This window comes from Gordonia sp. LMA484, assembly GCF_058129505.1.
Genome location: NZ_CM176700.1, coordinates 5,925,878 through 6,038,391 on the forward strand (window position 1 = coordinate 5,925,878; position 112,514 = coordinate 6,038,391).

Genomic DNA, 112,514 nt, shown 5'->3' on the forward strand with positions numbered 1-112,514 from the left:
TGCCACGATGAGGTTCGCGCCGAGCGTTCCGACGAGTCGGTCGTTGGCGAACCGGACCGCCGCCCGGAGAAACTCGGCGCCGCCGCCGGGCAGTGTCGTGTGACCGAGCACGGGCGAGAAGTACTCGGTCCGGTACAGCTCGTCGGATGTCGACGACCCGACCTCGATGAGCAGTCGCCCGCTGTGCCGCTCGGCCAACGGGTGCGTGTGTTCGGCCTGCGCCATCTTCCATTCGCTGCCCGGGTACCACACCTCGCGGGGTGGCAACGATTCGAGCAACGAGCGGATCGTGTCGAGGAACCGCTCCCGCAGGGGCCAGGACGAACTGAGGATCAGCACCTGCGCGGCGATGCAGTTGTGGCCGGCGTTCTGCAACTTCTGCGTGACGACGTTCTCGGCCTGATGGACGATGTCGTCGTCGGACCAGTTGCCGGGTACGACGATGACCGGCGAGACACCGCCGAGTTCGCTGGTGATCGGCTTGCGCAGGAGCGGCGTCCCGGCGGCACGTCGCCGTTCTCCCTCCGGACCGCGGCCCCACACGATCGCATCGTGGGTGGCCTCGCTGCCGGTGATGTGCACATGACCGACATCCGGATGGTTGGTGAGGTAGCCGCCGGTCTCACTCTCTCCGTGCACGATTCGCAGCAGATCGAGATCGATCAGCGGTGCGAACGCCTTCTGGTAGATCCCCAGCATGTCGTCGAAGGTCGGATTCAGCTTGAGGACGCTGACACGGTTGTGGGCGACGAGCTCATAGACCACGTCGAGCGGACCGATGACGGTGACGTTGCCCGCCCCCAGCACCAGACCCACACCGCCGTTCTCGCCGCGCCGCCGGGCACCCAGGCCGGCCTGCGCGCAGACCTCGTCGAACCCCACTCCCGGCGGCATCCAGATCGATCCGGTGAACCCGTTGAGCAACAGCGCTTCCCGAGCGCCGCGCGGAAGCACCTTCAGCGTGATCCTGCCGCCGGGCGCCTGGCCGACCGGTATCCCGTCGAGGGGGTTGCCGCCGCGCGCCAGTGTCGTCAAGGTGGCGGCGGTGGCGGTCAGAGTGGCCATCGCGAGGTACGGACCACCGAGCCACTCCTCGCCCCTCACGTACGGCGGCGTGCCCTTGATACGAATCGCGGTGTCGGCCCACTCCTCGGCGTGTGCGGCGATGGTGCCGCGCGTCTTCAGCAGCAGCGCAGCACGATCGGACAGGCTCATGGAGGCCCAGACCCCGGCCCCGTGCCCGAGATCGCCGATCATCCGGTCGAGCTCCGCATGTTCCACGGGGTGGGAAAGGGTGGTCATTACTCAAGTGTGACACCGGTCACATGCCAATGCGAGTGGGCGTGACACGGCGTTTGGGATACGCGACGAGCGGGTCGCGAGACCGGCACTACCTCGGTGCCGGCGGGTCGGTGATGACGTAATCGGGTAGCCCGCTACCCGTGATCGTCGCGGCGCCACGTCGCACTCTGTGACGAAGGCCGACTGGCGCCGGAACCGAGAAGGGCAACGAGATGTCAATGAAGAAACCACGATCCGAACTGACCGCCATCGAACTGGCGGCCATCGATCTGTCCATCACCGCGCTGCAGAAGGCCGGGCACACGCTGGACGGCGTGAGCCAGTCGTCGAGCAATCCGCACGAGATGATGGCCGAAGCGGTCGCCGACGCACACCATCCGTTTGTCGAGATCACCGAACGTGACCGTGAGATCATCGCGCAGATCAAGGAGCTCGCCGGCCAGCTCAGTGCCCGTACCACTCTGGCCGATCTGGTGAACGCCCGCGGGCAAGTGGTCAACGGCGGCCGCTAGGCCATGTCCGGGCTTGTCATCGCCACCTGTGCTGCAGTCCTGGCCGGGTGGTGGATCGTCAGTGCGTTACATCAGGTCGACTCCGGTCGGTACACGCGAAGGATTCGGCGCCACATCCCGCTCGGTTTGCTGCCGGGCTGGACCTTCTTCGCCCCCAACCCGGCTCGGGCCGACCACCGTCTCATCTGGCGTGAGTATCAGGAGCCCGACGGGCGGTGGCAGGCCTGGCGGGAACTGCATTTCGGCTTCGCGCGGCCCATTCGCCGCTGGCTGTGGAATCCCGAGTTGGTCCTCAACAAGTCGGTCAGCGACCTGGTGAACAACCTTCGCGTCGACGGCGACGTCGAGGACTCACGAGCGATCCTGGTCAGTGCGTCCTACGTGGTGCTGTTGAGCGTGATCGTGCAGCAGGTACGCGACCCGAGGACCACGCGTGTCCAGTTCGCGGTCACGTCGACCGCGTGGGACGGGCTGAACCGACGGGTCGACGTCTTGTTCGTGTCGGAGGAGCACGACCTCGCCGCAGCGGGAGTTCCGAGTCCCGGCCATGTTCACGCATCCTGAGCTGCTCGTATCGCGCGTCATCTTCGTCGGCCTGCTGATCGAATCGTTCCAGATCATCGCGCTGCGTGATGCGTTCGGACCGCGTGGCATGTTCGCCCGGGCGAACCTACGCCAGCTGACGTTGAGCGTCGGGTGGCATCAGCGAGTCGGTGCCACCGTCGGCGGCCCCCGGTCGGTGACCGCCGCCGCGCTCGTTCAGGTCGGCGCGGCCGGCGCGGTGATCGCCATCGGCACTGGATCCGGTGCGGGAATCGTGGCCACGCTCCTCTGTCTGCTGACGGCGGGGTACATCCGCATGCGCCGGCAGATTGGCGGCAGCGGCGCCGAGCAACTGACGTTCATCGTCCTCGTCACCTTCGCGATCGTGATGATCGCCGGTGGTGGACACGACGCCAGGGTCATGGGTGACATCTTCATCGCCGCCCAGATCCTGCTGGCCTACCTCGCCGCAGGGCTTGCCAAGGGGTTCTCCCCGGCGTGGCGTACCGGCGGCGCGATGTCCGGAGTCCTCTCCACGGAAGGTTACGGGGTGCAGTCGGCGGGCAATCTGCTGATTGCTCATCCCGGACTCGACCGCGTCGTCGGCTGGTCGGTGATCGTCTGGGAGGTCGGTTTCGTCGCGATCGTGCTGGCGCCGCCGCCGCTGGCCCTCGCGATCCTGACCACCGGTGTCATATTCCATGCCGGCTGCGCATTCCTCATGGGTCTGAATCGCTTCGTCTGGGCCTTCTGCGGCTGTTATCCCGCGGTCTTCGTCCTCGTCACCGTGCTGCACGGCGCGTGACACGCCGAGGTGCGCTGATCACTCGACGCGGACAGCGAGCGGACCGAGGCCATCGCCGGTGACCGTGCCACCGGCGATGGCGCCGCGGTGCACGCGATCAATCCGGCGACGACGAACGGCCCGTGATCGAGGGTCGGTCAGGCGGTGATCACCTCGTGCATGTTGATACTCGCGCCGGCCCCCGCGAAGTTGGCGAGATCGGCGCTGCCCTTCTGTCCCTCCGGTGAGGTGAGTCCCGCGATGGCCGTCTCCTTGGACGGAAAGGTCAGCACGGCGATGACGAAGTGTTCCGGGGTGGAGCCGTCAAGTGTCTCCGACACGCCCCACTCGAACGAGGTGAGGCCGGGCATCGTCGTGGTCAGCGGTGCGTGCACGGTCCGATAGTGATCGAGGAAGTGCTCCGGGTCCTCGGGGTGGTTGTAGTTGATGGTGATCCGATACATCGGTGTTCCTCTCCTCGGTGGCAGCATGATGTGACAACTGCTCTGGTCACATATATTTCACATCTCGGTGGTGGCGCGGGCGAGTATTCACGAACTGACATCGAGGTTGGTGATCACTTGTCGATGAGCTCGCCGTCGCGAGGCTTGGTCGCCGCAGGTTGTGGGACAGCATTCGAACGCCGCGAGGTCTCTCGTTCTGACCTGCCTCACGGGTCAATCCAGCGCGGAATGGGCGCAGAACACCATCAGTGCATTTTCGCTTTTTTCGAATTACACTCGATGTTATGACTACCCTGCTGGAGCAGACTGTTCTCCCCGACACCGATGGTGGCGACGCGCAGCAACTCGACGCACTGATCGCTGTGCTCACCGCCGATGACTCGGTGATTGTGCGCGCCGGTGAGAGTTCGGCCGAGCTGCCTGACGAGTTGCGGCAGATTCTGCGAACAGTGCTGACCAACCTGGCTCGGGGAATCGCGGTGACTGTTGAACCGCACCGCACGCTGCTGACGACGCAAGAGGCCGCCGACATCCTCGGTATCACCCGGCCCACCCTCGTGCGCCTGCTGATCGACAACGAGATTCCCTACACCACTCCCGGCCGCCATCGCCGGGTGCAGCTCACTGACGTCCTGGCCTACCAACAACGCGTGCGCACTCAGCGCGCTGATGCCCTGACCGAACTCGCCGCCCCTGACCCCGGCCTGACTGAGACCGGCGTCTTCATCACCACGCGCTGACTCCGCGGCCGCAACCCTCCGCGTCGTGCTCGATGCCTGTGTGATGCTGCCGCAGAACCTCGACAACCTGCTTCTCACCCTTGCCGAGCATGACCTGTTCACACCGGTGTGGACGCCAGAACTCCTCGACGAAGTCCACCGCAACCTCACCGGCAAACTCGACGTGTCCGCCGAGCAGGCCGATCACCGCGTCACCCAGATGCGCCGCGCGTTCCCGCACGCCACCGACCACAGCGCCGGCTACCTCCAGCTCGTCGACGCAATGACCAATCACCCAAAGGATCGACATGTCCTGGCCGCCGCCGTCGCCTCCGGTGCTGCACTGATCGTCACTGCCAACCTCAAAGACTTCCCCGCTGAAGCCTGCGACCCACTCGGCGTCACGGCAGTACACCCTGACGATTTCCTCCTCGACCAACTCGACCTCGACACCCAAAAGGTGATGAGCGCGATCACCGCCCTCACTGGCCGCAATCAGTACCCGCCGCGAACCCCGGGGCAGCTCGCCGAAGCGCTACGCCCTCTCACCCCGAAGTTCGCCGCCGCCGCCGTTCAGGAGATCATTTCGCCCGTGGCGGCGTTGGAGATCGTCGACGACGCCGACATCGACGAACAGTTCCCAGACAACATCGAGGAGATCCTGCGAGACCCGGCCGCGACGGCGCGCGCATGGTGGTTCGCACTACTAAGACGTGACGAATATCCCTACGCTGTAGGCAATCTCAGCGCCTCACCCGAGGCCTGGGATTTCGACGATGTCGCCCAGATACTCGAGGGCTACTCGCTGGCCACCGGAGTCCATGATCACACCGACCGCGCCGACGTCGTCTACCTCAAGTTCCTTCCCGTCACGGGCCACAGCGTGCGAGCATTCGGCGAGACCGCCTTCACCGACTACCGAGTCCTGGCTTTGCAGCAAGACGCGACCGGATGCTGGCGCGTCTACGGTCTGGCCATGTCTTGGCCTGCCACCGCACACCACGACCGTCGACCCGATTCAGATCGACGCGCGTGATGGTTGTCTGTACGAACAAGTGGTGCGTCTCGGAAATGGGCAACTCGTCTCCGGCGTTCGTTCGACGCCTGGCTGCGTTGTCGTCGGTGACGATAGCGCCGCTATCGCTCCTACTCCGCCTTGCCAGATCGCCGATCGCTCCTCCGGATAAGGGTCACCTATGTCCGTGACACGCCACTGGGTTTCGTGGCGAGTCAGGCCCGCTGTGGCTGTGGGGTGGCAGTTCTGGCGAGGTAGGTTGCGCGTTCCCAGGTGATGGTTTCGGGGCGGCGACGCATCAGGCGACGCACGTCGCTGGGCAAATGCGCGCGAGCTGGACCGCCGCATCCGGCCCCACCAGCCCTGATACCGCAACCGCATCGATGCCACCGACATTTGACTTGGACATGTATGGATGCGCGGTCCTACCGTCGAATCATGGCTCGGGTCACATCGAGAGACCCCCGATGTGACCGGAGCCGTTCCACCAACGATCGCCGATTTCAAGGGATGGACGCCGATGACCACCGCGCAGCGGACCGGGCTTCACACGACGCAGACACTGACCGGACAGATGATCATCGCCGGTGACCACGTCACCGGCACCGGCACCGCGGTGCACGCGATCAATCCGGCCACCGACGAACGGCTCCAGCCGGCGTTCGCACATGGCACCGCCGACGACGTCGCCCGGGCGACCGCAGCCGCCGCAGAGGCGTTTGCGAGCTTCCGGGCCACCTCGTCGGCGCAGCGCGCCGACTTCCTCACCGCCATCGCCGACAACCTGGACGCGGCCTCCGACGCCCTCGTCGACCGCGCCACCGCCGAGACCGGGCTGCCGGTCGCCCGCATCACCGGCGAGGTCGGTCGGACATCGGGACAGCTTCGGCTGTTCGCATCGGTGCTTCGCGAGGGCAGCTGGCACGGTGCCCGAATCGATCCCGCCCGGCCGGACCGCACTCCGCTGCCGCGCGCCGACATCCGCCAGCGCAAGATCCCGCTCGGGCCAGTCGCCGTCTTCGGCGCCAGCAACTTCCCGCTCGCTTTCTCCGTCGCCGGTGGTGACACCGCGTCGGCGCTCGCCGCCGGCTGCCCGGTGGTCGTCAAGGCACACGACGCCCACCCCGGCACCTCTGAACTCGTCGGCCGCGCCGTCACCGAGGCCGTCACCGCCACCGGGATGCCCGCCGGTACGTTCTCACTGCTGTTCGGCAGCGGAAAGGAACTCGGCATCGCGCTCGTGACCGACCCGAACATCAAGGCCGTGGGCTTCACCGGTTCGCGTTCGGGCGGAACGGCACTCGTGCGGGCCGCCGCGTCGCGACCGGAGCCGATCCCGGTGTACGCCGAGATGAGCTCGATCAACCCCGTCTATCCGCTCGCCGGCGCACTGCGCGAGCGCGCCGCCGACCTCGGTCGCGCGTTCATCGGATCGTTGACGATGGGGTCGGGTCAGTTCTGTACGAACCCCGGACTCGTCATCGCCGTCGACGGCCCCGACCTGGACACCTTCGTCGATGCCGCGGCCGAGGCGATGAGCCAGGCAACCCCGACGCCGATGCTCACCCCGAACATCGCCCGCAGCTACGTCGACGGCGTCGACGAGTTCACCGGCGCCGCACAGACGGTCGCTCGCGGTGCCGAGTCGTCGGACCCCAACGTCTGCCGGGCCGCCCTGTTCGTCACCGACGCCGACGAGTTCCTCGCATCGGAGACATTGCAGCAGGAGATCTTCGGGTCGTCGAGCCTCATCGTGAAGTGCCGTGATCAGCGCCAGGTCCGCGACGTCACCGCCGAACTCGAGGGTCAGCTCACCGCGACCATCCACGCCGACGACACCGACCACGACCAGGCCGGGGCCCTGCTGGAACTGCTGGAACTCAAGGCCGGCCGCATCCTGTTCAACGGGTGGCCCACCGGCGTCGAGGTCGGCCACGCGATGGTGCACGGCGGCCCGTACCCGGCCACCTCCGACAGCCGCTCCACCTCCGTCGGATCGCTGGCCATCGAACGCTTCCTGCGGCCGGTCGCCTACCAGGACGTGCCGTCGGGTCTGCTGCCGGCCGCGATCGCCGACGGCAACCCGGAACGGATCTGGCGCCGCATCGACGGCGAACTCACCCGCGACTGACCATCACCCCCATACCTTTTCACCTCTAGGAGTCCCCATGCTCGACGGCGTCCTGTTCTTCCCCGTCACCCCGTTCGACAGTTCCGGTGAGGTCGACTACGACCGTCTCGCCGAGCACATCGCCCGCGGTGTCGCGGCCGGACCCGGCGGCGTATTCATCGCTTGCGGCACCGGAGAATTCCATGCTCTCGGGCTCGCCGAGTTCGGGAAGATCGTGCAGTGTGCCGTGGACACGGTCGCCGGGCGTGTGCCCGTCTTCGCCGGCGCGGGTGGCTCTGTGGTGCAGGCGAAGGAGTTCGCGGCCAGCGCGAAAGCCCATGGTGCCGATGGCATCCTGCTGCTCCCGCCCTACCTGGTGACCATGCCGGCGGCCGGTCTGGTCGAGTACACCCGTGCGGTGGCCGATGTGACCGACCTGCCGGTCATCGTCTACAACCGCAGCAACGCCGTGTTCGACGAGGCGTCGGCGGTGCAGGTCGCGAAGCTGCCCACCGTCATCGGGTTCAAGGACGGCACCGGCGATCTGGACAATGTCGCTCGCATCGTCATCGCGGTGAAGGCCGCGCTGGCCGACTCCGGCAAGGAGTTCCTGTTCTTCAACGGCCTGCCGACCGCGGAGATCACCCAGCAGGCCTACCGGGCCATCGGCGTGACCCTCTATTCGTCGGCGACCTTTGCGTTTGCGCCGGAACTGGCTCTGGCCTTCTACAATTCGCTGGAGACCGGCGATACCGACCTCGCCGAGGCGTTGCTCCGCGACTTCTTCCACCCGCTCGTGCGGCTCCGCAACAAGGTGCCCGGCTACGCGGTGTCCCTCGTCAAGCACGGCGTGACGATGGAGGGCATCGACGCCGGTCCGGTGCGTGCACCGCTGGTGCAGCCGACGCCGGAGCATCAGGCCGAACTCGGCCGGATCACCGTGGCCGGACGATCCGTGCTGGCGGGATCCCTCGCCGCGAATGCCGCCGTCTGATGAGCAACACCACCATCACCGCGGTGACCGTCACGCCGGTGGCGTTCGTCGACCCCCCGCTGCTCAACACGGTCGGAGTACATCAACCGTACGCATTGCGGGCGATCATCCGGATCGAGACCGCCGGTGGCCTACGAGGCGTCGGGGAGACCTACGCCGACACTGCCCATCTGGTCCGGATGGAGGCGGCCGGAGAGGCCATAATCGGGCTCGATGTGTTTGCTCTCAACGGTATTCGCGATGCGATCGACCGCAAGGTCGCCACGCTCTCGGTGACCGGCGGTGACGGGGTGGCCGGCATGATCACGACGGCCAGCACCACCGACCGGGTGTTCTCGCCGTTCGAGGTCGCCTGCCTCGACGTCCAGGGCAAAGAGCTCGGCCGGCCGGTCAGCGACCTGCTCGGCGGCGCCGTGCGTGATCGGGTGCCGTTCAGCGCGTATCTGTTCTACAAATGGGCCGGTCATCCGGGTGCCGCGGACGATGAGTGGGGCGAGGCCATCGATCCCGCGGGACTCGTTCGGCAGGCCCGCAGGATGATCGACGAGTACGGCTTCACCGCCATCAAACTCAAGGGTGGTGTCTTCCCGCCGGACGAGGAGGTCGCGGCGATCAAGGCGTTGCGTGCCGAGTTCCCCGGAGTCCCTCTGCGTCTGGACCCCAACGCGGCATGGACCGTCGACACCTCCGTGCGCGTCGCCGCCGAACTCGACGGCATCGTCGAATATCTGGAAGACCCCACGCCCGGACTCGACGGGATGGCCGAGGTGGCGGCCGAGGCGAAGATGCCGCTGGCCACCAACATGTGCGTGGTCGCCTTCGACCATCTCAAGCCCGCGGTCGCGAAGAACTCGGTGTCCGTGGTGCTCTCGGATCACCACTACTGGGGTGGCCTGCAGCGGTCCCGACTGCTGGCCGGCATCTGTGACACGTTCGGCATGGGCTTGTCGATGCACTCCAACTCCCATCTCGGCATCAGCCTGGCCGCGATGGTTCACCTGGCGGCCGCCACACCGAACCTCACCTACGCGTGCGACACCCACTGGCCGTGGAAGTCCGAGGACGTGGTCAAGCCGGGCGCGCTGCGCTTCGTCGACGGTGCGGTCCCGGTACCGACCGGTCCGGGTCTGGGTGTGGAGATCGACGAGGACGCGCTGGCCGCGCTGCATCAGCAGTATCTCGACTGCGGCATCCGCGACCGCGACGACACCGGCTACATGCAGTCGATCGACCCGGACTTCGAGAACAACTGTCCGCGATGGTGAATGGCTGAAATCGGACCCGTCAGCAGTGTCCGAGGGAAATATCCCTCGGATCGTGCTCACGGGGATGATTGTGCCCATTCCGCCGGCCGATCAGGCGGCTACGACCGCCCTGGTGACATTGTCGGCAGGTCCAGTGCGCGACAGCCATCGAGCAGCTGTTGGTCGCATGCGACGAATGTGGAGAGCTCTCGCCGGATGTGAACGGCTGCTGCGAGGTGGATGGCGTCCAGAGAATGCAGAGTCGGCGGGGCGATGGTCTCCGCGGCGCCGATGACGTCGTCGCCGAGCGGGATGATGTCCAGTGCTGACGGTAGTGTTCGCGCTCGTTCCGGGAGTCCCTGAGACTCGCCACGCAGAGCCGTGCGCACCAACTCGATCCGGCCCAACGCACTGATCGCGACCGGCTCGTCAGAGTGCTCCCCCGAACCAGGCGATCAGGGCATCGGTTTCATTCTCACGAATCAACAATTTCGCCGACGCCGAGGTATCGACGTAGATCATCGTTCTTCGCGGATCTGATCGAGCACCTCAGACAGATCCCCGCCGGGCAAGCGATCCCGATCGATCGCATCGAGAATTCCCGGGCGACTGGCCGGTATCAGCACGCCGGCCTCGACCCGGGCCAAGTAGCGAGACGCGTGTTGTCTGAGTTCACGCACGCCGATGGTCTTCATACAAGCCAGAGTGGACTCCAGGTGCTACGTCTCGGGCCGAGTTTTTCCGCGCCGTGCGAAGAACACCGCGACGCCCGCGCTCACGACGACCACACCGGTGACAACCGACCCGATCGGGAGGGTCGCAGCAAGGACGACGCAGCCGAGCAGGCCGAGTGTCGTCACCGCCCGCGGCGGTCGCCGCTCCTCGCCGCTCAGGGTCGCCGCCGAGGCATTTGCGATGGCGTAGTAGAGCAGCACCCCGAACGACGAGAACCCGATCGCGCCACGCACATCGGCGGTGGCCGCGAGCACGGCGACCACCACGGCGATCGCGAGCTCGGCATGGTGCGGAACCCGGTGCTGCGGATGCACCGCGGCCAGCCAGCGCGGCAGATGCCCGTCGCGAGCCATTGCCAGGGTGGTGCGGGAGACGCCCAGCACCATCGCCAGCAGCGACCCCACGGCCGCGATCACCGCACCGACCGTCACGACCGGCACCAACGCGGGAACGCCGGCGGCCCGAACCGTTTCCACCAGCGGCGCGGTCGCATCGGCCAAGCCCGTCGGGCCGAGCACCGCCAGCGCGGACACCGCGATCGCCACGTAGACCACCAGCACGATTCCGAGCGCGGTCGGGATCGCGCGGCCGATGGTGCGGGCCGGATCGCGCACCTCCTCACCGAGCGTGGCGATCCGGGCGTACCCCGCGAACGCGAAGAACAGCAGTCCCGCCGCCTGCAGTACCCCATACACCGTCGCGTCGTCTCCGAGCCCCAGGTGCTGCGATGCGTCGTCGGGCGTCGAGGACACCGCTGCGATCACCACCGCCGCCAGCACCGCGAGCACCAGCGCGACGATGCCCCGGGTCACCAACGCCGACTTCTGGATACCGCGGTAGTTCACCGCCGTCACGAACACCACCGCCGCAACGGCCACCGCGTGCGCGTACCGCGGCCACACGTAGGCCCCGACGGTCAGGGCCATCGCCGCGCACGACGCGGTCTTACCGACGACGAAACACCAGCCGGCCAGATACCCCCACAACTCGCCGAGGCGTTCACGCCCGTACACATAGGTCCCGCCGGACACTGGGTACACCGCCGCCAGCCGGGCCGACGACGTCGCGTTGCAATAGGCGATCACCGCGGCGATGGCCAGTCCGACGAGCAGGCCCGATCCGGCCGCCTGCGCGGCCGGCCCGAGCACCGCGAAGACCCCGGCGCCGATCATCGATCCGAGTCCGATCATCACCGCGTCGCCGACACCCAGGGACCGGCGGAGTTCGGGATCACCTCCAGGATCGGACATGACCGCAGACGCTAGCCGAGTCAGGTGAACGTGAGGTTCCGGAGGCCCGCGACGGCGCATGCACTAGCGTGATCCGCACGACGTCGTAGATCGCGGCGTTGCGATGCCGAAAGTGGATACATGTTTTCCCTGTCGCGCCTCTCGTGTTTCATCGCGGTCGCCGAAGAGCTCCATTTCGGGCGGGCCGCCGAGCGCTTGCACATGACCCAGCCGCCGCTGAGCCGCCAGATCCAGCAGCTCGAGCACGAATTGGGTGTGCAACTCATCGAACGCAGTAGCCGTGCTGTCTCGTTGACATCCGCGGGTTCGGCGTTCCTGCCCGACGCCCGACGGATCGTCGCGCTGGCCGAGAGCGCCGAACTCACCGTGCGTCGCGTGCCCGCCGGAGACCTGGGCACCGTGAACATCGGCTTCACCGGCGCGTCGGCGCGTGCGGTACTGCCACGCCTCATGCAGACCGCTCGCGAGCGGCTGCCCGACGTGCGACTGGTGCTCCGCGAGATGGTCACCTCGGCGCAGATCGAGGCGCTCGCCGGCGGCGATCTGGACCTCGGGATCGTCCGCCCGCCGGTGTCCCGGCCGGGTATCCACACCCGGCCGCTGCATCACGAGCGCCTGGTGGCGGCCTTGCCGGCCGACCATCATCTGGCGGCGGTGGAGCAGTTGGCCATCGAGGACTTCGACGGACAGCCGGTGATCATGTACTCGCCGGTCGACGCCCGCTACTTCAACGAACTGCTCATCAGCACCTTCACCGCCGTCGGCGCATCACCGCGCTACGTCCAGTACGTGACGCAGGTGCACACCATGCTGGTGCTGGTGCATTCCGGCCTCGGGATGGCGCTGGTGCCCGAGTCGGCGATGACGATGCATCCCGACGGGGTGGTGTTCAAGGACGTGAGCGCCATCCGCGACCGGCCGGTGCAGATGAACGTTGCCTGGCGCGGCGACAATCCCAACCCGGCACTGGTCCGTCTGATGAAAGACGTTCTGCCCGAACGGGAGTGGTCGGCGCCGTAGATCAGTCCCCGGTCAGGTGGCCGGCAGGACCGGCGGCTTCACCGCGACGACCGGGCACTGGGCGTCGAGCAGTACCCGTTGCACGACACTGCCGGTCAACAGTTTGCCGACGGGGGAGCGGCGCTTCTGACCGATCACGAGCAGCTCGACGTCATCGTCGTAGGACGCGTCGACGAGCTGATCGGCGTGGGACAGGCTCTTGTCGTTCTCGATGACCTTGTAGGCGACGTCGACGGCCGAGGCCGTCTCGCGGGCCTTTTCGAGATCGACCAGCATGTCCGGGGAGGTGGCGCTGTCGCCGTCGGCGACGACCAGCACATCGGTGGCACGCATCCGCGCCTCGGCGAAGCCGAACGGCAACGCGCCGCGTCCCTCGGCGGTGGGTTGGTAACTCAGGATGACGGTCATCGGATGTCCTTTGCGCGCGGGGTTTTCGCGGGTGCGACGACGGGGGTGACGAGGTCGCCGGTCCGCAGGAAGGTGTCGAGATTCTGCACCGTGAGCTCCTGCATCGCCGCGCGCGTCTCGACCGTGCCGCTCGCGAGGTGGGGCAGCAGTACCACGTTGTCCATGGCGATCAGTTCGTCGGGCACCTGTGGTTCGTTCGCGAAGACGTCCAGGCCGGCGCCGGCGATGCCGCCCGACGCCAACAGCTCGACGAGCGCGTCCTCGTCGACCACGCTGCCACGAGCCACGTTGATCAGAAAACCGTTGACCCCCAGCGATTCCAGGACCTCCCGGTCCACGAGGTGGCGGGTTCCGGAACCGCCCGCGGCGGCGACGATGAGCACATCGACCGTCGCGGCGAGCTCGGCCGGTGAGGCGGCATAGCGGTACGGCGAGCCCTCGATCTCCCGACGGTTGTGGTAGGCGATCCGGCAGCCGAACGCCGACAGGCGCTGCGCGATGGCCGACCCGATCCGGCCGAGGCCGAGGATGCCGACCGCGGCGCCGGAGACCTTGCGGGTGAGTGGGACATTCCCCTCTGCCGGCCAGCGTCCGGCGCGGACGAAGCGGTCGGCGGCGGTGAACCCGCGCATGGTGTCGAGCACCAGCGCGACGGCGGTGTCGGCCACGCAGTCGGTGAGCACGTCGGGGGTGTTGCTGACGCCGATGCCGAGCTCGGTGGCGCGCTCGACATCGGTGGTGTCGTAGCCGACGCCGAAGTGGACGATCGCGCCGAGGTCGGGCAGCTCGGCCATCAGCGCCGCATCGACGCCGGTGCGCCCCGAGGTCACGACGGCGGTGACCTCAGCTCCGTGCTCGGCCAGGAACGGCGCCCGAGCGGCCCCGTCGGGCAGGCGCTCGGCGCCATAGGTGCCGGCCAGCTGCTCCTCGAGCGAGGGCTTGAGCGGGCCGACCTGCAAGACCCTCCCGGTTGACGGCCGAAGATGTTGTCCAGCAACGGTATCGGTAGATACCGCGGTGTTCACGAGACTGCTGCTCATCCGTCCTCCTCGACGGCCGGGACCATGACGCGGTCCTTGGTGGATGAATCAACCGTAAGAGGCCGTCCGTATACCCGTCCAACACGTAAATAACATGGATCGATACCCAACCTGTATCGATGTCCGGTGGGTCGATTCGACCGGCGCAACCGGGCCCGGGGAACCGACAGGTCAGCGCCGGTTTTGGGTCGAATTCCCGACGACCGACGCAGGCCGCGCGAGCGGTCGAAACGCCCCGAAATCGCCACTTCCTGCGGTTTTGTGCTGTTGACGCCGTCGTTCGAGCGCTCTTAGCGTGTGTCTACCGTCACAAGCGGCGGTACCGCCCCCCTCGGTTCACACGCAGTGAATCACTCGCAGTCTTCTCATCGGAGGTCCCCATGCAGATCGCATCTCTGCGATCCCCGCGCCGCCGGATTGCCGGCGCGCTGGCAGTCTCCGCGGCGGCGATGCTGGCCGTCAGCGGCTGCAGCGTCGCCAACACCACCTCGAGCGAGAGCGCAAGCCCCGACACCCTCCGCATCGTTCTCCCGCAGGAGCCGCCCACCCTGGAGCCGTGCGACGCGTCCCTGACCGCCACCGGCGTCGTCGTCCGCTCGAACATCACCGAGCCGCTCATCGAACGCGACCCCACCACCGGCGACCTGAAGCCGCTGCTGGCGAGCTCGTGGCGCCAGGTGGAGCCGAACGTCTGGCAGTTCACCACCGTATCGGGCGTCACCTTCTCCAACGGCGCGCCCTTCACCGCCGCCGACGCCGCGTTCTCCATCAAGCGCACCTTCAACGGGGCGATCGGCTGCGACGTCAACGGCTACGTCTTCGACGACAGCACGATCGACGTCACCGCGCTGGACGACCACACCGTCCAGATGCGCACCGAGGCGCCGGACCCGATCCTGCCGCTGCGCGTCTCCTTCATCGAGATGGTCCCGCACACCACCGACGCGAACGCCAAGGTGCGTGAGCCCATCGGTACCGGGCCGTACATGGTCGACTTCTGGGACTCCGGCCAGCGGATCGCGCTCAAGGCCAATCCCGACTATCACGGCCCGAAGCCGGCCTACACCCGCGCCGTCTATCAGTGGCGCGCCGAAGGCAGTGTGCGCGCCGCGATGGTCGCCAACGACGAAGCCGATCTGGCGACGTCGCTCGGACCCGAAGACGGTGCCGGCGACCTCGGCATCGCGTACGTCAACAACGAGACGACGGCGCTGCGCATGCAGGCCACCGACGCCCCGCTCGACGACTACCGGGTCCGTGAGGCCATCGACTACTCCATCAACCGGGCCGGCATCGTCAAGGCGCTCTTCCAGGGCCTCGGCAAACCCGCCGCGGAACTCGTCGGCAAGGGCATCGTCGGCTACAACGATCAGCTCACCCCGACACCGTACGACCTGACCAAGGCCAAGAAGCTGATCGACGAGGCCCGCGCCGACGGTGTGCCCGTCAACCGCACCATCCGACTCATCGGCCGCACCGGCCAGTTCCCCAAGATCAACGAGACGATCGAGGCGATCCAGTACTCGCTCAGCAAGATCGGGCTCGACGTCAAGATCGAGATGATGGACACCTCGGGTCAGATGCAGTATCAGACAAGGCCGTTCGTGCCCGGTTCCGGTCCGGTGCTGCTGATGGTGCAGCACGGCAACCAGGCCGGTGACACCCAGTTCACCCTCGATCAGTACATGCTGTCCGACGGTTACCAGAGCACCTACGGCACAGCGGCATACGACAAGGAGATCACCGCGGCCGAAGCCCTGACCGGCGACGCGCGACAGAATGCGCTGGCGCAGGTGCTCGCCGATGAGCCGACCAAGATCCGCCAGTACGCCTACATCGCACACATGGAAGCCGTGCTCGCCAAGTCGAACAAGGTTTCCTACCAACCCAATTCGGCCACCGGTGACGAGATGCACCTCGCCGACATGACCCACGCCCAACCCCGTAACGACTGAAACCGAGGCGACGACCGATGCTCACCTTCCTCCGGCGCCGGATGATCACCAGCCTGATCCCGTTGATCATCGTCCTGTTCGGCGTGTTCTTCATGGCCCGACTCACCGGCGATCCCACCAACCTCTACCTACCGGTCTCGGCGACCCCTGACCAGCGGGCTGAGTTCGCCGCGGCCCACGGACTCGACAAGCCGATCTGGCAGCAGATGTTCGACTACCTGTCGGGCGTCATCCACCTCGACTTCGGCGAGTCGCTCAAGACCGGGCAGGAAGCGGCGGGCATGGCGCTCAAGGCCTTCCCGGCCACCCTGCAGCTGGCCTTCTTCACCTTGCTGCTGTCGATCCTCGGTGCGGTCATCATCGGCTGTTGGGCCGCCTACCGGCCCAACTCGCTCGCCGACCGATTCTCCAGCCTGCTCTCTATGACCGCGGCCAGCGTCCCCGACTTCTGGTTCGCCATCACCGGCATCTGGATCTTCGCCGTCGTGCTCGGCTGGCTGCCCACCTCGGGCACCGGTGGTGTGCTGGCCTGGGTGTTGCCGATCGCGACGCTGATGATCCGGCCACTCGGCGTCCTCACCCAGGTGGTGCGCGGGGCGATGGTGTCGGCGTTGTCGGCGCCCTACGTGAAGGTGGCGCGCAGCAAGGGAGCCGGCGATCTGCGGGTGGTCACCCACCATGCGCTGCGTAACGCCGCCGCTCCGGCGCTGACCGTCGCCGGCGACCTCGCCGTCGGACTCATCAACGGCGCGGTGGTGGTGGAAGCGATCTTCGGCTGGCCCGGTATCGGCAAGCTGATGATCGACTCGATCCTGCAACGCGACTTCGCCGTCCTGCAGGCGGCCGTCCTGCTGACCGCCGTCAGCATCTTCATCCTCAACATCGCGATCGACGCGGTACTGGCCCTGCTCGATCCGCGAGTTCGCGACAAGGCAACGGTCTAGGGGACCGGGAACCGAAGGAGCACACCATGTCCATAGTCACCGAACCCCTCGACACCACCAGTCCCGTCGCATCGACCGACCCGATGGGCGACTCGGTCGCCACCCGGAAGGTGCCCTCCGGGCAGATGCCGCTGTGGCGACTGCTGTTGCGCGACAAGTTCGCCACCGTCGCCGCAGCCATCCTGTTCGTCATCCTGCTGGTCGCCGCCTTCGGCCCGTGGCTGGTCGGCAACGCCGCCACCGACCAGAACCTCGACGAATCCAACCTGCCGCCGTTCAGTATCGACACCGGCTGGATGAACATCCTCGGCACCGACCCGCTCGGCCGCAGCATGCTCGCCCGACTGATCGTGGCCTGCCAGACCACTCTGCTGGTCTCGGTACCCGCGGTGATCATCTCCTGCGTCATCGGCTCGGCCATCGGCATGTGGGCCGGCTATCACCGCGGGTGGCGGGAGACCACCGCGATGCGCATCGCCGACATCATCATGAGTTTCCCGTCACTGCTGCTCGCAGTCGTCGTGCTGTTCGTGTTCTCCCCGAGTGCCGCGAACATCGTGGCCGTCTTGGCGATCACCCGCATCCCTATCTATCTCCGTACCGCCCGAGCGGAATCGGCAGAGTTGCAGAGTCGGGTGTTCGTGGATGCGGCAAGGACTTTCGGCGCGAGTAGCGGGCAGATCGTGCGCGGACACGTCCTACCCATCCTGTTGCCGACGCTGCTGACCGTCGCCACGCTCGACTTCTGCTACGTCATGCTGGCCGAATCGTCACTGTCGTTCCTGGGCATCGGTATCCAGCCGCCGGAGATCAGCTGGGGCCTGATGGTCTCGCAAGGCCGTTCCTACCTGCAGACCGCCTGGTGGCTGTCGTTCTTCCCCGGTGTCGCGATCGTCATCACGACAGTGTCGGCGACGATCCTGGCCGCATGGGCCCGCATCGCGACCGACCCCGGCCAGCGGTGGCGCCTGACCACACCCAAGGCCCGCCGGAACCTCTTCTCGTCACGAAAGGCTGTGCGATGAGCGCTCCCATTCTCGACCGGCCCGATGCCCGAGCCGATGACCGTGTCGCACTCGACGTCTCCGATCTGACCGTCGACCTGCGGACCCCCACCGGCACCGTCCGCGCCGTCGACCACGTGTCGTTCGTCGCCCGCCGCGGCGAAACCCTCGCCCTGCTCGGCGAATCCGGATGCGGCAAGTCGATGACGGCGCAGGCGCTGGTCGGTCTGCTCGACCCGATCGCCGACATCTCCGAGGGTTCGATCACCCTCGACGACGTCGACCTGGTGACCGCCAAGGATTCGGTACGCCGGCAGTTGGCCGGCACCGAACTGGCCATCGTGTTCCAGGACGCGCTCACCGCGCTCAACCCGGTGTACCCGGTCGGCACACAGCTGGCCGAGCCGTTCCGTATTCATCGCAAGATGTCGCGGAAGCAGGCGCGGGCCGAGGCCATCGAATTGATGCGCCACGTCGGCATCCCCGAGCCGGAGGCGCGCATCGACTCCTATCCGCACCAGTTCTCCGGCGGCATGCGCCAGCGCCTGCTGATCGCGATGGCCGTGGCGTTGAGCCCGAAGGTGCTGCTCGCCGACGAGCCGACCACCGCGCTCGACGTGACGGTGCAGGCGCAGATCATGGCGCTGCTGCAGCGCCTTCGCGCCGAGCACGACATGGCCGTCGTACTCATCACCCACGACCTCGCTCTCGTCGCCGAGCAGGCCGATCGTGTCGCGATCATGTACGCCGGCAACGTCGTCGAGACCGGACCGGTCGCCGAGGTGTTCGGGAATCCGAAGCATCCCTACACCAAGGGCCTGCTGGACTCGGTGCCGGTCAGCGCCGTGCGCGGGTCCGACCTCAAGTCGATCGGCGGCACCCCACCCGACCTGCATTCCATTCCGTCCGGCTGTGTCTATCAGGCGCGGTGCCCGCTCGCACGAGCGCTCTGCGTCGAGCAGCGTCCGGAACTGACCTCCGTCGGCGACGGCCGCAAGGCCGCCTGCCACTTCTCCGAGGAGACCAGCAATGTCTGAGGCAACACTGACCGATGCACCGGGGTCCGCGAGCACCGAACCCCAGGTCCTCGAGGTCCGCGGCGTCGGCAAGACGTTCACCGTGCCCGGCAAGTCGGGCCGCACACAACTGCGCGCCCTCGACGGCATCGACCTCGACCTGCGTCGCGGCGAAACCCTCGGGCTCGTCGGCGAATCCGGTTGCGGCAAGTCCACTCTCGCCCGCACCCTGATGATGCTCGAACGCCCGGACAACGGCACCGTGCGCTGGGACGGCACCGACCCCTTCCGTCTCAAGGGCAAGGATCTGATGGCGTTGCGCCGCAAGGTGCAGATGGTGTTCCAGGATCCGTATGCGTCACTGAACAATCGGATGAACGCCGCGGAGATCATCGCCGAGCCCTGGCGCACCCACCGGGACCTGTACCCGCGCAAACGGGACCGCGCCGCCCGCGTCCGGGAACTGTTGCATCTCGTCGGTCTGCGGCCCAGCGACGAGCACCGCAGCCCGCAGGAGTTCTCCGGCGGCCAGCGCCAGCGACTCGGCATCGCCCGCGCGTTGGCGCTCAACCCCGAGGTCATCATCTGCGACGAGCCGGTCTCCGCGCTCGACCTGTCGGTGCAGGCACAGGTACTCAACCTGCTCAACGAGCTGCAGCAGGAACTCGGCATCTCCTACATCTTCATCTCGCACGACCTGTCAGTGGTGCGCCACGTCGCCGACCGGGTCGCTGTCATGTACCTCGGCCGGATCGTCGAAACCGGTTGCACCGAATCCGTGTTCGACAATCCCGCACATCCCTACACCGAGGCACTGATGTCGGCGGCGCCCACGCTGGACCCGGCCACACGCCGCGAGCGCATCCTGCTCAGCGGGGAGGTGCCGTCGCCGCTCAACCCGCCGTCGGGCTGCCGATTCCGCACCCGCTGCGCGCACGCCACCGACCTCTGCGCGACCGCGGTCCCGCCGACGGTGACCGATCACGCCGAGGCCGGACACATCGCCGAGTGCTATCACCCGCGAGGTCGCGTCGGGCTCGGCATGCCCGCGGTCGCGTGAGCATTCGAGCGTGAGCGTCGTGGCATTCGCCGTCATCGCCGTCGCCGTCTGCATCGCCTCGTGCATGCAGGCGTCGATCGGTTTCGGCATGGGGATGCTCGCCGCTCCCGTCGTGGCGCTCATCGAGCCCTCGCTGCTGCCGGGCACCCTGATCATGGCCGCAACCGTCGTCACGCTGATGGTGGTGATCCGCGAACGGGAGAGTCTCGACCTGCGTGGTACCGGCTGGGCGTTGATCGGCCGGATTCCCGGGACCATCGCCGGTGCACTGCTGCTGGTGTGGCTACCGACGCGAGGACTGTCGCTGCTGTTGGCGGCGGTCGTGCTCGGTGGCGTCGTGCTCGCCGGCCTCGGCTGGCAGCCGGCACCGGAGAAACGCAACCTCGCGACCGCCGGCGCGGCGTCGGGGCTGCTCGGCACCGCGACGTCGATCGGCGGACCGCCGATGGCACTGGTCCTGTCGGGCGCCGAGAGCGCAGCCGTGCGCAGCAACATGAGCGCGTTCTTCCTGGTGGGCAGCCTCATGTCGGTGGGCGCGCTCGCGGCGACCGGTAACCTGCACCCCGACATCGCCCGCGTGTTCCTGGCCCTGATCCCGGCCGTCGTGCTCGGCTACGTGGCCTCCCGCTTCGTCAACCGGCATCTCGACAAGGACCGGCTGCGGTTCGTGTCGATCGGGATGTCGTGTGTCGGCGCGGTCCTGCTCATCGGTCAACAGCTTCTCTGACAACGGCTCTCGCAGAACTCGCCGGCAGAGCCCAGACAGAACCTCGGAAAGGAAATCCAATGACGACAACGACCCCGGTGGTCACCGAGATGCGCGTGGTGCCGGTTGCCGGCCGAGACAGCATGCTGCTCAACCTCTCCGGCGCCCACGCCCCGTTCTTCACCCGCAACCTGGTGATCCTCACCGACTCCGAGGGCAATCAGGGTGTCGGTGAGGTGCCCGGCGGCGAACCGATCCGCACCACGCTCGAGGACGCCCGTCCGATCGTGGAAGGCCGCGGCATCGGCGACCACAACGCCGTACTCGCCGACATCCGCCGCACGTTCGCCGACCGAGACAAGGGTGGCCGTGGCGACCAGACCTTCGATCAGCGGGTCACCATCCACGCGGTGACCGCCGTCGAGTCGGCGCTGCTCGACCTACTGGGTCAGCATTTGCAGGTGTCGGTCGCCGCGCTGCTCGGCGAGGGCCGGCAACGCGACCGGGTCGCCGCCCTCGGTTACCTCTTCTTCGTCGGCGACCGGACGAAGACCACCCTCGACTACGCCGACGGTGCCGACGAGACCGACGACTGGCTGCGCCTTCGTCATCAGGAGGCGCTCGATGCCGACGGTGTCGTCGCGTTGGCCGAAGCCGCGCAGAAGCGTTATGGTTTTGCCGATTTCAAGCTCAAGGGCGGTGTGCTCTCGCCCGACGAGGAGGCCGACGTGGTCACCGCCCTCGCCGAGCGCTTTCCGACGGCCCGGGTCACGCTCGACCCGAACGGCGGTTGGCTGCTCGAGGAAGCGATCCGGATCGGGCGGCGCCTGCGCGATGTGGTCGCCTATGCCGAGGACCCCGTCGGGCCGGAGGGCCGTTACTCGGGCCGGGAGATGATGGCCGAGTTCAAGCGCGCCACCGGCCTGCCCACGGCCACCAACATGATCGCCACCGACTGGCGGGAACTCGGTCACACCATCCGCACCAACGCCGTCGACATCCCGCTCGCCGACCCGCACTTCTGGACGATGGCGGGTTCGGTCCGGGTGGCGCAGATCTGCGACGCATGGGGCCTGACGTGGGGATCGCACTCCAACAACCACTTCGACGTGTCGTTGGCGATGTTCACCCACGTCGCCGCCGCTGCGCCGGGTGACATCACCGCCATCGACACCCACTGGATCTGGCAGGACGGCCAGCGACTCACCGTCGATCCCTACGAGATCGTCGACGGATATCTCACGGTGCCGGACCGCCCCGGGCTCGGTGTCGAACTCGACATGGACCAGGTCGACGCCGCCCACCGGCTCTACCGTTCCGAGGGACTCGGCGCCCGCGACGACGCGATCGGGATGCAGTTCCTCATCCCGAACTGGTCGTTCGACAGCAAGCGCCCCGCGCTGGTCCGCCGCTGAACGGCCGCGCATGCGGGAATGTGAATGGCGAGGAGGAATACGTGAAGGTTGTTGTCGGAGAGACCAATCTGCTGCCGCACCGGGAACTGTTGATCTCGTTGTTGTTGGCGTCGGACATCGAGCTGTCCTGGCATCAGCGATTCGACGAGGACGCACTGGTGGTGGACCTGGCCGACGCCGACGTCTATGTGGGCGGCCGGGTCACCCCGGCGATGGCGCGGGCGGCCCGTGGACTGCGGCTCGTGCACACCGGCGGCGCCGGAACCGACAAGGTGAGCTTCGATGAACTCGCGCCGGACACGCAGGTGGCCAACACGTTTCACCACGAGGACTCGATCGCTGAATACATCCTTGCTGCAGCCGTCATGCTGCGTCGCGGGCTGCTGACCCAGGATTGCGCCCTGCGTGAGGGGGTCTGGGCGTCGTCGGTCTACCAGCAACAGCTGGCCCAACCTTCGACGATGCGGGGCGCGATGGTCGGCTACGTGGGGTTCGGTCACATCGGCCGGCGGACCGCCGAGTTGCTGGGTGCGCTCGGTGCCCGTGGCTGCGCGGTCACCGGGTCGGGCCGGGTCGGTGATGGCGGCGGACTGGAGTGGCATGCCGACACCGGAGAACTGGGCCGGTTGTGCAAGGAGTCCGATGTCGTCGTCGTGTCCGCGCCGCTGACCGACCGCACGATGGGCATGATCGGTGCGGCCGAACTGGCGCAGCTCGGGCCCGACGGCATACTCATCAATGTCGGACGGGGCCCGCTGGTCGTGGAGCAGGACCTCTACGAGGCCCTCCGTGACGGCGCGATCGGCGGGGCGGCGGTCGACGTCTGGTACCGATATCCGGCCGGCGGCGACACTGCCGCACCGTCCGACCTACCGTTCGGCGAACTCCCCAACCTCCTGATGACGCCACACACGTCCGGTGTCACCCGGGACACCTTCGTCAGCCGGGTGCACGACATCGCCGACAACATCCGGCGTCTCGCCGAGGGTCGGCCGCTCGAACGCGTGGTGTGGCCTGCCTGAGCTCAGGGCGTGGTGGGTGCGAGACTCCGGTGCGGGCGCTGCGTGGGCGGACGCGCCTCCGTTCGTGGGACGGATCGACGGCCGAACCCGATCGGGAGCAGCGCGACCGCCATGACGGTCGCGATGGCTCCGGCGGCCGCGACCTGCGTGATCGTCGGATAGCTGATCGCGACGATGACCGGGGTGGCGACCGAGATCAGCACCGGTGACGCCAGGGTCCAGCGGGGTGGCGTGCGATGTGCTGCCGAGTGCCACGGGTCCGGCAGCAGCACCCCGATCCCGGCGACGAGCAGCGTCGACAGGATCACGTCGCTCGGCCGGTGCCAGCCGGAGGCGACCAGGCCGAACTCGAGGACCGCGGCCCAGGTGCCGCCGACGACGATCACCCCTGGCCGCAGGATCGGCGGCGTTGCGAGCGCCAGCACCACGACGATCGCGGTGACTGCCGCGGCATGACCGCTGGGTGCGGAGTTGGCGGTCTCGGCCACCCATGGGTACAGCATCGGGCGCGTCAGCACGTGATCGCGGAGGAATTGGACGAGCAGGATCATCAGCGGCGCGAATGCCAGGAGCATCCCGGTCGTCGCAACACCATGGCGGGCATCGGTGCGGGACCGGAACCGTCGACACTGGACCAACGTCACCACTGCGACCGCGACCACCAGCCACAGAAGCGGGCTGGTCACGACGTCGATCTGCAGGATGCGCGGCAGATCGTCGACCGGGGCGAGCGTGCGGCACACCTCGAGGAGCCATTGGTCGACTCGTTGGCCCGGAGCGGTTCGCACCGCGGCCCAGAACAAAAGGGCCGCGAGACCGAGAAATGTGACCGCAACCAGCGCAGCGCGTGAGAGGGAGGAGGGGCGCCGCGCCGCGCCGGTTGCGGTCATGGCTCTCACGCTACGGCGCGAATCTGGGAACGTCCTGCGCGAAACCTGAGGACATCTGAGCAACTGGGATCGACGACAACAGAGATTGTCAGATACCTGTCTCGCGACCTAGCTTCTGTGTACAGTCGTGCACAAGGTCTGGGAGGTGTTCCGAATGGATCTACTGAAGTGGAGCAAACGCCCGGCGGCAGGTGTCGAGGCGAAGAAACCCGAGGTCAACATCGTGCGCGGGCTGATTGCCCGGGCCACCACGCCGTTGCTGCCGGACGACTATCTGCACCTGATCAACCCGTTGTGGTCGGCTCGGGAGCTGCGCGGTCGGGTCGTCGAGGTGGTGCGGGAAACCGAGGATTCGGCGACGGTCGTCATCCGGACGGGATGGGGTTTTCCGGATTCGTACAAGGCGGGCCAATACGTCGGCATCGGATTGCAGGTGGGTGGCCGGTGGCACTGGCGCTCGTACTCACTGACGTCGATCGGCGACACGACCGACAAGACCATCGCGATCACGGTGAAGGCCAATCCCGACGGTTTTCTGTCCACTCACCTGGTAGACGGCGTCACCCCGGGAACGGTGATCCGGCTGGCCGCGCCGAAGGGTGATTTTCATCTGCCCGAACCGATGCCCGACAGCGTGCTGTTCCTGACCGCGGGTAGCGGCATCACACCCGTGATGGCGATGCTGCGGTCGTTGAGTTCCCGCAAGTCACTGCCCGACATCGTGCACGTCCATTCGGCGCCGACCCGCGACAACGTCATCTTCCTCGACGAGCTCGAGCAGATGGACACGGAGCTGACGTCGTACAGTCTGCAGTTGCAACTGACGCGCGAGCAGGGCAAGTTCGACATCGATCAACTCGATGCGGAGGTCCCGGACTGGCGTGACCGGTCGTGCTGGGCGTGCGGACCGGTTGCGATGCTCGACAGTGTCGAGGCGCGCTATGCCGAGGAAGGCCTCCGCGACCAACTCCACATCGAGCGGTTCGCCATCGCCCGCACCGACGTCGGGGGCGAAGGCGGCACCGTGACGTTCGCGAAGTCTGACAAGACCGCCGAGATAGATGGCGCCACCACTCTTCTTGAAGCAGGCGAGAAGCTGGGTATCCAGATGCCGTTCGGTTGCCGGATGGGCATCTGCCAGACCTGTGTGGTTCCCCTCGCCGAGGGATACGTGCGCGATCTGCGCAATGGCGAGGAGCACCGCGAAGGTGAACGAATCCAGACGTGCATCAGCAGCGTGTCCGGAGAATGCACACTCGACCTGTAGAGGGGGAGATATGGCGATCACCGATATCGACCGATACGCACATCTGACCGACGCCGACGTCGAGGCGCTCGGGGCGGAACTCGACGCGATACGCCGCGACATCGAAGAAGTCCGGGGGCCTGCGGATGCGCGCTACATTCGGCGCGCGATCACGATTCAGCGAAGTCTGGCTGCCGGCGGCCGTGTCGCGTTGATGTTCAGCAACCGGAAGTCGGCGTGGCTGGCCGGCACCGCGATGCTCTCGCTGGCAAAGATCATCGAGAACATGGAACTCGGACACAACGTGATGCACGGCCAGTGGGACTGGATGAACGATCCGGAGATCCATTCGTCGTCGTGGGAATGGGACACCACATGCCCCAGCGTGCAGTGGAAACACTCCCACAATTTCGTCCACCACAAGTACACGAACATCGTCGGCATGGACGACGACGTGGGCTACGGCATCCTGCGCGTCACGCGTGACCAGCCGTGGGAGTGGTGGAACATCGGCAATCCGATCTACAACCTCACGCTCGGCACATTCTTCGAATATGGTGTGGCGCTACACCATCTGGAGACGGAGAAGCTGCGCAAGAAGGAGAAGTCGTACCGGCAGGCACTCAAGGATCTGCGGATCATCGGACGCAAGGTCGGCAAGCAGGCGGCGAAGGACTACGTGATCTTTCCGGCGCTCGCGGGCCCGAATTGGAAGAGCACCATCGTCGCCAATTTCACGTCCAACATCATCCGTAACTATTGGGCGTACGGCGTGATCTTCTGCGGCCATTTCCCGGACGGTGCCGAGAAGTTCACCGTCGAGGAGTACGAGAACGAGGATCAACCCCGCTGGTATCTACGACAGATGTTGGGATCAGCCAACTTCCGCGCCGGGCCCTTGATGCGCTTCATGAGCGGAAACCTGAGTCACCAGATCGAACATCATCTGTTCCCCGATCTGCCGAGCTACCGGTACGAGGAGATCGGTGTCCGGGTCCGTGAACTGTGCGACAAGTACGACTTGCCCTACACCACGGGATCTCTGGCGAACCAGTATTACCAGTCGTTCCGGACGATCGCGAAGCTCGCGCTGCCGAACGCACTGCTGAAGGCGACGTCCGACGATGCGCCGGAAACGGCGTCGGAGCTGCGCTTTGCGGTGCGTGAGGGTATGCAGAACCACTTCGGGGTCGACCCGGCGACGGGTCGGCGGCGAGGACTGCGAACTGCGTTGCGGGAGCTCAAGAACGCGCCGGTGCAGTCGGCGGCCTAGTCGGCACTCGGGGCTGGACAATCAGGCCCCGGCCCCGGTGTCGCGTACCGCGCACCACTGTGGTCCGGTCTGGGTGACCGGGCTTGGGTGGCCGTCGGGTACGCGACACCGTGTGGTGCCGTGTGTGTTTCACTCTATGGAGTTCTCAAGGATCAGATGCGGTCCCGGCCGGGGGTCGGGTGCGTGGGAAGTCGTTGGGTACGTGGGTTTACGCGCGTCGGGTGGGTCGCTCTTTTGCTGGTCGAGTAGCGGCGAACGAAGTGAGTTGCGTATCGAGACCGGGGTTGGGTGATCTCGATACGGTCCCTCGCCTAGCGGCTCGGAACCTACTCGATCGGCAGGGGGTTCCTCACCTTAGCGGCTCGGAACCTACTCGATCGGCGGAAGAGCGACGGCGGGTCAGTCAGGCTGGTTGGTCGGGTGGGGTCGGCGGTGGTGGTCTGGCGGTTGTGGTCACCGGGTTTCGGTTCAGGCGGCGGTGGGCAGGTTGTCGAGGTTGAGGGTGCGCCGGTTGTGGGCGGGGATTGGACGGCGTTGCGGGTCGACGGATGCCGGCGGGATGAGCCAGGGGTGTTTGTCGAGTCCCATGACGACGTCCCAGCCGTTGTGGTGGACGTCGTGGTGACATGAGGGGCAGAACAGGCAGCCGTTTTCCAGGTAGGTTTTGCCTCCGTCGGCCCAATGTTTGATGTGGTGTGCGTGGCAGCGGGTGGCGGGTGCCCCGCATTTGATGCAGCCCCGATCGCGTTGGTGCAGTGCTCTTCGCAGAGGTGCGGGGAACAGGCGTTTGTCGTGGCTGATGTCGAGGGGGACGGCTTCGTCGTCGACGATCATGGTGGTGATGGTGCCGTCACAGGTCAGGGTGCGCAGGGTGGCTTCGGTGATCGACCCCATGAACTCGAGTTCGGCGTCTGCGGGTCGTTCGGCGGGCACGGTGATCAGGGTTTGGGTGCGCGGTGCGGAGGCGGCATCGCCGCCGCGGGCGGCGATGTCCAGCAACGTTTCTAGCGCGTCGGCTTGGCGACGTTCGGTGGACCGGGCGTCGGGGGAGCCGTCGGGTTCGGGGCGGGGTTTGGCTAGTTCTTCGATGGCGGCGTGGAACTTTTCGCCGACGTCGGTGTTGAGGTCGGCGTGCACTTCGAGCCGTCCGTCGCTGGTCAACGCTTTGGACAGGGTGTTGAGGTTGCGGTCTTCCGAGGCGGGCAGGCCGCCGGTGTCGTCGGCGGCCCGGTTGCCTAACGCGCGGGCGTGTTTGGTGATGTCGGCGGGGGTGGCGCCGGAGAAGAACTGTCCGAGAAGATCTGTCACAAACCTTAGACGCGCTGCGTCGTCGATCGGTTCCGCTGATCTCTTGGCAATATGATCCATCCCTTTGACCACCGCGTCGGCGTGTTCGCTGGAGATCGCGCCGTCGGCGGCGTGGGCGTGCAGGGTGGGCAGGGTGTCGCGGGTGGCGGCGATGCGCTGTAGGCGAGCCGCGACCGCGGGTGCCAGGCCCATCACGATCAAGAGTTCGGTCATTGTGCGGCCGTGGTCTTTCGCTACACCGAGGCGGTCGAGGTGGCCGACCATGATCGCCAGGTGGTGGGCGATCAGGTTGCCCATCACGATCAGTGCCTGGGTCGTGTCGAAGGCCGACCGTTTGGTCAGCTCATCGTGGGCGATGGGTAGGTCACGGAGTGTATCGACAAGCGGTGAGAGTTCCCCCGACGTTCTCATGCCATCCAAGGTATTCGAACTGGCGTTCGATGTCAAGGGGTTTGTGGAGGAAGGTGCAGAGAATTTTTCGGGCGGTCGGGGTTTGTTGGTGTCGTGGCTGAATGGTTGTGTGGCAGGGGATCTCGATACGTCTCCTCGCTGCCGCTCGTCAACTACTCGATCAGCGGGAGGGGTCTCGTCGCGTGCTCGTCGTCTACTCGATCAGCGGGAGGGGTCTCCTCGCGTGCTCGTCGTCTACTCGATCAGCGGGAGGGGTCTCGTCGCGTGCTCGTCGACTACTCGATCAGCGGGAGGGGCCTCCTCGCTGCCGCTCGTCGACTACTCGATCAGCAGAAGGGGCCTCCTCGCTGCCGCTCGTCGACTACTCGATCAGCAGAAGGGGCCTCCTCGCGCGCTCGTCGTCTACTCGATCAGCGGGAGGGGCCGCCTCGCGCGCTCGTCGTCTACTCGATCAGCGGAAGGGCTGCTCGTCGTCAACCGGATCACCCGGAAAGTGTTGGGCGCGCTGGCCGTTGGCCGGCGACCAACACGGAAGATCGCGAGACCACCTGCATGAGAACGCTTCTCAGCTCAGGGGGAGCTCCGCCACGAACGGGCCGGTCGGCTGGGTGGAGCCGCCGGGAGGTTCGACGGTGAAGGCGAGCGAGGTGGCGTCGCCGATGTCCTTGATCACTGCGGTCGTCGACGGTGCGACGTCCTTGTCGGTCATGGTGCCGGCCGAGGTGTCGCCGCTCGGCCCGACGAGCCACATCTGATAGACGGTGCCGGGCTGGGGTGGGGGCACGTCGTTCATCACGAGCACGCCGGCATCAGTCGAGGCCGAGTACGTGACGGTGGCATGACCGGTGGCGACGTCGCCCGACGATGTCCGGACGTCCTTCGCCGAGAAGACCTGTTCGGCAGTCGGCGGTTGGGTGGGCTGCGAACTCGTGGACGAGCCGATGATCCAGCCGACGGCGCCGATCGCGATCGCGACGACAGCTGCGGCGGCCAGGTACACGATCTGGCGACGTCGGTGCAGCGGGGTGACGGTCGCGTCCATCGTCGGCACGGCCGGCGGTGCGGCGTTCTCGGTGATCGCGGAATCGTCGGCCTCGGCCCGTGCGGCGGACAGGACCCGGGAGCGCAATGTCTCCGGCGGTGCCATCGCGGTCGCATGGCTCACGTTCGCCATCGCCTCGCGGGTCGCCGCGACCTGTCGGTTGAATTCCGCGCGGACGGCGGGCGAGGCGGCGTCGACCGCACGGTTCACGTCGGCCAGTTCGTCACCCTCGATCGCGTCGAGGCCGACGGCGGGTGCCAGGTCGAGGAGCTCGTCGTCAGACATCACGATCTCCCAGGCATCGGCGCAGTCGTTTCAATCCGTCGCGGATGCGGGATTTCACCGTCGGCAACGCGACGGACAGGCGATCGGCGACCTCGCGGTAGGTCAGGCCGTGATAGTAGGCGAGGTCGACCGACTGGCGTTGCACATCGGTCAGCGTCTCGAGGCAGCCGACCACGTCGCGGGTGATCTCCCGGGTCTCCACGGCCTCGATGACCTCGTCGAACGTCGAGCGCATGCTCTCCAGGCCGAAGGTGGTGTCCCGACGGGTGGCCGCGGTCTCCGACCGGACACGATCGACGGCACGGCGATGTGCCAGCGTGATCAGCCACGAGAGTGCCGAGCCGGCCTGCGGGTCGAACGAGCCTGCCGACCGCCACACCTGCAGGAATACTTCCTGCGTGGTCTCCTCGCTGTAGCCGGGGTCGCGCAGGACCCGCACCACCATGCCATACACGCGGTCGCTGGTCAGGTCGTAGAAACGTGCGAACGCCTCGGAGTCGCCGGACGCGATCCGGTCGAGCAGGGCCGGTAGCGCGGCCACGTCGGATGCGGAGTCTGCTGTCACCGCGGGCACTCGGTCGTCATCGACGATCAGCCTAACCGGACAAGTCTGACGCCTCAACGGTATGGCCCCGCGCCGCGGCGCGACGAGCGTCATGGCACTGCCTGCCGGGGCGGTCGGGGCAGGAAGTACGACGTCCGCTGCTGATACTCGGGATAGCCGGGTCGGCGACTCATGGATTCCTCGAGCAACCTCGCTCCGGTCGCGTAGACCAGGAAGTAGGTCATGGCGATGGGGGAGAGAATGGTGAGCACTCCCGGCCACGCGCTCGCGGCGATCAGCCACAGTCCCCACCACACGCTGGCGTCGCCGAAATAGTTCGGATGACGGGTCCACGACCACAACCCGCGATCCATGATCTGACCCTTGCTGCCCGGGTCGGCCTTGAACCGGCGCAGCTGCGCATCGCCGACCGCCTCGAACGTCAGTCCCAGAATCCACAGCGCGATGCCGGCGACGAGCACGATGTTCCACCAGCCGTGGGTGGCGCCGACGACCGCCGACACCTGGATCGGCAACGACACGAACCACTGCGAAATGCCCTGGGTGGCAAAGATCTTGCGTGCGACGACGACCAGACCGGAACCGCCCGAGCGGTCCAGCAGTTCGGTGTAGCGCGGGTCCTCGCCCTTGCCGAGGGACTTGACGTACATGTGCCAGGTCAACCGGAGCCCCCACGCCGTGACCAACACGGCCAGCAGCCAGCGGCGCACCGGGTCGCCGGGGCCGAGGATCAGCGACAGCACGGCGATACCGACGAACCCGAGTCCCCAGGCCACGTCGACGACGTTGTACCGGCCGATCCGATGACCGACCGCCATCGTCACGGCGTGGAGAACGAGAAGGAACAGCAGCGACGCTCCGGTGATGACACCGAAGGCGGCCCACCCATGTACGTCGATCATCGGGCTGCGCGGTGGTGCTGCGCCGGTTCGCGGGTGAAGACAAGCTGGTGGACGTCGAGGTAGCCGGACCGGAATCCGGCCTCGGAGTACGCGAGGTAGAACTCCCACATCCGCATGAAGGTGCTGTCGAAACCGAGCTCGGCCACGCGGTCGTGACTGCCGACGAACCGCTCGCGCCACAGCCGAAGGGTCTCGGCATAATGACGCCCCATCGCGTGGACGTCGGCCAGCCGGAGGTCGGTATGGCGGCGGGTCACCGCGTCGAGCGCACGCAACGAGGTCAGCTGGCCGCCCGGAAAGATGTATTTGTGCACCCAGGTGTAGGTGTTGCGGGAGGCGGCCATCCGGTCGTGCGGCATCGTGATCGCCTGGATCGCCACCCGGCCGCCGGGCGCCAGCACCCGATCGATGGTCTCGAAGTAGATCGGCCAGTACTTCTCGCCGACGGCCTCGATCATCTCGACCGACACGACGGCGTCGTACTCGCCGTCGACCTGACGGTAGTCGAGCAGATCGATGGTGACGCGATCGGCGAACCCGGCCTCGGCGACCCGCTGCCGCGCGAGCTGTTGCTGCTCCACCGACAGGGTCACCGAGCGGACCGTGGCACCCCGTGCGGCCGCCCGCAGGCAGAGCTCACCCCACCCGGTGCCGATCTCCAGCACCCGGCTGCCCGGCCCGACCCGAGCGAGGTCGAGGAGGCGGTCGATCTTGCGGTGCTGCGCGTCGGCGAGATCCGACCACGGCGGCCGCGTCCCGGGCGCGAGGTTGTCGAACAGCGCGCTCGAGTAGGTCATCGTCTCGTCGAGGAAGGTGGCGAAGAGGTCGTTCGAGAGGTCGTAGTGCCGCGCGATGTTGGAGCGAGTGTTGGCGGTGGTGTTCTCCTCGGAGCGGGGCTGGCTCGGCAACACCGCAGCCCGCAGCACCTGCAGCGGGCGGGGGATCAGGTGTGCCATCCGCGCCGCGAACGGGGTGAGGGCGCCGACGAGATCGTCGGTGGTCCAGTCGCCGGCCATGAAGGCCTCGCCGAATCCGATCAGTCCGTCGGCGCCGACGCGGCGCGCGAACGAGTCGGGCCGGCGGATGATCATGCGGGGCTGGACGTCGGAGCTGCGCTTGCCGGACAGTGCGCCGTCGGGGAATTCGACCCGAACGTCGACCCGCCGTGAAGCATGCCGGAACAGCCACGCGGCCACCGAGCCACGCAGACCGACGGTCGGTCCCGCGGGCACGCGCGCAACGTCGGGCCAACGCGCGGCCTCGTCGGAGGGATAGTCGTTGGGGAAGTTGCGAATCGGGGCGTTCATCGTCGTTCCTTCCGGTCGGCTGAACCGCGGGAGATGGTGATGGTCTGGTCGTGGCCGGGTCGGCCCGCAACGGGGAGTCGCTTGAGCCACAGTCGGATTCCGTGCCAGCGGATGCGTGCTGCCACGACGAGTGGGGCCAGCGGGGTCCGGAGTTGCGTGGTGAGGATGGCGGTCGGTCGCGCGGGGCGGGCCTGCCCCGACAGTGCCGCGATGAACGGCCCCTGTCCGGGCCGCTCGAGCGTCACCGACACCGCGACCCGCCCGTCGGCCGTGGGTGGCGGGACCCGCAAGCGGTACGAGCCGCTGACATCGTTGAACGGCGAGACGTAGAACTCCTTGTCCACCTGGGCCTGTCCGCGCTGGTCGGGGTGGACGACATAGGTGTGGCGCTGGCCATAGGTGTTGTGCACCTCGGCGATGACGCAGGCGAGCGTCCCGTCGCGGTGGTGGCACCAGAACACGCTCAACGGGTTGAACACGTAGCCGGCGACCCGCGGGGAGAGCAGCGCGATGATGCGGCCGTCCGGCACCGTCCCGCCGGCGGACGTCAGGTGAGTGGTCAGGCGATCACGCAGGCTCTGCGCGGTCTCGGCGGGGCCTGGGAAATGGTCGGCCGCATCGAAGCGGGCGAAGGGACGCAACGGCATCGGGGGTGTGGGCAGGTCGTCGATGTCGACAAGCCACGATGCGCTGCGATACACGAACGAGTGACGGACCGGTGTGGTACGAACGTGCGAGATCCGGGTCGCGACCACTGCGGGTGTGGGGTAGTGCGTGGCCGTGGCCTGCGCCGGGTCGTCGATCGGCGCCCGCGTGCTGGCCCGTTGCGTCGTGTAGGTCATGCCGTCACCTGGGTTGCGGGTGTCTGCCAGGGTGCTCCGAGACGTGCGGCGGCGCGGGCACCGGACAACGCACCGTCCTCGTGGAACCCCCACCCATGGTAGGCGCCCGCGAAGCGGATGGCATCGGTCTCCGCGTCGGGTAGGAGAGCTTGGGCGGCAACCGATTCGGTGGTGTAGACGGGGTGCTCATAGGTCATCTCGGCGATGACCGACGATGCGTCGACGAGGTCGGTGCGTCCGAGGGTCACCAGCATCCGCGGTTCAGTGGTGGGTAGCCGCATCAGCCGGGTCATGTCGTAGGTGACCGCGACGCCGGACCCGTCCAGCACACCGGACCCGTTCGCGGGGTGGTGATCGCGGGGCCCGTCGTCGCGGATCTGGTAGTTCCACGATGCCCAGGCACGGCGAGCACGCGGCAGCAACGAGGTATCTGTGTGCAGCACAGCCTGTTTGGTGCAGTACGGAATGGCGGAGAGCGCGCGGTGCTGCGCCGGCGTGGAAGCGTCGAGCATGGCCAACGCCTGATGGGGATGTGTGGCCACCACGACGGCGTCGAAGTGTGCGGTGCCGACGCCGTCGGCGACGATCTCGACACCGTGACCGTCGCGGCGCTCGGAGATCGACCGAACCGGCGCACTGCGATGCACCGCGCCGCCGGACCGGACCACGCCGTCGGCGATCTTCTCCACGTAGCGTGCCGAGCCACCGACCACCGTCCGCCAGGTGGGTGAGCCGAACACGGACAACATGCCGTGGTGGTCGAGGAAGGTGAACAGGTAGCGGGCCGGATACTCGGCGGCGACCTCGTCATCGCACGACCACACGGCCGCGACGAGCGGTAGCAGGAAGTTGTCGACGAAGTAGGTGGAGAAGCCCTCGCGGGCGACGAATTCGGCCAGTGGCTCGTCGGAATCCGGGTCGTCGAGCAGGCGCCGCGCCGCCCGATGGAACCGGGCGACCTCGGCGAGCATCCGCAGGTAACGGCCACGGGTGAGGGTGCGGGCGGTCGGGAACAGTCCGCTCAGTCCGCGCGCGCCCGCGTACTCGAGTCCGGTGATCTCCGATCGGATCGACATCGACATGTCGGTGTCCTGGGTGTCCACGCCGAGTTCGTCGAAGATCCGCAGGAGTGTCGGGTACGTGCGGTCGTTGTGGACGATGAAACCGGTGTCGACCGACAGGACCTGACCGTCGGGCATGGTGACGTCATGGGTGTGGGCGTGACCGCCGAGGCGGTCGTCCGCCTCGAACAGGGTCACCTGGAACTGATCGGCGAGTAGGTGTGCGGCGGTCAGGCCGGAGACACCGCTGCCGATGACCGCCACCGACCGGGACGAGGAATCGCTCATGTCCGGTGTTCGGAACCGGAACCCGATCGGATGGGTCTGGTCAGGCGGTTTGCGTCACACCGGGTCGATCACATGCGCGGCGCGGGGGCCGGTCCGCCGGGCATGTATTCGTCGGTGGAGACGATCTGCGCGCCGAGCGGCAGCAGGGACACCGGCACCATCTTGAAGCTGGCGATACCCAGCGGGATACCGATGATGGTGATGCACATGGCGATGCCGGTCACGATGTGCCCGATTGCCAGCCAGATCCCGGCGAGAACCAGCCAGATGATGTTGCCGATGAGCGACATCGCCCCGGCGGTCGGTTTGCGGACAACGGTCCGGCCGAACGGCCACAGCGCATAGTTGGCCATGCGGAAGGACGCGATGCCGAACGGAATGGTGATGATCAGGATGCAGCAGATGATGCCCGCGACCGCATAGCCGATGGCCAGCCACACTCCGCACAGCAGTAGCCAGATCACGTTGAGGACCGTTTTCATGTCGTCCATTGTCCGCCACCCGCAGGGCGCGCGTCGAGGATCCGTGTCGGCACTGCGACGTGTCACTGCGACGCGCGGGCGATCGTGGTTACCCTGACGCCATGTCGGATCGGGGACGCGAAGCCGTGTGGGCGGTGCTGACCACCCTGGTGCTGGTGGTGCGGTTGCTCGCGACCATCGCCCTGGTGCTGCTCGCGATCGGTTGGGTGATCGTCGCCGTGCGCGACTCGTTGAACAACGACTTCCTCTGGCCGGCGGTGATCGCCGGTGTGGTGCTGCTGGTCAGTACCTATCTGTACAGCTTCCTGCGCGCCCGGTACCCGCGGCGCAACGGGTGGATTCCGTAGCGGCACGCTGAAAACAACCCATAGGGCACGCTGAAAACAACCCTGCTGGGACGCGCTGTCGGCGATGCGCCGACGATGCCCGGCTGTCGGGCGGTTTTCAGGGACGGTCTGCGGTGAGGGGGCGACGTCCCAGCCGCGCGAGCAACCGGGTCTGGCGGTCGGCGTCGGCGGGTGCCGTGACACCGTCCTTGCAGACGCCGTCGGCGTAGAGAGTCGGCCCGAAACCGTCTGCGGCCGTTTCCATCACGTCGAGCTCGTCGTCGGTGAACCGCACCTCGTCGCCCGCCGCGGTCGCCACGTCCCAGCGGTGCGCGATCATGTCGAAACCGTAGAAGCGCATGAGGGTTTCGCCGATCGTGGTCGGTCCGAAGTGACCGTCGAACGATTTGTCGCCGACGGCGGGGTCGGCCAGGAGCTGCGCCACGCGAGTGCTGTGGCTGCGCCACGCGGCGGCCGGGTCGTCGAGGTCGGGTTCGTCGCCGAGATCGATGTCGTGGCGGGCGAAGAATTCCCGTTGGGTGCCGAGGACGTGGCCGACGACGTCTCGGGCGGTCCACCCGTCGCACGGGGACGGGGCCGCCCACGCGTCGGCCGGAACGACGTCGAGAACCGCCGCGAAGCCGTCGGCGAGAGCGCGGTAGCGGGTCGCGAGATCGGTGTCAGAAGAAGCAGTCATGATGGAAACCTATCGAGACCGACCGAGACGGGGATTGATGAAATCCGACAGATCCGGGGATCAGGCGGGTACGCGCGCCGACGACGTGGAACGCGCCCATCTCGTCGACCCGGCCGACACGTCGTTCACCATCGGCCGCTGGGCGCCGTCGCCCGACCTCACCGATCTGATCAGGCGTTTCTGGGTGCCCACCTGGTCGGTGCCGCCCGGTCGGGTGGCACCTCAGCGGGTCCTGCAGTATCCGGTCTGCCTCGTGGTGATCACCGCCGAGTATTCGCGGTTCTACGGCGTGAACACCGGGCTGTCGGAGACCGAGCTGACCGGGTCGGGCTGGGCGATCGGCACCATGTTGGCGCCCGCCGCGGGTGGCCTCCTCACCGGAACGGCGGTGGCCGACTGGACCGACCGATTCGCCGACCTGGCACAGGTCACCGGACCGGCCGGCGCGACGCTCACCTCCCGCGTGCGGGCCACGATGATGCCCGACCCGCAGGACACGACACGTCAGCACGAGGCGACCGACCTGGTCGAGGCATGGCTACGCGATCACCTGCCGGTCGACGACGACGGTCTGCTGATCAACGCGATCGTCGAGTACGTCGAGTCGGACTCGTCGGTCACCTCGGTGCCGCAGATCTGCGACCGTTTCCACGTCACCGAACGCAGCCTGCAGCGGCTCACCCGACGGCGTCTGGGCCTGACGCCCAAGTGGCTCATCCAGCGGCGCCGTCTGCACGAGGCGGCCGAGCGTCTGCGCGAGTCCGGCAGCACCCTCGCGACGATCGCCGCCGAACTCGGCTACGCCGACGAGGCGCACCTCGTGCGGGACTTCCGCACCGTGACGGGGATGACCCCGGGAAGTTTCGCCGCGCGCTTCGACTGAGACTCGAACCGGACCGTCCCAGGTCAGAACTGCACCTGCGGCGGCTGCTGGTGTCCCTCGGGTGCGCGGTAGAACTCGCGAGCCTTCACACCGGCCCACGCGCTGAAGAACATCCACGGAATCGTGTGCACCAGATTGTTGAGCCGGGCGACCGCATCGTTGTAGTACTGCCGGGCGAACGAAAGCTTGTTCTCGGTGGCGGACAGTTCGTTCTGGAGTTGGGTGAAGTTCGTCGACGCCTTGAGATCCGGGTAGTTCTCGGCAACGGCGAACAGCCGGCCCAATGCGCCGTCGAGCCGGGCGTCGGCAGCCGATCGATCCTGTACCGAGCCGCCCTGCGCGGCCTGTCGTAGCCCCGCGCGGGCCGCGGTCACCTCCTCGAACACCTCTCGTTCGTGGGTGGCGTAACCCTTGACGGTGTTCACCAGGTTCGGGATGAGATCGGCCCGACGGGTCAGCTGGACGTCGATACCGCCGAGCGCTTCCTGGGCGGTGATGTCGGCGCGACGGAGCTTGTTGAATCCGATCACACCGAACCCGATCACCGCGATGATGAGCACCACGACGATGATGAGGATGATCAGGGCCATGGGATTGGTGCCTTTCTGCAGGTTTCGGTCATCGGAGAAACAGTTGGCAGGTGCATCGCAGCTCGGTCGGTCACCACGAGCCGCCTCCGCCCCCGCCGCCGCCGCTGAATCCGCCGCCACCGCCGCCGCCGGAGGACGATGATCGCTGGCTCGCGGAGTACGCGGACAACGACGAGGAGAGGCTGGACTCGAAGCTGTCGATGCCACCGGCGCCGAACAGGCCCGGCGACCCGGAGCCGTAGCCGCCGGTACCGACGAACCAGATCGGCGTGGGCGGTTCGGTACCCATTGCGGTGCGGTACTTCTCGGCCCACTTGTCGGCACACCCGAAAGCAACGGCGTACGGGATGTAGCTGGTGTAGAGGTCCTGCCGCGCGCTGAAGTCGAGACGCTGCTCGTTCGATGTCGTCGACAGCAAGCGTTCGAATCCTCCGGCACGTGACCAGATGTCACGACCCAGCAGCGTTCGGCGAGTACCCACGCCGGTGGTGAACAGGCCTGCGCCGCCGATCGCGAACGCCGCGATCGGCAGGACGCACAGGGAGAACGGCAGCCACCGCGTGATGAACAGGACCGCCGCGACGACGAACGCCAGCAGCACCGCGAGCCGTCCGACCTGTTCGAAACCGCTACGGGTCACGGCACCCGACGATTGTGCCCACGCCTTGGCCGCCGCAGTGATCTCGTCCTGCGCGGACTTGAGCTTCTTGCCGGCGCTGACCGAGCCGTCGGCCTCGAACGACCGATTGGTGCCTCGTATGCCGAGCGCGGTCGCCAGGGCGTCGGTCACCGGATCGGTGCGGGCCCAGTCGTCGCCGGACACCTGTGAGGAGATCGTCCAGTCCTCACCGTGCCGCGCGAGGGTGACCAGGCCGGAGTCCGCCATGTGCAGCAGCGTCGCGGCGAGGGCCTTCGACGGCATCGCCTCCCGGGTCACGTAGTAGGTCTGCACCGGACCGAGGCGCGCCGTGATGTCTGCCGGGTCGGCCGGCGGCTCGTACATGACGGGGAGCAGTGGGATCTCCTCGCGGGAGCGCAGCGCCCAGAGCAATCCGAGGGTGAAGGTGACGGCGGAGAGGATGATCAACACGATCGCCGCCGGGACCGAGCGGCCGAGAAGGGGATCCAACGCCGGAGCCCACGGCAGTGTGGTGCGGTCGGGTGCCGCGATGGGTAGATCGGCGCGGATCGCGACGCCGGTGGACGGTTCGAGTAGGCCCGTCGTGATGGTGCGGGAGTTCTGTCCATTGGAGGTGATCTGGCAGGGAGTTCCGTCGCCGGTGGAGCACGATGTCGAGACCGGGTCGGCGGGCAGGTTGACCGTCGTCGAACTCTTCAGGATCGTCATCTGCCACCCGTCGGCGACGACGCGCCAACTGAATCTCGACGATGCCGCACCGCTCCAGCTCGACGAGGAGTTCTGCCCGTCGGGTGTGCCGGACGCCGGCGCGAGCACGCCGTCGATGACGTAGCTGATGCGGTAGACGTGTTGGCCCGCCGACAGAAAGGTGTCGGGGTCGCCGATCTTCGCGACTCGGAATCGTTTGCCCTTCTGCCAGCTCATGTCGACCGGCACGCCGCCGTCGTCGAGGCTGACCTGGACGTCTTCGGGGAGGTAGCGGACCGAGGAGTCGGTGGCGTCGGTGACGTCCCAGAAGCGGAAGATGCCGTGCCGCCCGGCCGGGAAATCGGCGGTGATCACCTCGGTGGCCGTCATGTGGCCTTGAGCGGACACATCGTAGGTCGCCCGATAGTCGGTGATGGTCACCGGATCGGCGCCCACGGTCTCGGTCGATCCCGGGAACAGCGACACGGGCAGGAGCAGACCGATGATGGTCAGCACGAGAACCGCGATCGACCACAGCGCGCGCTTCACGAGCGAAGCGTAGACGATCTGTGGTGGTCAGGCCGGGTTCTGGGGCCATTCGCGGCCGGTCACGCACGATCAGTCGAGACGGGGCGCGCTAACCTGGCATGAACAAGTGCTGTTATTCGCATCACGGTGAGGTGCGCGCACTTGGCGAACGCTGCCCGAACGACGGAGGACGTATGACCGATTCTGCCTCGGCGTCCCGTGTCCGTCGGGCCTACGAGGACTTTCTCTCGGGCATCACACCGTCCGACGACTCGGTTCGATCGGTCGTGCGGGAATCCTGGGCCCGCTCGGTCAGCAAGGGCGTCGATCCAGGAGACGCCGTGCCCGAGAACAGCGCGGCGACGATGACCGCGGTCGAGTTCGCCGCGTACCGCGATGCGCATCCGATCACCGCCGTACGGCCGCTGGTGCAGTCCCTCATGCTCGACGATATCGCCGACACCGGCGTCGTCGTCGCGCTGACCGACCAGGTGGGCCGCCTGCTGTGGGTCGAGGGTGCCACCGATGCGCGGGACAAGGCGGCGCACATCAATTTCGTCGAGGGCTCGATGTGGAGCGAGGAATTGGTCGGCACGAACGCGCCCGGCCTCGCGCTCGCCGTCGACCGCGGCGTGCAGGTCGTCGGACCCGAACATTTCGCCGGCCCGGTGCAGCAGTGGAGCTGCGCGGCCGCACCCGTGCACGACCCGATGACCGGTCACGTCATCGGCGTCATCGATGTCACCGGCGGCCGCGAGGTGGCGGCACCGTTCGCGCTGGCGGCGGTTCGGTCGGTGGTGGCCGCGGTGGAGCGTGAACTGCAATCCAAGGCCGTCGATCTCGCCGATCCCGCCACCTTCACCGCGCCGGGTGGTGCTCGCCTGACGGTACTGGGTGGCAGCACGTATCGGTGGCGGCGCGACGGTGACGCCCTGGGCGAACGGACGATGTCACGACGGCATGCGGAGATCCTCCTGCTGTTGCAGGCTTATCCGGAGGGTCTCAACACCGAACAGCTTGCCCTGATGCTCGCCGAGAACGGCATCGACCCGGTCACTGTTCGTGCCGAGATATCCAGGCTCCGTAGGGATCTGGGCAATGATGTGGTGGCCTCCCGGCCCTACCGGTTGACCGTCGATCTGGTGTCCGACGTGTCCGAGATCCGCGATCGGGTGGCGCGTGGCGAGGACCTGGCAGCGGTGATCGAGCTCCTGGGTCGTGGCGGGTTGCTGGCCGAGTCGTCGGCGCCCGGCGTCACCGAGATGTTCGAGGAGATCCGCGAAGACGTTCGCTCCCGGGTGATCTCGGCGGGTGAGATCGGGGCGTTGCGGAAATGGACGTCGTCCGTGCATGGTCGCGACGACCTGGTCGCGTGGCGGCGCCTCGAACACCGGCTTGCGCCCGGAGATCCTGACCGTGCCGTCGTCGGCGGTCGAATCAGGTTGCTGGACAAGCGGTACGGGGTCTAGGTCGCTCAGTCGGGGAGTGGCTGGGAGTCATACTGGCGGGCGGCTTCCAACAATTCGCGTGTTGCCTTCCACAAACGCGCCTCGCGTACCGGGTCGACTGCAACGGGTTTGACGCCGCGTTCGGTGTGTTTGACGACGAATGCCCCGTCGGCGAGGTGCGCCCACCGATCGTCGAGAACCACCGAGGCCAGGGCCGGTCCGGAACGCGCAGGCGTGGAGATGCCGGGGATGCGTTCCACGAGTTGTCCTATCCGCTGCAGACTTTCGCCGTGCTGGCGGGACAGGCCGGTGCCCGGCATGAATCCGGGCTCGAACACCGAGACATTGATGCCGGGAGATACCTGCCGCTGTAGTTCGTGCGCGTAGTAGAGGATGGCGAGTTTGGAGTCCGAGTAGGCGATGCCGCCCGACGACGGGGTCGCTGTCGTAGCCGGTCGAGCCAGTTCGAGTGGCTCACGCCACCGGGCCGGTGGGACATGCAGGATTCGGCGGACCCAGTTCTGGTGATAGGTGTTGGAGCCGAGCAGCACGATCCGGGCCGGCGTCGAGAAGGTGTCGACGAGGTCGTCGATCAGCTGCGCGTGCGCGAGGTGATTGACCGCGAAGGTGAGCTCGAAACCGTCCTCGGAAGCCGACGTCGCATCGACGGGGGAGACCCCGGCGTTGGCGACGAGGCCGCGCAGCGGCCGGACCGCGCCGGACGCGACGAGATCCTTCACCTGTTGCGCCGCGTCGCGCACGTCGGACAGCCGGGCGAGATCGCAGCCGATGGCGTGGACCGTCGCGCCCGATGCGCGCGCGACGTCGGCGACCTCGACCAGTCGTGGTCCGGCCCGGCCGATCAGGATCAGATCGGGGCGGGCGCCCGCCGGCCGATTGGCGATCGACAGAGTCGTCGCCCGGCCCAGGCCGCTCGTGGGCCCGGTGATGACGACGGTTCCTGAGCTGATGGAGTTGCTGTTGTCTGTTCTCGGTTGTGTTGCCATGAGTCCAGAGTCGGCCGCGGACCACCCGTGGGGTAGTCGTCTGGTTGTCCTGGGACTGTCAGGGCCAGGACAACACCGGCCGCCCGGCGCACACTCGAGGGGTGGAATCGTCGGAATTCGGACGCCTCGTCCGTCGGCTGCGCGACAGAGTGACACCGTCGTCGGTCGGCGTGCCGGTGGGCGCTCGTCGACGGGCGACGGGACTGCGGCGTGAAGAACTGGCCGGACTCGCCGGGATCTCGGTCGACTACCTGACCCGCCTGGAGCAGGGCCGGGCCATCTCGCCGTCGGCGCAGGTCGTGGAGGCACTCGCCCGGGCGCTCCGGGTCGACGATGCGGAGCGCGACCTCCTCTTCCGGCTGGCCGGCCACGTGACGCCGGGCCGAGATGTGGTGTCGATGCGGATCACGCCCAGTGTCGCGCGTCTGCTGGACCGGCTGGACCACACGCCGGTCGCCGTCTACGACGCCACCTGGACGCTGATCAGCGCCAACGCGCCGTATGACGCCCTGATGGGCCCGACCACGACCTGGCGGGGAATCGAACGCAACAGCGTGTGGCGCAATCTCGTCGGACCCGGCACCCGGACCGTGCACACGCCGGAAGAGAAGGCCGACTTCCAGCGTGGGCTGGTCGCGGACCTACGGCTGACCGCCACCCGGTATCCCGCCGACCAGCGGCTACGGCAACTCATCGACACGCTGGCCGCGCACAGCCCACGGTTCGTCGAACTCTGGGACTCCGGCGACGTCAATCTCCCCCGCGGGGACACCGGACGACACAAGACCATCGACCATCCGGCGGTCGGGCACATCACGCTCGATTGCGACACGATGATCGTCGCCGCCGACGATCTGCGCATCATGATCTACACCGCCGAACCGGGCACCGAGGACGCCGACCGGTTGTCGCTGGCCGTGGTGCTCGGAACGCAGGAACTTGTCGACTGACCTGCGGGATCAGGCGCGCTGCAGGTGCAGCACGACGTCGTGGGTGTGCACACCGCCACCGGCTGCCACACCGCGCTCGCGGGTTTCGTTCGTGATCACCGTCCAACCATCGCCGACCATGTCCGCGACGTCGGCGGGCTGGAAGTAGTCGTCCGGGTTGCGGCCGTGCGCGCGGACCCCTTCCGCCTCGTGCGACACCATCAGCAGGCGTCCGCCCGGCCCGACGGCGTCGATGATGCGTGCCATCGTGGCCTCGTCCGACCGTGCGATGGGGAAGTAGTGCAGCGCCACCAGCCCGAAGTCCCGGCCGGGGACATCATCGACGGTGAGGTCGGCGCGGAGCCACACGATGGAGTCCCGGGTGTCGACCTCCCGGGCCCGGTCGATGGCCACCTGGGAGATGTCGACAGCAGTGACCTGCCAGCCCTGATCGGCGAGCCAGCGGGCATCGGCGCCCTCCCCGGACCCGACGTCGAGTGCCGTTCCGGGCGGGACGTCGGCGATCTCGGCGACAAGTGCCGGGTTGACGTCGGCCGTCCAGAGTCGATCCGCGCTGCTGTACCGCTCGTCCCATTCGGCCGCGCCGTCCATGTCGCCGCTCCCGGCGCCGTGACTGTGCGGCCCGCTCGCTTCGCTCCCGGCGCCGTGGTCGTGCGGCCCGCTCGCTCCGCTCCCGGCGCCGTGGTCGTGCGGCCCGCTCGCTCCGCTCCCGGCGCCGTGGTCGTGCGGCCCGCTCGCTCCGCTCCCGGCGCCGTGGTCGTGCGGCCCGCTCGCTTCGTTCCCGGCGCCGTGACTGTGCTCGCTCATGGCTTCGACCGTAACCTGTCAGACCACTGTGCGAACATATGTTCTATGCGCATCGAGCGTAAGGAGAGGTCGGAGGCCACGATCCTGCATGCCGACCTGGACTCCTTCTATGCGTCGGTGGAGCAGCGGGACAACCCGGAGCTGCGCGGGCGGCCGGTCATCGTGGGTGGTGGCATCGTGCTCGCGGCCAGCTACGAGGCGAAGGCCTTCGGCGTACGCACGCCCATGCCCGGCCGCGAGGCGCGGGCGCTGTGTCCACGAGCGGTCGAGGTCCGCCCGAGGTTCGACGCCTACATGGATGCGAGCCGCGCGGTCTTCGAGATCTTCCACGACATCACGCCCGTCGTCGAGGGCATCTCGGTCGACGAGGCGTTTCTCGACGTCGGCGGTCTGAGACGGATCAGCGGGTCGCCCGTCGAGATCGCGGCCACGCTGCGCCGGCGGGTGGCCACCGAGGTCGGACTGCCGATCACGGTCGGCATCGCGCGCACCAAATTCCTCGCGAAGGTGGCCAGCGCGGTCGGCAAGCCCGACGGTCTGCTCGAGGTCGCCCCGGGCACCGAGTTGGACTTCCTGCATCCACTGCCGGTGCGCAGGCTGTGGGGTGTCGGGGCGGTCACCGAGGCGAAACTCGCCGATGCGGGAATCAGCACCGTCGGCGACCTCGCCTCGTTCGGCGAACGTGGTCTGAGCTCGCTGCTCGGGTCGGGTTCCGGGCGTCATCTGTATGCGTTGTCGATGGCCCGCGACCCGCGCCGCGTCGAGACGGGACGTCGGCGACGGTCGATCGGATCACAGCGGGCGCTCGGTCGGCGGCCGAAGAACGAGGCCGACCTCGAGGCCACGCTCGTCGCCATCGTCGAACGTCTCGGCAAGCGGCTGCGGGGTGCCGAACGTGTCTGTCGCACAGTCGTTCTGCGACTCCGGTTCGACGACTTCGGGCGGGCCACGCGGTCGCGGTCGTTCCTCGAGTCGACCGATCGCACCGACATCGTCATGGCCGTCGCGCGCGGACTGCTCGACGAGGCGATGCCGCTGATCCGGGATCGCGGCTGCACGCTGATCGGCTTGTCGCTGACCAACCTCGACGACCACGACAGCGTCCAGCTCACCCTGCCGTTCGCCGAGGACCACGGCGCTGAACTCGACATCGCGATGGACCAGTTGCGCAATCGTTTCGGTCGCGACGCGGTCACGCGGGCGGTGCTCGTCGGACGTCATCACGGGGACGACGCGCCGATGCTTCCGGACTGAGTGTGTGCGATCTCTTGGTGGTTGCGGGATCTCGATACGCGTGCTCGCTGCCGCTCGCCCGCTACTCGATCAGCGGGGGGAGTGGCTCGATCAGCGGGGGCCCACCCGCCGGTCGAGTAGGGGCGAGCCGCTAGGCGAGCACCGTATCGAGACCGCTTGCGATGCAGCGGGTCTCGATACGCCACTCACTACGTTCGCGGCTACTCGACCAGCGGGCATGGTTCGCGGCTACTCGACCAGCGGACAGCGTGCGCAAAACGCGCAAAAGAAAACTAATGAGCGCAAGCGTGACTGTGACGTGGGTTACCCGCAGAGTGCTCTTGTAACGGCCGCGACTCCCAGCCCGGCGACATCGCGACCGTTCCCAGAGCAGAAAGAGAACAACGATGTTGGTAGCACTCGGCCTCGGTATGGTGGCCACCTTCATGTTCCTGATCATCACCAAACGCGCGACGCCGGTCGTCGCGCTGATCCTGGTGCCGGTCGCGTTCGGCCTGTTCGCCGGGGCCGGCCTCGACATCAGCGACATGATCAAGGACGGCATCAAAGAACTCGCCCCGACGGCGGCGATGCTGTTCTTCGCGATCATCTTCTTCGGCATCATGATCGACGTCGGACTGTTCGACCCGATCGTCCGGTTCGTGGTGCGGATGGTCCGCAACGATCCGGCGCGACTGGTCGTCGGCACCGCTGTGCTGACGATGATCGTGTCCCTCGACGGTGACGGGTCGACGACCTTCATCATCACCACCGCAGCATTGCTGCCGCTCTATCTCAAGCTCGGGGTGAGCCCGGTCGTGTTGACGGTGGTCGCCGGTCTGGCGAACGGCACGATGAACATCCTGCCGTGGGGCGGCCCGACCGCCCGCGCGGCGAGCGCCCTCAAGATCGACACCAATGACGTGTTCCTGCCGATGGTTCCGGCGCTGGCTGTCGCGTTGATCGTCGTCTTCCTGTTCGCGCTGCACCTCGGCGTGATGGAACGTCGCCGCATCGGTCGTATCGAGATCAAGGACTCGCTGCTCATGCCGCGTGAAGAGGTGCTGGTCGCCGCGGGTGGCGGCTCGGGCACCGACGTCGCGCCGAAGTCGCGACGCTTCGGACGCTCGGGCCGCGGCAGCGGTTCGGCAGCATCCGGTTCCGCCGGCACCGGCTCGACCGGCGACGACGTGCCCACCCGCGACATCCCCGTCGGGCAGTACGACCCCGACGCCACCGACGACGACGGCGAGACGAGCTTCACCGGAGTCCTGGACCCCAATCGCGCATCCCTGCGTCCCAAGCTGTTCTGGGTCAACGCCGGACTGACCATCGGACTGCTCGCCGTTCTCGGCCTCGACATCGTCGCCATCCCGGTCCTGTTCATGATCGCCGCCGCCATCGCGCTGGCCGTCAACTTCCCACATGTGAAGGACCAGCAGGAAGCGATCACCCGGCATTCGTCGAGCATCGTGTCGGTGGTGGCGATGGTGCTCGCGGCGGCCGTGCTCACCGGCGTGTTCACCGGCACGGGGATGGTCGACGCCATCGCCCACTGGCTCGCCGACGGCATCCCGGACTGGATGGGCCCGCACATGGCCATCGTGATCGGCATCCTCTCGCTGCCGCTGACCTTCCTGATGAGCAACGACGCCTTCTACTACGGGGTGCTGCCGGTGCTGTCGGAGACGGCCACCCGCTACGGCATCGATCCCAGCGAAATGGCCCGTGCGTCCATCACGGGGCAGACGGTGCACATGCAGAGCCCGCTGGTCCCCGCCATCCTGCTGCTGGTCGCACTCGCGGGTGTCTCGCTCGGTGATCACCACAAGAAGGTGTTGTGGCGGGCCGCGGTGGTGTCGCTGACGATGCTCCTCGTCGGCGGCCTGGTGGGTGCGATCCCGTTCTGACCCGCGATACCCCGGCCTAGGCTGACCGAATGCGATTGCGAACGCAGGTACTGCTCCTGCAACTCGCCGTCATCGCGGTCAGCCTTGCCGTCGGTTTCGGGCTGGTGATCTCGGGCTCCGACGACCGGGTCCGCGACGAATACGCGCAGCGGGCACTCGCCATCGCGCAATCCGTCGCCGCCGACTCCGAGGTCCAAGCCGAGGTCGCCACACATCAGGGAGCCGTCCTCGACCCGGCAGCACTGGCGGCCGGGCCGCTGCAGGCCGAGGCGCTCGCGGTCCAGCGGCGCACGGGTGCGCTGTTCGTCGTCATCGGCAACGACCGGGGGTTGCGTCTGGCACACCCGGAACCCGCCGAACTGGGCAAACTGGTCTCCACCGATCCGTCGAACGCGCTGGCGGGGAGCGAGGACGTGAGCACCGACCGGGGGACGCTCGGCGAGTCGGTCCGTGCGAAGGTTCCCGTGTTCGACGGCGGACGGGTCGTCGGGTTCGTCAGCGTCGGGGTGTCGACGACACGTCTGGCCACCGACACGCGACGCGACATCATCACCACGATTCTCATCGCGCTGGGGGCGCTGGCGGTGGGGGCGGTCGGCTCGGTTCTGCTCGCGCGGCGCTGGCGTCGGCTGACTCTCGGCCTCGAGCCCGACGAACTGCTCGAACTGGTCCGCGAACAGGGTGCCGTGCTGCACTCGATGGCCGACGGAGTGCTCGCCGTCGATGCCACCGGGATCGTCCGCGTCGCCAACGACACCGCGCTGCGCCTGCTCGACCTCACCGACCCGGTGGGCGCCTCGATCGACGAGCTGGGACTGACACCGCGGGTACGCGGTGTCCTCGACACCCCGACCACCGAACCGATCGCGGCGACCGTCGGTGACCGCGTGGTGCTCGTCAGCTCGCACGCCGCCGAGGCCGATGGACGCGACCTCGGGATGGTGCTGTCGGTGGTGGACCGCACCGACGTCGAACATCTCACCCGGGAGGTCGATTCCATCCGATCGATGAGTACCGCGTTGCGTGCCCATCGGCATGAGACGGCCAATCGCATGCATGTGCTGGCCGGGCTGCTGCGCCGGGGCAACACCACCGAAGCGATCTCCTACCTGGACGAACTGACCGGGGCCGGTTCGCGGGGTGCCCAGCTCGCCGGGCTCGACAACGTCGGCGAACCGCACCTGCAGGCGTTTCTCGACGCCAAGGCCGCCCACGCGCGAGAACGCGCGGTCACCCTGCGGCTGGGCGACCAGACCTGGGTGCAGGGCGCGCTGCGCGATCCCGTCGTGGTGACCACGGTGTTGGGCAATCTGGTCGACAACGCGATCGACGCCTGCGCCGACGGCACGCGCGCCGGGATCGTCGAGGTCGAACTGATCACCGACGGCGACGACCTGCTGATCACGGTGGCCGACTCCGGTCCGGGCATCTCGTTCGACGACCCGTCGCTGATCTTCGACGAGGGCGTCACCACCAAGGCCGACCCGGGTGTCCCCGGTGGGCGCGGAATGGGTCTGGCATTGTCGAGACAGATCGCGCGTCGGGTCGGGGGCGACATCTGGGTGGCCGACGCAGGCGGTCGGGATGCCGCGGACCCGGGCGGCGCCGTGCTGGTGGCCCGACTCCCCGACGTGATGGACGACGGAACGGAGAACGACAGCGATGACCGATGACCTGGGCGTACTCATCGTCGACGACGACTTCCGCGTGGCCGCGTTGCACGCCGGCATCGTCGACGCCGTTCGCGGCTTCCGTGTCGTCGACCGGGCCGGCAGCGTAGCCGCCGCGCGTGCCGCGATGGTCAACCACGGCAGCGCGATCGACCTGGCCCTTCTCGACGTCTACCTCCCGGACGGCTCCGGAATCGATCTGGTCTCCGAGTTACCTTGCGACGCAATCATCGTCGGCGCCGAGACCGATTCCCAAGCGGTCCGCACCGCGATGCGGGCGGGTGCGCTCGCCTACTTGATCAAACCCTTCGACGACACCGAGCTCGCGCGACGTCTCGCCGGCTATGCGCAGTACCGACGTGTCCTGACCGCTGACACCGTCGATCAGCACGCGGTCGACGCCGCGCTCTCGGCATTGCGGTTCGGGACACGCGGATCGGATCGGCCCGACGTCGGGTCGCAGACCGAACGTCTCATCCTCGAACTGTTCTCGACCGAGGACGGTCCCTTGTTCGCCGACCAGGTCTCTGCTGCTGTCGGTGTGTCCGCTGCGACGGCCCGTCGACACCTGGCTCATCTCGTGTCGTCGGGACGGCTGACAATGACGCTGCAGTACGGGAGTACCGGACGGCCGCGGCAGGAGTATCGGTTGTCGGGCTGATCCCTCGTGGAATGCGGACTGCCGCCTCGTTGTCATTGATGAGCGAGCGGAGCCGACTCGGGTCGGGCAATGTGGTCCGTGCGGAAGGAGATCGCCGATGGTCGCGTACGCACGGAGGGCCGGTGACTGGGTTCGCACCGAGACCGGGAGCGCCGCGCTTCTCGTCCTGATCACCCTCGTCGCCTTGATCTGGGCCAACTCCACGATGGGCGACACCTACAGCGAGTTCTGGCACACGGAGTTGGGCGTCAGCTTTGGCGAGCACGGCTACGAGATGTCGCTGCAGCACTGGATCAACGACGGCCTGATGGTGTTGTTCTTCTTCGTGATCGGCCTCGAGGTGCGACAGGAATTCGCGGTCGGGACGTTGCACGATCGCAGCCGCGCGTGGGTGCCGTTGGTGGCCGGGCTCACCGGCGTGGTGGTCCCCGCCATGATCTACCTGCTGATCGCCGGCCGCGACGCCGCAAGTGGGTGGGGTGTGGTGGTCGGGACGGACACCGCGTTCCTACTGGGCGCGCTCGCGATCATCGGTCCGCGGATGTCCAACCAGCTCCGCGTGTTCTTGCTGACGCTGTCGGTCGTCGACGACTTCCTCGCCGTCGCCATCATCGGCATCGTCTACTCCGATGAACTCGACATCGTGCCGCTGGTGATCGCTCTCGCCAGTCTCATCGGGCTGTGGATGCTGTCGCGGACGACGGTGTGGCGCAGCTCGCCGTACGTGGCGCTCGTCGTGGTGGGGTGGGCGGCGACGCTCGCATCCGGGGTTCATCCGTCGCTGTTCGGGATGGTCGCGGGCCTGCTGGTGCCCGCGCAGGCGACCCAGCGCGGCCACGTCGAGAGCGCCAAGATCCTGTTCCGGGACTACTGGCAGTCGCCGCAGGCGACCGTCGCGCGGACCGCACGACGCGGCCTGGCGCGCTCGATCTCGGTCAACCAGCGGCTCCACGACGTGCTGCGCGGTCCGGTCTCGCTGTTCGTCGTACCGACGTTCGCCCTGGCCAATGCAGGTATCGCACTCGGCGGCGGGGTGTTGGCCGACGCGTTCACCTCCACCATCACCTGGGGTGTTGCCGTAGGTCTCGTGGTCGGCAAGTTCGTCGGTATCACGGTGGGGGCGTGGCTGGCGATCCGCGCCGGGCTTGGGCGGTTGCCGCAGGGGGTGGGCCCGGGCAGTCTGCTCGGCGGTGCGGCGCTGTCGGGCATCGGGTTCACGGTGTCGCTGCTCATCGTCGGGCTCGCCTTCACGGAGGGGGATGAGGCCGCGGAGGCGACCGTCGGCGTGCTGGTCGCGATGGTGCTGGCGGCGAGCCTCGGATGGCTCATCTTCACCCGCGCGCGCGTGAAGTGGGGCGAGACGTCGGCGGACCTGCCGGTGACGCTGGACCCGCCGGTGGACCCGGCGACGGACCACATCCGGGGGCGCGTCGACGCCCCGCTGACCGTCGTCGAGTTCATGGACTTCGAGTGCCCGTTCTGTGCGCGCACGACCGGAATGTTCAACGACGTGCACGCGCATTTCGGCGACGACATCAAGTACGTGGTGCGACATCTGCCGATCTACGAGTACCACCCGCACGCCTATCTCGCGGCGACCGCGGCCGAAGCGGCAGGCGAACAGGGGAAGTTCTGGGAGATGCACGATCTGTTGTTCGCGAACCAGGCCGAACTCGAGTCCGACCATCTACTCGGCTACGCCGAGCGACTCGGTCTGGACATGAACCGCTTCATCGTGGACCTGGAGAGCGAGGAGATCGCGGTACGGATCACCGCGAACGAACAGAGTGCCGTGATGAGCGGAGCCCGCGGCACGCCGACGTTCTTCTTGAACGGGCAACGTCATCTCGGTTCGCACGATGCCCGGACCGTCATCGCGGCGCTCGAGGCGAAACAGAACGAGCAGTCGGCGGCCCGGCGGAGGTCGTAGGGGGTGGTGGACGCCGCCGGTTGATCGTCGATAAGCGGCTCGGCTCGCGCCGCCACCTTCTGTTGATCGAGTAGGCACCGAGCCCCCCAAGGGCGAGGCGCCGTATCGAGATCACGGCGCTCGGACGCTCCTATGGTTTGTCAAGGGCTTGTTGTTAGGCGGCCTGAGCTGGGGTTTCGGGGTGTGTTTGGGTGTTGTGTTTGGGGTTTTCGAGCAGGGTGAATAGTTGGCGGGCGATGTAGGTTTTCAGGCAGCGGCGGATCTCGGGGCGGGTTTTGTTGCCTCCTTGTTTGCTGGCGCGGCGTTCGACGTATCGACGGGTGTTGTCGTCGTAGCGCATCCGGCACACCGCGATGGTGTGTAGCGCCCGGTTGAGTTGGCGGTCGCCGGAGCGGTTCAACCGGTAGCGGGTGGTGGTCTGGCCGCTGTTGGCCGGGATGGGTGCGGCGCCGGCGAGCATGGCGAACGCCGCGCGGGAGTCGATGCGTCCGGGGTGACTCCACGCGCACAGCACGACCGCAGCGGTGATGGGCCCGACCCCGAACACGTCGAGGAGATCGGGCCGCCACGCGGCGACGATCTGCTTGATCTGCTTTTCCAGATCGTCGGCCTCGGCACGCAACGTCTGGATGCGTTTGGCCAACTGCCGCAAGGCTCGGGCGATGGTGGCGGTCTGTGGGTCCCACTCGTTGCGGACCCGCAGTTTCGCTGCGCGAGAAACGATGTGGGCGGTATCTGTCTCGACGCCCAGGCGCTCGCGCAGCACGTCGGGAGCGGCGATGGCCAGGTTGAACAACTGCCGGGCACCGTCAGCGGCACCGTCGACAGCCGATCGCCGCACACTGAGCAGCGTCGAGAGCGCATCACGATCACCACCGCACCGCGGTGTGCCCAGGCGGGGCCGGGCCAGGGCCTCACGCGCGGCCCGGACCGCATCGATCTCATCGGTTTTCGCGCCGTGACGACGCTTGGCCCGCTCCGGACGGTCGAGTTCGACGACGATTTCACCACGCTGCTCATCCATCAGGAACCGGGTCAGACCGGCACCATGAATGCCCGTGCCCTCGATCGCGAAGAACCGCGCCGGCGAATGCCGGTCGGCGAACGCGAGCACCTTGGCGTACCCGTCGGCATCGGCGCTGACGGTCACCGTGTCGAGATGAGCGCCAGTGCGGGCATCCACCGCGGCGGCGACATGCTTGTACACGTGGGTGTCTACACCGATGACGACCTCGACCATCTCCCGCAGATCAGTCACACTGGTCATGCGTTCCTCCTAGGATGTGGAACCGACATTGATTGGTTCCGGTCCAGGCAGGCGAGTCGGCAGGACTGAGGATGGGACACGTGACGAACGCGGCTACGTTCACACGGTCAAGCTCCTGATCAGGCCAGAAAGCTCGCCCACCTGGGCCGGGGCCGATGATCATCGTTGGACAAGTCCAGGCAAAGGCACACAGCCAGTCTCGATAAGAGTCACAACGATGACCATCAACCAACAGCCCATCACCTCCGAGCTGCACACTCAATACTCACAGTCTCGATACGCTCGCTCGTTCCTCGCGGGCTACTCGACCAGCAGAATGGCTCGGCTTCTCGATTGGCCGATGTGGCCACCAACTATTCTGTCTGCCATGACGCTGAACGTGGACGCCACCAATCCGGATCTGGTCACCGTCGGGGTGCCCACGCACTGGTACAACCTCGCGGCCGAGCTCGATGAGCCGATCCCGCCGCACCTGCACCCCGGCACCAAGGAACCCGTGGGACCCGACGACCTCGTCGCGCTGTTCCCGGCCGGCCTGATCGCCCAAGAGGTCTCCACCGAGCCCTACATCGAGATCCCGGAACCGGTGCGTGAGATCTACCGCATGTGGCGGCCGTCGCCGCTGATCCGGGCGCGCCGATTCGAGGAGGCCCTGAACACCAAGGCCCGCATCTACGTCAAGTACGAGGGCGTGAGCCCGGTCGGCAGTCACAAGACCAACTCCGCGGTCGCGCAGGCCTACTACAACAGCGTCGACGGCGTGCGGAAACTGACCACGGAGACCGGGGCCGGGCAATGGGGCAGTGCGCTCGCCTTTGCCGGGGCGCAGTTCGGCATCGACGTCGAGGTGTGGCAGGTCCGCGCCTCCTACGATTCGAAGCCGTATCGCGGCCACCTGATCCGAACCTACGGCGGCACGCTGCACCCGTCGCCGTCGGATCTGACGGAGTCGGGACGGGCGATGCTGGCCAAGGACCCGAATACCACGGGAAGCCTGGGCATGGCCGTCAGCGAGGCGGTCGAGGTTGCCGCCGGCGATCCCGACACCCGCTACGCGTTGGGCAGCGTGCTCAATCACGTTGTGCTGCATCAGAGCGTGATCGGGCAGGAAGCGGTCGACCAGCTCAACGCCGTCGAATCCGGCGGCGCCGATGTGGTGTTCGGTTGTGCCGGCGGCGGTTCCAATCTGGCCGGGCTGTCGTTCCCTTTCCTGCGGGAGAAGATTCACGGCCGGGCGAACCCGCGGATCGTCGCGGCCGAGCCGGCGGCATGCCCGTCCATCACCCAGGGGGAGTACCGCTACGACCACGGCGACGTCGCGGGCCTGACCCCACTGCTCAAGATGCACACGCTCGGTATGGATTTCGTGCCCGACCCGATTCACGCCGGTGGTCTGCGCTATCACGGCATGGCCCCGGCGCTGAGCCACACCGTCGAACTCGGACTCGTCCAGGGTGTCGCGATCACCCAGCACGACGCGTTCTCGGCCGGTGTGCAGTTCGCCCGGACCCAGGGCATCGTGCCCGCGCCGGAGTCGACCCACGCCATCGCGGCGTGCGCCGCGCATGTCGCCGATTCTGACAAGGAGGAGGTGGTGGTGATCGGGTTGTCGGGACACGGCCAGCTCGATCTGCCCGCCTACGCCGAGTTCCTCGACGGGAGGTTCTGAGGGGTAACGCATTCCGGTTCTTGTGGGGTGGCCATCCGGGCCCTGAGTAGCGAGCGTTCCCCACCCGCTCCCTGAGGAGCGAGCTTGCGAGCGTCACGAAGGGCCCGACCCTTCGTGACGGTCCTCCGCTAGCGCTCCGGACCTCCTCAGGGATCGGTGAGGACCCCCCGGGGTACCTCAATCCCATGGATCGGTGAGGACCCCCCGGGGTACCTCAATCCCAGGGATCGGTGAGGAATCCCCGGGGTACCTCAATCCCAGGGATCGGGGTATCCATCACGGCAACGAAGGGTCGGCCACATGCGTACTGTCGGTATCGATCTCGCGGCATCACCGAAGCTGACCGCGGTCGCGGTGATCGACTGGTCGTCGGACGCGGCGACGGTCACCGAGTTGTCCGTGCCGGCCGACGACGCCCGGATTCGGGAACTCGTCTCCGGTGCCGACCGGATCGGCATCGACGCACCGTTCGGTTGGCCGGATGCTTTCGTGGATTTCGTTGTCGCACAACACCGCGGTGAGCTGGCCGCCGGTCGCGCTCTGGACGACATCGACCATCGGCGACCGCTGGCATACCGACGCACAGACCACATCGTCGTCGAGTCGAAGTGGGGTCGTCCGCTCAGCGTCTCCGCGGATCAGATTGCGCACGTGGCGTTCCGCTGCGCTGGCCTGCTGGCCGACCTCGGGATCGCCGACCGTGTCGATGGCCGGGCCGTGGAAGCGTACCCCGCTGCCGCGTTGAAGAAGTGGGGGCTGACCGCGCGCGGCTACAAAGGCGTCCGACACCGGGAGGTGTTGGTGGCCCTCGGGGACAGCCTGAGTGAGGCTGCACCCTGGCTTGACCTCGGCCGCCATCGCGATCTTCTCACCCGCGACGACAACGCGTTCGACGCCGTCATCACCGCGCTCATCGCGCGGGCCGCTGCGTTGGGCCGCACACATCTGCCGGAGTCGTCAGACCACGAGGTGGCCGCGCGCGAAGGGTGGATTCACGTGCCGGACTGCGGACTCGGTGACCTGGTGGACTAGCGCAGGTCGAGTCGCATCAGCACGCGCGGAAACCGGTTGAGTACCGACGTGGTGTCGGCCGCCCACTCGAAACCGGCGTCCTCGAACAGTTTTCGCGTGCCAACGTATGCCATCGTGAGATCCACCTTCTCACCGCGGTTGTCCACCGGGTAGCCTTCGATCGCCGGTGCCCCGTTGTCCCGGGCGAACTCGACGGCCCCGGCCAGCAATGCGTGCGAGATGCCCTGCTTGCGGTGTCCGGGCCGGACACGGATGCACCACACCGACCACACGTCGAGGTCGTCGACGTGGGGGATCTTACGATTGGTGGCGAACGTCGTGTCCGACCGGGGCGCGACCGCCGCCCAACCGACCACCTCATCTGCGTCGTCGTAGGCGAGCACGCCGAGTGGAATCCCGCTCTGGCAGAGCTTCTTCACGTAGGCGCCGCGCTCCTGTCGCGCGAGTTCGCGGTTGAGCTTGTTGGGGATCCGATAGCTCAGACACCAGCACACGTTGGAATCCGGCTTCGTGGGCCCGACCATGGTGGCGATGTCGTCGAACACGGTCGCGGGCCGAACGGCGATGGGCATGCGTCCACCATGATCGGAACCGGACACGCGCGCAAGGCCGGTGAGCGGGATGGTCAGATCGAGACCGACAGCTTGCCGCGGACATGCCCATCGGTGAGGTAGTCCATCGCCTTGGCCGCCTCCGGAAGTGCGAATGTCCGATCCAGGGTGGGATGGAGAGTGCCGGCGTCGACCATGGACGCCAGTTCGGCCATGTCGTCGGCGCTCTCCTTGGCGATGACGCCGACAAGTCGGTGCTTGACGAACAGTGACAGCAGCATGGCGCCGAGCTGACGCTGAATCCCACCCGTCAGGTTTCCGCCGCCCTCGCCACCGACGATGACGAGGGTGCCGCGCGGCGTCAGCAGTTGTCGCAGTGCCGAGACGCGCCGGTTGCCGGCGATGTCGAGGATGACGTCGAACGGACCGGCGGAGGCGTCGATGTCGTCGTGGGTGTAGTCGATCACCTGCTGTGCACCCAGCGACCTCACCCAGTCGGCTTTCGGCCCACTCGCCACGGCGACCACGGCGGCGCCGAACGTCGTGGCGATCTGCACGGCGTACGAGCCGACACCGCCGGACGCCCCGATCACCAGCACACGGTCGCCGGCCTTCACCCGGCCTGCATCACGCACCGCCTGCAGGGCGGTGAGTCCCGACACCGGCAGCACGGCAGCCTCCTCGAAGGTGACACCAGCGGGCTTGCGGGCCAGGCGCTTGACCGGTGCCACCGCAAATTCGGCCATCGACCCGTTGGCCGTGCCGATCACCTCATCTCCCACCGACCAGCCGTCGACGCCGGGGCCGATCTCCGCGACGACGCCGGCCAGGTCACGTCCGAGGACCACCGAGCGCGGCCGTCGGATGCCGAGGACGAGCCGAGCAAGGTAGGGCGTGCCGGTCATCAGGTGCCATGTGCCACGGTCGATGCCGGCAGCGTGCACCCGGACCAGAACCTCGCCCTGCCGGAGTGCGGGCCGATCGACCTCGCCCAGATGCAGGCATTCGCTGCTGCCGTACTCGACCCGAGTCATTGCTTTCATCGTCTCTCCAAACCTTACGTTGTAAGTGAGTTCTCCTACACGGTAGGCTTACGGCGTAAGAGAGTCAAGGGTTCGAGTCAGATCAGGCAGGAGTGCAGCGCGTGCCGGGAAAACCCCGATCACCCAGAGCGACCATGCTCAGTCGTGCGGCCATCGTGGCAGCGGGAATCGAGATCGCCGACGCCGACGGCTTGGGTGCGGTGACGATGCGTTCGGTCGCACGCAAGCTCGACGTCGAGGCCATGTCGCTCTATCACCACGTGGCGAACAAGGAGGCGATGCTCGACGCGATGGTCGACGCGGTGTTCGACGAGTTTCACCAGCCTGTCGTCGGCAACGATTGGGCCGACGAGATGCGTCGGCGGTCACGGTCGGCACGAGAGGTGCTCAAACGCCACGCGTGGGCGGTGGGGTTGATGGATTCGCGCCGCAATGCGGGTTTCGTGACGCTGCAGCACCACGATGCCGTCCTTGGCTGCCTGCGCGAAGCCGGGTTCTCGATCATGTTGGCCGGGCACGCCTTCGCACTGCTCGATGCGCACCTGTACGGGTTCCTGATCCAGGAGATCGCATTGCCGTTCACCGGGGAGGAGGACCTCGCCGAACTCGGGCATCAGATGATGGAGGCACTCCCGGAGGGGACCTTGCCCTACTTCCGGGAGTTCACCCTCGAACGGGCGCTGCAACCGGGGTATTCGTTCGGAGATGAGTTCGACGTCGGACTCGATCTCATCATCGAGGGACTCGCCGCGCGATCGGCAGCCGAAAAGGGCTGAGGCGTAACGCGATATCGGCTCCGCCCACGGGAACCGTGAGCGGAGCCGACGTACATCAGCTCTGGAAGAACTCCAGCATGTCGGCGTTGATCGTCGCCGCCTCGGTGGTCGGCATCCCGTGCGGGAATCCGGGGTAGGTCTTGAGCGTGCTGTTCGGCAGCAGTTCGGCCGAGCGCACGCCGGTGTTCTCATACGGCACCACTTGGTCGTCCTCGCCGTGCAGCACCAGTGCCGGGATGGTGATCTTCGTGAGGTCGTCGGTGAAATCGGTTTGCGAGAAGGCGACCACGCCGTCGTGGTGGGCCTTGACGCCGCCCATCATGCCCTGGCGCCACCAGTTGGCGATGACCCCTTCGGACGGCTCGGCGCCGTCGCGGTTGTAACCGTAGAACGGGCCCTCGGCGAAGGTCCGGAAGAAGTCGGCACGCCGGGTGGCCACCTGCACCTGGATGTCGTCGAACGCCTCCTTGGGGATCCCGCCCGGGTTGGCGTCGGTTTTGACCATGATGGGCGGCACCGAACTGATCAGCACCGCCTTGGCCGCACGATCCTGGCCGTGGCGGGCCAGATAGTGGGCCACCTCGCCGCCACCGGTCGAGTGCCCGACGTGAATCGCGTCAGACAGATCCAGGTGCGTGACAACGGCCGCCAGATCGTCGGCGTAGTGGTCCATGTCGTGGCCGTCGGCGACCTGGGTGGAACGGCCGTGACCGCGGCGGTCATGCGCCACGACGCGGTAGCCGTGCTGGAGGAAGAACATCATCTGGGTGTCCCAGTCATCGGACGACAGTGGCCAGCCGTGACTGAACACGATCGGCTGGCCGCTGCCCCAGTCCTTGTAGAAGATTTCGACACCGTCCGATGTGGTGATGGTGGGCATGGGCGCTCCTTCGCGGGGGATGAGGGGATGACCGGCACGTTCAGTGTGCGCCCGGATCGTCGGGAACGGTCCCACCGGCTGCGACACAAATACCCCGATTTGCGACATGCCGTGGGGAGACGGTCAGACGGCGACCATTCGGGTGGAGGAGAACCGCTGCTGATATTTGCGCGGCGAGATGCCGATGCGCGCGACGAATGCCCGTCGCATCACCTCGGAGCTGCCGTAGCGGGCGGCGTGCGCCGCGGCCGTCACCGTGAATCCGGCGTGCAACCTGTCCCGCGCCATCGCGAACCGGGCGTCGGCGACGTATCCCGCCGGCGTGGTGCCGAGTTCCTCGCGGAACAGCCGGGTCAGTTGACGGGCACTGACGTTCGCGTGTGCTGCGAGACCCGCAACCGTGTGCCCGATGTGCAGGTTGCCGTGGATGTGGTCGGTCACCTTGCGCACCAGACTCGTCCGCGGTGTCGGCCCGGACAGTGACGATGAGAACTGCGACTGCCCACCGCCGCGTTGCATGTACACGAGCAATCCCTGCGCGGTCTGCCGCGCCACCTCGGCGTCGTGATCCTCTTCCACCAGCGCCAGACTCAGATCGATGCCGGCGACCACACCCGCCGAGGTGTAGAGGCATCCGTCGCGCACATAGATGGCATCCGGGTCCACCCGGATGCCGGGATAGCGATGGGCGAGGTCGGCGGTGAATTTCCAGTGGGTGGTCGCCGACCGACCATCGAGCAGCCCCGCCTCGGCGAGCACGAACGAACCGGTGCACACCGATGCGACCCGCCGGCTACGCGACGCCAGATCCGACACCGCCGCCACCAGTTCGGCCGTGACGAACAGTGGTGGCGCCATCTCGCTGCCGGCGACCACGACGGTGTCGAAATACCCTGAGTCCGTGACCCGTTCGGTGCTCACACGCACACCTATCGAGGTGGTCACGTCGCCGCCGCTCGGCGACATGACCACGACCTCGTAATCACCGCCGAACTGGTTGGCCTCCACGAAGACGTCCGCCGGTCCGGAGAAGTCGAGCATCTTCACGCCATCGAACACGACGAAGCCGATACGTCGCTTTTCCTGCCGCGGCACCGGCGAATCGACTGCCTTCATAGGAGTCAATCTATGCGTTCGCGGGATGTGAATGCAGATGGCCGCCGTGGATCAGATCAGCTTGCGGTCCGCGTACCGTACACGGTGCGATACCAGATTGCGGTGAGTACGTCGATCGCCGTGTCGTCATCGGGGCGTGCCACGTCGCGATCCCCGCCGGCCGCCAGCCACGTCCAACAATTCGATTCCAGCGTGGACACGAGGGCCGATGCCAGAGCATCCAGCGGGAGGCCGATGCGATATCCCGCGTGGTCGGCGCTGTGCAGGCCGACCACAATCTGTCGTATGCCCGAGGCCCGATTCTCTTGCCATCGTCGACGGTAGCTGTCGTCGAGCATCGACATCTGGAACAGGCCGATCATCTCTGGCAGGTACTTCTTGTAAGTGGTCCAGTATGCGGACACAGCAGCGCGCACACCGGACTCGGGATCGGGGGATTTGCTGCTCAGCGAACCCTCGACGACTTCGGCTGTGAACTGGTCGAGAAGCGCTTCGAGCAGTTGCTCCTTGTTGTCGTAGTAGTTGTAGAACGAACCGGCCGACCGTCCGGCGGCCTGCGCGATGTCCGAGATCTTGGTGTTGAGGTAGCCCTTCTCGGCGAAGGTCCGACGCGCCGCGTCGAGAAATGCCGCTTCGGTCCGGCGGCCTTTTGTGGTCGGTGGCACGCGTCTGGCCTCATCTCGCGTGGTTGGTGGATGGGCGGATGTCGCTCCTCCTGGGTGAATTATGCATCCTCGAAGCTCAACGGATGTTGATGAGATTTCGAATCTGAATCCGCCCGCTGGGATGGGTGAGCTGGCGGCGAGCGCGGGCCCGTGCCTTCGGTAAGGTGACCTCATGAGCGTGGCAGACCCGATCATTCATGAGGTCACCATCGTCGAGGTCGCGCCTCGGGACGGACTGCAGAACGAAAAGGTGGAGCTGTCCACCGGTCAAAAGCTCGAATTGGTGCAGCGCGCAGTGCGATTCGGTGCTCGTAACGTCGAGGTGACGAGCTTCGTCCATCCGAGAAAAGTGCCTGCGATGGCCGACGCCGAAGACCTGGTGGGCCTGCTGCCCACGAACGACGGCATCACCTACAGCGCTCTGGTGCTCAACGAGCGCGGGCTGGACCGGGCGATCGCGGCCGGGGTCACCGAGATCAATGCCGTCGTTCACTGCACGGACACGTTCAGCGGGCGCAATCAGGGCACCGATGTCGACGGCGGCGTGGAGATCTGGCGGCGAATCGCACGGACCGCGCGAACCGCCGGGATCACGGCCAACCTGACCATCGCCGTCGCGTTCGGCTGCCCGTTCGAGGGTGAGGTACCCGTGACGCGGCTCCGATCCATCCTCGAGCGCGTGCTGGATGAACCCCCCACGGAACTGTCCTTGGCCGACACCATCGGAGTGGCGGTGCCGAAAGATGTCCGCGAACGCTTCGCCGTCGCAGCCGATCTGGTGCCGCAGGGCCTGCCGCTGCGGGCCCACTTCCACGACACCCGCAGCTGCGGCATCGCGAATGCACTGGCCGCGGTCGAGTCCGGGGTGAGCATCCTCGACGCCAGTCTCGGGGGCATCGGCGGATGCCCGTTCGCACCCAACGCGACCGGCAACATCGCCACCGAAGACCTCGTCTACGCCCTGGATCGCTCCGGGATCTCCCACGGTCTCGACGCATCATCGCTCAAGGAGGCCGGGGAGTGGCTCGAGCACGTCTTCGACCGCCGGCTCCCGGCGATGGTGTTGCACGCGGGTGGCTTCCCCACGCCTGCTGGTGCACCGGGCTGATCCGGCGGGGCTACTCCGGCCGTCTGAAGTCACCCCGCAGCTGGGTTGGGGCGCCGCCGGATGCCTTCCGGGGTGGGCTCACTGACAAGGTGAGGTGCGGACAGAGTAGGTGACGCCTCCGACGTCGGTGGCGTAACGGGACCGATTTCGCCGCCGCCGGCCCCGCTGCCTGGAGTTTCGAGGTGCAGCCAGGTGGCGTAACACTGTGTAAAACGCCGAAGGGCATTTCCCTTGGCAGCATGGGCGCATGTTGTTGACGCAGCCGCAGGCACCCGCCGCGCGCAAGGGGATGACCTGGGTTCCGGGCGGCACCTACTGGATGGGCTCCGAGGATTTCTATCCGGAGGAGCGCCCGGTCCATCAGGTGTCGGTCGACGGTTTCTGGATGGACACCCACCCGGTCACCGTCGCCCAGTTCCGCCGGTTCGTGAAGGCGACCGGCCATCTCACCACTGCCGAATGCGAGCCCGACCCTGCCGATTTCCCGGATGCCGATCCGGGACTGCTCGTGCCAGGATCGATGGTCTTCACGCCGCCGTCCGGACCGGTGCCGCTCGACGATTACCGCCGCTGGTGGTCGTATGTGCCCCACGCGAGCTGGCGCCATCCCGAAGGCCCGGGGAGCAACCTGGGCGAGCGGAATCACCATCCGGTCACCCATGTCTCCTACCTCGATGCGTGCGCCTATGCCGAGTGGGCGGGCAAGGCGATTCCGACGGAGGCGGAATGGGAGTTCGCGGCACGCGGAGGTCTCGACCGCGCCCGGTATGTCTGGGGCGACCACGACGAACCGCATGGGCGCCCCGGCGGCAACGTGTGGCAGGGCCAATTCCCTTGGCAGAATCTGGAAACCGATGGTTACGCGGGAACCTCGCCGGTCGGGCGATACCGTCCAAATGGCTACGGCCTGTTCGACATGGCAGGCAACGTGTGGGAGTGGGCCTGCGATCATCACACCCCTGGCCACGCCGCCGGGGACAAGAACGTCGCACCGGCGAGCAGCTGCTGTATCCCACGTAACCCGGTCCAGCAGAACAGGGTCGACGACGGCGGGAGGTATCCGCGGCGCGTGGTGAAGGGTGGATCGCACCTCTGTGCGCCGAACTACTGCAACCGGTACCGGCCGGCCGCACGGCAGGGACACACCGATGACGCGTCGACCGGACACATCGGATTCCGGTGCATCATCCGTGAAGGCGACGCCCGATGACCACCACCGCCGCCGGATACGGCGCCGACTCCATCACCATCCTCGAAGGGCTCGACGTCGTCCGGAAACGTCCCGGCATGTACATCGGTTCCACCGGCAGCCGCGGACTGCACCACATGCTGTGGGAGGTGATCGACAACGGCGTGGATGAGGCGATGGCCGGTCACGCCACCCGGGTCAGCGTGCGGCTCCTCGCGGATGGCGGCGCCGAGGTCACCGACAACGGCCGCGGCATTCCGGTCGACATGCACGCCAGCGGGATACCGACCGTCGACGTCGTGATGACCCAGCTGCACGCGGGTGGCAAGTTCGAGGCCGACGGCGGTGCCTACGCGGTCTCCGGCGGCCTGCACGGCGTGGGGGTATCGGTGGTCAACGCGTTGTCCACGAGACTCGAGGTCGAGGTCGCCCGCGACGGCCACCGCTGGTACCAGACCTACGATCACTCTGTCCCCGGCACGCTGCGTCGTGGCGAGCCCACCGCGGAGACCGGCACGACAGTCAGGTTCTGGCCGGACCCCGATATCTTCGAGACGGTTCATCTCGATGTGGAAACCGTTGCCCGGAGGCTGCAGGAAATGGCCTTTCTCAACAGCGGCCTCGAGATCCTCCTGTCCGACAACCGAACCGACGAGCAGCCCCGTCGTTACCACTATCCCGGCGGCCTGCGTGAGTTCGTCGGCCACATCAACCGGACGAAGCAGCCCCTTCATCCGACCGTCATCGGCTACACCGGAACCGGAACCGGCTACGAGGTCGAAGTGGCGCTGCAGTGGAACGATGGCTATGCCGAATCCGTCCACACCTTCGCCAACACCATCAACACCCCCGAGGGCGGCGTGCACGAGGAAGGCTTCCGGGCGGCGCTCACCGCAGTCGTCAACCGGCATGCCCGGGCTTCCAAGGTGCTGAAGGACAAGGACCCCAACCTGTCCGGCGATGACATCCGCGAAGGGCTCGCGGCAGTGGTCTCGGTGAAGGTCGCCGATCCGCAGTTCGAGGGCCAGACGAAGACCCGTCTCGGCAACAGCGAGATCCGGTCGTTCGTGCAGAAGGTATGCCACGAACGGCTCACCGACTGGTTCGACGCACATCCGGCCGAGGGCAAGACGATCGTCAGCAAGTCCGCGTCGTCGGCGCAGGCGCGAATGGCCGCACGCCGGGCGCGGGAGCTGGTGCGCCGCAAGACCGCCGGTAGCCTCGGCGGTCTTCCCGGAAAGCTGGCGGACTGCCGCAGCAATGACGCCGAGCGTTCCGAGATCTTCATCGTGGAAGGCGATTCCGCCGGAGGCTCGGCGAAGTCCGGTCGTGACTCGATGTATCAGGCGATCCTGCCGATCCGCGGCAAGATCATCAACGTCGAGAAGGCACGCATCGACCGGGTGCTGAAGAACACCGAGGTGCAGTCGATCATCACCGCCTTCGGCACCGGTATCCACAACGAGTTCGACATCACCAGGCTGCGCTACCACAAGATCGTGCTGATGGCCGACGCCGACGTCGACGGTCAGCACATCTCGACGCTGCTGCTGACGCTCCTGTTCCGTTTCATGCGTCCGCTGATCGAACACGGGCACGTCTACCTGGCACAACCTCCGCTGTACAAGCTGAAATGGCAAAAGACACAACCGGAATACGCCTACTCCGACCGGGAGCGTGATCTGCTGCTCGAACGAGGACGATCTGCGGGTCGAAGAATCGATCGGGACAGCGGTATTCAACGCTACAAAGGTCTCGGCGAGATGAACGCCAAGGAACTCTGGGAGACGACGATGGACCCTGCGGCCCGCGTGCTACGGCAACTCACCCTCACCGATGCCGCCATCGCCGACGAACTCTTCTCGATCCTGATGGGCGAGGACGTCGAGGCGCGTCGCAGCTTCATCACCCGCAACGCCGGCGACGAGAGGTTCCTCGACATCTGAGTGGTTGCGTCCACCGAAATCAGCGCACCCTTCGCCACACTCGCCGGCGAAGGGGGCGTCGTGGTGTGTGTGCCACCTGTTGGTGGAGTGGCGGCGAACGGAGTGAGTCGCGTATCGAAACCCGGTGCGGTGATCTCGATACGCTCCTCGCCTAGCGGCTCGGAGCTACTCGATCAGCGGGTGGGGGGTGGCGGGTTCGGGACTACTCGATCAGCGGGTGGGGGGTGGCGGGTTCGGGACTACTCGATCAGCGGGTGGCGTTTCTCGACCACCTGCGCCACCGGAAACGGCCTGGCCAGCGCATTCCTGCTGTTTCGGGTGGCGTAACTGGGGGATAATTCCCAGGCAAATCAGCGGGAATGTTCGCGAGGGAAGGTAGGACCATGACATCACGGCCACGGATTCCCCCGAAGGACTTCCCGCGCCCACCGATGCCCAAGTACGCGGGAACCCGCGAGGACGCGGCGCGTTGGGTGCGCGACGTCCTGCGGACCCAAATCCTCGACGGAGCGTTCGGCGGACTCGCTGCGCCTCGACCCATGCTGCCGCCGGAGAACGAGCTGGCCAAGGAGTGGGGTGTCAGCCGCAACGCGATCCGCGAGGCACTGGACCTGATGCGGGCCGAAGGGCTCATCACGCGGGTCCAGGGGGCCGGCACGTTCGTGACCGGCGCCAAGCTCAGGCAGCGCATCGATCGGCTCGAAGGTCTCGCGGAATCGCTTGCCGGACATCAGCTGACGGTCCAGAACAAGGTGCTCTCGGCCCGTGAGTCGACGGCCACGCCGTCGGTCGCCGACAAGCTGCAGATCCCCGAGGGCAGCCCGATCTTGTTCATCGAGCGTCTGCGGTCGGTGGCCAACGTTCCGCTCTCACTGGACACCACCTCGTTGCGGCCCGAGGCCATCGACGCCCTCGACGGTGCCAACCTGGCCGACGAGGACGTCTTCCGGCTCCTCGAGGACAAGCTCGGCGTCCGACTCGGCCAGGCCGAGAACACCGTCGAGGCCGTCGCCGCCGACAAGGGCACCGCCCGGCTGCTCGACATCCGGATCGGCGAGCCCGTGCTCCTACTGCATCGACTGTCGTATCTGGAGGACGGCACCCCGTTCGACCTGGAATCCGTTCGCTACCGCGGAGATCGGCTGTCGCTGGTCTCCGTCAACCCGAGAGTCAGGGTGTCGGAGGGCGACCCGGCCGACATCTGACATACCACTCCCACCAAGGTGCCGATAACTGTCGGCGCCTGTCCAAGCCATACCCCAAAGTGTCACCAACAGAAAGGAAGTGAGGCATAGCCATGCCCGCATCAAGCGCACAACCCAACATCGTGTACTTTCACGTCGACAATCTCGGGCTGGGGGAGCTCGGCTGCTACGGCGGCGGCATCCTGCGCGGCGCCGACACCAAGAACATCGACTCCTTCGCACAGGAGAGTCTCAAGCTGTCGCATTTTGTGGTCGAACCGCAGTGCACCCCAACGCGTTCCGCACTGATGACCGGTCGGTATCCGATCCGATCCGGCAACCACACGATCGCATTGGGTGGCAACGCGGGCGGCATCGTCGCGTGGGAACGCACCATGGGAGACATCCTGTCCGACGCCGGCTACGCGACCGCCTGCTACGGCAAGTGGCACATCGGGGCTGAAGACGGCCGCTGGCCGACCGATCACGGGTTCGACGAATGGTACGGACCGGCACGCACCTACGACGAATGCCTGTGGCCCGATGATCCCTGGTACTCCGGTGAACGTGACGGCTGGTCGTACATGTATGACGGGACCAAGTCCGGCGGTGTCCGTACCACCGACGAACAGCTCACCGTCGAACTGAAGGGTCGGATGGACGCCGAATACGATCGGCGCGCCAAGGAATTCATGGAACGCAGTGTGGCCGAGGACAAGCCGTTCTTCCTCTATCACAACCACTCGCTGCTGCACTTCCCGATCGAGGTCCGTGAGGAGTTCCGCGGCAAGAGCAGCAACGGCGCATGGGGCGACGCATTACTCATGCTCGACGCCGACTTCCAGAGCCTCCTCGACAAACTCGACGAACTCGGCATCGCCGACAACACCATCGTCGTGTTCGCCGGTGACAACGGACCCGAAGACCATCTCGCCGGACGGGGTACCGCCGGCTTCTTCGACGGCTCGTACTTCAGCTCCGCCGAGGGCGGGATCCGGACTCCGGCGATCATCCGGTGGCCCGGGCAGGTGGCCGCGCGGGAGAGCAACGAGATGGTCCATGTCACCGACATGTTCACCACGTTGCTGCGTTTCGCGGGTTGCGACACCCCGGACGACCGTCAGATCGACGGCATCGATCAGCGCGATTTCTTTCTCGGCGCAGAGGAATCCGCTCGTGAAGGCTGCATGGTGTGGCTCAACGACGAACTCCACGCGGTCAAATGGTCCCAGTTCAAGATCAGCTTCGTCCGTCAGCAGCACTTCCACGATCCGGAGATCCCCCTCGGCTTCGCCCGGATCATCAACCTGCTGGAGGACCCGAAGGAACGTGAACCGGTCAACCAGACCTTCGTCCGGTGGTGGGTCATGCAGCATGCGCACCGGATCATCCGCGAGCACGACGAGTCCGTCGAGCGGGAGGAACTGATCCCGCCCGGCGCGCCGCTCGACTTCGTCCCAGAACGCGCCGAGGTCGTGACGGTCTAGCACACGAGCGAGCACGCAGGCGCCGGTCGCCACGACCGGAGCCTGTGTGCTCGCGCCGTGTCGGCCGGCGTCGACCACCCGAGAGGAGACCTGATGAGTGTTGACACCCGCCCACGCCCTGACGTGCGGACCCAGATGTCGTCGGCGGTGGTGCGATCCGTCGCGGGGGTCCGCCGGTCGTCGACGATGACGGCCCTGCGCAGTCCGCGGCTGCTGCGGACCGAGGTCTTCGCGGGACTGGTGACCGCGCTCGCCCTGATCCCCGAGACGATCTCCTTCTCGTTGATCGCCGGCGTCGGACCTGCTGTCGGCCTGTTCACCTCCTTCATCTTCGCGATGACCATCGCCGTGGTCGGCGGCCGGCCGGCCATGATCTCGGCGGCAGCAGGTTCGGTTGCCCTGGTGGTGGCCCCCGTGGTTCACGACCACGGCGTCGACTACCTCATCGCGACCGTCATCCTGGCCGGGGTCCTGCAGGTGGCGATGTCGATGCTGGGAGTGGCGAAGCTGATGCGGTACATCCCCCACAGCGTGATGACGGGCTTCGTCAACGCGCTGGCAATCCTCATCTTCACCGCACAACTCCCGCATCTGATCGGGGTGCCGTGGCTGGTGTATCCGATGACGGCAGCGGGTCTGATCATGATGGTCTTGCTACCCAAGATCACGAACGTCATACCCGCGCCGCTGGTCGCCACGGCCATCCTCACCGTGATCGCGGTGGTGTTCGCCATCGGCGTCCCGCGGGTCGGTGATGAGGGGCAGGTGTCCTCGGACATGCCCACGCTGGGGATACCCGGCGTCCCGATGACCCTCGAGACGCTGCGGATCATCTTCCCGTACGCACTCGCAGTGGCGCTGGTCGGACTGCTCGAGTCGTTGATCACCGCCAAGCTCGTCGACGAGCTCACCGATACCCCGTCGGACCTGAAACGCGAGAGCTGGGGCCAGGGCGTCGGCAACCTCGTCACGGGGTTCTTCGGTGGCATGGGTGGCTGCGCGATGATCGGGCAGACGATGATGAACGTGAAGAGCGGTGGGCGGACCCGTGTCTCGACATTCGTCGCGGGTGGTGCTCTGCTGTGCCTCGTGCTGTTCTTCAGCCCGGCCCTTGCCGCGATCCCGATGGCCGCGCTCGTCGCTGTCATGGTGATGGTCTCCGCCGCCACGATGGACTGGCAGTCGATATCCCCGACGACGTTGCGTCGCATGCCGATCGGCGAATCGGTCACCATGCTGGCCACGGTCGCGGTGACCGTCGCGACACACAACCTGGCTTACGGGGTGATCGTCGGTGTGCTCTGCGCGATGGTGCTGTTCGTCGCGCGGGCAGCGGGCCGTGCCTCGATTGATGGCGACGTCGAGGTGCCGGATGGCGACGAGTCCGGGCCGGTCCGAACGTACCGGGTCACCGGCGACCTGTTCTTCGCGTCGAGCCACGGGCTCGTCGACCGCTTCGCCTACGCCGACGACCCGCCCCTGGTGATCATCGACTTCTCGGCGTCGCACGTGTGGGATGCCACGACCGTCGCGACCCTCGACGTCATCCGGGAGAAATACCGCGAGCACGGTACGGCCGTCCGTTTCGTCGGGCTCAACGCGGCGTCACAGGCGCTGCACACCCGCCTTTCGGGAGCAATCGGGGACACCTGAGCGTCTCACCGTCCCTACGAGCAAGGCCCGGGCATCGATCCCTGTGATCGGTGCCCGGGCCTTTGTCTGTCGGAGGATCGCTGCAGGTCAGAGGGTGGCGGTGATGATGAGCAGCGCGGCGAGGGCGATCACGCCACCACCCGTCGCCATGATCAACCGCGGGTCCGAGATCGGGTACTGCAACGGACGTCGTGACAGCACCCGCGTCCGTCGCCGCCCGATCAGGTACACGGCGATGGCCAGGAGCGCCGCCATCGCCGCGGCAACCCAGCGCACCGCACTCCATGCGTCCGGATGACTGAGCACATCCCTTCCGGCGACCAGCACCCCGTTGGCGAGAACGGCCAGCGACGTGCGGGTCCAGGCGAGATGCGTACGCTCCGGCTGCAGGCCCGGATCGGCGGGCGGATGATGCGCGGTCATCCGTGGGTCACAGCGGACACGATCGCCATGACCACCGCGATCGAAGCGATCGCGATCAGCACCACGGTCACGTAGGTGACGACATGTGGTCGGGGGAGTGGGAGGTCGCGACGCATCGCGTAGTCGTTGCTACGCCAACGGTGCAGTCCACCTGCCGCGGTGATGATCGCGAGGACACCCAGCAGACCACCGAGACCGTAACGGATGACCGGATTGGCCGGGTCCGGAAGGAACTGGAGCACCGCCACCGACGCCGCGAGCAGACCCAGAGACGTTCGCTGCCACGCGAGGAAGGTGCGTTCGTTGGCCAGCGTGAACCGGTAGTCGGGCTCGGTGACCGGGGCGTCGTCGCCGTCGGTCGTCGTCGTGCGGTCGTTCATGGGTTCCAGTGTCCCACGGGCGCTCGCGACGACCCTGCGACCATGGTGGCGTTATGGGCAATTCGGGCCTTCGTCGACCTTGTGGCGGATCAACACAGCAGCCGTGTCGGTCCGAAACATCTGTGCTGCAACGACTCCTGGAACAGCTGTGCTGGCCTCGGTAGAGGCGGGTGGACCGGCAAGCCTCTGACCAGGTGGCTTAACGGTGATGCAACGGTGAGTCGCGAAGATGTAACAGTTTGCTTCGACTCTTGAGTCATGCCCAAGAACACCACCTCGCGCAGCACCCGCCGGACGTCGACACGTCAGCGCAGCCGCGTCCGCGTCGCGATGGCCGCGACCACGGCGGCCGTCGCGTTGAGTTCTGCACTCACCGGTTGTGGGATGTTCGACTCCGATGCCGTCGTCGTCAACGTCGGCTACCAGTCGAAGACGATCAACACGGTCAACGCCGGCACCCTCATGCGTGACCGGGAGGCCTTCGAGGACGCGCTCGACGAGGCGGGTCAGAAGTCCGGCAAGCACTATCGCGTGGTGTGGCAGGACTTCTCGTCGGGCGCACCTCTCACGGCGGCGATGATCGCCTCGCATGTCGACATCGGCTCGATGGGCGACTACCCGCTGCTGACCAATGGGTCGAAGACCAAGAAATACGACGACGCCAAGACCGACTTCATCGCCACCACCGGCTACAACCTGCGCGGTTCGCTGAACCAGGTCGTGGTGCCGAACGGCTCGGCGGCCACCGACCTGGAGGATCTGCGCGGCAAGTCCGTGTCCACGAGCCTTGGTTCCGCGGGAGACGGGATGCTCTCCACCGCCCTGCAACAGGCCGGCATCAGCAAGGAGGACGTCCACGTCGCCAACCAGGACCCGTCGATCGGCGCCGCCGCGATCGAGGGCAAGCAGGTGGACGCCTTCGCCCAGTTCGTGCCGTGGCCGCAGCTGGTGATCTTCCGCAATCAGGGCCACCTGCTCTACGACGGAGGCGACAACGGGGTCCCGACATTCCATGGCGTCGTCGCGCGGGACCAGTTCGCCGACGAGCACCCGGAGGTGATGACGGCGTTCATGCAGGCCTTGCGGCAGACGACGGACTACATCACCGCGAACCCGATGCAGGCCGCGCTGCGGGTCAGCGCGATCACCGGGATCGAGCCGGAGGTGGTGTACCTCTACAACGGACCGAATGGTCTGGTCTCGTTCGATCCGACCATCAAAGAGCAGTTCGGCCCGGCGCTCGAGCAGGTGAAGAAGTACCTCGTCGGCCGAGGCGCGGTCGCCGCGGACTTCGACATCACGAAGTTCACCGACACCGACTACCTCCGCAAGCTGTACGGACCCGACTACGCGGCCAAGGCCGCCGACGTCGACAACCCGAGCCGGCTGAGCGGCACCGACGACCTGTGCGGGCTGCCGGTCTCCGATCCGGCGACGGCATCCGAGGTCTGGTTCGCCGGACAGCAGACGACCACGGTCGCGGCCACCCCGAGCTGCGCATTGCGGCGGATGGCCGACACCACGACCGACGTCCGCGCTGCCTACGTGCCCGACGCCGTCACCGCGACCAAGCTCTTCGCCTCCCACGCCACCTGGCTCGCCGACCTCGGCGCGCCGCCGTCGCAGCGCTATCTGCCCTTCGCGACGAAGGACGGCGCCGCGAAGTACCAGCAGACCCATCCCGGCCTGACCGAGGTCTCCTACGAGAGCGCCGTGTCGCAGTCGCGGTCCACCACCTGAGTCCGAACCCAACCCACCTGCCCCACCCACTCGGATCCGGCCCGACCCGGATTCCGTGAAAGGAGAACCACCATGGCGCACATGGCACCCACCCAGGATCGGCCGATCGCCGATCATGACCCCGCCGTCGCCACACAGGGAAGCGCCGCATCGCCCATCGCCGAGGACGCGAACGGGCAGCCCGGCGGCACGAGCCGGTCGTCGGCGAGACTGCGTCGCACCGCGATGGCGATCGGCCTGCCGCTGATCCCGATCGTCGCGTTCGTGGTGGTCTGGTATCTGCTCACCGCCAACGAGGTGGTCGCCTGGCTGCGGTTCAACCGGATGCCCACCCCGGGAGCGGTCCTCGACAGATTCGTCGAGCGACTGGGCAGCAGCGGCTACTACGCCGACCTGTTCGCCAGCCTGCAGCGAATCCTCGTCGGATTCGCGCTCGCCGCCATCGTCGGCATCGCCCTCGGCATGCTGATCGGGCGATCCGAGTTCGCGCGGAAGACGTTGCGGCCCTTCATCGAGATGGTGCGCCCGATTCCCGCGATCGCGCTGGTCCCGCTGACCATCCTGCTGTTCCCGTCCAGCGAGCAGGGCATCGTCTTCATCACCTTCTTCGCCGCGTTCTTCCCGGTGCTGGTCAGCACCATCCACGCGATGGACTCGCTGCCGAAGGTGTGGGAAGAGGCGGCCAAGACGATGGGTGCCGACCGGTGGACCATCCTGCGCAGCGTCGTGCTGCCGGGTGCCATGCCCGGCATCTTCGCCGGACTCTCCGTCGCGATGGGCGTCGCCTGGATCTGTGTGGTCAGCGCCGAGATGATCTCCGGCCAGTACGGCATCGGCTACTACACCTGGCAGTCCTACGGACTGCTCGACTACGCCGGGGTGGTCGTCGGCATGCTCTCGATCGGCGCGCTCGGACTGATCACCGCCTGGATCGTCGAGCTGATCGGTCGCCGCATCAACCACTGGCTGCCCCGGGCATCGCGATGAGGACCGACATCACGACCGACACCGTCCCGACCGACACTCGAAGGACCGACACCATGACATCGACCGACACCAGGACTTCCGGCACCACAACCGGGACCGACACGATCACCCGGACCGCGGCCAAGGCGACCACCGACATCCCGGTCTACGGCGCCGGGGCCGGTGCCGCGGTCAACCTCAACCATCTGCAGCTGGGCTTCGACGGCAAGATCGCCGCCAACGTCACCCTCGACATCGAACCGGGCGAGGTCGTCGTCTTCCTCGGGCCGTCGGGCTGCGGCAAGTCGACCATCCTGCGGGCACTGGCCGGGCTGCTCGCACCGATGGGCGGTGAGGCCACCGTGAACGGTCGCGCCATCACCGGTAACGACGCCCACTGCGCGATGGTGTTCCAGGAGGACGCGCTGTTCCCGTGGCGGACGGCGCTGAAGAACGTGCAGTTCCCGCTGGGGCTGCGCGGCGTCCGGGGGCGCGAGGCGAAGAAGGCGGCGACCCAGTATCTGGAGCAGGTCGGGCTGGGCTCCTACCTCGACCATCTGCCCAGCCACCTGTCCGGCGGCATGCGTCAGCGTGTCCAGCTGGCCCGCACCCTGGCATGTGAACCGCAGGTGATGCTCATGGACGAGCCGTTCGGCGCGCTCGACGCGCAGACCCGCCTGGACATGCAGCAGCTGCTGATCTCGGTCTGGGCGCAGACCCAGATGACGATCCTGTTCGTCACGCACGACGTCGACGAGGCGCTGCTGCTCGCCGACCGCGTGGTGCTGCTGACGCATCGCCCCGCCACCGTCGCGGACATCATCACCATCGAGAACCCCCGCGACCCGCAAGCCCAGTTCGAGGAGACCTACCAGCGTCGGCGCCAGTCGATCCTGGAGTTCCTGGGCCATTCCCCGGTCGGAGCGCACTGAGCCGCAGCGGGCGAACCCGCTCTGCCCATCCCCGAAAACCGCCCACCCCGAAAAGCGCCCCAGACAAGCACCCGCTCCAGGCGACTCATCGACATGATGTCGACGGCCGCCCTGGGGAGGGAGCTTCTCTGGGGCGCTTTTCGTTGCCGGGTGGCGGCCGGGTGGGTGGCGGGCCGGCGGGCCGGCGCGGTTCCGGCAGGTAATCTCGACCCATCATGGACGGAGTCGATGTCATCGTGTCGCACTGGGCGGTCGCCCGACCCGAACTGGACGTGTCGGCACTGAAGGTCTTCGGACGACTTCATCGCAGCTTCCTCGTGTACCGCGCGCGCATCGCGACGACGTTCGAGGAGCACAACATCAGCGAGGCCGGGTTCGACGTGCTCGCCTGCCTGCGCCGGGCCGTCCCGGACCACCGACTGACCGCCGGACAGCTCGCGGAGCAGACGCTGGTCACCACCGGCGGGCTGTCGCTACGGGTGAAGCGCCTCGAGGACGCGGGCCTGGTCACCCGATCCAAGGACCCGCACGACGCCCGGGTGGTCTACGTCGAACTCACCCCCGAGGGTGCCGCGCTGGTCGATCGCGTCGCCGACGAACACTTCGCGAAGCTGCGCACGATGCTCGACGGACTGTCCGACGAGGACGCCGAAGCACTCGCCGGTCTACTCGGCGGGCTCGAGTCGTCGGCGCGGTCCGCGGTCCTCGGCGACGGTCTCGATCCGGGCGAATCTGACCCGATCACCGCCGGCTGACCAACTTTTCTCAAAAAAATCTCGCCCGTCCGTGACCGGCGCCACACCCTGTGTGACCTGCATCTCTACCATTTCGGCCGTGTAAAACGAGCGTTACAAACGTCTGTCCTGGGACTTCTGGCCTTGACCTCTTAGCGCTAAGGCTTTAGAAATGTCTTAGCGCAAAGATAAATGCCGACGCGCTGACAATCCTGAAACTCACCCGCTGGAACGGACCGCAAGCATGTCGCTCGTTACGAGTAGCCCCCACACCGCCGACCTCGTGTCCCGCGGGATCGATGCCACCCGTGATCTGGCCGACCGGATCTACGTGGCCGGGCGGTGGGAGGTCGGCACCGGCGACCTCATCGAATCGGTCGATCCCTCCACCGGCCGCGTCTTCGCGACGCTGCATGGGGCAACGGCGGATACCGTCGACACCGCTGTGCGCGAGGGTCTTTCCGCGGCCCGCGCCAGCGGGTGGTCGACGATGCTGCCGCATGAGCGGGCCGCCGTGCTGCATCGGATCGGCAACGCGATCGACGCCGCCGCCGACCGGATCGCCGCACTGCAGACCCTCGACACCGGTAAGACGCTGACCGAGACCCGTGCGCTGGCCGGCAGCGCCGCCAACACCTTCCGCTACATGGCCGCCGCGCTGGAAACAATGGACGGTGCGATGACGACGTCGCGTGGACCGTGGATGACACTGTCGACGCACCGCCCGATGGGAGTCGTCGGCGCCATCACGCCCTGGAACTCGCCCATCGCGTCGGACGCCCAAAAGCTCGCACCGGCGCTCGCCGCCGGAAACGCCGTGGTCAGCAAGCCGCCGGTGTGGGCGCCGTGGGTCACCCTGCTGCTGGCGCGGCTCTGCGAGGAGGCCGGCCTGCCGCGCGGCGTGCTGTCGGTCCTGCCCGGACCCGGCCGCACCGTGGGGGAGGCACTGGTGCGCCACCCGTCGGTCGCCAAGGTCAGCTTCACCGGCGGCACCACCACCGGCCGTCACCTGGCCCACGTCGCCGCCGACAAGCTGATGCCGATCACTCTCGAACTCGGTGGCAAGTCGCCGACGATCGTCTTCGACGACGCCGACATCGAACGCGCGTTGCAGGGTGTCCTGTTCGGCATCTTCTCCTCCAGCGGACAGAGCTGCATCGCCGGATCACGGATCTTTGTGCACCGCAGCATCTTCGGCTCCTTCACCGACCAACTCGTGGCACGCGCCGCGCGGTTGCGACTGGGCGTGGGCACCGACCCGGCCACCGACGTCGCACCGATGATCTCCCGCTCACACCGCGACTCGGTCGCCGCGATGGTCGACGAGGCCATCGCTGCCGGGGCCCGGGTACGTTGCGGCGGAGCGATTCCCGACGACCCGCGCCTCGCCGAGGGCAACTACTACCCACCCACCGTGCTCGCCGGAGTGACCAACGCCGACACCATCTGCCGCGAGGAGATCTTCGGTCCAGTCGCCGTCGTTCTACCGTTCGACGACGAGGCCGACGTGATCGCCCAGGCCAACGACACCGTCTACGGATTGGCCTGCGGCATCTGGACCGAGGACTACCGGCGCGCACTGCGGGTCGGCGAGGCCGTGGACGCCGGCACCGTGTGGGTCAACACCTACAAGCAGTTCTCCATCTCCACCCCGTTCACCGGGCTGCGCGACAGCGGCCTGGGCACCGAGAAGGGCCGCGACGCCGTCCGCCAGTACTGCGACCAGAAGAGCATCTACCTCGACCGCAGCGAATCCCCGATCGCCTGGGGAACTCCCCGATAACCGACCGCATCTCCCGATTGCAGTACCACTGAAAGGAATACATCCATGTCAGCTCCCGTCGACACCGCCACCGAATCCGCACACCCCTACAGCCCCGCCTATGCGGTGGCCGGCTTCGGATTCGTCTCTGGCGCACTCTCGGTGGATGAGAACGGTCAGGCCGTCGACGGCGTGGAGACCGCGCTGGACGCCGCGATCGCCCGCCTCACCGAACGACTCGCGACCATCGACATGACGCTGTCCGACGTCGTCAAGACCACCTACTTCGTCACCGACGTCACCCTGCGCGACGCCGCGAATCGGCACTACGAGAAGGTCTTCGCCGCACCCCGGCCGGCCCGCTCGTTCGTCGAGGTCGCCGCGCTGCCGTACGGCGCGACCGTCGAGATCGAAGCCGTCGCGCACGTCGCCTGACCCCAGCGCAGTCTCACCACCGCCAGCCGAGAACACCACCCCGAAAGGACACACCATGACCGCACCCGAGAAGACCACCGTCGACCTCGAGGCGCAGATCGACGCCGCCATCGCCAGCCGCGAGACCCGCCACGAGGACTGGGACACCCTGGGCTTCCAGGCAGCCGCCGGCGGCGACCGGTTCAAGCGTGCCCAGATCCGCTACATCGGTTCCGGCGCCACCGGAAACCACGAGGGCGACAACCGCACCCTCCCGTCGGAGCACTTCACCTTCTCCAACATGCGGCTGCCGGTCGGCGCCGTCGGCCCCGAGCACACCCATCACGACGTCGAAGAGGTGTTCTTCGTCCTCGAAGGGGAACTCGAGGTGGCCGTGCACGACGTCGAGGACGGCACCAAGAAGGCCGTGCGCCGCCTGGGCTACCGCGACCTCATCCGCGTACCCGCGGGCGTGCCGCGCAGCCTCGCCAACGTCGGTGACACCGATGCGCTGTTCTGCGTGATCATCGGCGCCAAGAAGCCCGAACTGCCCACCTATCCGCCGAGCTCCGAGATGTACGGCGTCACCCGCTGACCCCGTCCGCACCGACCGAACACCTACCGAAAAGGATCAACGATGAGCGCAGGAACCTCGAGAGTCCTTCGCGTCCAGCAGAAGACGTGGGAGGCCGACGGCATCACCAGCGTCAGCCTCGTCGACCCGACGGGCGCAGCGTTGCCGACCTGGGAACCGGGTGCACACATCGCAATGCACCTCCCGGGCGGGCTCATCCGCGAGTACTCGCTCTGCTCGGACCCGCAGGACACCACGCGCTGGACCGTCGCGGTGCTGCGGGCCGAACAGTCCCGGGGCGGTAGCACACTGGTCCACGACCGGTTGTCGGTCGGTGCGGAGATCGAGGTCGAGGGGCCGCGCAACGCGTTCGCCCTCGACCCCGACGCCGACGAACACATCCTCGTCGCCGGGGGCGTCGGCATCACCCCGATCGTGGCGATGATGCGCAGGCTGCACCGGGACGGGCAGTCGTGGCGGATGCTGTACGCGGGGCGATCACGCCGCACCATGGCGTTCGTCGACGAGGTTGCCGCACATGACGCCTCGACCATCCACGCCGACGACGAGACCGGCGGTCTGCCCGACCTGGCCGCCAGCGTCGGCGCCGCGACCCCCGGCACCGTCGTCTACTGCTGCGGCCCGGCGCCGCTGTTGGATGCGGTGGCATCCCATGTGCCCGAGGGCGTCACGCTGCGCACCGAACGATTCGCCGCACCGGTGGCACCCGCTCCCGCCGGCGACGAGAACGCCTTCGACGTGGTCCTCGACCGTAGCGGACAACGCATCCCGGTCGGCCCGGACATCTCGGTGCTCGACGCACTGCTCGACGCCGGTGTCGACGTCGCGAGCTCCTGCACCGAAGGCATCTGCGGCACTTGCGAGGTCGGCATCATCAAGGGCGACGTCGACCATCGCGACTTCCTGCTCAGCGACGCCGAACACGAGGCCAACACCACCATGTTCCCGTGCGTATCCCGCTGCCGCTCCGCCGAACTCGTCCTCGACCTCTAGAGAAGGAACCATCGTGCTCTACTCCCAGATGCCCACCCTGGCCGACGCGCCGGTGTGCCGACTGCGCAGCCTGCGATCGGTGGCGCTGACCGTCGCCGACCCGGCCGCGTCGGCGGACTTCTACCACGAGGTGTGGGGACTCACCACCGTCGACGAGGACACCGATCGCTTCTGGCTGCGGGCCACCGGCACCGAACACCACGTACTGGATCTGCGCCGCGGCGACGTGAACGGCCTCGGCGGCATCAGCTTTGCGCTCGCCACCCCGCGTGAGGTGGACGACGCCGCCCGCGCGCTGGACCGCATCGGTGTTCCGCTGCTGCGGGAACCGGCGCCCCTCGACGACGCCGGCGGCGGCTACGGCTTGGCGCTCGTCGACCCGGAAGGCCGCGTGATCGAGCTGTCCGCAGACACCTTCGCGGTCTCCGACCAGGAACCCGCCGGACGACGCGCGGTGCCCCGCAAGATCGCCCACGTGGTGCTCAACACCACCGACATCGAACGCACGGCGCGCTTCTACACCCAAGTCCTCGGCATGCGGATCTCGGACTGGTCCGAGCGTCAGATGGCGTTCCTGCGCTGCAACTCCGACCACCACGTCATCGCCCTGAACCAGGCGGCGTGGCCGTCCATCAACCACGTCGCCTACGAGATGGGCTCGCTGGACCACTTCATGCGCGGCATCGGCAGCCTCAAGGCGCACGGCATCGCACCCCAGTGGGGACCCGGCCGCCACGGCCCCGGCGACAACACCTTCTCCTACTTCACCGACCCGGCCGGTCTGGTGTGCGAATACACCTCCGAGGTCGCCCAGATCGACGAGGACGCCTGGCTGTGCCGCACCTGGCGGCGCACCCCCGAACTGTCGGATACCTGGGGCACCGCGGGTCCGCCCACCACCACCATCCGATCCGCGATGGCCGGTATCCCCGACCTCGGCGCGCAGGCGCTGGTCACCCCCGCCGACGCCGACTACTTCTACGGTGCACCCGCGATGGCCGGTGCCTCATGACCGCGCCGGCTCCCACCACGTCGCCGACGGCCGGTGACCGCTTGAACGTGGTCGCGCACCCGACGCACCGCGAGATCCGCTGTGCGCAAGTGGTGGTGATGCTGCACGGCATCGGTGGGTCGGCGGCGTCGTGTGCGCCACTGGCCGACCGGCTGGCCGCCGCCGGGATCGCGTCCTGGTGTGTCGACGCCCCCGGGTACGGAGATTCGCCGGACCCCGACGCCTCATCCGACGTGGTCGATGAGATCGTCGCCGTGATCGACCGCGTCTCACCCGAACGTCCCGTGGTCCTGCTCGGCACGTCCTGGGGCGGGGTGATCGCCATGTCGGTGGCGCTGCGCCGACCCGACCGGGTCGCCGGGCTGATCCTCGCCGACAGCACTCGCGGGTCGGGCACGACGCCGGCGAAGGCGGCCGCGATGCGCGCCCGGATCACCGAACTGACCGACCGGGGCGCGGCGGCCATCGCCGTCGAGCGCGCCCCACGGCTCACCGCGCCGGGCGCCGATCCGGCTGTCTCCGAATCGGTTCGCCGCTCGATGGCAGCTCTTCGGCAGCCCGGCTTCGCGGCCGCCGCGGAGTTCATGGCCGCCACCGACCTCGGCTCCGAGCTGACTCGTATCACCTGCCCGACGCTCGTCCTGGTCGGCGAACACGACGTGATCACCGGCGTCGACGAATCCCGACTGATCGCGGACCGGATTCCCGCCGCCGAACTGCACGTCATCGCTGATGCAGGTCACGTCGCCATCCAGGAACAGCCCGGCGCCGCAGCAGAGCTCATCACCGAGTTTGTCGGAGGACTCCGATGAGCCCCGCAACGAACGGCACCGTGGTGGTCACCGGCGGCGGACGTGGCCTCGGTCGCAGCATCGCCGAACGTTTCGGCCGCGACGGCCATCGAGTCGTCATCGCCGAACGCGACGCGCACACAGCGCGCATCGCCGAAGACCAGCTCAGCGCAGCCGGATTCGACGTCACCGCACTGGTCACCGACATCGCCGACACCGCCTCGGTGCGGGATCTGGCCGATCGTCTCGACCGCGACGGCGACCGCGTCATCGGCCTGGTGAACAACGCTGCCATCGCCGACGGAGTCGGCGGCGCAACCTTCTTCGAGCTCGCCGACGACGAGTTCGACCGCCTCACCGACGTCAACGTCCGTGGCACCTGGTCGGTCACCAAGTACCTGTGGCCGCTGCTGTCGGCGGCACAGGGCGCGGTGGTCAACATCGCCTCCGATGTGGCCATGTACGGCTCACCGCGGCTGGTGCACTACGTCTCGTCGAAAGCGGCGGTCATCGGCATGACCCGCTCGATGGCCCGCGACGCCGGCCCGCACGGCGTCCGCGTCAACGCGGTGGCACCGGGGCTCATCCGCGTCGAGGCCACCGAAGGGGTGCCCGACGAGCGCTACCGCACCTACGCCGACGGGCGCTGCCTCAAACGGGAACAGACGCCCGACGACGTCGCCGGCGTCGTGCGGTTCCTGCTCTCCGACGACGCGGCATTCGTCACCGGACAGACCATCGTCGTCGACGGCGGATTCATCTTCCGCTGACCACCATTCACCACCACACCATCCACCACAGACGAGGGAGAAGCCATGGATCTGCAGCTCGAGCGCCGCAGTATTCTGATCACCGGCGCCAGCTCGGGGATCGGCCTGGCCACCGCACGCATGCTCGCCGACGAAGGTGCCCGCCTGGCACTCTGCGCCCGTGACGAGCAGCGGCTGCGGAAGGCGACGGCAGACCTGGCCGACCGCACCGACGTCGTCTACACGACCTGCGACGTCACCGACCGCGCCTCGGTCGATGGTTTCGTCGAGGCGACCGTCGCGGAGTTCGGCGGCATCGACGGTGTGGTGTGCAACGCCGGCCGATCTCTCATGCGCACCCTCGACGAGACCACCGACGACGAGATCCGCGGCGAGTTCGACCTCAAGATCTTCGGTGCTCTCAACGTGATCCGCTCGGCCCGCAAGGCGCTCGCGGCCTCCGACGCCGGATCGGTGGTGGTGGTCAACGCAATCCTGTCGCGGCAACCCGAACTGCGCCTGGCCGCAACGGCGGCGGCACGAGCGGCACTGCTCAACCTGTCACGGTCGCTCGCCGGTGACCTCGCCGACGACGGCATCCGCGTCAACTCGGTACTCCTCGGCCTCATCGACACCGGTCAGTGGCAACGCCGCTTCGCCGAGAGCGGCACGGACGCGGACTTCGACGCGTGGAGCGCGGAGATCGCCCGCGACCGCGGAATCGCGCTCGGCCGCTTCGGCTCCGCCGACGAACTCGCGTTTCCCATCACCACACTGCTGTCGCCGCGCAACAGCTACATGACCGGTGCCGCACTCGACGTCGGCGGCGGCGTCCACCGCTACGTCTGACCGCACCACCAGCAGCCCAGCCCAGCCCAGGAGAACAGCATGACCGATCAGCCCACCGAGCACCGCCGAACCGGCGGCGACGTCCTCGTCGAGGTGATGCGCCGACACGGCGTGACCACCGCCTTCGGCGTCGTCAGCATCCACAACCTGCCGCTCGTCGAAGCAGTCGACCGCGAGCTCACCTTCGTCGAGATGCGTCACGAAGCGGCCGCGGTCAACGCCGCCGACGCCTTCGCTCGCGCTTCGGGCGGCATCGGTATCGCGTTGACCAGCACCGGAACCGGCGCCGGCAACGCGGCCGGCTCGATGGTGGAGGCCCTCACCGCCGGTAGTCGCGTGCTGCACATCACCGGCCAGATCGAGAGCGAACACCTCGCACCCGGACGCCCCGAGACCAGCCGCGGTGTGATCCATGAGTTCCCCCGCCAGCCCGAGCTGCTGCACTCGATCTCCCAGCACTCCGCGACCATCACCGATGCCAAAGACGTGGCCGCCGAGCTCGAGGCCGCGATCGCGCACATCGAGTCCGCGCCGCAGGGCCCGGCCAGCGTGGAATGGCCGACCGACCTGCAGTACCTCGCCACTCCGGATGCACAGCGGCCCATCGACATCGATGCCGTGCCGACCGTGCGCCCCGACACCGATGCCGTCACCCGCGCAGCCGAACTGCTGAGCACCGCACGCTCGCCGCTGATCTGGCTGGGTGGCGGAGCGGCCGGGGCCGGCGAGGCGATCGCCGACCTCGCGCACAGCCTCGGCGCCGGCATCCTGACCAGCAACTCCGGCCGCGGCATCGTGCCCGAGGACGACCCGCTCGTGATCGGCAACTTCGCCACCACTCCGGCCGCCCGGGCCCTGCTCGCCGACGCCGACGTCCTGCTCGCCGTCGGCACGCACTTCCGATCGAACGAGACCGCCTCGTACAGTCTTGTGCTGCCGCAGAAGCTGATCCAGATCGACGTCGAACCCGACACGGTCGGCCGCGTCTACCCGGCGCAGGTCGGCATCGTCGCCGACGCCGACGTCGCCATCCGGGCCATGTCCGATCAGCTCGGCGACACCGCAGCCGAGGCCACCTGGCAGGGCCGTGTCACTGAGGTCCGCGACACCGTTCGCGCCGAATTGACCGACTACATCGGTGGATACGCCGAGATCTGTCAGGCCATCCGGGACGCGCTGCCTGCCGAGTCGGTCATCGCTCGCGACGTCACCATCCCGTCCAGCCAATGGGGTAACCGGCTGCTGCCGATCTACGACCGCGCCACCAACGTGTTCCCCCTCGGCGGCGGCATCGGCCAAGGTCTCGCCATGGGCATCGGTGCCGCCCACGCCCGACCCGACGTGCCGACGCTGGTGATCGCCGGCGACGGTGGGCTCGCCGTTCATCTCGGCGAACTCGCCTCGCTGGCCGGCTCGGGAGCCCACGTCATCGTGCTGGTGTTCAACGACGGCGGCTATGGCGTGCTGCGAAACATGCAGGAGAAGAACGGGTTCCGACGTTCCGGCGTCGACCTGCACACCCCGCGGTTCGACCTGCTCGCCGCGTCGATGGACCTCCCGTACCGACTGGTCCAGGGAGTCGGCGTCATCAGCGACGCCCTCGCCGACGCCGTCGCGCACCCCGGCCCCTCGATCATCGAGATCGACGTCGAAGCCGTCGATCCCGCGCCCGGGCCGTTCGTACCGCCCGTTCACGTTCCCGGAGAGGCACACTCATGATCGCCGCGCAACGCTGGTGGGACGACGGCGCACGCATCGCCGTCGAAGCCGGCGAACCGACCCACATCTTCGCCACCGGTGACGATGTCGGCGCGGCAATCCGGCTCGCCGTCGCCCACCCGGACACTGTCCTGAGTCTCATCCTCGCCGAACCCGCAGCCGTGGCCGACGACGTCGCGACGCTGCTGCCCGCGGTCGAGGTACCCACCCTGGTCCTCGCGTCGGCCCCGACCGCCGACGCGGATCTCACTGCGGCACAACAGCTCGCCGGTGAGATCGACAATGGCGTCTTCGTCGTCATCGACGGCGCACCGAAGCCGGTGCACACCGAGCGTCGGGAGTCGTTCGCGGAGTGGAGCGCGTCGTTCGTCGCGATCGCTGAAGGACTGGCCGTACGTGACGGCCGACTGCTCACCCCACCCACCCCACTCGTCGAAGGAGCCCTGACATGAACACTCGCCCAGCCCACGAGCCCTATCTGGAAGTCCACCAGACCCACCCGGAGCCCATCACACCGTACGAGCGCAAGCTCGCCGGCTCGATCACCGAGATCTTCACCGGCGGTGCGACAACTCTCGACGAGGTCGTCGACGGCCTGAACGCGCTGGGACTGCACGGACCCGACGGCGGCCCGTGGACCGACGACACCTACCGCGCCGAGATGCGCCGATTGGGGAAATGACATGACCACCACCGAAACACCCACCACCGCTGCTACACCCACCACCGCACGCGCCGCCCGCGGCCGTCCGACCTTCGCGGTGGGGGCCCGCCGTCACCTCGACGCCGACGAGATCGCCGCCACCGGTCTGCGTGACCGGTGGTATCCGATCCTGCCGTCACACATGGTCGAACCGGGCGCCATGGTGCCGGTCCGCCGCCTCGAGGTCGACTGGGTGCTGTTCCGCGACGCCCAGGGCGTGGTGCACATGCTCGAAGACCGCTGCCCGCACCGCAGCGCACCGCTGTCGGTGGGCCAGCACCTCGGTGATCGCGTGGCCTGCGCTTATCACGGCGTGCAGGTCGACGGTGCGGGCACGGTGGTCTCCGTTCCCGGCATGCCGGGCTGCGCGCTGGAAGGACGGCGGGCGACCGTGTCACTCGAGGTGGTGGAGGCCGCCGACACGATCTTCGCCTTCATCCCGTTGACCGCGGAGTCGGTGCCGACACCGTTCGTGTTGCCTGATCGGCTCAGCGATGCCGAGGTGTCGTGGTTCGGCAACTACGCCGAGTGGGCCGGTCCGTGGCGCTTCTACATGGACAACGTGCTCGACCCGATGCACGGCGCGTTCCTGCACCGCAATTCGCACTCGATGTTCGGCGGCGACACGTCGGCGCGGTTCCGCATCCGCGAAACCGACCGCGGCTTCTTCTTCGAGAAGACCGACCAGTGTGGTGTGAACTTCGACTGGGTGGAGTTCGTCCGCGGCTCGATGGACTATGTCGACCTGGAGATCCCGTACGGTCCGGGCGCGGGGCCCGGCGGGGTGTTCGGCATCGTCGGGATGAGCACCCCGATCGACCGTTCGACGTCGGCGATCTTCCACTGGCGCACGCGTCGCGTCAGCGGCTGGGAACGCGAGACCTGGCGGTTTCTGTTCCGCACCACACTGGAGGCCAAGCACTGGGAGGTGCTCGAACAGGACCGCGAGGTCCTCGAGGTGCTCGCCGACGACGCCGACCGCGAAGAACACCTCTACCAGCACGACCTCGGCGTCTCGCGGATTCGACGGATCTACCGCGCCGACGCCGTCGCGCAGGCCGAGGTGCTGGCGAAAGCCAACGCATGAGCACCGACACCACGATGCTGCTGACGGTCATCCTGCGCCACGACCAGTCGCAGAACCTCGAACAGCTGCAGGGCCGTCTCGACGACAACGACTGGTGGCACGGCTTCCCGCCCGCCGGCTGCGAGATCGTGTCCTGGGTGGTCGCGATGGGGATCGGGCAGATCGTCACGCTACGGTTGCCCGCCGATCGTCTCGCGGCGGTCAACGTCGAACTGGAACGCCGGGCGTGGGGCACCTTCGCCACCGACTTCTATCCGACCTATGACTTCGTGCCGGTCCGCGAACGCCTGACCGCGGAGTCCGACGCCCGACGAGGCGCGGCATGACCCGCATCGGCCATCCGGAGGTGGCCGAACCGCCGCGGCCGGACATGTTCAGCAACGCCCGCGTCGTCGGCGATCAGTTCTTCCTGTCCGGCATGCACGCCGGTGGCCCCGACGGCCCGGTCGGCGGCGACGACACCCATGCGCAGGCCGTGGAGGCCTTCCGCCGGCTGGCCGCACTCACCCAGGCGTGCGGTGCGACCGTCGACGACATCGTGGTCCTGCGGATCTATCTCACCGACATCGCCGACAAGGCGGCCGTCGGTCGTGCCCGGAGCACGATCTTCTCCGGCGACTTCCCGTGCTCGACCCTCGTCGAGGTGTCGGCACTGGTGGAACCCGACCTCACCGTCGAGGTCGAAGCCCAGGGATTCCTCCCGACGGCCGCTTCCGCGGCCGATTAGAATCAATCAAACCGGCGTCAGCCACGCCGACTACCCCGAGGACGCCACCATGAGCGGACCGACACAGAATTCCAGCCCCACACACAGCCCCATCACCCGACCGAACTGGTCGGTACTGATCCTTGCCTTCGTCGCGGTGGTCCTCGACGGCTACGACACCATCGCCCTGGGCCTGTCCGTCCCGGCACTGGCCAAGGACTGGGACGTCCCGGCATCCCACTTCACGCCGGCACTGTCGCTGACCAGCCTCGGCGTCGCCCTCGGCTACATCGCGGTCGGACGGTTGACCGCCCGGTTCGGCTGCCGCCGCGTGGTGCTGGTCGCGGTCGCCGTGTTCACCATCGGATCGCTGCTGACCGCATGGTCGGGCGGCATCCTCGAACTCAGTGCGCTGCGCCTGCTGACCGGTTTCGGTCTCGGCGCCGTGATGCCCGCGGCCGTCGCCCAGGCGACGGCGCTCAATCCGACCCGCTACCGCCAGTCGATCGCGGTGTTCGTGACGATGGGCATCTCGCTGGGCGCCCTGATCGCCGGGCTGCTCGGCACCAAGCTGATCGGTTCGTTCGGTTGGCCGTCGGTCTTCGTCTTCGGTGCGATCGCCTCGGCCGCACTGCTGCCGTTCCTCTGGATCTGGCTGCCCGACGAACGCGCCGTGATCGGCACCCCGCCGGCCTCCGCCCGCCATCAGGCGTCGGTGGCGCGGCTGTTCGACCCCGAGGTCCGCACTCGCACCATCCTGCTCTGGGCGTTCTCGTTCCTGGTGTTCTCGGTGTTCTACATCTTCTCGTCGTGGCTGCCGACCCTGCTGACCAGCTACGGGTTCACCACCAAACTGGCACCGCTGGGCTCGGCCGCACTCGGCGTCGGCAGCATCGTCGGCGCGGGTGTGCTGATGGTGGGCGCACTGCGGTTCCGGATGACGTCGGTGCTGGCGGGCACCACCGCCGTCGCGATCGTGTTCCTCGTGATCTCGGCCTTCCTCGGCCCGGACAAGGCCCTGTTGCTGCTGGTCTTCGGCGGCGTGGGGCTCGGGTTGCAAGCCGGCATGATCGGGCAGGCTGCGGTGTCGGTGTCGCTGTACCCGCAGGCCACCGCGGCGACCGGTGTGGGCTGGGCGTCGTCGATGGGCCGCATCGGATCGGTCGTCGGACCCATCGTCGGCGGTGCGCTGATCGGTCTCGGCTACTCGGCGAGCACCATCGTGCTGATCGCCTGCCTGCCGGTGGCGGTGGCGCTCGGCGTGATCGTGGTGCTGGGGCGGGTTCGGACACGTGCCGAGTCAGCCGTCGTCGGCGACCCGGTCCCGGCCGCCGGCTGACCCCGCCCGCTGAAAGGCACCCGAACTACCGAAAACCACCCTCGAGCGGGAGCCTGCCGGCGATATGCCGACAGGTCACCGCTCGAGGGTGGTTTTCGGTGGGGAGCGGGGGTGGGGAGCGGGGGTGGGGAGGGAGTGTGAGGGTGGGGAGGGAGTGTGGGGGACGGAGGAAGTGTGGGGGACTCAGTCCAGCAGCTTCTTCTGCACCTTGCCCATAGCGTTGCGGGGCAATGCGTCGACGAACCGGATCTCCCGGGGACGCTTGTGATGCGACAGTTCGGTGGTCACGAGATCGATCAGCTCACGCTCGACCACGCGTTCACCCACCACATACGCGACGATGCGCTGCCCCAGATCGTCATCGGGGACACCGATCACCGCGACTTCGTCGACGGCCGGGTGACCGAGCAGCACGGTCTCGATCTCACCGGCGCCGATGCGGAAGCCGCCCGACTTGATCAGGTCCGTCGCCCGGCGGCCGACGATCCGGTGCATGCCGTCCGGATCGATGACCGCGACGTCGCCGGTCGCGAAAAAGCCGTCGGCGAGCCAGGATTCGGCCGACTTCTCCGGCTGGTTCAGATAGCCCCGGGCCATCATCGGACCCCGCACGTGCAGGTCGCCGACTGTCTCGCCGTCGTGGGGAAGGTCCTTGGCGCCGTCGCGGATTCGGGTCTCGACACCACGCAGCGGCAGGCCGACCCAGCCGGGGCGGCGGTCACCGTCGGCGCGGGTGCTCACGGTGATCATCGTCTCGGTCATGCCATAGCGTTCGACGATCTCGTGGCCGGTGAGTTCACGGATCCGCTCGAACACCGGAACCGGGAGTGGTGCACTTCCCGACACCAGCAGCCGGGCCGACGACAGTGATTGCGCGGCAGCCGTATCCGCGGCCACCCGGGCCCACACCGTCGGCACACCGAAGAACATGGTGGCGCCCGGCGACATCGCGTTCGCGTAGTTCTCCGGAGTCGGCTTGATGGTGTGGATCAGTCGGCCACCCCGCCGGAGTGGCCCGAGCATCCCCAGGATCAAGCCGTGCACATGAAACAACGGAAGTCCGTGCGCCAGCGTGTCATCGGCGGTCCACTGCCAGGCGTCAGCGAGCGCATCGAGGCCGGCGGCGATGGCGCCGCGGGCGATCGGCACACCCTTGGGCAGGCCGGTGGTGCCGGATGTGTAGAGGATCAGGGCGGTTGACGATTCGGGTGGCTCGGGGTGTCGGTGCCACGAGCGGGCGTAACGGCGCACCGGGATCACCGGCAGTGTGGGATCGGCGGGCGCTGCACCCAGCCAGGCCTGTGCGCCGGAATCGGAGAGGATGTGCTCGAGTTCGCGGGCGCCGGAGTCGGGTGGGACCGGCACCGCCGCGACCCCTGCGATCAGGCAGCCGACGACGGCGAGCGCCGTGTCGATGCTCGGGCGCGCGAGAACCGCTACGGCGCGCGCTCCCGCGACTCGTTCGGCGACGGCGGTGGCCGCTCCGACCAGGTCTTCTCGCGACAAACGGTCGTCACCGATGGTGATCACGTCGGAAACGTCGGGTGCGTTGGGGGTCAGCGTCGGGAACAGCACGTCTTCAGCTTCTCAGATGGACGATTCGTCGATAGTGGGCATGGCCTGTTACGGTGGGGACCACGTTCACGCGATGCTGTAACTCGCTTGTTGAACCAGAGGCCGGGGCGGTTTACAGAACCCCCGGTCTTGTCCAAAACTCTCTCTGCATACGCGGCCGACGTCTGCGTCGGTGACAATCCGTGTCGTCAGGCCCCGAACTGTACGGTCGCCCACTCCTCGAAGGTCTGCCAACCGACATCGGGAAACCGGGTGTGCAGCGCGGGGATGTCGACCTGGTAACCACCAGATCCCAGAAACTCGAACATCGCTCGCATATCAGGAGACGAAATGCGTTCCGGATCATAAGATTCGGCGTGCACTTCCGTTGCCAGCACAGACGACAGAGTTGCCGCCATCTGGTCGGGCGTGAGGGCGTCTGAGGCGACGTCGATGCGTTCACCGGTATATGACGGCGGGTCCCGGAAGAGTTCGACGACGACCCGGCCCAGATCTCGGCGCGACAACTGTTGCAGTGGTTGGTCGCTGGGCATGGCGATCGGCATCACGCCGGCCGCCAGGGCATCGGCACCACCGAGCAGATTGTCGTAGAAGTAGGTCGGGCCGACGATGGTGTGCGGGAGACCGGTCCCTGCGAGCCGTTGTTCGACCTCGTATTTGCTCTCGAAATGGGGAACCCCGGTGTTGCGGTCGGCACTGGCCACCGACGAGAACACCAGATACGGGACGCCTGCGTCGATCGCGGCTCCGATGATCGCCACCCCTTGCGTGAACTCGGCATCGACGCCGGTCTCGAACGGAGTGGTGAAGGCGAACACGCCGGTGGCGTCGGCGAAGGCTTCCGCGAGTCCGCTGCCGCTCACCATGTCGCCGACCGCAAGCTCCACGCCACGGGTCGCGAGTTCGTGCGATCTCGTGGAATCGGGATTGCGGACGACCGCACGGACCGGGAGACCGGCAGCGAGCAGTTCGGTGACCACCGCGCCGCCCTGGCCGCCGGTCGCTCCGAGAACCACATAGGTCATGGTTCCAACCTACTTGGGTCCTTCGACCCTAGGGTGTGTCAGATCACATCGGTAGCGTCGTGTGTGCCGACGGATCGTCACCCTCCCCCCGGCCGACGATCCCGACGACGCACCGCCCTCGTCGACACCCCTTGACCCCCCGACGAGGAATCCGGGGGCTGTGCAGATTCGAATCGCCCCGATCGCATGCATGCGATCGGGGCGATTCGGTGCGTTCGTCGTCCACGAAAGACGACACCGCCAGATCAGGAACGCTGTCCCGATCTGGCGGTGAGGAGCCCCGAAGCTCTCACTTCGGATCAGCAGGTCTCGGACCTGCCGTCATCGGCGGAGGATAGGGGATTCGAACCCCTGAGGGCTGTTAACCCAACCCGCGTTCCAGGCGAGCGCCATAGGCCACTAGGCGAATCCTCCAACCACGGCATGATAGCGGGCCGAGGCCGTCGGACCCAAAACGCGGTCGGGTGGGGGTTGGCTCGACCACAGCTACAACTCCTGTCGTCATCTACATGCCGCGTGCCAAGGGTGGATGACGACAGGAGTTGTGGATGGCATTGCGCGCCTCGTGAGAGCCCCGGGCAACCACCGGTTTGTAGAACGCCCCGACCCTCCCGCTACACTTGACGGCGGATCCCGCGCGGCGTGCATCCTGTGAACTCCCCCAGGGCCGGAAGGCAGCAAGGGTCAACGGGCTCTCTCGGGTGCGCGGGGTCCCCTATCCCGAGACGAACATCAGTTTCCACAGCGGCGCCGCCGGCCGATGCCGGTGCCACTGGAGAGGTCCCGCGTTGAACTACCACTCGATGAGTGCCGACCAACTTCGCGAAACCCAATCCGACCTGCGACAGATGTACGACGCACTGTGCGCTGCGGGTCTCAAGCTGGACCTCACCCGCGGTAAACCCTCACCCGAGCAGCTCGACCTCTCCAATGAGCTGCTGTCGCTGCCGGGCGATGAGTACCGCGACGCCGCAGGCACCGACACCCGCAACTACGGCGGCGTGACGGGACTGCCCGAGCTGCGCGAGATCTTCGGGGAACTGCTGGGTGTCGACGCCGCGCATCTGCTCGCCCTGGGCAACGCCAGCCTCGAGGTGATGCACGACCTCACGGTGTTCGCGCTGCTCTCCGGCACCGTCGACTCCGCGCAGCCGTGGGGTGCCGCCCCGATCAAGTTCTTGTGCCCGGTGCCCGGCTACGACCGACACTTCGCCATCACCGAGAACTACGGGATCGAGATGATCCCGGTGCCGATGCTGCCCAACGGTCCCGACGTGGACGCGTGCGCCGCACTCACCGCCGACGATCCCTCCATCAAGGGGATGTGGGCGGTGCCGACCTACTCGAATCCGACCGGCGTCACCTTCACCGAAGAGGTCACCCGCGGTCTGCTGGCGATGCCGGCTGCCGACGATTTCCGCATCTACTGGGACAACGCGTATGCCGTGCACACGCTGGTCGACGCGCCGCCGCCCCCGCTGCCCGTACTGGACATGGCGGCCGAGGCGGGCAATCCGAACCGCGTGTACGTGCTCGGCTCGACGTCGAAGATCACCTTCGCCGGTGCCGGCGTCGCCTTCTTCGGGTCGTCGAAGGAGAACCTCGACTGGTTCTCGAGCCATCTGTCGATCAAGACCATCGGCCCCGACAAGGTCAATCAGCTCCGCCACGTCAAGTTCCTGGGGGACGCCGACGGCGTGCGCGCACACATGGCGCGCCACCGCGAGATCCTGGCGCCGAAGTTCCAGTTGGTGCTCGACATCCTCGCCGACCGCCTGGCCGATTCGAAGGTCGCCGCATGGTCGGAGCCGGAGGGCGGCTACTTCATCAACCTCGACGTCATCGACGGCACCGCCCGCCGCGTCATCGAGCTCGCCAAACAGGCGGGTATCGCGCTGACCGCGGCCGGATCGACCTACCCGTACAAAGAAGATCCGTTCGACCGCAACATCCGCCTGGCGCCGACCTTCCCGTCGACCGACGATCTCCGGACCGCCATGGACGGCGTCGCCACCTGTGTGCTGCTGGCGGCCTCGGAGACCCTGCTGGCACCCCGCGAAGCCTGACCTCGGGCGCGGTGCTGTGAAAACCTGCAAAGAGTGAAGCGTCGTCGGTCGGTCGTCGGGACTGCGCCTTTCGCACCCGACACCCGACCAGCCGGGTGGATCAGGCTCACCCTGATCGCCGTCGGCTCCCTGCTCGTCGCCGCCTTCGCCCTGTGGCTGCAGGACGTGATCGTGCCGTACAGCACGCCGTTCTGGGGGTTGTTCGACAATCAGCTCGACCTCGACGTGTACCTGTCCGGGGCGCAGACCGTCATCGACGGCGGCAGTCTCTATGACGCCAAACTGCTCGGTCAGATGGACTACACCTACGCGCCGATCTCCATCCTGCTGTTCACCCCGTTCACCTGGGTGTCGTTCGAGACCGCGCGGATCATCTGGTCCGCAGGCATCTTCGTCGCCCTCTATCTCGTGATCATGCTCAGCTTCAAGAGTCTCGGTCGTCGGCCGACGTGGCCGCTGCGGTTCGTCGCGCTCGCACTCGTCGCGGTCGTGCTGTTGCTCGAACCGGTGCGCACCACGGTCTGGTACGGCCAGATCAACGTCTTCCTGATGCTGATGATCGTCGCCGACCTCACCCGTGCCGACGGCCGCCGCCTACGCGGCGTGGGCACCGGCATCGCCGCCGGGATCAAGCTGACACCGCTGATCTTCGTGCTCTACCTGGCATTGCTGCGTCAATGGAAGTCGATGATCGGGGTCCTGGCCGGGTTTGCCGGGACGATGATCATCGGATTCGCGGTGCTGCCGCGCGAGTCGTGGGCCTACTGGACGGGCACCATGTTCGACTCCGATCGTGTGGGCGCTCCGCAGACGGTCGGTAATCAGTCGATCCGCGGTCTGCTCGCCAACCTGATCCACACCGACGAACCCAACGTCGTGTTGTGGGGGACCCTCGCGGTGGCCGCACTGACTTTGGGGATGTATGCGGCGACCCTCGCACATCGGCACGGTCAGGAGCTCCTGGCGGTCACGATCGTCGGGATGACGGCCTGCGCCGTCTCGCCGATGTCGTGGGGGCACCACTGGGTCTGGTTCGTGCCGCTCGTGGTGATCTGTGTGCACCTGCTGCTCACACCCGGTCGTGGTCTGCTGGTCTCCGGGGTGGTCGGGGCGGGACTGATCGCGCTGATGCTGATCGCGTTCTCCTGGCGGACCTACCTGGCCTACCCGATCTGGTTCGTGAACAAGACCGTGCCGGACGCGTATCTGATCGGCCTGTTCTTCAAGCACGGCATCGTCGGGCTGCAGTGGTTCACCTATTACCCGTACAACGCCATCTTCCTCGGCACCGCGATCGCCACGATCGTGGTGCTGCGGCGCCAGTCCGAGTCGTCGTCGACCGGCGTCGGCGACGAAGTGGTGGCCGGCGGCCGCTGATCCCGTCGTTGCCTGCACCGATGTGTGCCGGAACGGCCACCGTGTGCGGAGGCATCCACGGTCGCGTCGCGGGCTGTGGGGGAGCAGGTTCGGCTGTCGGCGATCGCCGGTAGTCTCGACGCGTGGCTCTGTATCGCACCTATCGCCCGGCCAGCTTTGCCGACGTCGTGGGTCAGGAGCACGTCACCGATCCATTGAGTCACGCCCTCGACTCCGGGCGGATCAATCACGCCTATCTGTTCTCCGGGCCACGAGGATGCGGTAAGACGTCGTCGGCACGCATCCTCGCCCGCTCCCTCAACTGTGTCGAGGGTCCGACGTCGACTCCATGCGGCGTGTGCGGCTCGTGTGTGGCGCTGGCGCCTGGTGGTCCGGGCAACCTCGACGTGATCGAATTGGACGCCGCCAGCCACGGTGGTGTCGACGACACCCGTGAACTCCGCGACCGCGCGTTCTACGCACCGTCGGAATCGCGCTACCGCGTTTTCATCGTGGACGAGGCGCACATGGTGACCAACGCGGGCTTCAACGCGTTGCTCAAGATCGTCGAGGAGCCGCCGGAGCATCTGATCTTCGTGTTCGCGACCACCGAGCCGGAGAAGGTGCTGCCGACGATCCGTTCGCGCACGCACCATTATCCGTTCCGGCTGCTCGCGCCGCCCGTGATGCGCGCCCTGCTCGAGAAGATCTGTGCCAGTGAGCAGGTCGTGGTTGCGCCCGATGTGTACCCGCTCGTCATTCGTGCCGGCGGCGGGTCGCCACGCGACTCGCTGAGCATCCTCGATCAACTGCTCGCAGGTGCGGGTCCCGAGGGCGTCACCTACGATCGTGCGCTCGCCCTGCTCGGTGTCACCGACACCGCGCTCATCGACGAGGCGATCGACGCGCTGGCCGACGCCGACGGCTCACGCCTGTTCGGCACCGTCGAGAAGGTGGTGGATGCCGGTCACGATCCGCGTCGGTTCGCCGTAGACCTGCTCGAACGCTTGCGGGATCTGATTCTGCTGCAGGCGGTTCCGGATGCAGCAGACCGTGGCCTCGTGGAGGCGCCTGGCGACGCGCTGGCACGCATGCAGCACCAGATCGACGTGCTGGGTCCGGCATCGCTGACGCGTTTCGCGGAAACCGTCCATGCAGCGCTCGGTGAGATGCGCGGTACCACCTCGCCACGTCTGCTGCTCGAGGTGATGTGCGCCCGGATGCTGCTGCCCGCCGCCTCGACCGAGGATGCGGCGCTGCTGCAGCGGCTGGAGCGGCTCGAATCCGGTGTCGTCGTCCCGAACGGAACGTCGGCGCGCGCAACGGGTTCCGTGGCTGCTGGTGCCGCGTCCGCTCCGGAAGACGAGCCTGCGCCGAAGTATGTTCGACCGTCGCAGCGGAAGGGTGCGGAGCAGGCGGAGACGGCGGCGGCGGGGTCCGAGGTCGGGTCACCGGGTCTCGATACGCCACTCACTCCGTTCGCGGCTACTCGACCAGCGGAGGGGGCTGCGGCTACTCGACCGGCGGAGGGGGCTGCGGCTGCGCGACCGGCGGAGGAGGGTGCGGCTGCGCGACCGGCGGAAGGGGGTGCTGCTGCGCGACCGGCGGAGGGGGCTGCGGCTACTCGACCGGCGGAAGCGAACGCGGCTGCGAGACCGGCGGAAGGGAACGTGGCTGCGCGACCGGCGGGGGAAGGTGGTACTGCGCGGCCGGCAGAGCCCGAGCCTGTGCCGCCGTCGAGCGCCGAGCGTGACCGTCGGGTACCCACACCGCCCAATCCGACATCGCCGCAGCCGCCGGCGCGGGCGGTGGCCGAGCCGGAGCCGTTGATCGAGGCCGACGCCGACATCCCACTGCCGGATGAGCCGATGGACGACGAGCCGCCACCGCCGTTCGATGTCGACGAACCGACGCAGCCGGTGGCTGACGTCGAACCGCCGCAACCGGATTCCGGCTTGTCGGTCGCCGACGTGGAGGCCAGGTGGACCGAGATCAGATCCGCGGCGCGCGGCATCACGCCGGTGTTGGAGGTCATGCTCTCGGGCGCGTCGATCCAGGGCGTGGACGGCAACACGATCGTCTTCGGGCATTCGACCGAGATGCTCGTCGGCCGGTTGAGCAAGGAGCATGCGGGCAACCTGCGGGCGGCGGTGCAGCAGGTGTTCGGTCCCGACATCGACGCCAGGTGTGTCCACGCCACCGGCCCGGCCGCGAATCAGGCTGCGCCGCAAGGTGGTCGATCGGATCGGGAACCGTCACGGCCGGCACCGAAGCGGCCGACGTTCTCGCGGCCGAGTCGGGGACGGGATCAGGCCGCGGCGCCGGCGCCCACGACTCCGGAAGCCGCCCCGGAACCCGAGGAGCCTGAGCCGCCACGGTCCGACGAGGAGCTCACCGACGCCGAGCGCGATGAAATGGTCGCCGATGCTCACTCCGGTCCACCGGAACGACGGTTGGACCCGGATCAGGTTGCGCTCGAACTGCTCAAATCAGAACTGGGTGCACGCCCGCTGGAGTGAATCGGCCGTTCGGCCCCGGGTATCACTTCGTCGTCCTGCGGCAGTTGGCGGACGAAACGATACCCGGGGGAAGAACCCGTGACGACGACGGCTTAGGGCTGCCACCACGGGCGCAGCGGAAGATCGTTGCCACCCTTGTCGTCGAGCTTCGTCGCCAGCACATGGTGCAGCTGGATGATGTCGCGCTCGAAGCCGATCCGGCAGCCGGCCATGTACAGGCCCCACAGCCGTGCGGTGCCCTCGCCGACCTCGTCGACGGCCTCGTCCCAGTGCTCCACCAGGTTTCGGTTCCAGTCGCGCAGGGTCATCGCGTAGTGGTCGCGGAAGTTCTCCTCGTGGACCACTTCCATGCCGCCGATGTCCTGCAACTTGGAGATGATCTTGCCGGAGCCGGTCAGCTCGCCATCGGGGAACACGTAGCGGTCGATGAAGGAACCTGCTCGCGCGTTGCGACCGTTGTCGGGACGGGTGATGCAGTGATTCAACAGCATTCCGCCCACGCGAAGCCGATCCCGGATGAACTTGAAGTATGCCGGGTAGTTGGCGACGCCGATGTGCTCGGTGAGTCCGATGGACGAGACCGCGTCGAAGCCGGTCTCGGTGATATCGCGGTAGTCGCTGTGACGGACCTCGGCAAGGTCGGTCAGTCCTTCATCGACTATCGCCTTCTGCGCCCATTCGGCCTGTTCGGCGGACAAGGTCGCGCCGATCACGTGTACCCCGCGACGTGCCGCGTAGCGGACCATTCCACCCCAGCCGCAACCGATGTCGAGGAGACGGTCACCGGGCTTGAGGCGCAGTTTGTCGAAGATCAGGCGGTACTTGTTGTCCTGCGCGGCTTCCAGCGAGGCCTCGAGTTCCGGGTAGACCGCGCACGTATAGGTCATCGACGGTCCGAGCACCCACTCGTAGAAGGTGTTGGAGACGTCGTAGTGATGGTGGATGACCTCCGCGTCACGAGCGCGGCTGTGCCGCAGACCCTCCGCGAATCGGCGCCACCGCGGCAGCGCCTCCTGCGGCGGTGGTGCGATCGGCTTGAAATGCTCGATGCCCAGCGACCGTGCGACGTGCGCCAGGGTCAGCGGTGACGGTCGGACGAAGTTCAGGTCGGACGCGAGAGCGCGCAGTGCGCCGTACGGGTCGCCGGGATGGGCGCCGACGAGCTCGAGGTCACCGGCGATGTAAGCGCGAGCCAGACCCAGATCGCCGGGTGCGGTGACGAGATATGTTGTGCCGCGTGAGGTCTTGAGGTTGAGTCCGAACTCGGCGTCCGCCGGTCCGGCGGCACTGCCGTCGTAGGCGGTGATGCGGATGGTGAGGTTGCCGCCCATCAGCGATTCGAAGATCTGCGCCAAAGTCATCTTGCTCGACGAGGTCTCACCGCCGGCATGCAGAGGGCTTTCCTTGAATGTCGTCATTGTCGTTTCACCGCTTTCGCATACAGATCGAGCAGTCGGCCACGCGGGTCGTACTGTTTCTTGAGCAGTCGGTAGCTTTCGCCCCCATAGAGTTCGTCGAACTCGTCCGGGGAGTAGAAGGATTCCGAATACAGCGACTTGTGACCCTCGAGCTCGGCCACCTTACGTTCGATCAACTTGTTGGTGTACCCGGGGTCTTCCGGGTTGACCGGGACCGCGGACCAGAATCCGACATTGACGTAGGTCCGGCGGGGTTCGAGGGGATAGAGCGGCCATGGCCGCACCGGATCCGAACCGGACAGGTTCGGCTCGCGAAGTTGCAACGGGCACAACCAGATCGGCTCGATAGGGACGTTGTCGAGGAACCACTGCACGTAGGCGGTGGTGTTCTCGATCGGGACCTCGATGTCCTGGACGACGCGTTCGCTTGGTGGTTCACCTTTGCGGGCGTTGAGCTTGTCGCCGATGTTGAAGCGGTGGTCGAGGGCGATGAGCTTCCAATAGAAACTGCTGCGCAGCAGCTTCTTCGGCCAGAGCCGGCGGATGCGGGGATTCTGCGCTCCGAACGCGCGTGAACACCAGAACCAGTCGGTGTCCCAGCGCCACAGGTAGTCGTGGATCGTCAAATAGTCGCGGGTCACCCCGCCCGGGTGCTGAATCGACCGGTAGAAAATGTCCATCCCGGTGTAATCGCTGACGGGACCGGGGTCATCGGTCTGTCGTCCGAGGGTCAGGTAGCTCTCCTCGGCCGTGAACACCACACCGTCGAGGTAGTCCACCTGCTCGCCGTCATACGTGCCGTCGGCGATGACGGCCGACATCGTGTCCTGCAGGTCGGTCAGCCGGTCGAAACGCACATGGCGCAGCGCCACATACGGTTGCACGGCTTCGAGTTCGATCTTGAGCCGAACCGAGTAACCGAGCGTGCCATAGGAGTTGGGGAAACCGAAGAACAGGTCGGCGTTCTCGTTGGTCGGTGTGGCGGTGATGATCTCACCATCGCCGGTGAGGATGTCGATCTCGAGCACCGATTCGTGCGGAAGTCCGTTGCGGAACGATGTGCTCTCGATGCCCAGTCCCGTGACGGCGCCCCCGAGGGTGATGGTCTTCAGCTGCGGGACGACCTTGGGGGCCAGGCCGTAGGGCAACGTCGCGGCCACCAGATTCTCGTATGTGCACATGCCGGCGACGTCGGCGGTCTTGGCATCGGCGTCGACCGAGATCACTCGGTCCAGGCCGGAGACGTCCAGGCCGGGATACGGGTTCTTGGCACGCTTACGGAACAGATTCGACGTCTTCTTTGCCAGACGTACCGTCGCACCCGGCGGGATGGCCCGGTAGCTGGCCAAAAGGGTCGCGACACCCTCGTCGAACGCCTGCGCACCCATCTCCAACCGGTCCGAGCTCACTTGGATAGCCTAGGACGTGAGTTTGCCCCCCGCCAATCAGTTCAGAGGAGAGCCCACCGTGGGTCAGGTTTCCGCAACCCAATCGATCGACATCGCCGCCGCGCCGGACGCCGTGGTCGCCGCGCTGTCCGATTACAAAGAGGTGCGTCCGGCGATCCTGCCCTCGCAATATCGCGACTACCAGGTACTCAGCGGCGGCAACGGCGACGGGACCGTCGTGCACTGGATTCTGCAGGCGACCGAGAAACGTCAGCGGGACGTCAAGGCGACGGTGAATGTGGTTCCGGACACGGTCACCGAGAATGACGAGAATTCCTCGATGGTGACCACCTATGTGGTGGCGAAGGCCGGGGCGGGCAGCCGGGTCACCACCACGACGACCTGGAGCGGTGCGGGCGGCATCGGCGGGTTCTTCGAGAAGACATTCGCCCCCAAAGGCCTGAACAGGATCCAGGCCGAACTGCTGGGCAACCTCAAGAAGCGTCTGGAGAGCTGAGCCGCCGCCGTCGCCGTGGAGGCCCCGTCACGCCGCTGCCGGCGCGCGATGGGGTCGACGCCACGCGTGTGGTTCTGCGGTCCGGTCCGGAGCGGACCGTCGCGGAGTGCCTGCTCGCGACGCCGTCTTTGGCGGGACTGACGATCGCTGATCTGGTGTCGCGCGCCGAGCGGGGCGAGATCGTGCACGCGGACGGCCATCCCGTCGAGCTCGAGGGTGCCGCGCAGCTCAACACGTCGGTCTATCTGTACCGCGACCTGCCCGACGAGCCGCCCATCCCCTTTGACCTGCCGATTCTCTACGCCGATGACAATATCGTCGTCGTCGACAAGCCTCATTTCCTGGCGACCATGCCGCGTGGACGGCACGTCACCCAGACCGCGCTCGTGCGTCTGCGCCGGGAGTTGGGCACCGACCTGGTGTCGCCGGCGCATCGCCTGGACCGGTTGACGGCGGGGGTGCTCCTGTTCACCCTTCGCCCCGAGGTCCGTGCCATGTATCAGGCGCTGTTCGCGCAACGTCGCGCGAAGAAGGAGTATCGCGCGTTGGCGCCGGTCCGCGCCGACCTGGCGACCACGGTCACCGTCGCCGACCGCATCGAGAAGACCGCCGGTGACCTGCGCGCACGCGTCGTCGCGGGTGAGGTCAACGCGATCAGCGACATCACTCTCATCGAGCAGGTCGACGACGGCGGCATCTACGAACTGCGGCCGCACACCGGCCGGACTCATCAGCTGCGCATGCACATGGCGCAGCTCGGTGTCGGGATCGTCGGGGACCCGCTGTATCCCGAGATCCGCCCCGACCTGGCCGAACGTCCCGATCACGGCGATTTCAGCGAGCCGCTGCGGTTGGTCGCGCACTCGTTGGAGTTCGAGGACCCGTTGTCAGGGGAGTGGCGGAGGTTCGTTTCTCGGCGGAGCGTTTCCGCTGGTTGAGTAGCCCGGAGCGTTAGCGGAGCGTTAGCGGAGGTCGTATCGAAACCCGGTGGGTGGCGGCGGGATCTCGATACGAGCTCGGCTAGCGCCTCGCTCTACTCGATCAGCGAGAGGTGATGGCTTTGGCTAGCGACCTGCTGTACTCGATCAGCGAGAGGTGATGGCTTCGGCTAGCGCCTCGCTCTACTCGATCAGCGAGAGGTGATGGCTTTGGCTGGCGTCTGGCTGTGCTCGGTCGGCGGGCGATGGTGGCTTGGGCTGGTGTCTTGCTGTGCTCGGTCGGCGGGGGATGGTGGCTTGGGCTGGTGTCTTGCTGTGCTCGGTCGGCGGTTGGGTGCGTCTACCCTGACGACATGGCCATTCAGGCGACGTACGAACGGCACGCCGACCTCGGGTGCGAGGCCGTCGTCTTCATCGACGACGAGTCGATGGCGTGTTTCCAGATCCAGCGGGATCTGATGGGGGGTCCTCGCGCCGACGAGTATTGCGTGACCACCGGCGCGAGCGCGCCGGTCTACGGGGGGATCACTCAGTGGCGACGCGTGGACGACCGGTTCGAATTCGCGCTGACCAGGCGTGCGGGCCGCTTGTTCGGTGACGAGGTGCTCTCGTTCGTCGTCACCCCGGGAGCGGGGGAGAGCGTCGAGGAGCTCGCTGCGCATGTCGAGCGGTTGCTGCGCTGATCCGGCCACTACTCTGGACATCGTGACTCAACCTTTCGACCCCAGCGCACTGTTCGGCGGCGGCGAAGGCGGTGACAACCCGATGGCCGGGTTGTTGGCGCAGGCGCAGCAGATGCAGGAGCAACTGCTGAGCGCCCAGAACGAGATCGCGGCGGCCGAGGTGACCGGATCGGCAGGCAATGGCCTGGTGACGGTGACCGGCAACGGCACCGGCGAGGTCACCGCGGTGACCATCGATCCGAAGGTCGTCGACGCCGACGACGTCGAGACGCTGCAGGACCTGGTCCTCGGCGCGCTCGCCGACCTCTCCACCCAGCGGGAGGCGCTGGCGCAGGAGAAGATGGGGCCGCTCGCCGGGGGACTCGGCGGCGGCATCCCGGGTCTCGGCCAGTAGGCCACCATGTACGAGGGGCCCATCCAGGATCTGATCGACGAGTTGGCCAAGCAGCCCGGACTCGGGCCCAAGGGTGCGCAGCGGATCGCCTTCCACCTCCTGTCGGTGGAGAACAACGAGATCGACCGGCTGATCGCGGCGCTCGGGCGGGTACGTGACGACGTCACCTTCTGCGCCGAATGCGGCAACGTCTCGGCCAACCGGCTGTGCCGGATCTGCTCGGATGCGCGCCGCGATGCGACCAAGATCTGTGTCGTCGAGGAACCCAAGGACGTGCACGCCATCGAGCGGACCAAGGAGTTCAACGGCCGTTACCACGTGCTCGGTGGCGCGCTCGACCCGTTGTCGGGGATCGGGCCCGACCAGCTACGCATTCGGGAACTGCTCAAGCGGCTGGCCAATCAGGCCGACGGCGTCGACGTCACCGAGGTGATCGTCGCGACCGATCCGAACACCGAGGGTGAGGCCACCGCCACCTATCTGCTGCGCATGCTCAAGGATTTCCCCGGCCTGTCGGTCACACGCCTGGCCTCGGGATTGCCGATGGGTGGCGACCTGGAGTTCGCGGACGAACTGACGCTGGGCCGCGCGCTGTCGGGCCGGCGGGTGCTGGCTCAGTAGGTCGCCATGACCGGATACGCGGGCGACGCTGCGTTGACTGTGCCCTCGGCCACCAGCGGGAAGTCCGATCACTCGCGTGAGCGCACGCTCGATCCCGATGTCGCGGCCCGCCTCGACTCGCTCGCTGACGAGATGGAATCGGGGATCGTCGCGATCGACGGCCCATCGGGCGCCGGGAAGTCGACCGTCGCCGATGCGCTGGTGAAGCGGTTACGTGGCCGCGGCACTGGTGTGCAGTTGATCCGTACCGACGATTTTGCGACCTGGGATGATCCGGTGGCGTGGTGGCCGGAGCTGGAAACCGATGTGCTGCAGGCCTTTATCCGCAGGCACGATTATCACTACCGGCCGCGGGTCTGGCGCGACGGTGAACCCGAACCCGGTCGACTGGTGTGGTTGCGGTGGGAGCCGCTGTTGATCATCGAGGGTGTGTCGTCGGCGCGGCGGCGGATCGCCCGGCGGCTCACGCACTCGCTGTGGCTCGACGGCGGTACCGCGCAGGAACGTCTTGAGCGGTCCGTGGCCCGCGACGGCGAACAGTCACGACCGCAGCTCGAACGGTGGCAGCAGTTCGAGCGAGGCTGGTTCGCCGTCGATCGGACCCGGGACAGGTGCCGCGTGCTGGATTGACGTCGGCGGTGTGGCATCGGCGCTACCGTGGGTTGTGGCCTACCGCAGCATTGCCGCGCTCGACGCCGACCTCGTCGACTGCCGCGCCTGCCCGCGGTTGGTGGCATGGCGCGAGCAGATCGCCCGCGACAAGAGGGCCGCGTTCGCCGACCAGACCTATTGGGGTCGACCGGTTCCCGGGTTCGGGCCGCCGGATGCGCGAGTAGTGATCCTGGGTCTGGCTCCCGCCGCCCACGGTGCCAATCGCACCGGACGGATGTTCACCGGTGATCAGAGTGGCGACGTGCTGTTCCGTGCGCTGTATGACGTGGGCCTGGCGAGCCGGCCGACCGCGGTGTCCGCCGACGACGGGATGCAACTGTTCGGCGTCCGGATGACCGCTCCGGTCCGGTGCGCTCCGCCACAGAACAAGCCGACCGTCGCGGAGCGTGACCGTTGCGCGCAGTGGTTGGACGCCGAGCTCGCGCTGTTGCTCCCCACCCTGCGATCGGTCGTCGTCCTCGGTGCGTTCGGCTGGCGGTCGGGTCTGCGCGCGTTCGCTGACCTCGGCTGGACCGTCGACCGGCCCAGGCCCAAGTTCGGCCACGGCGCGCGAACCGTGATCCGCCGTGACGGCCGCGAGCTCGTCGTCTTCGGCAGTTACCATGTGAGCCAACACAACACGTTCACCGGACGGCTGACGCCAGAGATGCTCATCGACGTGCTCGTGGCGGCGGCCGAGAATGCGGGATTGGCTGCGCTCGATCGGTAGGCGAAGTGCCCCAACCGATCTGAGCTGAGGTCCGGGTGTCACCAGATCCCCGAGGAACCCCGGAGCGTCGGCGGGTTGTCCAACCGATCCCTGAGGGGCCCCGGAGCGTCGGCGGGGTGTCCAACCGATCCCTGAGGGGCCCCGGAGCGTCGGCGGGTGTCCAACCGATCCCTGAGGGGCCCCGGAGCGTCGGCGGGGTGTCCAACCGATCCCTGAGGGGCCCCGGAGCGTCGGCGGGTGTCCAACCGATCCCTGAGGAACCCCGGAGCGCTAGCGGAGGGGTGTCACGAAGGGCGGCCCTTCGTGACGCATCCTCGCAGGCTCGGACCTCGGGGACCGGGTGGGGACGCTCGCAGGCTCGGACCTCGGGGACCGGGTGGGGACGCTCGCAAGCTCGCTCCTCGGGGACCGGGTGGGGGCGCTCGCAAGCTCGCTCCTCGGGGACCGGGTGGGGGCGCTCGCAAGCTCGCTCCTCGGGGACCGGGTGGGGGCGCTCGCAAGCTCGCTCCTCGGGGACCGGGTGGGGGCGCTCGCACTCTCGCTCCTCGGGGACCGGGTGGGGACGCTCGCAAGCTCGCTCCTCGGGGACCGGGTGGGGGTGCTCGCTCTCGGGCGAGGGGACGCGCGCTCCTCAGGACGCCGGGCTCAGCCCCGACGCCCCGCCGCGAGACGTTCCTTCCGAAGGCGATCCACCTGTGGAAGGTCGAGCGGCGCAAGCGGATCGGTGCCCATGGCGCGCGCGAGCAGGTAGTCGGCGAGTTCGGGGTTGCGGGCCAGAGCGGGACCGTGCATGTAGGTACCCAACACCGAGCCCTGGATGACGCCCTCCGTGCCGTCGCCCACGCCGTTGCCGACGCCGTGTCGAACCCGGGCGAGTGGACGAGCATCGGAGCCGAGAGTCGTTCCGCCGCGATGGTTCTCGAATCCGGACAGTGGAGCGCTGAGCCCGTCGACAGCGGGCTCGGTGATCAACTCACCGATGCTGCGCTTCGCCTGGGGGGACGTGGTCAGGTCGAACAGCGAAATCCCTTCCACCCGTTCACCGGCCGACGTCTCGTACCAATGACCCAGGACCTGGATGGCCGCGCAGATGGCCAGCACGGGCCGCCCCGCCGCGGCCGCCCGCTGCAGACCTGGATAGCGGGTGAGGTGGCGCGTGGCGAGCCGCTGGGCGTAGTCCTCGGCGCCACCGAGTGTGTACACGTCCAGCGAGTCGGGTACCTCGTCGTCGAGGGTGATCTGGATGATCTCGGCGTCGATCCCGCGCATCAGCGCCCGCTGGCGCAGAACCAACGCGTTGCCGCCGTCGCCGTAGGTGCCCATGACGTCGGGCAGGACCAGGCCGATCCGCACGGTCGACTCGCTCATTCGTCGGCCCCCCGTCGCGCGCGCTCGGCGCGTTCCAGTGCGACGCCGAGATCGCGGAACGCGGTGTAGTTCGCGAGCACCTCGACCCGACCGGGCGGGCACGACGCGATCGCCTTCATCGGGTCCGGGATGGTGGTGTGCTCGGCGCCGGCGTACAGCAACCGCACCGAGAGGTCGGCGGCACGCTCACCTGCGGCGACGACCTGCATCGTCTCGAACGCCTCGAATCGCACATCCCACAGCCAGGAGAGGTCCTCGCCGTCGGGCACCTGGCCGTTGACCGCGATGACCAGACCGTCAGCGTCCTGATCGATCATCGACAACGCCTCTTGCCAGCCGGCCGGGTTCTTGGCCAGCAGGGTGCGCACGGAGTGGTTGCCGACCTGATGGATGCCGTAGCGGCCTGCGACCTCGCCGACGGTGCCGACCGCCGCGACCGCCTTGGCGGGGTCGGCGCCCATGGCCACGGCCGCCGCCACGGCCTGCGTCGCGTTGCCCCGGTTTGCGCGGCCGGGCACCGACAACGACATCGGCGAACTGAATCCATCAGGGCCGTAGATGTTCTCGTCGTCGAACCACCAGTCGGGGGTGGGGCGTCGGAACTTCTCGTCGCCGCTGGAGCGCCAGTCGTCGCCGGATCGGATGATCGGCTCGCCGGTCCGCGGACAGCTCACCGAGTCACCGACCCACCCCGCGCCGGCCGCAACCCATACGACGTCGGCGGCGTCGAATGCGGCGGAGGTGACCAGCACGTCATCGCAGTTGGCGACGATCGTCATCGACGGGTGGCGCGCGATTCCCTCACGCAGGCGCCGTTCGATCATGTTGATCTCGCCGACGCGGTCGAGCTGATCCCGCGACAGGTTCAGCATGACGAGAACCTGGGGGTCGACGGCATCGCTCACGCCCGGCACGTGCAGTTCGTCGACCTCGAGTGCGCAGATGGGGGCGGGTCGATGCAGCGTGAGGGTGGCGATGATGCCGGCGTCCATGTTGGCGCCGTCGGCCTGGGTGGCCACCTCGCCCAGTTCAGAGAGGGCGGCCGCGGTCATCCGCGTGGTCGTCGACTTCCCGTTTGTGCCGGTGACCAGGGCAGTGCGCTTGCCTGCTGCCAGCCGACCCATGATGTTCGGATCGATCTTGGCGGCGACCAGGCCGCCGATCATCGAACCCTTCCCGCGACCTGCGGTTCGCGACGCCCATCGGGCCGTGGCCGCGGCGGCCAGCGCGACGTGGGTGCGCATGGGTGTTCTCACGCGGTCGGGCATGCAGAAGAGTCTGACACAGCCGACCACGTGCAGCGCGACCGCGCGACGCCGGTATTGTCGCGCACGTGAGTCAGGCCACACAGACCCAAGCGTCGTTTGCCACCCGTGTTCAACACGCCGTCATGCGGGGCGTCGGGCACCTTCCGCCCGCAGTGCTGCACTTCGCCGGCCGCTGGAGCCGCACCAACTCCGCCGGGGACCGGTTGTCGCCGGAAATGGCGTTGACCGGGTACCTGGCGGAGAAGGTTCCCGCTCTGTCCCTCACGGGGAAGACGCCCGAGGGCGCCCGGGCCGATCTGGCCCAGACCGCTCTCACCCTCTCCGAGAAACTGCCGGCGTTGGCGGTGGAAGAGGATCTCAAGATCGACGGCCCCGGTGGGACCATTGCGGCGACCCGCTACCGCGCCCACGTCGACTCGGTTGGCATCGTCGTGTTCTTCCACGGCGGCGGCTTCGTCCTCGGGGATCGGGCCAGTCACGACAACCTGGTGCGACGCCTGGCGCTCTCGACGGGCGCGGACATCCTCTCGGTCGACTACCGGCTGGCCCCCGAGAACCCCTTCCCCGCGGCCGTCGACGACGCGGTCGCCGCGTGGCGGTTCGCCATTGCCAACGCCCCGAAGTGGGGTGTATCCGCAGATCGCATCGCCGTGGCCGGTGACAGCGCCGGCGGCAACCTGAGTGCGGTCGTCGCACAGCAGGTCCGTGACGATGACGTCACGCCGTGCCTGCAGATGCTCATCTACCCGGTCACCGACGTGACGACGAAGACCGGGTCGAGGCTGGAGTTCGCCGCCGGTTTCTACCTCACCGAGGAGGGCATGGACTGGTTCACCGACCACTACGTCCCGGCTGTCGAACAGCGCTCCGACCCGCGGGTGTCACCGCTGCTGGCCGACGACCTGTCCGGCCTCGCACCGGCCCATGTGGTCGTCGCCGGCTTCGACCCGCTGCGCGATGAGGGCATCGCCTACGCCGATCGGTTGCAGCAAGCCGGCGTCCCGGTCACGCTCGACCGTGCCGGTGGCCTCATCCACGGTTTCGCGAACATGACCCTGATCAGCCCCGATGCCCGCGCGGCTGTCGATCGGATCGGAGCGGTGCTCGCCGCGTCGATGCGCTGAGGGTGCGTCGAGAACCACCGGATCTGAGGCCGGAACGGGGAGTTTCGCGACGGATCGCGGCGCGGCCAGCACCCCGGCCGCGCACCCCGCGATCACCGTCGCTGCGCCCACCAGCTCGACCAGCGTCGGATCCTCGCCCAGGAACAGCCAGGCGGCGGTGATGCCGACGACCGGCACCAGCAGCGACATCGGCGCGACCCGGCTCGCCGGGTACTTCGACATCAGATGGGTCCACAGTCCGGAGCCGGCCACCGTGCCGAGGAGCACGGTGTAGGCGAGTCCGGCCAGCGCCAGCGCGCCGCTACGCGAATCCAGTGTCGCCAGGGACGCGACCCCGGCGGTCGGTCCGTCGAACACCAGGCTCATCAACAGGAACGGGATCGGTGGGACGACCGACATCCACAGGGTCATGCGCAGGGCGTCGTCGGGTCGACTGAGGCGACTGCCGATGTTGCCGAACGCCCACCCGAGCCCGCCGAGAACGGTGAGGATCATCGGCACGACCGCCGCGATGCCGATCGCGCTCTGGGTGGCACGGTCGATGCCGATGATCACCATACCGATCACCGCGACGGTTATACCGATGACCTGCAGCGGGGTCATCCGTTCGCGCAGGAACAGCACGCCCAGGATCACCGTGAACGGCGCCGAGGTCTGCAGAACCAGCGAGGCGAGGCCGGTCGGCATGCCGAGATGCATGGCGAGGAACAGGAACGCGAACTGCAGGATGCCGAACCCGACCGCGTACAGCAGAAACCACCGGAATTCGACGCGCGGGAACTTCACGAACAGCACAACCGGAATCGCCATCACCGCGAAGCGCAGGAAGGCGCAGAAGAACGGCGGGAAATGGTCGAGGCTGAGGTGAATGGCGATGAAGTTCAGCCCCCACAGCACCACCACGGAGAGTCCGAGGAGTCGATCGCGATTGGTCACGACGTCCATCGTGCTGGCAGATTAAGTCCAGAACAATCGAATTAAATCGGACCAATAATGTAGAAAATCTTAACTATTTCTGATGACGATCAGACCGCGGTGCGGCCGCCGTCGACGGGAACGATCGCGCCATGCATGAACCCGGAGCCTTCACCGGCCAGAAAGCAGATCGTCTGCGCGATCTCTCTCGGGTCGGCCACGCGACGGGCGGGCGACATCTTCGCCAGTCGGGCCAACCCGTCGTCGCCGAATGCGTCGGCTGTTCCCTCGGTCAATGTCGGTCCCGGTGCGACGGCGTTGACCCGCACGCCGCGTGGGCCGAACTCGGCGGCCCAGGACTTGGTCAACAGGTTCAGGGCCGCCTTGCTCGAGGCATAGACCGCCGATCCGGGAGCCCCGAACGACGCGACCATGGTGCTCACGTTCACGATCACGCCGTGCCCACGCTCGACCATCGTCGGCGCCAATGCGGCCACCAGGTAGAACGGCGCCTTCACGTTCACGGCGAAGCAGGAATCGAAATCTGCCTCAGCGATCGCGGGCGTCGGCCCCATCGGGCCGATCGCCGCGTTGTTGATCAGGATGTCGACATGACCGGCGGTGTCGATCGCCCGCGTGGCCAGGCCTGCACAGTCGCGAGCGTCGGCGAGGTCGGCGGCCAGGAACTCGGCGGTGCCGCCGGCCGCCCCGATCGCCTCGACGGTGGCCCGGCCGCGATCCGGATCGCGGCCGCTGGCCAGCACATGAGCCCCACCCTCCGCCAACAACAGTGCCGTCGCCCGACCGATGCCGCTCGTCGCACCGGTCACCAGCGCGACTTTGCCCCCGAATGACATGACGACCACATAACCACGGAACGCGACCAGCGGGATGTCGTAAGCGGAAATCTGCACGCCGTCAGTGGCAAACGGAATTCCATCGGGGGTGGCGCTGTCATCCGTCTTGGGGCGACAGCTTGTCGATGAGTTCCAAGCCTTTTTCCGCCCAGGCGATCTCGGACATCCCGCGATCGATCAGCCCTTCATAGGCGAAGGCCTTGTAGGCGATGATCCGCTCGTGGTCCTCGGCAGGATACTTCTGCAGGCGTTTCGCGATGCTCGGATGTGTCGCGTCGATGATCGACTCGCGCATCACTGTCCACCGCTCGACCTGTTCCCGATAGTGCTCGATGTGACGGCGGAGATGGTCGCGGGCCCGGTCGGGGTCGGCCCATTCGTAATACGCGGCCTGCATGTGCACGGGATCGCGGACCGGCTGGTAGTCGAGCGAGGTGTTCATCCACTCACGTAGCGCCTGCAGTCCCTCGTCGGTGATCGAATACTGCGTCTTGGTGCTCCGGGGTCCCCATCGGACCTGCTCGCCGACGACGAGTCCGTCCTTCTCCATTCGGCGCAGTTCGGGATAGATCTGCGAATCGGGGGCGTGCCAGACATGGCCGACGGAGGCCTCGAACCGCTTCGCGGCGTCGTAGCCGGTGATCGGTTCGGCCGTCAGCATCGCGAGCAGGGCGTGACGCAGGCTCATGGGTCCATTCAACGTCAGCGCACTCACTCTTGCCAAAGACTATGTAGATAGTTATTGTGTGTGCCACGTCACCGACTATCTATCGACGTAGTGAGTGACACTCGCGATGCACCGAAGGAGGACCTCCCATGACCGATCTGAGCCCGTCCGGGGCAACGGCGAAGAACATGACCTATCCGCTCGACGCCTGGTACGTGGCGGCCTGGGATCACGAGGTGGGCCGCTCGGAGATCGTGGCGCGAACCGTTGCCGGGAAGCCGATGGCGCTCTATCGGACCACCGAGGGGCGGCCGGTCGCATTGGCCGACGCTTGCTGGCATCGCCTGGCGCCGCTGTCGATGGGAACCCTCGTCGGAGCCGACGGAGTTCAGTGCCCCTATCACGGACTGCAGTTCAACTCGGCAGGCCGCTGCACCAAGATGCCGGCGCAGGAGACGATCAATCCGTCGGCGATGGTCGCGTCCTATCCGGTCGTGCAGCGCCACCGGTTCGTCTGGGTGTGGCCGGGAGATCCGACCCAGGCGGATCCGTCGACGATCCCCGACATGTTCCAGATGGACTCACCGGACTGGGCCGGCGATGGTCGCACCATCGACGTACAGGCGAATTATCAACTCGTGCTCGACAATCTGATGGACCTGACCCACGAAGAGTTTGTGCACTCATCGTCGATCGGGCAGGACGAACTGAGCGAATCCGGCTTCGTCGTGACGCATGACGAACGCACTGTCACGGTGTCCCGCTGGATGCACGACATCGAGGCACCGCCGTTCTGGCGCAAGAACATGCGCGACAAGTTCCCCGGGTTCGAGGGCAACGTCGACCGGTGGCAGATCATCGAGTTCCAGGCGCCGTCGACCATTCGTATCGACGTGGGTGTCGCCCGCGCCGGCACCGGTGCGCCCGAGGGCGACCGCAGCCAGGGGGTGAACGGGTTCGTGATGAACACCATCACGCCTGTCGATGAGCGCACGGCACTGTACTTCTGGGCGTTCATGCGCGACTACTGCCTCGACAGTCAGCTCATCACCACCCAGCTCCGCGAGGGCGTGCACGGTGTCTTCGGTGAGGACGAGGCCATGCTGACGGCGCAGCAGAAAGCGATCGAGGCCAACCCCGATCACGAGTTCTACAACCTCAACATCGACGCCGGCGGCATGTGGGTGCGACGGATCATCCAACGGATGGTCGAGGCGGAACGCGCGATCGCCACCGGGGTGCAGGTCCTCGGGGCGGGTCGTTGACATGGCCGCGATGAATCAGCCCGAATGGCTGCGTGGACAGGTCGTCTCGGTCGAGATGGCGGCCGACGCCATCGCCCGCATCACCATCGCGACCAACGTGCCGACGCGTGCGCAGCCGGGATGTCACGTGGATGTGCGTCTGCCCGGTGGCGACCTCCGTTCCTACTCGGTTGTCGCCGGAGCGCCGGACGGTCACGGCGTGACACTCGGTGTGCGCCGGTCGCCGACGTCGCGCGGTGGGTCGGAGTACATGCACTCGCTGCGCCCCGGTGACAGTGTCGACGTGACGGTCCCCATGCAGAACTTCCCGTTGCGAGTCGGTGCCGCGCGCTACGTGTTGGTGGCAGGCGGTGTCGGGATCACCGCGATGGTCGCGATGGGCGAGGTCCTGCGCAAGCTCGGCGCCGACTACCGCTTCGTGTATGTCGGGCGCAGCCGATCGGCGATGGCCTTCATCGACGAGCTCACTGCGACGCATGGCGACCGCCTCGAGATCTACGCGAACGACGTAGGTGGCGTTCTCGACGTGCCCGAGTTGACGCGCGGAATCGATTCGGAGACAGAGCTGTACATGTGCGGACCCATTCGGCTGATGGATGCCGTCCGCCGTGCATGGCTCGATCGGTCGCTTCCGCCCACCAACCTGCGCTACGAAACCTTCGGCAGCAGTGGTTGGTTCGATCCCGAGGAGTTCGTCGTCCGGGTGCCCGGACTGGGCATCGAGACGACTGTCGGCACCGGGGAGTCATTGCTCGATGCCCTCGAACGTGCCGGCGTCGACATGATGTTCGATTGCCGCAAGGGCGAATGCGGCCTGTGTCTGGTCGACGTCGAATCCGTCGACGGGACCATCGATCACCGCGACGTCTTCTTCAGCGAGGCGCAGAAGACGTCCTCGAACCAACTGTGTGCCTGCGTCTCGCGCGTGGCAACCGCACCGAGCTGTGCGGGGACCCGACATCGCGCCGGCCTCACCCTGAACCTCACCTGATTCCCGACCCCGAAACCTGAAGGACACGAGATGGATCTACGTTCTCGCATCGACATGTCGCCGATGCGCCCCTATCAATGGCTGGTCGTCGCCCTGTGCGTCGTGTTGAACATCCTCGACGGATTCGACGTGATGGCGATGGCCTTCACCGCGAAGAGTATCAAGTCGGAGTTCGCGTTGAGCGGCGCCGCGATCGGCGTCCTGATGAGCGCGGGTCTGGTCGGGATGGCCATCGGTGCGATGGCTCTCGGGCCGGTGGCCGACCGAATCGGCCGGCGACCGTTGATCCTGACATCCGTCGCGCTGGCCGCGCTCGGCACCGCACTGTCGGCGACCGCCGCAGCGCCCTGGCAGCTCGGTGTCTGGCGGGTGCTGACCGGACTCGGTATCGGCGGAATCCTGGCGTCCACCACGGTGATCGCCAGCGAGTACTCATCGTCGCGCTGGCGCGGCCTGGCTATCAGCGTCTACACGGCGGGATACGGCGTCGGAGCCACCCTGGGAGGACTCGCAGCCGTTGGTCTGCAGGCCGAATATGGTTGGCGCGCTGTCTTCGTCGTGGGTGCAGCCCTCACCGGATTCATCCTCGTGATCCTGATCGCGCTGCTGCCGGAGTCGATCGACTACCTGGCCTTGCGCGCACGGCCCGGTGACCTCGACCGCGTCAACCGGATCGCACGTCGTCTCGGACAGAGCCCCATCGCCGCCTTCACCCCTGCGACGGAGCGCACCGCTGTGCGGAGCGGACGGATCGGAGATCTGTTCGCCGCGGGCAGGGCACGCGGGACAGTCCTTCTGTGGGCCGCCTTCTTCGCGACGATGTACGGCTTCTACTTCGTCAACTCCTGGACGCCGTCCCTGCTCGAGACCGCCGGCCTGACCAAGGATCAGAGCGCCACCGCCGGAATGATGCTCACCCTGGGCGGCACTGTCGGTTCGGTGATCTTCGGGGTGATGGCCAGTCGTTGGGCCGCACGCACCGTGCTGATCGGATTCACTCTGTTCGCAGCGGGATTCATGGTCGTGTTCATCGTCTCGATCTCGATGCTCGCGGTCGCCTTCGCGCTCGGTGTGCTCATCGGCGGCCTGATCAACGGATGCATCGCGGGGCTCTACACACTGGCGCCGGGCCTGTACGGGTCGCACATCAGGACCACCGGTGTCGGCTGGGCGATCGGAATCGGTCGTGCCGGAGCAATTCTCGCTCCGTCCGTCACCGGCGCGCTCCTGGACTCGGGATGGAGCCCGCGTCAGCTCTACTTCGGCGTCGCCGGTGTAGTGGTCCTCGCCGCAGTCGCGCTGCTCGCCATGCGCCGGACCGATGAACCGGCGGCTGCGGCGGAGCCGGTCCCGGTCGCCTCTGCGTAGCAACAGCGCGCACCTCGGGACCGCCCGCCCGCTGTCGAGCGAGCTAGCGGAGGACTCAACTCCGCTCCCTGAGGAGGTCCGGAGCGAAGAACCCAAGCCCCGCTCCCTGAGCGGAGGAGGTCCGGAGCGAAGGACCCAAGCCCCGCTCCCTGAGGAGGTCCGGAGCGCTAGCGGTGCGCTAGCGGAGGACCGTCACGAAGGGGCGCCCTTCGTGACGCA

Annotated in this window: 107 protein-coding genes, 1 tRNA gene, 1 other RNA gene and 1 pseudogene (1 of these 110 cut by a window edge); 71 read left to right on the forward strand and 39 right to left on the reverse strand. The window is 67.3% G+C overall.

The features are described 5' to 3' along the window. Positions 1-1,302: the 5' portion of an aldehyde dehydrogenase family protein gene (locus AC4AMJ_RS26310; protein ID WP_489915825.1), read on the reverse strand. Its footprint begins 399 nt before the window's first position; 1,302 of the gene's 1,701 nt are visible here — the first part of the coding sequence; it begins with the start codon at positions 1,300-1,302; its stop codon lies off the left edge, out of view. 218 nt (positions 1,303-1,520) lie between these two features. Between AC4AMJ_RS26310 and AC4AMJ_RS26315 the strand changes: the two genes are divergently transcribed. The 3 genes from AC4AMJ_RS26315 to AC4AMJ_RS26325 are packed head-to-tail and all read left to right on the forward strand — an operon-like array spanning position 1,521 to position 3,162. Next, positions 1,521-1,814 carry a hypothetical protein gene (locus tag AC4AMJ_RS26315; protein WP_489898237.1) on the forward strand — a complete coding sequence of 98 codons (294 nt, stop codon included), beginning with the start codon at positions 1,521-1,523 and terminating at the stop codon, positions 1,812-1,814. Positions 1,815-1,817: 3 nt separating this feature from the next. Then, entirely contained in the window at positions 1,818-2,378 is a 561-nt protein-coding gene (locus AC4AMJ_RS26320) for a hypothetical protein (protein WP_489915827.1), read from the forward strand. After that, positions 2,362-3,162: an HTTM domain-containing protein gene (locus tag AC4AMJ_RS26325; protein ID WP_489915829.1), complete on the forward strand. Its 801-nt coding sequence runs from the start codon at positions 2,362-2,364 to the stop codon at positions 3,160-3,162. Before AC4AMJ_RS26320 ends, AC4AMJ_RS26325 begins: the two co-directional genes overlap by 17 nt. Before the next feature lie 137 nt (positions 3,163-3,299). Here AC4AMJ_RS26325 and AC4AMJ_RS26330 read toward each other — a convergent pair whose 3' ends face one another. Beyond that, a complete protein-coding gene (locus tag AC4AMJ_RS26330; protein ID WP_489915831.1) occupies positions 3,300-3,605 on the reverse strand; it encodes an EthD family reductase in 306 nt (101 codons plus the stop codon). 284 nt (positions 3,606-3,889) lie between these two features. Between AC4AMJ_RS26330 and AC4AMJ_RS26335 the strand changes: the two genes are divergently transcribed. The 5 genes from AC4AMJ_RS26335 to AC4AMJ_RS26355 all read left to right on the forward strand — a co-directional run bounded on the left by AC4AMJ_RS26335 (position 3,890) and on the right by AC4AMJ_RS26355 (position 9,708). Further along, positions 3,890-4,345, forward strand: coding sequence for a helix-turn-helix domain-containing protein (locus tag AC4AMJ_RS26335; protein WP_489915833.1), 456 nt, complete (start codon positions 3,890-3,892; stop codon positions 4,343-4,345). Positions 4,346-4,370: 25 nt separating this feature from the next. Next, the gene (locus tag AC4AMJ_RS26340; RefSeq protein WP_489915835.1) at positions 4,371-5,360 is read left to right on the forward strand and encodes a VapC50 family PIN domain-containing toxin; all 990 of its coding nucleotides are present in this window, start codon (positions 4,371-4,373) and stop codon (positions 5,358-5,360) included. 499 nt (positions 5,361-5,859) lie between these two features. Next, on the forward strand, positions 5,860-7,470 hold the full coding sequence (locus AC4AMJ_RS26345; protein WP_489915837.1) for an aldehyde dehydrogenase (NADP(+)): 1,611 nt from the start codon (positions 5,860-5,862) through the stop codon (positions 7,468-7,470). Positions 7,471-7,507: 37 nt separating this feature from the next. Further along, the gene (locus AC4AMJ_RS26350; RefSeq protein ID WP_489915839.1) at positions 7,508-8,443 is read left to right on the forward strand and encodes a 5-dehydro-4-deoxyglucarate dehydratase; all 936 of its coding nucleotides are present in this window, start codon (positions 7,508-7,510) and stop codon (positions 8,441-8,443) included. Continuing rightward, positions 8,443-9,708 carry a glucarate dehydratase family protein gene (locus AC4AMJ_RS26355; protein WP_489915841.1) on the forward strand — a complete coding sequence of 422 codons (1,266 nt, stop codon included), beginning with the start codon at positions 8,443-8,445 and terminating at the stop codon, positions 9,706-9,708. Before AC4AMJ_RS26350 ends, AC4AMJ_RS26355 begins: the two co-directional genes overlap by 1 nt. A 98-nt stretch (positions 9,709-9,806) precedes the next feature. On the opposite strand, the gene AC4AMJ_RS26360 is transcribed toward AC4AMJ_RS26355, so the two are convergent. The 3 genes from AC4AMJ_RS26360 to AC4AMJ_RS26370 all read right to left on the reverse strand — a co-directional run bounded on the left by AC4AMJ_RS26360 (position 9,807) and on the right by AC4AMJ_RS26370 (position 11,672). After that, a complete protein-coding gene (locus AC4AMJ_RS26360; protein WP_489915843.1) occupies positions 9,807-10,076 on the reverse strand; it encodes a PIN domain-containing protein in 270 nt (89 codons plus the stop codon). Between the two features lie 129 nt (positions 10,077-10,205). Continuing rightward, a complete protein-coding gene (locus AC4AMJ_RS26365; RefSeq protein WP_489915845.1) occupies positions 10,206-10,382 on the reverse strand; it encodes a type II toxin-antitoxin system Phd/YefM family antitoxin in 177 nt (58 codons plus the stop codon). Positions 10,383-10,406: 24 nt separating this feature from the next. Then, positions 10,407-11,672 (reverse strand): APC family permease, encoded by a 1,266-nt coding sequence (locus AC4AMJ_RS26370; protein ID WP_489915847.1) that lies wholly within the window; start codon positions 11,670-11,672, stop codon positions 10,407-10,409. A gap of 120 nt (positions 11,673-11,792) precedes the next feature. Between AC4AMJ_RS26370 and AC4AMJ_RS26375 the strand changes: the two genes are divergently transcribed. Then, the gene (locus tag AC4AMJ_RS26375; RefSeq protein WP_489898226.1) at positions 11,793-12,692 is read left to right on the forward strand and encodes a LysR family transcriptional regulator; all 900 of its coding nucleotides are present in this window, start codon (positions 11,793-11,795) and stop codon (positions 12,690-12,692) included. Positions 12,693-12,704: 12 nt separating this feature from the next. Here the strand turns inward: AC4AMJ_RS26375 and AC4AMJ_RS26380 are convergent, their stop codons facing one another. Both AC4AMJ_RS26380 and AC4AMJ_RS26385 read right to left on the reverse strand, forming a co-directional pair. Then, positions 12,705-13,100 carry a universal stress protein gene (locus AC4AMJ_RS26380; RefSeq protein WP_489898225.1) on the reverse strand — a complete coding sequence of 132 codons (396 nt, stop codon included), beginning with the start codon at positions 13,098-13,100 and terminating at the stop codon, positions 12,705-12,707. Further along, positions 13,097-14,140: a 2-hydroxyacid dehydrogenase gene (locus AC4AMJ_RS26385; RefSeq protein WP_489915849.1), complete on the reverse strand. Its 1,044-nt coding sequence runs from the start codon at positions 14,138-14,140 to the stop codon at positions 13,097-13,099. Before AC4AMJ_RS26385 ends, AC4AMJ_RS26380 begins: the two co-directional genes overlap by 4 nt. Positions 14,141-14,520: 380 nt before the next feature. On the opposite strand from AC4AMJ_RS26385, the gene AC4AMJ_RS26390 reads away from it, so the two are divergent. From AC4AMJ_RS26390 to AC4AMJ_RS26425, 8 genes are read left to right on the forward strand one after another with little or no spacing between them, the layout of a single operon-like run. Beyond that, the gene (locus AC4AMJ_RS26390) at positions 14,521-16,095 is read left to right on the forward strand and encodes an ABC transporter substrate-binding protein (RefSeq protein WP_489898223.1); all 1,575 of its coding nucleotides are present in this window, start codon (positions 14,521-14,523) and stop codon (positions 16,093-16,095) included. 17 nt (positions 16,096-16,112) lie between these two features. After that, the gene (locus AC4AMJ_RS26395) at positions 16,113-17,039 is read left to right on the forward strand and encodes an ABC transporter permease (protein ID WP_489898222.1); all 927 of its coding nucleotides are present in this window, start codon (positions 16,113-16,115) and stop codon (positions 17,037-17,039) included. Positions 17,040-17,065: 26 nt separating this feature from the next. Beyond that, entirely contained in the window at positions 17,066-18,064 is a 999-nt protein-coding gene (locus tag AC4AMJ_RS26400) for an ABC transporter permease (protein WP_489898221.1), read from the forward strand. Beyond that, positions 18,061-19,080, forward strand: coding sequence for an ABC transporter ATP-binding protein (locus tag AC4AMJ_RS26405; protein ID WP_489915851.1), 1,020 nt, complete (start codon positions 18,061-18,063; stop codon positions 19,078-19,080). The genes AC4AMJ_RS26400 and AC4AMJ_RS26405 overlap by 4 nt, the downstream gene beginning before the upstream one ends. Continuing rightward, positions 19,073-20,119: an ABC transporter ATP-binding protein gene (locus AC4AMJ_RS26410; protein WP_489915853.1), complete on the forward strand. Its 1,047-nt coding sequence runs from the start codon at positions 19,073-19,075 to the stop codon at positions 20,117-20,119. Before AC4AMJ_RS26405 ends, AC4AMJ_RS26410 begins: the two co-directional genes overlap by 8 nt. Positions 20,120-20,129: 10 nt before the next feature. Continuing rightward, positions 20,130-20,846: a sulfite exporter TauE/SafE family protein gene (locus AC4AMJ_RS26415; protein ID WP_489915855.1), complete on the forward strand. Its 717-nt coding sequence runs from the start codon at positions 20,130-20,132 to the stop codon at positions 20,844-20,846. Between the two features lie 59 nt (positions 20,847-20,905). Then, positions 20,906-22,240 (forward strand): enolase C-terminal domain-like protein, encoded by a 1,335-nt coding sequence (locus AC4AMJ_RS26420; RefSeq protein ID WP_489915857.1) that lies wholly within the window; start codon positions 20,906-20,908, stop codon positions 22,238-22,240. 41 nt (positions 22,241-22,281) lie between these two features. Beyond that, complete coding sequence (locus tag AC4AMJ_RS26425; RefSeq protein ID WP_489915859.1) at positions 22,282-23,262, forward strand: 2-hydroxyacid dehydrogenase; 981 nt, start codon at positions 22,282-22,284, stop codon at positions 23,260-23,262. Between the two features lie 2 nt (positions 23,263-23,264). Here AC4AMJ_RS26425 and AC4AMJ_RS26430 read toward each other — a convergent pair whose 3' ends face one another. Beyond that, positions 23,265-24,152, reverse strand: coding sequence for a phosphatase PAP2 family protein (locus tag AC4AMJ_RS26430; protein WP_489915861.1), 888 nt, complete (start codon positions 24,150-24,152; stop codon positions 23,265-23,267). Between the two features lie 154 nt (positions 24,153-24,306). Between AC4AMJ_RS26430 and AC4AMJ_RS26435 the strand changes: the two genes are divergently transcribed. Then, complete coding sequence (locus tag AC4AMJ_RS26435; RefSeq protein ID WP_489898214.1) at positions 24,307-25,419, forward strand: ferredoxin reductase; 1,113 nt, start codon at positions 24,307-24,309, stop codon at positions 25,417-25,419. 10 nt (positions 25,420-25,429) lie between these two features. Further along, positions 25,430-26,671, forward strand: a complete 1,242-nt coding sequence (locus AC4AMJ_RS26440; protein ID WP_489898213.1) for a fatty acid desaturase family protein — start codon at positions 25,430-25,432, stop codon at positions 26,669-26,671. Positions 26,672-27,139: 468 nt separating this feature from the next. On the opposite strand, the gene AC4AMJ_RS26445 is transcribed toward AC4AMJ_RS26440, so the two are convergent. From AC4AMJ_RS26445 to AC4AMJ_RS26480, 8 genes are all read right to left on the reverse strand, one after another. Further along, the gene (locus AC4AMJ_RS26445) at positions 27,140-28,390 is read right to left on the reverse strand and encodes an HNH endonuclease (RefSeq protein WP_489915863.1); all 1,251 of its coding nucleotides are present in this window, start codon (positions 28,388-28,390) and stop codon (positions 27,140-27,142) included. 565 nt (positions 28,391-28,955) lie between these two features. After that, positions 28,956-29,717 (reverse strand): anti-sigma factor, encoded by a 762-nt coding sequence (locus tag AC4AMJ_RS26450; protein WP_489898211.1) that lies wholly within the window; start codon positions 29,715-29,717, stop codon positions 28,956-28,958. After that, a complete protein-coding gene (gene sigK, locus AC4AMJ_RS26455) occupies positions 29,710-30,282 on the reverse strand; it encodes an ECF RNA polymerase sigma factor SigK (protein ID WP_489898210.1) in 573 nt (190 codons plus the stop codon). Before sigK ends, AC4AMJ_RS26450 begins: the two co-directional genes overlap by 8 nt. 89 nt (positions 30,283-30,371) lie before the next feature. Continuing rightward, on the reverse strand, positions 30,372-31,184 hold the full coding sequence (locus tag AC4AMJ_RS26460) for a DUF1295 domain-containing protein (RefSeq protein WP_489915865.1): 813 nt from the start codon (positions 31,182-31,184) through the stop codon (positions 30,372-30,374). Continuing rightward, the gene (locus AC4AMJ_RS26465) at positions 31,181-32,491 is read right to left on the reverse strand and encodes a class I SAM-dependent methyltransferase (protein WP_489915867.1); all 1,311 of its coding nucleotides are present in this window, start codon (positions 32,489-32,491) and stop codon (positions 31,181-31,183) included. Before AC4AMJ_RS26465 ends, AC4AMJ_RS26460 begins: the two co-directional genes overlap by 4 nt. Continuing rightward, positions 32,488-33,333, reverse strand: coding sequence for a DUF1365 domain-containing protein (locus AC4AMJ_RS26470; protein ID WP_489915869.1), 846 nt, complete (start codon positions 33,331-33,333; stop codon positions 32,488-32,490). Before AC4AMJ_RS26470 ends, AC4AMJ_RS26465 begins: the two co-directional genes overlap by 4 nt. Then, positions 33,330-34,682 (reverse strand): NAD(P)/FAD-dependent oxidoreductase, encoded by a 1,353-nt coding sequence (locus tag AC4AMJ_RS26475; protein WP_489915871.1) that lies wholly within the window; start codon positions 34,680-34,682, stop codon positions 33,330-33,332. The genes AC4AMJ_RS26470 and AC4AMJ_RS26475 overlap by 4 nt, the downstream gene beginning before the upstream one ends. Before the next feature lie 68 nt (positions 34,683-34,750). Beyond that, positions 34,751-35,164, reverse strand: a complete 414-nt coding sequence (locus AC4AMJ_RS26480; RefSeq protein WP_489898205.1) for a YccF domain-containing protein — start codon at positions 35,162-35,164, stop codon at positions 34,751-34,753. A gap of 101 nt (positions 35,165-35,265) precedes the next feature. On the opposite strand from AC4AMJ_RS26480, the gene AC4AMJ_RS26485 reads away from it, so the two are divergent. Continuing rightward, positions 35,266-35,511 carry a hypothetical protein gene (locus tag AC4AMJ_RS26485; RefSeq protein ID WP_489915873.1) on the forward strand — a complete coding sequence of 82 codons (246 nt, stop codon included), beginning with the start codon at positions 35,266-35,268 and terminating at the stop codon, positions 35,509-35,511. Positions 35,512-35,608: 97 nt separating this feature from the next. Here AC4AMJ_RS26485 and AC4AMJ_RS26490 read toward each other — a convergent pair whose 3' ends face one another. Next, positions 35,609-36,187: a TIGR03086 family metal-binding protein gene (locus tag AC4AMJ_RS26490; protein ID WP_489915875.1), complete on the reverse strand. Its 579-nt coding sequence runs from the start codon at positions 36,185-36,187 to the stop codon at positions 35,609-35,611. 37 nt (positions 36,188-36,224) lie between these two features. Between AC4AMJ_RS26490 and AC4AMJ_RS26495 the strand changes: the two genes are divergently transcribed. Beyond that, entirely contained in the window at positions 36,225-37,070 is an 846-nt protein-coding gene (locus AC4AMJ_RS26495) for a helix-turn-helix domain-containing protein (protein ID WP_489915877.1), read from the forward strand. A 23-nt stretch (positions 37,071-37,093) separates the two neighbouring features. Here AC4AMJ_RS26495 and AC4AMJ_RS26500 read toward each other — a convergent pair whose 3' ends face one another. Next, positions 37,094-37,660: a LemA family protein gene (locus AC4AMJ_RS26500; RefSeq protein ID WP_489915879.1), complete on the reverse strand. Its 567-nt coding sequence runs from the start codon at positions 37,658-37,660 to the stop codon at positions 37,094-37,096. Between the two features lie 70 nt (positions 37,661-37,730). After that, the gene (locus AC4AMJ_RS26505) at positions 37,731-39,536 is read right to left on the reverse strand and encodes a DUF2207 domain-containing protein (RefSeq protein ID WP_489915881.1); all 1,806 of its coding nucleotides are present in this window, start codon (positions 39,534-39,536) and stop codon (positions 37,731-37,733) included. A 173-nt stretch (positions 39,537-39,709) separates the two neighbouring features. On the opposite strand from AC4AMJ_RS26505, the gene AC4AMJ_RS26510 reads away from it, so the two are divergent. Continuing rightward, positions 39,710-40,984 (forward strand): GAF domain-containing protein, encoded by a 1,275-nt coding sequence (locus AC4AMJ_RS26510; RefSeq protein ID WP_489915883.1) that lies wholly within the window; start codon positions 39,710-39,712, stop codon positions 40,982-40,984. A gap of 5 nt (positions 40,985-40,989) precedes the next feature. Here the strand turns inward: AC4AMJ_RS26510 and AC4AMJ_RS26515 are convergent, their stop codons facing one another. Further along, the gene (locus AC4AMJ_RS26515; RefSeq protein ID WP_489915885.1) at positions 40,990-41,970 is read right to left on the reverse strand and encodes an SDR family NAD(P)-dependent oxidoreductase; all 981 of its coding nucleotides are present in this window, start codon (positions 41,968-41,970) and stop codon (positions 40,990-40,992) included. Positions 41,971-42,071: 101 nt separating this feature from the next. Here AC4AMJ_RS26515 and AC4AMJ_RS26520 point away from each other — a divergent pair, with 101 nt between their 5' ends. Then, complete coding sequence (locus AC4AMJ_RS26520) at positions 42,072-42,920, forward strand: helix-turn-helix transcriptional regulator (RefSeq protein WP_489915887.1); 849 nt, start codon at positions 42,072-42,074, stop codon at positions 42,918-42,920. Positions 42,921-42,929: 9 nt separating this feature from the next. On the opposite strand, the gene AC4AMJ_RS26525 is transcribed toward AC4AMJ_RS26520, so the two are convergent. Next, positions 42,930-43,511, reverse strand: coding sequence for a class I SAM-dependent methyltransferase (locus tag AC4AMJ_RS26525; protein WP_489918516.1), 582 nt, complete (start codon positions 43,509-43,511; stop codon positions 42,930-42,932). A gap of 261 nt (positions 43,512-43,772) precedes the next feature. Between AC4AMJ_RS26525 and dinB the strand changes: the two genes are divergently transcribed. From dinB to nhaA, 5 genes are all read left to right on the forward strand, one after another. Continuing rightward, positions 43,773-44,981, forward strand: coding sequence for a DNA polymerase IV (gene dinB / locus AC4AMJ_RS26530; RefSeq protein WP_489898196.1), 1,209 nt, complete (start codon positions 43,773-43,775; stop codon positions 44,979-44,981). Positions 44,982-45,367: 386 nt separating this feature from the next. Further along, positions 45,368-46,870 carry a CitMHS family transporter gene (locus AC4AMJ_RS26535; protein WP_489915889.1) on the forward strand — a complete coding sequence of 501 codons (1,503 nt, stop codon included), beginning with the start codon at positions 45,368-45,370 and terminating at the stop codon, positions 46,868-46,870. Between the two features lie 29 nt (positions 46,871-46,899). Continuing rightward, the gene (locus AC4AMJ_RS26540) at positions 46,900-48,543 is read left to right on the forward strand and encodes an ATP-binding protein (protein WP_489915891.1); all 1,644 of its coding nucleotides are present in this window, start codon (positions 46,900-46,902) and stop codon (positions 48,541-48,543) included. Beyond that, positions 48,533-49,201, forward strand: coding sequence for a response regulator (locus AC4AMJ_RS26545; RefSeq protein ID WP_489898193.1), 669 nt, complete (start codon positions 48,533-48,535; stop codon positions 49,199-49,201). The genes AC4AMJ_RS26540 and AC4AMJ_RS26545 overlap by 11 nt, the downstream gene beginning before the upstream one ends. Positions 49,202-49,298: 97 nt before the next feature. Then, complete coding sequence (gene nhaA, locus AC4AMJ_RS26550; protein ID WP_489898192.1) at positions 49,299-51,131, forward strand: Na+/H+ antiporter NhaA; 1,833 nt, start codon at positions 49,299-49,301, stop codon at positions 51,129-51,131. A 154-nt stretch (positions 51,132-51,285) separates the two neighbouring features. On the opposite strand, the gene AC4AMJ_RS26555 is transcribed toward nhaA, so the two are convergent. Continuing rightward, positions 51,286-52,398, reverse strand: a complete 1,113-nt coding sequence (locus AC4AMJ_RS26555) for an IS110 family RNA-guided transposase (RefSeq protein WP_489915893.1) — start codon at positions 52,396-52,398, stop codon at positions 51,286-51,288. A 367-nt stretch (positions 52,399-52,765) separates the two neighbouring features. Here AC4AMJ_RS26555 and AC4AMJ_RS26560 point away from each other — a divergent pair, with 367 nt between their 5' ends. Then, positions 52,766-54,067, forward strand: coding sequence for a TrpB-like pyridoxal phosphate-dependent enzyme (locus AC4AMJ_RS26560; protein ID WP_489898191.1), 1,302 nt, complete (start codon positions 52,766-52,768; stop codon positions 54,065-54,067). A 300-nt stretch (positions 54,068-54,367) separates the two neighbouring features. Next, positions 54,368-55,099, forward strand: a complete 732-nt coding sequence (locus tag AC4AMJ_RS26565; RefSeq protein WP_489915895.1) for a DUF429 domain-containing protein — start codon at positions 54,368-54,370, stop codon at positions 55,097-55,099. Here the strand turns inward: AC4AMJ_RS26565 and AC4AMJ_RS26570 are convergent. Both AC4AMJ_RS26570 and AC4AMJ_RS26575 read right to left on the reverse strand, forming a co-directional pair. Continuing rightward, a complete protein-coding gene (locus AC4AMJ_RS26570; protein ID WP_489915897.1) occupies positions 55,096-55,671 on the reverse strand; it encodes a GNAT family N-acetyltransferase in 576 nt (191 codons plus the stop codon). The genes AC4AMJ_RS26565 and AC4AMJ_RS26570 overlap by 4 nt on opposite strands. 53 nt (positions 55,672-55,724) lie before the next feature. Beyond that, entirely contained in the window at positions 55,725-56,693 is a 969-nt protein-coding gene (locus AC4AMJ_RS26575; RefSeq protein WP_489915899.1) for an NAD(P)-dependent alcohol dehydrogenase, read from the reverse strand. Between the two features lie 134 nt (positions 56,694-56,827). Between AC4AMJ_RS26575 and AC4AMJ_RS26580 the strand changes: the two genes are divergently transcribed. Continuing rightward, positions 56,828-57,469 carry a TetR/AcrR family transcriptional regulator C-terminal domain-containing protein gene (locus tag AC4AMJ_RS26580; RefSeq protein WP_489898187.1) on the forward strand — a complete coding sequence of 214 codons (642 nt, stop codon included), beginning with the start codon at positions 56,828-56,830 and terminating at the stop codon, positions 57,467-57,469. A 55-nt stretch (positions 57,470-57,524) separates the two neighbouring features. On the opposite strand, the gene AC4AMJ_RS26585 is transcribed toward AC4AMJ_RS26580, so the two are convergent. The 3 genes from AC4AMJ_RS26585 to AC4AMJ_RS26595 form a co-directional block, all read right to left on the reverse strand. Then, a complete protein-coding gene (locus tag AC4AMJ_RS26585; protein WP_489898186.1) occupies positions 57,525-58,349 on the reverse strand; it encodes an alpha/beta fold hydrolase in 825 nt (274 codons plus the stop codon). A 123-nt stretch (positions 58,350-58,472) separates the two neighbouring features. Next, positions 58,473-59,465: a GlxA family transcriptional regulator gene (locus AC4AMJ_RS26590; RefSeq protein ID WP_489915901.1), complete on the reverse strand. Its 993-nt coding sequence runs from the start codon at positions 59,463-59,465 to the stop codon at positions 58,473-58,475. 56 nt (positions 59,466-59,521) lie between these two features. Then, the gene (locus AC4AMJ_RS26595) at positions 59,522-60,130 is read right to left on the reverse strand and encodes a TetR/AcrR family transcriptional regulator (protein ID WP_489898184.1); all 609 of its coding nucleotides are present in this window, start codon (positions 60,128-60,130) and stop codon (positions 59,522-59,524) included. Positions 60,131-60,302: 172 nt separating this feature from the next. Between AC4AMJ_RS26595 and AC4AMJ_RS26600 the strand changes: the two genes are divergently transcribed. From AC4AMJ_RS26600 to AC4AMJ_RS26625, 6 genes are all read left to right on the forward strand, one after another. Further along, positions 60,303-61,238: a hydroxymethylglutaryl-CoA lyase gene (locus AC4AMJ_RS26600; RefSeq protein WP_489915903.1), complete on the forward strand. Its 936-nt coding sequence runs from the start codon at positions 60,303-60,305 to the stop codon at positions 61,236-61,238. Between the two features lie 247 nt (positions 61,239-61,485). Beyond that, positions 61,486-62,448, forward strand: coding sequence for a formylglycine-generating enzyme family protein (locus AC4AMJ_RS26605; protein WP_489915905.1), 963 nt, complete (start codon positions 61,486-61,488; stop codon positions 62,446-62,448). Next, positions 62,445-64,373 carry a DNA topoisomerase (ATP-hydrolyzing) subunit B gene (gyrB, locus tag AC4AMJ_RS26610; protein ID WP_489915907.1) on the forward strand — a complete coding sequence of 643 codons (1,929 nt, stop codon included), beginning with the start codon at positions 62,445-62,447 and terminating at the stop codon, positions 64,371-64,373. Before AC4AMJ_RS26605 ends, gyrB begins: the two co-directional genes overlap by 4 nt. Positions 64,374-64,804: 431 nt before the next feature. After that, positions 64,805-65,578, forward strand: coding sequence for a GntR family transcriptional regulator (locus AC4AMJ_RS26615; RefSeq protein WP_489918517.1), 774 nt, complete (start codon positions 64,805-64,807; stop codon positions 65,576-65,578). 92 nt (positions 65,579-65,670) lie between these two features. After that, complete coding sequence (locus tag AC4AMJ_RS26620; protein WP_489898180.1) at positions 65,671-67,044, forward strand: arylsulfatase; 1,374 nt, start codon at positions 65,671-65,673, stop codon at positions 67,042-67,044. Between the two features lie 135 nt (positions 67,045-67,179). Then, positions 67,180-68,697 carry a SulP family inorganic anion transporter gene (locus AC4AMJ_RS26625; protein WP_489918518.1) on the forward strand — a complete coding sequence of 506 codons (1,518 nt, stop codon included), beginning with the start codon at positions 67,180-67,182 and terminating at the stop codon, positions 68,695-68,697. An 87-nt stretch (positions 68,698-68,784) separates the two neighbouring features. Here the strand turns inward: AC4AMJ_RS26625 and AC4AMJ_RS26630 are convergent, their stop codons facing one another. Together AC4AMJ_RS26630 and AC4AMJ_RS26635 are read right to left on the reverse strand one after the other, a co-directional pair. Further along, positions 68,785-69,120 carry a DUF202 domain-containing protein gene (locus AC4AMJ_RS26630; protein WP_489898179.1) on the reverse strand — a complete coding sequence of 112 codons (336 nt, stop codon included), beginning with the start codon at positions 69,118-69,120 and terminating at the stop codon, positions 68,785-68,787. Next, on the reverse strand, positions 69,117-69,500 hold the full coding sequence (locus AC4AMJ_RS26635; RefSeq protein WP_489915909.1) for a YidH family protein: 384 nt from the start codon (positions 69,498-69,500) through the stop codon (positions 69,117-69,119). The genes AC4AMJ_RS26630 and AC4AMJ_RS26635 overlap by 4 nt, the downstream gene beginning before the upstream one ends. Before the next feature lie 258 nt (positions 69,501-69,758). Between AC4AMJ_RS26635 and AC4AMJ_RS26640 the strand changes: the two genes are divergently transcribed. The 19 genes from AC4AMJ_RS26640 (at position 69,759) to AC4AMJ_RS26730 (ending at position 86,591) form a co-directional block, all read left to right on the forward strand. After that, a complete protein-coding gene (locus AC4AMJ_RS26640) occupies positions 69,759-71,240 on the forward strand; it encodes an ABC transporter substrate-binding protein (protein WP_489915911.1) in 1,482 nt (493 codons plus the stop codon). 72 nt (positions 71,241-71,312) lie between these two features. After that, positions 71,313-72,227: an ABC transporter permease gene (locus AC4AMJ_RS26645; protein ID WP_489898176.1), complete on the forward strand. Its 915-nt coding sequence runs from the start codon at positions 71,313-71,315 to the stop codon at positions 72,225-72,227. 53 nt (positions 72,228-72,280) lie between these two features. After that, the gene (locus AC4AMJ_RS26650) at positions 72,281-73,138 is read left to right on the forward strand and encodes an ABC transporter ATP-binding protein (protein WP_489898175.1); all 858 of its coding nucleotides are present in this window, start codon (positions 72,281-72,283) and stop codon (positions 73,136-73,138) included. Positions 73,139-73,353: 215 nt separating this feature from the next. Beyond that, entirely contained in the window at positions 73,354-73,893 is a 540-nt protein-coding gene (locus tag AC4AMJ_RS26655; RefSeq protein WP_489915913.1) for a MarR family winged helix-turn-helix transcriptional regulator, read from the forward strand. Between the two features lie 223 nt (positions 73,894-74,116). Continuing rightward, positions 74,117-75,655 carry an aldehyde dehydrogenase gene (locus AC4AMJ_RS26660; RefSeq protein WP_489898173.1) on the forward strand — a complete coding sequence of 513 codons (1,539 nt, stop codon included), beginning with the start codon at positions 74,117-74,119 and terminating at the stop codon, positions 75,653-75,655. A gap of 45 nt (positions 75,656-75,700) precedes the next feature. After that, positions 75,701-76,069, forward strand: coding sequence for a RidA family protein (locus AC4AMJ_RS26665; protein WP_489898172.1), 369 nt, complete (start codon positions 75,701-75,703; stop codon positions 76,067-76,069). Between the two features lie 55 nt (positions 76,070-76,124). After that, the gene (locus AC4AMJ_RS26670; RefSeq protein ID WP_489915915.1) at positions 76,125-76,643 is read left to right on the forward strand and encodes a cupin domain-containing protein; all 519 of its coding nucleotides are present in this window, start codon (positions 76,125-76,127) and stop codon (positions 76,641-76,643) included. Between the two features lie 42 nt (positions 76,644-76,685). Then, a complete protein-coding gene (locus AC4AMJ_RS26675; protein WP_489915917.1) occupies positions 76,686-77,636 on the forward strand; it encodes a PDR/VanB family oxidoreductase in 951 nt (316 codons plus the stop codon). A 28-nt stretch (positions 77,637-77,664) separates the two neighbouring features. Next, the gene (locus AC4AMJ_RS26680) at positions 77,665-78,648 is read left to right on the forward strand and encodes a VOC family protein (RefSeq protein ID WP_489918519.1); all 984 of its coding nucleotides are present in this window, start codon (positions 77,665-77,667) and stop codon (positions 78,646-78,648) included. Continuing rightward, on the forward strand, positions 78,645-79,460 hold the full coding sequence (locus tag AC4AMJ_RS26685; protein ID WP_489915919.1) for an alpha/beta fold hydrolase: 816 nt from the start codon (positions 78,645-78,647) through the stop codon (positions 79,458-79,460). Before AC4AMJ_RS26680 ends, AC4AMJ_RS26685 begins: the two co-directional genes overlap by 4 nt. Next, entirely contained in the window at positions 79,457-80,209 is a 753-nt protein-coding gene (locus tag AC4AMJ_RS26690; protein WP_489915921.1) for an SDR family NAD(P)-dependent oxidoreductase, read from the forward strand. The genes AC4AMJ_RS26685 and AC4AMJ_RS26690 overlap by 4 nt, the downstream gene beginning before the upstream one ends. Before the next feature lie 45 nt (positions 80,210-80,254). Next, positions 80,255-81,037: an SDR family oxidoreductase gene (locus AC4AMJ_RS26695; RefSeq protein ID WP_489915923.1), complete on the forward strand. Its 783-nt coding sequence runs from the start codon at positions 80,255-80,257 to the stop codon at positions 81,035-81,037. A 39-nt stretch (positions 81,038-81,076) separates the two neighbouring features. Next, positions 81,077-82,756, forward strand: a complete 1,680-nt coding sequence (locus AC4AMJ_RS26700; protein WP_489915925.1) for a thiamine pyrophosphate-binding protein — start codon at positions 81,077-81,079, stop codon at positions 82,754-82,756. Further along, positions 82,753-83,208: an alpha/beta fold hydrolase gene (locus tag AC4AMJ_RS26705; RefSeq protein ID WP_489915927.1), complete on the forward strand. Its 456-nt coding sequence runs from the start codon at positions 82,753-82,755 to the stop codon at positions 83,206-83,208. Before AC4AMJ_RS26700 ends, AC4AMJ_RS26705 begins: the two co-directional genes overlap by 4 nt. Then, on the forward strand, positions 83,205-83,438 hold the full coding sequence (locus AC4AMJ_RS26710) for a recombinase-like helix-turn-helix domain-containing protein (protein WP_489915929.1): 234 nt from the start codon (positions 83,205-83,207) through the stop codon (positions 83,436-83,438). The genes AC4AMJ_RS26705 and AC4AMJ_RS26710 overlap by 4 nt, the downstream gene beginning before the upstream one ends. Position 83,439: 1 nt before the next feature. Further along, a complete protein-coding gene (locus tag AC4AMJ_RS26715) occupies positions 83,440-84,546 on the forward strand; it encodes a Rieske 2Fe-2S domain-containing protein (protein ID WP_489915931.1) in 1,107 nt (368 codons plus the stop codon). Beyond that, positions 84,543-84,872, forward strand: coding sequence for a hypothetical protein (locus tag AC4AMJ_RS26720; RefSeq protein WP_489898162.1), 330 nt, complete (start codon positions 84,543-84,545; stop codon positions 84,870-84,872). Before AC4AMJ_RS26715 ends, AC4AMJ_RS26720 begins: the two co-directional genes overlap by 4 nt. Next, positions 84,869-85,273 carry a RidA family protein gene (locus AC4AMJ_RS26725; RefSeq protein ID WP_489915933.1) on the forward strand — a complete coding sequence of 135 codons (405 nt, stop codon included), beginning with the start codon at positions 84,869-84,871 and terminating at the stop codon, positions 85,271-85,273. The genes AC4AMJ_RS26720 and AC4AMJ_RS26725 overlap by 4 nt, the downstream gene beginning before the upstream one ends. Positions 85,274-85,322: 49 nt before the next feature. Then, on the forward strand, positions 85,323-86,591 hold the full coding sequence (locus AC4AMJ_RS26730; RefSeq protein ID WP_489915935.1) for an MFS transporter: 1,269 nt from the start codon (positions 85,323-85,325) through the stop codon (positions 86,589-86,591). 183 nt (positions 86,592-86,774) lie between these two features. Here the strand turns inward: AC4AMJ_RS26730 and AC4AMJ_RS26735 are convergent, their stop codons facing one another. The 3 genes from AC4AMJ_RS26735 to AC4AMJ_RS26745 all read right to left on the reverse strand — a co-directional run bounded on the left by AC4AMJ_RS26735 (position 86,775) and on the right by AC4AMJ_RS26745 (position 89,605). Further along, complete coding sequence (locus AC4AMJ_RS26735; RefSeq protein ID WP_489915937.1) at positions 86,775-88,166, reverse strand: acyl-CoA synthetase; 1,392 nt, start codon at positions 88,164-88,166, stop codon at positions 86,775-86,777. Positions 88,167-88,354: 188 nt separating this feature from the next. Further along, the gene (locus tag AC4AMJ_RS26740; protein ID WP_489915939.1) at positions 88,355-89,191 is read right to left on the reverse strand and encodes an NmrA/HSCARG family protein; all 837 of its coding nucleotides are present in this window, start codon (positions 89,189-89,191) and stop codon (positions 88,355-88,357) included. 328 nt (positions 89,192-89,519) lie between these two features. Beyond that, positions 89,520-89,605, reverse strand: a tRNA-Ser gene (locus tag AC4AMJ_RS26745). A 211-nt stretch (positions 89,606-89,816) separates the two neighbouring features. Between AC4AMJ_RS26745 and ffs the strand changes: the two genes are divergently transcribed. The 4 genes from ffs to AC4AMJ_RS26765 all read left to right on the forward strand — a co-directional run bounded on the left by ffs (position 89,817) and on the right by AC4AMJ_RS26765 (position 95,132). Continuing rightward, positions 89,817-89,911, forward strand: an RNA gene (gene ffs, locus AC4AMJ_RS26750) — signal recognition particle sRNA small type. Between the two features lie 68 nt (positions 89,912-89,979). Beyond that, a complete protein-coding gene (locus AC4AMJ_RS26755; protein ID WP_489898157.1) occupies positions 89,980-91,257 on the forward strand; it encodes an aspartate aminotransferase type Ic in 1,278 nt (425 codons plus the stop codon). A 114-nt stretch (positions 91,258-91,371) separates the two neighbouring features. Continuing rightward, complete coding sequence (locus AC4AMJ_RS26760; protein ID WP_489918520.1) at positions 91,372-92,634, forward strand: glycosyltransferase 87 family protein; 1,263 nt, start codon at positions 91,372-91,374, stop codon at positions 92,632-92,634. A 122-nt stretch (positions 92,635-92,756) separates the two neighbouring features. Next, positions 92,757-95,132 carry a DNA polymerase III subunit gamma and tau gene (locus tag AC4AMJ_RS26765; RefSeq protein ID WP_489915941.1) on the forward strand — a complete coding sequence of 792 codons (2,376 nt, stop codon included), beginning with the start codon at positions 92,757-92,759 and terminating at the stop codon, positions 95,130-95,132. A gap of 92 nt (positions 95,133-95,224) precedes the next feature. Here AC4AMJ_RS26765 and AC4AMJ_RS26770 read toward each other — a convergent pair whose 3' ends face one another. Then, positions 95,225-96,550, reverse strand: coding sequence for a class I SAM-dependent methyltransferase (locus AC4AMJ_RS26770; protein ID WP_489898155.1), 1,326 nt, complete (start codon positions 96,548-96,550; stop codon positions 95,225-95,227). Continuing rightward, positions 96,547-97,938, reverse strand: coding sequence for an FAD-binding oxidoreductase (locus AC4AMJ_RS26775; protein WP_489918521.1), 1,392 nt, complete (start codon positions 97,936-97,938; stop codon positions 96,547-96,549). The genes AC4AMJ_RS26770 and AC4AMJ_RS26775 overlap by 4 nt, the downstream gene beginning before the upstream one ends. A gap of 79 nt (positions 97,939-98,017) precedes the next feature. Between AC4AMJ_RS26775 and AC4AMJ_RS26780 the strand changes: the two genes are divergently transcribed. From AC4AMJ_RS26780 to AC4AMJ_RS26810, 7 genes are all read left to right on the forward strand, one after another. Beyond that, positions 98,018-98,455 (forward strand): SRPBCC family protein, encoded by a 438-nt coding sequence (locus AC4AMJ_RS26780; RefSeq protein ID WP_489915943.1) that lies wholly within the window; start codon positions 98,018-98,020, stop codon positions 98,453-98,455. A 35-nt stretch (positions 98,456-98,490) separates the two neighbouring features. Next, a complete protein-coding gene (locus AC4AMJ_RS26785; protein ID WP_489918522.1) occupies positions 98,491-99,393 on the forward strand; it encodes a pseudouridine synthase in 903 nt (300 codons plus the stop codon). Positions 99,394-99,746: 353 nt separating this feature from the next. After that, positions 99,747-100,076 carry a hypothetical protein gene (locus AC4AMJ_RS26790; protein ID WP_489915945.1) on the forward strand — a complete coding sequence of 110 codons (330 nt, stop codon included), beginning with the start codon at positions 99,747-99,749 and terminating at the stop codon, positions 100,074-100,076. After that, positions 100,054-100,470 (forward strand): YbaB/EbfC family nucleoid-associated protein, encoded by a 417-nt coding sequence (locus tag AC4AMJ_RS26795; protein ID WP_489915947.1) that lies wholly within the window; start codon positions 100,054-100,056, stop codon positions 100,468-100,470. The genes AC4AMJ_RS26790 and AC4AMJ_RS26795 overlap by 23 nt, the downstream gene beginning before the upstream one ends. A gap of 6 nt (positions 100,471-100,476) precedes the next feature. Then, positions 100,477-101,091 (forward strand): recombination mediator RecR, encoded by a 615-nt coding sequence (recR, locus tag AC4AMJ_RS26800; RefSeq protein ID WP_489915949.1) that lies wholly within the window; start codon positions 100,477-100,479, stop codon positions 101,089-101,091. Positions 101,092-101,223: 132 nt separating this feature from the next. After that, positions 101,224-101,721, forward strand: coding sequence for a uridine kinase family protein (locus AC4AMJ_RS26805; protein ID WP_489918523.1), 498 nt, complete (start codon positions 101,224-101,226; stop codon positions 101,719-101,721). Positions 101,722-101,755: 34 nt separating this feature from the next. Then, entirely contained in the window at positions 101,756-102,472 is a 717-nt protein-coding gene (locus tag AC4AMJ_RS26810; protein WP_489918524.1) for a uracil-DNA glycosylase, read from the forward strand. A gap of 645 nt (positions 102,473-103,117) precedes the next feature. Here the strand turns inward: AC4AMJ_RS26810 and AC4AMJ_RS26815 are convergent. Beyond that, entirely contained in the window at positions 103,118-103,840 is a 723-nt protein-coding gene (locus AC4AMJ_RS26815; protein WP_489915951.1) for a type 1 glutamine amidotransferase, read from the reverse strand. After that, positions 103,837-105,108: a MurT ligase domain-containing protein gene (locus tag AC4AMJ_RS26820; protein ID WP_489915953.1), complete on the reverse strand. Its 1,272-nt coding sequence runs from the start codon at positions 105,106-105,108 to the stop codon at positions 103,837-103,839. The genes AC4AMJ_RS26815 and AC4AMJ_RS26820 overlap by 4 nt, the downstream gene beginning before the upstream one ends. 215 nt (positions 105,109-105,323) lie before the next feature. Here AC4AMJ_RS26820 and AC4AMJ_RS26825 point away from each other — a divergent pair. After that, positions 105,324-106,094 (forward strand): annotated as a pseudogene (locus AC4AMJ_RS26825) (alpha/beta hydrolase); the annotation flags it as partial. On the opposite strand, the gene AC4AMJ_RS26830 reads toward AC4AMJ_RS26825, so the two are convergent. The 3 genes from AC4AMJ_RS26830 to AC4AMJ_RS26840 all read right to left on the reverse strand — a co-directional run bounded on the left by AC4AMJ_RS26830 (position 105,990) and on the right by AC4AMJ_RS26840 (position 108,692). Continuing rightward, positions 105,990-107,168, reverse strand: a complete 1,179-nt coding sequence (locus AC4AMJ_RS26830) for an EamA family transporter (protein WP_489915955.1) — start codon at positions 107,166-107,168, stop codon at positions 105,990-105,992. The pseudogene AC4AMJ_RS26825 and the gene AC4AMJ_RS26830 overlap by 105 nt on opposite strands. Before the next feature lie 89 nt (positions 107,169-107,257). Beyond that, on the reverse strand, positions 107,258-108,061 hold the full coding sequence (locus tag AC4AMJ_RS26835; RefSeq protein WP_489915957.1) for an SDR family NAD(P)-dependent oxidoreductase: 804 nt from the start codon (positions 108,059-108,061) through the stop codon (positions 107,258-107,260). Between the two features lie 40 nt (positions 108,062-108,101). Continuing rightward, entirely contained in the window at positions 108,102-108,692 is a 591-nt protein-coding gene (locus AC4AMJ_RS26840; protein ID WP_489915959.1) for a PadR family transcriptional regulator, read from the reverse strand. Positions 108,693-108,820: 128 nt separating this feature from the next. Here AC4AMJ_RS26840 and AC4AMJ_RS26845 point away from each other — a divergent pair, with 128 nt between their 5' ends. The 3 genes from AC4AMJ_RS26845 to AC4AMJ_RS26855 are packed head-to-tail and all read left to right on the forward strand — an operon-like array spanning position 108,821 to position 112,295. Further along, positions 108,821-109,936, forward strand: a complete 1,116-nt coding sequence (locus AC4AMJ_RS26845) for an aromatic ring-hydroxylating dioxygenase subunit alpha (RefSeq protein ID WP_489915961.1) — start codon at positions 108,821-108,823, stop codon at positions 109,934-109,936. A gap of 1 nt (position 109,937) precedes the next feature. Continuing rightward, the gene (locus tag AC4AMJ_RS26850; protein ID WP_489915963.1) at positions 109,938-110,927 is read left to right on the forward strand and encodes a PDR/VanB family oxidoreductase; all 990 of its coding nucleotides are present in this window, start codon (positions 109,938-109,940) and stop codon (positions 110,925-110,927) included. A 30-nt stretch (positions 110,928-110,957) separates the two neighbouring features. Further along, positions 110,958-112,295: an MFS transporter gene (locus tag AC4AMJ_RS26855; protein WP_489915965.1), complete on the forward strand. Its 1,338-nt coding sequence runs from the start codon at positions 110,958-110,960 to the stop codon at positions 112,293-112,295. Positions 112,296-112,514 lie beyond the last annotated feature (219 nt).

Excerpts from the sequence above, each read along its gene's own strand:
- AC4AMJ_RS26470 (WP_489915869.1), bottom strand. The coding sequence starts at position 33,333 with ATGACCTACACGACGCAACGGGCCAGCACGCGGGCGCCGATCGACGAC.
- AC4AMJ_RS26400 (WP_489898221.1), top strand. The coding sequence starts at position 17,066 with ATGTCCATAGTCACCGAACCCCTCGACACCACCAGTCCCGTCGCATCG.
- AC4AMJ_RS26690 (WP_489915921.1), top strand. The coding sequence starts at position 79,457 with ATGAGCCCCGCAACGAACGGCACCGTGGTGGTCACCGGCGGCGGACGT.
- AC4AMJ_RS26710 (WP_489915929.1), top strand. The coding sequence starts at position 83,205 with ATGAACACTCGCCCAGCCCACGAGCCCTATCTGGAAGTCCACCAGACC.
- AC4AMJ_RS26355 (WP_489915841.1), top strand. The coding sequence starts at position 8,443 with ATGAGCAACACCACCATCACCGCGGTGACCGTCACGCCGGTGGCGTTC.
- AC4AMJ_RS26630 (WP_489898179.1), bottom strand. The coding sequence starts at position 69,120 with ATGACCGCGCATCATCCGCCCGCCGATCCGGGCCTGCAGCCGGAGCGT.
- AC4AMJ_RS26820 (WP_489915953.1), bottom strand. The coding sequence starts at position 105,108 with ATGCCCGACCGCGTGAGAACACCCATGCGCACCCACGTCGCGCTGGCC.
- AC4AMJ_RS26790 (WP_489915945.1), top strand. The coding sequence starts at position 99,747 with ATGGCCATTCAGGCGACGTACGAACGGCACGCCGACCTCGGGTGCGAG.
- AC4AMJ_RS26740 (WP_489915939.1), bottom strand. The coding sequence starts at position 89,191 with ATGACCTATGTGGTTCTCGGAGCGACCGGCGGCCAGGGCGGCGCGGTG.
- AC4AMJ_RS26485 (WP_489915873.1), top strand. The coding sequence starts at position 35,266 with ATGTCGGATCGGGGACGCGAAGCCGTGTGGGCGGTGCTGACCACCCTG.
- AC4AMJ_RS26795 (WP_489915947.1), top strand. The coding sequence starts at position 100,054 with ATGTCGAGCGGTTGCTGCGCTGATCCGGCCACTACTCTGGACATCGTG.
- AC4AMJ_RS26515 (WP_489915885.1), bottom strand. The coding sequence starts at position 41,970 with ATGGCAACACAACCGAGAACAGACAACAGCAACTCCATCAGCTCAGGA.
- AC4AMJ_RS26770 (WP_489898155.1), bottom strand. The coding sequence starts at position 96,550 with ATGACGACATTCAAGGAAAGCCCTCTGCATGCCGGCGGTGAGACCTCG.
- AC4AMJ_RS26640 (WP_489915911.1), top strand. The coding sequence starts at position 69,759 with ATGCCCAAGAACACCACCTCGCGCAGCACCCGCCGGACGTCGACACGT.
- AC4AMJ_RS26380 (WP_489898225.1), bottom strand. The coding sequence starts at position 13,100 with ATGACCGTCATCCTGAGTTACCAACCCACCGCCGAGGGACGCGGCGCG.
- gyrB (WP_489915907.1), top strand. The coding sequence starts at position 62,445 with ATGACCACCACCGCCGCCGGATACGGCGCCGACTCCATCACCATCCTC.
- AC4AMJ_RS26490 (WP_489915875.1), bottom strand. The coding sequence starts at position 36,187 with ATGACTGCTTCTTCTGACACCGATCTCGCGACCCGCTACCGCGCTCTC.
- AC4AMJ_RS26420 (WP_489915857.1), top strand. The coding sequence starts at position 20,906 with ATGACGACAACGACCCCGGTGGTCACCGAGATGCGCGTGGTGCCGGTT.
- recR (WP_489915949.1), top strand. The coding sequence starts at position 100,477 with ATGTACGAGGGGCCCATCCAGGATCTGATCGACGAGTTGGCCAAGCAG.
- AC4AMJ_RS26390 (WP_489898223.1), top strand. The coding sequence starts at position 14,521 with ATGCAGATCGCATCTCTGCGATCCCCGCGCCGCCGGATTGCCGGCGCG.
- AC4AMJ_RS26535 (WP_489915889.1), top strand. The coding sequence starts at position 45,368 with ATGTTGGTAGCACTCGGCCTCGGTATGGTGGCCACCTTCATGTTCCTG.
- AC4AMJ_RS26555 (WP_489915893.1), bottom strand. The coding sequence starts at position 52,398 with ATGACCAGTGTGACTGATCTGCGGGAGATGGTCGAGGTCGTCATCGGT.
- AC4AMJ_RS26615 (WP_489918517.1), top strand. The coding sequence starts at position 64,805 with ATGCCCAAGTACGCGGGAACCCGCGAGGACGCGGCGCGTTGGGTGCGC.
- AC4AMJ_RS26445 (WP_489915863.1), bottom strand. The coding sequence starts at position 28,390 with ATGAGAACGTCGGGGGAACTCTCACCGCTTGTCGATACACTCCGTGAC.
- AC4AMJ_RS26570 (WP_489915897.1), bottom strand. The coding sequence starts at position 55,671 with ATGCCCATCGCCGTTCGGCCCGCGACCGTGTTCGACGACATCGCCACC.
- AC4AMJ_RS26385 (WP_489915849.1), bottom strand. The coding sequence starts at position 14,140 with ATGAGCAGCAGTCTCGTGAACACCGCGGTATCTACCGATACCGTTGCT.
- AC4AMJ_RS26855 (WP_489915965.1), top strand. The coding sequence starts at position 110,958 with ATGGATCTACGTTCTCGCATCGACATGTCGCCGATGCGCCCCTATCAA.
- AC4AMJ_RS26815 (WP_489915951.1), bottom strand. The coding sequence starts at position 103,840 with ATGAGCGAGTCGACCGTGCGGATCGGCCTGGTCCTGCCCGACGTCATG.
- AC4AMJ_RS26435 (WP_489898214.1), top strand. The coding sequence starts at position 24,307 with ATGGATCTACTGAAGTGGAGCAAACGCCCGGCGGCAGGTGTCGAGGCG.
- AC4AMJ_RS26665 (WP_489898172.1), top strand. The coding sequence starts at position 75,701 with ATGTCAGCTCCCGTCGACACCGCCACCGAATCCGCACACCCCTACAGC.
- AC4AMJ_RS26440 (WP_489898213.1), top strand. The coding sequence starts at position 25,430 with ATGGCGATCACCGATATCGACCGATACGCACATCTGACCGACGCCGAC.
- AC4AMJ_RS26840 (WP_489915959.1), bottom strand. The coding sequence starts at position 108,692 with ATGAGCCTGCGTCACGCCCTGCTCGCGATGCTGACGGCCGAACCGATC.
- AC4AMJ_RS26330 (WP_489915831.1), bottom strand. The coding sequence starts at position 3,605 with ATGTATCGGATCACCATCAACTACAACCACCCCGAGGACCCGGAGCAC.
- AC4AMJ_RS26350 (WP_489915839.1), top strand. The coding sequence starts at position 7,508 with ATGCTCGACGGCGTCCTGTTCTTCCCCGTCACCCCGTTCGACAGTTCC.
- AC4AMJ_RS26575 (WP_489915899.1), bottom strand. The coding sequence starts at position 56,693 with ATGAAAGCAATGACTCGGGTCGAGTACGGCAGCAGCGAATGCCTGCAT.
- AC4AMJ_RS26525 (WP_489918516.1), bottom strand. The coding sequence starts at position 43,511 with ATGGACGGCGCGGCCGAATGGGACGAGCGGTACAGCAGCGCGGATCGA.
- AC4AMJ_RS26805 (WP_489918523.1), top strand. The coding sequence starts at position 101,224 with ATGGAATCGGGGATCGTCGCGATCGACGGCCCATCGGGCGCCGGGAAG.
- AC4AMJ_RS26410 (WP_489915853.1), top strand. The coding sequence starts at position 19,073 with ATGTCTGAGGCAACACTGACCGATGCACCGGGGTCCGCGAGCACCGAA.
- AC4AMJ_RS26625 (WP_489918518.1), top strand. The coding sequence starts at position 67,180 with ATGTCGTCGGCGGTGGTGCGATCCGTCGCGGGGGTCCGCCGGTCGTCG.
- AC4AMJ_RS26315 (WP_489898237.1), top strand. The coding sequence starts at position 1,521 with ATGAAGAAACCACGATCCGAACTGACCGCCATCGAACTGGCGGCCATC.
- AC4AMJ_RS26495 (WP_489915877.1), top strand. The coding sequence starts at position 36,225 with ATGAAATCCGACAGATCCGGGGATCAGGCGGGTACGCGCGCCGACGAC.
- AC4AMJ_RS26730 (WP_489915935.1), top strand. The coding sequence starts at position 85,323 with ATGAGCGGACCGACACAGAATTCCAGCCCCACACACAGCCCCATCACC.
- AC4AMJ_RS26590 (WP_489915901.1), bottom strand. The coding sequence starts at position 59,465 with ATGAAGGCAGTCGATTCGCCGGTGCCGCGGCAGGAAAAGCGACGTATC.
- AC4AMJ_RS26670 (WP_489915915.1), top strand. The coding sequence starts at position 76,125 with ATGACCGCACCCGAGAAGACCACCGTCGACCTCGAGGCGCAGATCGAC.
- AC4AMJ_RS26510 (WP_489915883.1), top strand. The coding sequence starts at position 39,710 with ATGACCGATTCTGCCTCGGCGTCCCGTGTCCGTCGGGCCTACGAGGAC.
- AC4AMJ_RS26475 (WP_489915871.1), bottom strand. The coding sequence starts at position 34,682 with ATGAGCGATTCCTCGTCCCGGTCGGTGGCGGTCATCGGCAGCGGTGTC.
- AC4AMJ_RS26680 (WP_489918519.1), top strand. The coding sequence starts at position 77,665 with ATGCCCACCCTGGCCGACGCGCCGGTGTGCCGACTGCGCAGCCTGCGA.
- AC4AMJ_RS26560 (WP_489898191.1), top strand. The coding sequence starts at position 52,766 with ATGACGCTGAACGTGGACGCCACCAATCCGGATCTGGTCACCGTCGGG.
- AC4AMJ_RS26545 (WP_489898193.1), top strand. The coding sequence starts at position 48,533 with ATGACCGATGACCTGGGCGTACTCATCGTCGACGACGACTTCCGCGTG.
- AC4AMJ_RS26565 (WP_489915895.1), top strand. The coding sequence starts at position 54,368 with ATGCGTACTGTCGGTATCGATCTCGCGGCATCACCGAAGCTGACCGCG.
- AC4AMJ_RS26675 (WP_489915917.1), top strand. The coding sequence starts at position 76,686 with ATGAGCGCAGGAACCTCGAGAGTCCTTCGCGTCCAGCAGAAGACGTGG.
- AC4AMJ_RS26600 (WP_489915903.1), top strand. The coding sequence starts at position 60,303 with ATGAGCGTGGCAGACCCGATCATTCATGAGGTCACCATCGTCGAGGTC.
- AC4AMJ_RS26480 (WP_489898205.1), bottom strand. The coding sequence starts at position 35,164 with ATGAAAACGGTCCTCAACGTGATCTGGCTACTGCTGTGCGGAGTGTGG.
- AC4AMJ_RS26660 (WP_489898173.1), top strand. The coding sequence starts at position 74,117 with ATGTCGCTCGTTACGAGTAGCCCCCACACCGCCGACCTCGTGTCCCGC.
- AC4AMJ_RS26715 (WP_489915931.1), top strand. The coding sequence starts at position 83,440 with ATGACCACCACCGAAACACCCACCACCGCTGCTACACCCACCACCGCA.
- AC4AMJ_RS26705 (WP_489915927.1), top strand. The coding sequence starts at position 82,753 with ATGATCGCCGCGCAACGCTGGTGGGACGACGGCGCACGCATCGCCGTC.
- AC4AMJ_RS26650 (WP_489898175.1), top strand. The coding sequence starts at position 72,281 with ATGACATCGACCGACACCAGGACTTCCGGCACCACAACCGGGACCGAC.
- dinB (WP_489898196.1), top strand. The coding sequence starts at position 43,773 with ATGCGCATCGAGCGTAAGGAGAGGTCGGAGGCCACGATCCTGCATGCC.
- AC4AMJ_RS26725 (WP_489915933.1), top strand. The coding sequence starts at position 84,869 with ATGACCCGCATCGGCCATCCGGAGGTGGCCGAACCGCCGCGGCCGGAC.
- AC4AMJ_RS26365 (WP_489915845.1), bottom strand. The coding sequence starts at position 10,382 with ATGAAGACCATCGGCGTGCGTGAACTCAGACAACACGCGTCTCGCTAC.
- AC4AMJ_RS26585 (WP_489898186.1), bottom strand. The coding sequence starts at position 58,349 with ATGCCCACCATCACCACATCGGACGGTGTCGAAATCTTCTACAAGGAC.
- AC4AMJ_RS26500 (WP_489915879.1), bottom strand. The coding sequence starts at position 37,660 with ATGGCCCTGATCATCCTCATCATCGTCGTGGTGCTCATCATCGCGGTG.
- AC4AMJ_RS26850 (WP_489915963.1), top strand. The coding sequence starts at position 109,938 with ATGGCCGCGATGAATCAGCCCGAATGGCTGCGTGGACAGGTCGTCTCG.
- AC4AMJ_RS26450 (WP_489898211.1), bottom strand. The coding sequence starts at position 29,717 with ATGTCTGACGACGAGCTCCTCGACCTGGCACCCGCCGTCGGCCTCGAC.
- AC4AMJ_RS26685 (WP_489915919.1), top strand. The coding sequence starts at position 78,645 with ATGACCGCGCCGGCTCCCACCACGTCGCCGACGGCCGGTGACCGCTTG.
- AC4AMJ_RS26375 (WP_489898226.1), top strand. The coding sequence starts at position 11,793 with ATGTTTTCCCTGTCGCGCCTCTCGTGTTTCATCGCGGTCGCCGAAGAG.
- AC4AMJ_RS26345 (WP_489915837.1), top strand. The coding sequence starts at position 5,860 with ATGACCACCGCGCAGCGGACCGGGCTTCACACGACGCAGACACTGACC.
- AC4AMJ_RS26540 (WP_489915891.1), top strand. The coding sequence starts at position 46,900 with ATGCGATTGCGAACGCAGGTACTGCTCCTGCAACTCGCCGTCATCGCG.
- AC4AMJ_RS26580 (WP_489898187.1), top strand. The coding sequence starts at position 56,828 with ATGCTCAGTCGTGCGGCCATCGTGGCAGCGGGAATCGAGATCGCCGAC.
- AC4AMJ_RS26395 (WP_489898222.1), top strand. The coding sequence starts at position 16,113 with ATGCTCACCTTCCTCCGGCGCCGGATGATCACCAGCCTGATCCCGTTG.
- AC4AMJ_RS26320 (WP_489915827.1), top strand. The coding sequence starts at position 1,818 with ATGTCCGGGCTTGTCATCGCCACCTGTGCTGCAGTCCTGGCCGGGTGG.
- AC4AMJ_RS26655 (WP_489915913.1), top strand. The coding sequence starts at position 73,354 with ATGGACGGAGTCGATGTCATCGTGTCGCACTGGGCGGTCGCCCGACCC.
- AC4AMJ_RS26775 (WP_489918521.1), bottom strand. The coding sequence starts at position 97,938 with ATGGGTGCGCAGGCGTTCGACGAGGGTGTCGCGACCCTTTTGGCCAGC.
- nhaA (WP_489898192.1), top strand. The coding sequence starts at position 49,299 with ATGGTCGCGTACGCACGGAGGGCCGGTGACTGGGTTCGCACCGAGACC.
- AC4AMJ_RS26845 (WP_489915961.1), top strand. The coding sequence starts at position 108,821 with ATGACCGATCTGAGCCCGTCCGGGGCAACGGCGAAGAACATGACCTAT.
- AC4AMJ_RS26695 (WP_489915923.1), top strand. The coding sequence starts at position 80,255 with ATGGATCTGCAGCTCGAGCGCCGCAGTATTCTGATCACCGGCGCCAGC.
- AC4AMJ_RS26635 (WP_489915909.1), bottom strand. The coding sequence starts at position 69,500 with ATGAACGACCGCACGACGACGACCGACGGCGACGACGCCCCGGTCACC.
- AC4AMJ_RS26370 (WP_489915847.1), bottom strand. The coding sequence starts at position 11,672 with ATGTCCGATCCTGGAGGTGATCCCGAACTCCGCCGGTCCCTGGGTGTC.
- AC4AMJ_RS26645 (WP_489898176.1), top strand. The coding sequence starts at position 71,313 with ATGGCGCACATGGCACCCACCCAGGATCGGCCGATCGCCGATCATGAC.
- AC4AMJ_RS26720 (WP_489898162.1), top strand. The coding sequence starts at position 84,543 with ATGAGCACCGACACCACGATGCTGCTGACGGTCATCCTGCGCCACGAC.
- AC4AMJ_RS26430 (WP_489915861.1), bottom strand. The coding sequence starts at position 24,152 with ATGACCGCAACCGGCGCGGCGCGGCGCCCCTCCTCCCTCTCACGCGCT.
- AC4AMJ_RS26335 (WP_489915833.1), top strand. The coding sequence starts at position 3,890 with ATGACTACCCTGCTGGAGCAGACTGTTCTCCCCGACACCGATGGTGGC.
- AC4AMJ_RS26325 (WP_489915829.1), top strand. The coding sequence starts at position 2,362 with ATGTTCACGCATCCTGAGCTGCTCGTATCGCGCGTCATCTTCGTCGGC.
- AC4AMJ_RS26465 (WP_489915867.1), bottom strand. The coding sequence starts at position 32,491 with ATGAACGCCCCGATTCGCAACTTCCCCAACGACTATCCCTCCGACGAG.
- AC4AMJ_RS26460 (WP_489915865.1), bottom strand. The coding sequence starts at position 31,184 with ATGATCGACGTACATGGGTGGGCCGCCTTCGGTGTCATCACCGGAGCG.
- AC4AMJ_RS26620 (WP_489898180.1), top strand. The coding sequence starts at position 65,671 with ATGCCCGCATCAAGCGCACAACCCAACATCGTGTACTTTCACGTCGAC.
- AC4AMJ_RS26605 (WP_489915905.1), top strand. The coding sequence starts at position 61,486 with ATGTTGTTGACGCAGCCGCAGGCACCCGCCGCGCGCAAGGGGATGACC.
- AC4AMJ_RS26405 (WP_489915851.1), top strand. The coding sequence starts at position 18,061 with ATGAGCGCTCCCATTCTCGACCGGCCCGATGCCCGAGCCGATGACCGT.
- AC4AMJ_RS26700 (WP_489915925.1), top strand. The coding sequence starts at position 81,077 with ATGACCGATCAGCCCACCGAGCACCGCCGAACCGGCGGCGACGTCCTC.